This window comes from Caballeronia sp. DA-9, from assembly GCF_051615025.1.
Classification (GTDB): domain Bacteria; phylum Pseudomonadota; class Gammaproteobacteria; order Burkholderiales; family Burkholderiaceae; genus Caballeronia; species Caballeronia sordidicola.
Window position 1 is genome coordinate 456,401 of sequence record NZ_CP195131.1, and the last position, 115,343, is coordinate 571,743.

The 115,343-nt window shown below is 59.8% G+C and carries 95 protein-coding genes and 7 pseudogenes (1 of these 102 cut by a window edge); 49 read left to right on the forward strand and 53 right to left on the reverse strand.

Annotated features, from left to right (window positions below; translation table 11 throughout):
* Positions 1–18: 18 nt before the first annotated feature.
* Both ACRWA7_RS02070 and ACRWA7_RS02075 read right to left on the reverse strand, forming a co-directional pair.
* Positions 19–672 (reverse strand): TetR/AcrR family transcriptional regulator, encoded by a 654-nt coding sequence (locus tag ACRWA7_RS02070; protein WP_060857558.1) that lies wholly within the window; start codon positions 670–672, stop codon positions 19–21.
* A gap of 84 nt (positions 673–756) precedes the next feature.
* Entirely contained in the window at positions 757–1,536 is a 780-nt protein-coding gene (locus ACRWA7_RS02075; protein WP_438390846.1) for an SDR family NAD(P)-dependent oxidoreductase, read from the reverse strand.
* 155 nt (positions 1,537–1,691) lie between these two features.
* On the opposite strand from ACRWA7_RS02075, the gene ACRWA7_RS02080 reads away from it, so the two are divergent.
* Complete coding sequence (locus tag ACRWA7_RS02080; RefSeq protein WP_438390847.1) at positions 1,692–2,603, forward strand: AraC family transcriptional regulator; 912 nt, start codon at positions 1,692–1,694, stop codon at positions 2,601–2,603.
* A 12-nt stretch (positions 2,604–2,615) separates the two neighbouring features.
* Here ACRWA7_RS02080 and ACRWA7_RS02085 read toward each other — a convergent pair whose 3' ends face one another.
* The gene (locus ACRWA7_RS02085; RefSeq protein ID WP_438390848.1) at positions 2,616–3,641 is read right to left on the reverse strand and encodes a TcdA/TcdB catalytic glycosyltransferase domain-containing protein; all 1,026 of its coding nucleotides are present in this window, start codon (positions 3,639–3,641) and stop codon (positions 2,616–2,618) included.
* A 316-nt stretch (positions 3,642–3,957) separates the two neighbouring features.
* Here ACRWA7_RS02085 and ACRWA7_RS02090 point away from each other — a divergent pair, with 316 nt between their 5' ends.
* Complete coding sequence (locus tag ACRWA7_RS02090; RefSeq protein WP_438391031.1) at positions 3,958–4,803, forward strand: phytanoyl-CoA dioxygenase family protein; 846 nt, start codon at positions 3,958–3,960, stop codon at positions 4,801–4,803.
* Between the two features lie 14 nt (positions 4,804–4,817).
* Here ACRWA7_RS02090 and ACRWA7_RS02095 read toward each other — a convergent pair whose 3' ends face one another.
* The gene (locus ACRWA7_RS02095; protein ID WP_060857557.1) at positions 4,818–5,168 is read right to left on the reverse strand and encodes a response regulator; all 351 of its coding nucleotides are present in this window, start codon (positions 5,166–5,168) and stop codon (positions 4,818–4,820) included.
* 59 nt (positions 5,169–5,227) lie between these two features.
* On the opposite strand from ACRWA7_RS02095, the gene ACRWA7_RS02100 reads away from it, so the two are divergent.
* From ACRWA7_RS02100 to ACRWA7_RS02110, 3 genes are all read left to right on the forward strand, one after another.
* Positions 5,228–5,464: a hypothetical protein gene (locus ACRWA7_RS02100; RefSeq protein WP_438390849.1), complete on the forward strand. Its 237-nt coding sequence runs from the start codon at positions 5,228–5,230 to the stop codon at positions 5,462–5,464.
* Positions 5,465–5,513: 49 nt separating this feature from the next.
* Positions 5,514–6,200 carry a TetR/AcrR family transcriptional regulator gene (locus tag ACRWA7_RS02105; RefSeq protein ID WP_438390850.1) on the forward strand — a complete coding sequence of 229 codons (687 nt, stop codon included), beginning with the start codon at positions 5,514–5,516 and terminating at the stop codon, positions 6,198–6,200.
* Between the two features lie 471 nt (positions 6,201–6,671).
* On the forward strand, positions 6,672–6,998 hold the full coding sequence (locus tag ACRWA7_RS02110; protein ID WP_060857521.1) for a DUF4148 domain-containing protein: 327 nt from the start codon (positions 6,672–6,674) through the stop codon (positions 6,996–6,998).
* A 58-nt stretch (positions 6,999–7,056) separates the two neighbouring features.
* On the opposite strand, the gene ACRWA7_RS02115 is transcribed toward ACRWA7_RS02110, so the two are convergent.
* The 3 genes from ACRWA7_RS02115 to ACRWA7_RS02125 are packed head-to-tail and all read right to left on the reverse strand — an operon-like array spanning position 7,057 to position 9,932.
* Positions 7,057–8,256, reverse strand: a complete 1,200-nt coding sequence (locus ACRWA7_RS02115) for a DUF2235 domain-containing protein (RefSeq protein ID WP_060857520.1) — start codon at positions 8,254–8,256, stop codon at positions 7,057–7,059.
* Between the two features lie 36 nt (positions 8,257–8,292).
* Positions 8,293–9,336 (reverse strand): hypothetical protein, encoded by a 1,044-nt coding sequence (locus ACRWA7_RS02120; protein WP_438390851.1) that lies wholly within the window; start codon positions 9,334–9,336, stop codon positions 8,293–8,295.
* Positions 9,337–9,365: 29 nt separating this feature from the next.
* Positions 9,366–9,932, reverse strand: coding sequence for a lysozyme (locus tag ACRWA7_RS02125; RefSeq protein WP_438390852.1), 567 nt, complete (start codon positions 9,930–9,932; stop codon positions 9,366–9,368).
* 297 nt (positions 9,933–10,229) lie between these two features.
* On the opposite strand from ACRWA7_RS02125, the gene ACRWA7_RS02130 reads away from it, so the two are divergent.
* From ACRWA7_RS02130 to ACRWA7_RS02155, 6 genes are all read left to right on the forward strand, one after another.
* Positions 10,230–11,567 carry a hypothetical protein gene (locus ACRWA7_RS02130; RefSeq protein ID WP_060857517.1) on the forward strand — a complete coding sequence of 446 codons (1,338 nt, stop codon included), beginning with the start codon at positions 10,230–10,232 and terminating at the stop codon, positions 11,565–11,567.
* Between the two features lie 209 nt (positions 11,568–11,776).
* Positions 11,777–13,297, forward strand: a complete 1,521-nt coding sequence (gene adh, locus ACRWA7_RS02135; protein ID WP_438390853.1) for an aldehyde dehydrogenase — start codon at positions 11,777–11,779, stop codon at positions 13,295–13,297.
* 76 nt (positions 13,298–13,373) lie between these two features.
* Positions 13,374–13,766 carry a DUF779 domain-containing protein gene (locus ACRWA7_RS02140; protein WP_060857515.1) on the forward strand — a complete coding sequence of 131 codons (393 nt, stop codon included), beginning with the start codon at positions 13,374–13,376 and terminating at the stop codon, positions 13,764–13,766.
* Between the two features lie 102 nt (positions 13,767–13,868).
* Positions 13,869–15,824: a sigma-54-dependent Fis family transcriptional regulator gene (locus ACRWA7_RS02145; protein WP_438390854.1), complete on the forward strand. Its 1,956-nt coding sequence runs from the start codon at positions 13,869–13,871 to the stop codon at positions 15,822–15,824.
* A 142-nt stretch (positions 15,825–15,966) separates the two neighbouring features.
* The gene (locus ACRWA7_RS02150) at positions 15,967–17,109 is read left to right on the forward strand and encodes a GAF domain-containing protein (protein WP_438390855.1); all 1,143 of its coding nucleotides are present in this window, start codon (positions 15,967–15,969) and stop codon (positions 17,107–17,109) included.
* Positions 17,110–17,193: 84 nt separating this feature from the next.
* Positions 17,194–18,996: an NAD(P)/FAD-dependent oxidoreductase gene (locus tag ACRWA7_RS02155; RefSeq protein ID WP_438390856.1), complete on the forward strand. Its 1,803-nt coding sequence runs from the start codon at positions 17,194–17,196 to the stop codon at positions 18,994–18,996.
* Positions 18,997–19,048: 52 nt separating this feature from the next.
* Here ACRWA7_RS02155 and ACRWA7_RS02160 read toward each other — a convergent pair whose 3' ends face one another.
* Both ACRWA7_RS02160 and ACRWA7_RS02165 read right to left on the reverse strand, forming a co-directional pair.
* A complete protein-coding gene (locus ACRWA7_RS02160) occupies positions 19,049–19,510 on the reverse strand; it encodes a GNAT family N-acetyltransferase (RefSeq protein WP_438390857.1) in 462 nt (153 codons plus the stop codon).
* 15 nt (positions 19,511–19,525) lie between these two features.
* Positions 19,526–20,236, reverse strand: coding sequence for a GNAT family N-acetyltransferase (locus ACRWA7_RS02165; protein WP_438390858.1), 711 nt, complete (start codon positions 20,234–20,236; stop codon positions 19,526–19,528).
* Between the two features lie 145 nt (positions 20,237–20,381).
* Between ACRWA7_RS02165 and ACRWA7_RS02170 the strand changes: the two genes are divergently transcribed.
* The 3 genes and pseudogenes from ACRWA7_RS02170 (at position 20,382) to ACRWA7_RS02180 (ending at position 26,323) form a co-directional block, all read left to right on the forward strand.
* Entirely contained in the window at positions 20,382–21,851 is a 1,470-nt protein-coding gene (locus ACRWA7_RS02170) for a PLP-dependent aminotransferase family protein (protein ID WP_438390859.1), read from the forward strand.
* Between the two features lie 39 nt (positions 21,852–21,890).
* Positions 21,891–22,604, forward strand: a pseudogene (mnmD, locus tag ACRWA7_RS02175) (tRNA (5-methylaminomethyl-2-thiouridine)(34)-methyltransferase MnmD); the annotation flags it as partial.
* Between the two features lie 233 nt (positions 22,605–22,837).
* Entirely contained in the window at positions 22,838–26,323 is a 3,486-nt protein-coding gene (locus tag ACRWA7_RS02180; protein ID WP_438390860.1) for a response regulator, read from the forward strand.
* A gap of 10 nt (positions 26,324–26,333) precedes the next feature.
* Here ACRWA7_RS02180 and ACRWA7_RS02185 read toward each other — a convergent pair whose 3' ends face one another.
* Complete coding sequence (locus tag ACRWA7_RS02185) at positions 26,334–26,759, reverse strand: GFA family protein (protein WP_438390861.1); 426 nt, start codon at positions 26,757–26,759, stop codon at positions 26,334–26,336.
* Between the two features lie 185 nt (positions 26,760–26,944).
* On the opposite strand from ACRWA7_RS02185, the gene ACRWA7_RS02190 reads away from it, so the two are divergent.
* A complete protein-coding gene (locus ACRWA7_RS02190; protein WP_438390862.1) occupies positions 26,945–28,438 on the forward strand; it encodes an MDR family MFS transporter in 1,494 nt (497 codons plus the stop codon).
* Positions 28,439–28,444: 6 nt separating this feature from the next.
* Here the strand turns inward: ACRWA7_RS02190 and ACRWA7_RS02195 are convergent, their stop codons facing one another.
* Together ACRWA7_RS02195 and ACRWA7_RS02200 are read right to left on the reverse strand one after the other, a co-directional pair.
* A complete protein-coding gene (locus ACRWA7_RS02195) occupies positions 28,445–29,599 on the reverse strand; it encodes a PAS domain-containing sensor histidine kinase (protein WP_438390863.1) in 1,155 nt (384 codons plus the stop codon).
* A 48-nt stretch (positions 29,600–29,647) separates the two neighbouring features.
* Positions 29,648–30,139, reverse strand: coding sequence for a hypothetical protein (locus tag ACRWA7_RS02200; RefSeq protein ID WP_244164145.1), 492 nt, complete (start codon positions 30,137–30,139; stop codon positions 29,648–29,650).
* A 341-nt stretch (positions 30,140–30,480) separates the two neighbouring features.
* Here ACRWA7_RS02200 and ACRWA7_RS02205 point away from each other — a divergent pair, with 341 nt between their 5' ends.
* A complete protein-coding gene (locus tag ACRWA7_RS02205; RefSeq protein WP_438390864.1) occupies positions 30,481–31,113 on the forward strand; it encodes an alanyl-tRNA editing protein in 633 nt (210 codons plus the stop codon).
* Between the two features lie 82 nt (positions 31,114–31,195).
* Here the strand turns inward: ACRWA7_RS02205 and ACRWA7_RS02210 are convergent, their stop codons facing one another.
* From ACRWA7_RS02210 to ACRWA7_RS02230, 5 genes are all read right to left on the reverse strand, one after another.
* Positions 31,196–32,344, reverse strand: a complete 1,149-nt coding sequence (locus ACRWA7_RS02210; protein ID WP_438390865.1) for a DUF1501 domain-containing protein — start codon at positions 32,342–32,344, stop codon at positions 31,196–31,198.
* Positions 32,345–32,348: 4 nt separating this feature from the next.
* Complete coding sequence (locus tag ACRWA7_RS02215) at positions 32,349–33,743, reverse strand: DUF1800 domain-containing protein (protein ID WP_438390866.1); 1,395 nt, start codon at positions 33,741–33,743, stop codon at positions 32,349–32,351.
* 73 nt (positions 33,744–33,816) lie between these two features.
* Positions 33,817–34,290 (reverse strand): periplasmic heavy metal sensor, encoded by a 474-nt coding sequence (locus ACRWA7_RS02220; RefSeq protein WP_438390867.1) that lies wholly within the window; start codon positions 34,288–34,290, stop codon positions 33,817–33,819.
* Positions 34,287–34,730 carry a hypothetical protein gene (locus ACRWA7_RS02225; RefSeq protein ID WP_438390868.1) on the reverse strand — a complete coding sequence of 148 codons (444 nt, stop codon included), beginning with the start codon at positions 34,728–34,730 and terminating at the stop codon, positions 34,287–34,289. Before ACRWA7_RS02225 ends, ACRWA7_RS02220 begins: the two co-directional genes overlap by 4 nt.
* On the reverse strand, positions 34,727–35,302 hold the full coding sequence (locus tag ACRWA7_RS02230; RefSeq protein ID WP_438390869.1) for an RNA polymerase sigma factor: 576 nt from the start codon (positions 35,300–35,302) through the stop codon (positions 34,727–34,729). Before ACRWA7_RS02230 ends, ACRWA7_RS02225 begins: the two co-directional genes overlap by 4 nt.
* A gap of 530 nt (positions 35,303–35,832) precedes the next feature.
* Here ACRWA7_RS02230 and ACRWA7_RS02235 point away from each other — a divergent pair.
* Complete coding sequence (locus ACRWA7_RS02235; protein ID WP_438390870.1) at positions 35,833–37,704, forward strand: ABC transporter ATP-binding protein; 1,872 nt, start codon at positions 35,833–35,835, stop codon at positions 37,702–37,704.
* Positions 37,705–37,786: 82 nt separating this feature from the next.
* Here ACRWA7_RS02235 and ACRWA7_RS02240 read toward each other — a convergent pair whose 3' ends face one another.
* The 5 genes from ACRWA7_RS02240 to imuA form a co-directional block, all read right to left on the reverse strand.
* Entirely contained in the window at positions 37,787–38,266 is a 480-nt protein-coding gene (locus ACRWA7_RS02240) for a DUF2501 domain-containing protein (RefSeq protein ID WP_438390871.1), read from the reverse strand.
* Positions 38,267–38,505: 239 nt separating this feature from the next.
* Positions 38,506–40,935 (reverse strand): penicillin acylase family protein, encoded by a 2,430-nt coding sequence (locus ACRWA7_RS02245; protein ID WP_438390872.1) that lies wholly within the window; start codon positions 40,933–40,935, stop codon positions 38,506–38,508.
* A gap of 156 nt (positions 40,936–41,091) precedes the next feature.
* A complete protein-coding gene (locus ACRWA7_RS02250) occupies positions 41,092–44,241 on the reverse strand; it encodes an error-prone DNA polymerase (RefSeq protein WP_438390873.1) in 3,150 nt (1,049 codons plus the stop codon).
* A gap of 6 nt (positions 44,242–44,247) precedes the next feature.
* Positions 44,248–45,738 (reverse strand): Y-family DNA polymerase, encoded by a 1,491-nt coding sequence (locus ACRWA7_RS02255; RefSeq protein WP_438390874.1) that lies wholly within the window; start codon positions 45,736–45,738, stop codon positions 44,248–44,250.
* Entirely contained in the window at positions 45,668–46,375 is a 708-nt protein-coding gene (gene imuA / locus ACRWA7_RS02260) for a translesion DNA synthesis-associated protein ImuA (RefSeq protein ID WP_438390875.1), read from the reverse strand. Before imuA ends, ACRWA7_RS02255 begins: the two co-directional genes overlap by 71 nt.
* Positions 46,376–46,492: 117 nt before the next feature.
* Here imuA and ACRWA7_RS02265 point away from each other — a divergent pair, with 117 nt between their 5' ends.
* Positions 46,493–47,398 carry a DUF72 domain-containing protein gene (locus ACRWA7_RS02265; protein WP_060857497.1) on the forward strand — a complete coding sequence of 302 codons (906 nt, stop codon included), beginning with the start codon at positions 46,493–46,495 and terminating at the stop codon, positions 47,396–47,398.
* 7 nt (positions 47,399–47,405) lie between these two features.
* Here the strand turns inward: ACRWA7_RS02265 and ACRWA7_RS02270 are convergent, their stop codons facing one another.
* Positions 47,406–48,185, reverse strand: a complete 780-nt coding sequence (locus ACRWA7_RS02270; protein WP_438390876.1) for an NAD(P)H-dependent oxidoreductase — start codon at positions 48,183–48,185, stop codon at positions 47,406–47,408.
* An 87-nt stretch (positions 48,186–48,272) separates the two neighbouring features.
* Between ACRWA7_RS02270 and ACRWA7_RS02275 the strand changes: the two genes are divergently transcribed.
* Positions 48,273–49,175 carry a LysR family transcriptional regulator gene (locus ACRWA7_RS02275; RefSeq protein ID WP_438390877.1) on the forward strand — a complete coding sequence of 301 codons (903 nt, stop codon included), beginning with the start codon at positions 48,273–48,275 and terminating at the stop codon, positions 49,173–49,175.
* A 116-nt stretch (positions 49,176–49,291) separates the two neighbouring features.
* Positions 49,292–50,965: a purple acid phosphatase family protein gene (locus tag ACRWA7_RS02280; protein WP_438390878.1), complete on the forward strand. Its 1,674-nt coding sequence runs from the start codon at positions 49,292–49,294 to the stop codon at positions 50,963–50,965.
* Positions 50,966–51,066: 101 nt separating this feature from the next.
* Here the strand turns inward: ACRWA7_RS02280 and ACRWA7_RS02285 are convergent, their stop codons facing one another.
* The 6 genes from ACRWA7_RS02285 to ACRWA7_RS02310 all read right to left on the reverse strand — a co-directional run bounded on the left by ACRWA7_RS02285 (position 51,067) and on the right by ACRWA7_RS02310 (position 56,630).
* Positions 51,067–51,792 carry an MBL fold metallo-hydrolase gene (locus tag ACRWA7_RS02285; RefSeq protein WP_438390879.1) on the reverse strand — a complete coding sequence of 242 codons (726 nt, stop codon included), beginning with the start codon at positions 51,790–51,792 and terminating at the stop codon, positions 51,067–51,069.
* Positions 51,789–52,394: a DUF6875 domain-containing protein gene (locus ACRWA7_RS02290; RefSeq protein WP_438390880.1), complete on the reverse strand. Its 606-nt coding sequence runs from the start codon at positions 52,392–52,394 to the stop codon at positions 51,789–51,791. Before ACRWA7_RS02290 ends, ACRWA7_RS02285 begins: the two co-directional genes overlap by 4 nt.
* Positions 52,395–52,595: 201 nt before the next feature.
* Positions 52,596–53,663 carry an ATP-grasp fold amidoligase family protein gene (locus ACRWA7_RS02295; RefSeq protein ID WP_438390881.1) on the reverse strand — a complete coding sequence of 356 codons (1,068 nt, stop codon included), beginning with the start codon at positions 53,661–53,663 and terminating at the stop codon, positions 52,596–52,598.
* Between the two features lie 339 nt (positions 53,664–54,002).
* Positions 54,003–54,761 carry an ABC transporter ATP-binding protein gene (locus ACRWA7_RS02300; protein ID WP_438390882.1) on the reverse strand — a complete coding sequence of 253 codons (759 nt, stop codon included), beginning with the start codon at positions 54,759–54,761 and terminating at the stop codon, positions 54,003–54,005.
* Positions 54,755–55,588: an ABC transporter permease gene (locus tag ACRWA7_RS02305; protein ID WP_438390883.1), complete on the reverse strand. Its 834-nt coding sequence runs from the start codon at positions 55,586–55,588 to the stop codon at positions 54,755–54,757. Before ACRWA7_RS02305 ends, ACRWA7_RS02300 begins: the two co-directional genes overlap by 7 nt.
* Before the next feature lie 19 nt (positions 55,589–55,607).
* Complete coding sequence (locus ACRWA7_RS02310; RefSeq protein ID WP_082850576.1) at positions 55,608–56,630, reverse strand: aliphatic sulfonate ABC transporter substrate-binding protein; 1,023 nt, start codon at positions 56,628–56,630, stop codon at positions 55,608–55,610.
* A 326-nt stretch (positions 56,631–56,956) separates the two neighbouring features.
* Between ACRWA7_RS02310 and ACRWA7_RS02315 the strand changes: the two are divergent.
* The 3 genes and pseudogenes from ACRWA7_RS02315 to ACRWA7_RS02325 form a co-directional block, all read left to right on the forward strand.
* A pseudogene (locus tag ACRWA7_RS02315) lies at positions 56,957–57,133 on the forward strand (aminotransferase class V-fold PLP-dependent enzyme); the annotation flags it as partial.
* A gap of 96 nt (positions 57,134–57,229) precedes the next feature.
* On the forward strand, positions 57,230–58,480 hold the full coding sequence (locus ACRWA7_RS02320; RefSeq protein WP_060857489.1) for an SfnB family sulfur acquisition oxidoreductase: 1,251 nt from the start codon (positions 57,230–57,232) through the stop codon (positions 58,478–58,480).
* Positions 58,481–58,483: 3 nt separating this feature from the next.
* Entirely contained in the window at positions 58,484–59,743 is a 1,260-nt protein-coding gene (locus ACRWA7_RS02325) for an SfnB family sulfur acquisition oxidoreductase (protein ID WP_438390884.1), read from the forward strand.
* Between the two features lie 28 nt (positions 59,744–59,771).
* Here ACRWA7_RS02325 and ACRWA7_RS02330 read toward each other — a convergent pair whose 3' ends face one another.
* From ACRWA7_RS02330 to ACRWA7_RS02340, 3 genes are read right to left on the reverse strand one after another with little or no spacing between them, the layout of a single operon-like run.
* A complete protein-coding gene (locus tag ACRWA7_RS02330) occupies positions 59,772–60,515 on the reverse strand; it encodes an amino acid ABC transporter ATP-binding protein (protein WP_060857488.1) in 744 nt (247 codons plus the stop codon).
* Positions 60,515–61,192 carry an amino acid ABC transporter permease gene (locus ACRWA7_RS02335; RefSeq protein WP_438390885.1) on the reverse strand — a complete coding sequence of 226 codons (678 nt, stop codon included), beginning with the start codon at positions 61,190–61,192 and terminating at the stop codon, positions 60,515–60,517. Before ACRWA7_RS02335 ends, ACRWA7_RS02330 begins: the two co-directional genes overlap by 1 nt.
* A gap of 45 nt (positions 61,193–61,237) precedes the next feature.
* Positions 61,238–62,017: an amino acid ABC transporter substrate-binding protein gene (locus ACRWA7_RS02340; RefSeq protein WP_438390886.1), complete on the reverse strand. Its 780-nt coding sequence runs from the start codon at positions 62,015–62,017 to the stop codon at positions 61,238–61,240.
* A gap of 452 nt (positions 62,018–62,469) precedes the next feature.
* Between ACRWA7_RS02340 and ACRWA7_RS02345 the strand changes: the two genes are divergently transcribed.
* A complete protein-coding gene (locus ACRWA7_RS02345) occupies positions 62,470–63,360 on the forward strand; it encodes a DUF4148 domain-containing protein (RefSeq protein ID WP_438390887.1) in 891 nt (296 codons plus the stop codon).
* A gap of 280 nt (positions 63,361–63,640) precedes the next feature.
* On the opposite strand, the gene ACRWA7_RS02350 is transcribed toward ACRWA7_RS02345, so the two are convergent.
* Positions 63,641–65,797: a putative bifunctional diguanylate cyclase/phosphodiesterase gene (locus ACRWA7_RS02350; protein WP_438390888.1), complete on the reverse strand. Its 2,157-nt coding sequence runs from the start codon at positions 65,795–65,797 to the stop codon at positions 63,641–63,643.
* A gap of 899 nt (positions 65,798–66,696) precedes the next feature.
* Between ACRWA7_RS02350 and ACRWA7_RS02355 the strand changes: the two are divergent.
* A pseudogene (locus ACRWA7_RS02355) lies at positions 66,697–66,837 on the forward strand (IS110 family transposase); the annotation flags it as partial.
* A gap of 959 nt (positions 66,838–67,796) precedes the next feature.
* Here the strand turns inward: ACRWA7_RS02355 and ACRWA7_RS02360 are convergent.
* On the reverse strand, positions 67,797–68,693 hold the full coding sequence (locus ACRWA7_RS02360) for an oxidoreductase (protein ID WP_438391032.1): 897 nt from the start codon (positions 68,691–68,693) through the stop codon (positions 67,797–67,799).
* A gap of 279 nt (positions 68,694–68,972) precedes the next feature.
* Positions 68,973–70,196 (reverse strand): MFS transporter, encoded by a 1,224-nt coding sequence (locus ACRWA7_RS02365; RefSeq protein WP_438390889.1) that lies wholly within the window; start codon positions 70,194–70,196, stop codon positions 68,973–68,975.
* A gap of 135 nt (positions 70,197–70,331) precedes the next feature.
* Between ACRWA7_RS02365 and ACRWA7_RS02370 the strand changes: the two genes are divergently transcribed.
* Positions 70,332–71,279: a LysR substrate-binding domain-containing protein gene (locus tag ACRWA7_RS02370; RefSeq protein WP_438390890.1), complete on the forward strand. Its 948-nt coding sequence runs from the start codon at positions 70,332–70,334 to the stop codon at positions 71,277–71,279.
* 1,109 nt (positions 71,280–72,388) lie between these two features.
* On the opposite strand, the gene ACRWA7_RS02375 is transcribed toward ACRWA7_RS02370, so the two are convergent.
* The gene (locus ACRWA7_RS02375) at positions 72,389–73,123 is read right to left on the reverse strand and encodes an IS6 family transposase (protein WP_438390891.1); all 735 of its coding nucleotides are present in this window, start codon (positions 73,121–73,123) and stop codon (positions 72,389–72,391) included.
* Between the two features lie 164 nt (positions 73,124–73,287).
* Between ACRWA7_RS02375 and ACRWA7_RS02380 the strand changes: the two genes are divergently transcribed.
* A complete protein-coding gene (locus ACRWA7_RS02380) occupies positions 73,288–73,656 on the forward strand; it encodes a hypothetical protein (protein ID WP_438390892.1) in 369 nt (122 codons plus the stop codon).
* 8 nt (positions 73,657–73,664) lie between these two features.
* On the opposite strand, the gene ACRWA7_RS02385 is transcribed toward ACRWA7_RS02380, so the two are convergent.
* Positions 73,665–74,273 (reverse strand): reverse transcriptase N-terminal domain-containing protein, encoded by a 609-nt coding sequence (locus ACRWA7_RS02385; RefSeq protein ID WP_438390893.1) that lies wholly within the window; start codon positions 74,271–74,273, stop codon positions 73,665–73,667.
* A 181-nt stretch (positions 74,274–74,454) separates the two neighbouring features.
* Here ACRWA7_RS02385 and ACRWA7_RS02390 point away from each other — a divergent pair, with 181 nt between their 5' ends.
* The 5 genes and pseudogenes from ACRWA7_RS02390 to ACRWA7_RS02410 all read left to right on the forward strand — a co-directional run.
* Positions 74,455–75,495, forward strand: a complete 1,041-nt coding sequence (locus ACRWA7_RS02390; RefSeq protein WP_438390894.1) for a helix-turn-helix domain-containing protein — start codon at positions 74,455–74,457, stop codon at positions 75,493–75,495.
* 147 nt (positions 75,496–75,642) lie between these two features.
* The gene (locus ACRWA7_RS02395; RefSeq protein WP_438390895.1) at positions 75,643–76,233 is read left to right on the forward strand and encodes a tetratricopeptide repeat protein; all 591 of its coding nucleotides are present in this window, start codon (positions 75,643–75,645) and stop codon (positions 76,231–76,233) included.
* An 82-nt stretch (positions 76,234–76,315) separates the two neighbouring features.
* Entirely contained in the window at positions 76,316–77,143 is an 828-nt protein-coding gene (locus tag ACRWA7_RS02400) for a hypothetical protein (protein ID WP_438390896.1), read from the forward strand.
* Positions 77,144–77,209: 66 nt separating this feature from the next.
* Positions 77,210–77,437, forward strand: a complete 228-nt coding sequence (locus ACRWA7_RS02405) for a hypothetical protein (protein ID WP_438390897.1) — start codon at positions 77,210–77,212, stop codon at positions 77,435–77,437.
* Between the two features lie 28 nt (positions 77,438–77,465).
* Positions 77,466–77,561: pseudogene (locus ACRWA7_RS02410) on the forward strand (IS6 family transposase); the annotation flags it as partial.
* Positions 77,562–77,752: 191 nt separating this feature from the next.
* Here the strand turns inward: ACRWA7_RS02410 and ACRWA7_RS02415 are convergent.
* Positions 77,753–77,968 (reverse strand): annotated as a pseudogene (locus ACRWA7_RS02415) (transposase domain-containing protein); the annotation flags it as partial.
* Here ACRWA7_RS02415 and ACRWA7_RS02420 point away from each other — a divergent pair.
* Positions 77,913–78,557: an ATP-binding protein gene (locus ACRWA7_RS02420; protein WP_438390898.1), complete on the forward strand. Its 645-nt coding sequence runs from the start codon at positions 77,913–77,915 to the stop codon at positions 78,555–78,557. The pseudogene ACRWA7_RS02415 and the gene ACRWA7_RS02420 overlap by 56 nt on opposite strands.
* A 1,774-nt stretch (positions 78,558–80,331) precedes the next feature.
* Here ACRWA7_RS02420 and ACRWA7_RS02425 read toward each other — a convergent pair.
* Positions 80,332–80,742, reverse strand: a complete 411-nt coding sequence (locus tag ACRWA7_RS02425; protein WP_438390899.1) for a response regulator — start codon at positions 80,740–80,742, stop codon at positions 80,332–80,334.
* Between the two features lie 284 nt (positions 80,743–81,026).
* On the opposite strand from ACRWA7_RS02425, the gene ACRWA7_RS02430 reads away from it, so the two are divergent.
* Positions 81,027–82,196: a zinc-dependent alcohol dehydrogenase gene (locus ACRWA7_RS02430; RefSeq protein WP_438390900.1), complete on the forward strand. Its 1,170-nt coding sequence runs from the start codon at positions 81,027–81,029 to the stop codon at positions 82,194–82,196.
* Between the two features lie 304 nt (positions 82,197–82,500).
* Here ACRWA7_RS02430 and ACRWA7_RS02435 read toward each other — a convergent pair.
* Together ACRWA7_RS02435 and ACRWA7_RS02440 are read right to left on the reverse strand one after the other, a co-directional pair.
* A pseudogene (locus ACRWA7_RS02435) lies at positions 82,501–83,059 on the reverse strand (exodeoxyribonuclease III); the annotation flags it as partial.
* 221 nt (positions 83,060–83,280) lie between these two features.
* Positions 83,281–84,018 (reverse strand): ABC transporter substrate-binding protein, encoded by a 738-nt coding sequence (locus ACRWA7_RS02440; protein ID WP_438390901.1) that lies wholly within the window; start codon positions 84,016–84,018, stop codon positions 83,281–83,283.
* 151 nt (positions 84,019–84,169) lie between these two features.
* On the opposite strand from ACRWA7_RS02440, the gene ACRWA7_RS02445 reads away from it, so the two are divergent.
* Positions 84,170–84,883, forward strand: coding sequence for a dienelactone hydrolase family protein (locus tag ACRWA7_RS02445; protein WP_438390902.1), 714 nt, complete (start codon positions 84,170–84,172; stop codon positions 84,881–84,883).
* A 74-nt stretch (positions 84,884–84,957) separates the two neighbouring features.
* Here the strand turns inward: ACRWA7_RS02445 and ACRWA7_RS02450 are convergent, their stop codons facing one another.
* The 6 genes from ACRWA7_RS02450 to ACRWA7_RS02475 form a co-directional block, all read right to left on the reverse strand.
* The gene (locus tag ACRWA7_RS02450) at positions 84,958–85,404 is read right to left on the reverse strand and encodes an SRPBCC family protein (protein ID WP_060857547.1); all 447 of its coding nucleotides are present in this window, start codon (positions 85,402–85,404) and stop codon (positions 84,958–84,960) included.
* Between the two features lie 149 nt (positions 85,405–85,553).
* A complete protein-coding gene (locus ACRWA7_RS02455) occupies positions 85,554–86,303 on the reverse strand; it encodes an SDR family NAD(P)-dependent oxidoreductase (RefSeq protein WP_438390903.1) in 750 nt (249 codons plus the stop codon).
* Between the two features lie 25 nt (positions 86,304–86,328).
* A complete protein-coding gene (locus tag ACRWA7_RS02460) occupies positions 86,329–87,318 on the reverse strand; it encodes a zinc-dependent alcohol dehydrogenase family protein (RefSeq protein ID WP_438390904.1) in 990 nt (329 codons plus the stop codon).
* 83 nt (positions 87,319–87,401) lie between these two features.
* Positions 87,402–88,046, reverse strand: a complete 645-nt coding sequence (locus tag ACRWA7_RS02465; RefSeq protein ID WP_438390905.1) for a glutathione S-transferase — start codon at positions 88,044–88,046, stop codon at positions 87,402–87,404.
* Positions 88,047–88,090: 44 nt separating this feature from the next.
* Positions 88,091–88,837, reverse strand: coding sequence for an SDR family NAD(P)-dependent oxidoreductase (locus ACRWA7_RS02470; protein WP_438390906.1), 747 nt, complete (start codon positions 88,835–88,837; stop codon positions 88,091–88,093).
* 38 nt (positions 88,838–88,875) lie between these two features.
* A complete protein-coding gene (locus ACRWA7_RS02475; protein ID WP_438390907.1) occupies positions 88,876–89,730 on the reverse strand; it encodes an alpha/beta fold hydrolase in 855 nt (284 codons plus the stop codon).
* Between the two features lie 158 nt (positions 89,731–89,888).
* On the opposite strand from ACRWA7_RS02475, the gene ACRWA7_RS02480 reads away from it, so the two are divergent.
* The 4 genes from ACRWA7_RS02480 to ACRWA7_RS02495 all read left to right on the forward strand — a co-directional run bounded on the left by ACRWA7_RS02480 (position 89,889) and on the right by ACRWA7_RS02495 (position 96,585).
* Entirely contained in the window at positions 89,889–90,776 is an 888-nt protein-coding gene (locus ACRWA7_RS02480) for a LysR family transcriptional regulator (protein WP_438390908.1), read from the forward strand.
* A 157-nt stretch (positions 90,777–90,933) separates the two neighbouring features.
* The gene (locus ACRWA7_RS02485) at positions 90,934–93,063 is read left to right on the forward strand and encodes a TerB N-terminal domain-containing protein (protein ID WP_438390909.1); all 2,130 of its coding nucleotides are present in this window, start codon (positions 90,934–90,936) and stop codon (positions 93,061–93,063) included.
* On the forward strand, positions 93,060–94,370 hold the full coding sequence (locus ACRWA7_RS02490; RefSeq protein WP_438390910.1) for an ATP-binding protein: 1,311 nt from the start codon (positions 93,060–93,062) through the stop codon (positions 94,368–94,370). The genes ACRWA7_RS02485 and ACRWA7_RS02490 overlap by 4 nt, the downstream gene beginning before the upstream one ends.
* The gene (locus ACRWA7_RS02495) at positions 94,342–96,585 is read left to right on the forward strand and encodes a DEAD/DEAH box helicase (RefSeq protein WP_438390911.1); all 2,244 of its coding nucleotides are present in this window, start codon (positions 94,342–94,344) and stop codon (positions 96,583–96,585) included. The genes ACRWA7_RS02490 and ACRWA7_RS02495 overlap by 29 nt, the downstream gene beginning before the upstream one ends.
* A gap of 59 nt (positions 96,586–96,644) precedes the next feature.
* Here ACRWA7_RS02495 and ACRWA7_RS02500 read toward each other — a convergent pair.
* Together ACRWA7_RS02500 and ACRWA7_RS02505 are read right to left on the reverse strand one after the other, a co-directional pair.
* Positions 96,645–97,958, reverse strand: a pseudogene (locus tag ACRWA7_RS02500) (ShlB/FhaC/HecB family hemolysin secretion/activation protein); the annotation flags it as partial.
* Positions 97,949–98,038, reverse strand: a complete 90-nt coding sequence (locus tag ACRWA7_RS02505; protein WP_438390912.1) for an ESPR-type extended signal peptide-containing protein — start codon at positions 98,036–98,038, stop codon at positions 97,949–97,951. The gene ACRWA7_RS02505 and the pseudogene ACRWA7_RS02500, both read right to left, overlap by 10 nt.
* A gap of 344 nt (positions 98,039–98,382) precedes the next feature.
* Here ACRWA7_RS02505 and ACRWA7_RS02510 point away from each other — a divergent pair, with 344 nt between their 5' ends.
* From ACRWA7_RS02510 to ACRWA7_RS02525, 4 genes are all read left to right on the forward strand, one after another.
* Positions 98,383–98,649, forward strand: coding sequence for a putative hemolysin (locus ACRWA7_RS02510; RefSeq protein WP_438390913.1), 267 nt, complete (start codon positions 98,383–98,385; stop codon positions 98,647–98,649).
* 85 nt (positions 98,650–98,734) lie between these two features.
* Entirely contained in the window at positions 98,735–99,130 is a 396-nt protein-coding gene (locus ACRWA7_RS02515; RefSeq protein WP_438390914.1) for a DUF2946 domain-containing protein, read from the forward strand.
* Between the two features lie 93 nt (positions 99,131–99,223).
* Positions 99,224–100,120, forward strand: coding sequence for a hypothetical protein (locus ACRWA7_RS02520; protein ID WP_438390915.1), 897 nt, complete (start codon positions 99,224–99,226; stop codon positions 100,118–100,120).
* A 14-nt stretch (positions 100,121–100,134) separates the two neighbouring features.
* A complete protein-coding gene (locus ACRWA7_RS02525) occupies positions 100,135–100,488 on the forward strand; it encodes a copper resistance CopC family protein (protein WP_438390916.1) in 354 nt (117 codons plus the stop codon).
* Positions 100,489–100,525: 37 nt separating this feature from the next.
* On the opposite strand, the gene ACRWA7_RS02530 is transcribed toward ACRWA7_RS02525, so the two are convergent.
* Positions 100,526–102,013 (reverse strand): mannitol dehydrogenase family protein, encoded by a 1,488-nt coding sequence (locus ACRWA7_RS02530; RefSeq protein ID WP_438390917.1) that lies wholly within the window; start codon positions 102,011–102,013, stop codon positions 100,526–100,528.
* Between the two features lie 93 nt (positions 102,014–102,106).
* Between ACRWA7_RS02530 and manD the strand changes: the two genes are divergently transcribed.
* The 6 genes from manD (at position 102,107) to ACRWA7_RS02560 (ending at position 110,650) form a co-directional block, all read left to right on the forward strand.
* Positions 102,107–103,315 (forward strand): D-mannonate dehydratase ManD, encoded by a 1,209-nt coding sequence (gene manD, locus ACRWA7_RS02535; RefSeq protein ID WP_438390918.1) that lies wholly within the window; start codon positions 102,107–102,109, stop codon positions 103,313–103,315.
* 36 nt (positions 103,316–103,351) lie between these two features.
* Positions 103,352–104,725 carry an MFS transporter gene (locus ACRWA7_RS02540; protein ID WP_438390919.1) on the forward strand — a complete coding sequence of 458 codons (1,374 nt, stop codon included), beginning with the start codon at positions 103,352–103,354 and terminating at the stop codon, positions 104,723–104,725.
* A 50-nt stretch (positions 104,726–104,775) separates the two neighbouring features.
* Positions 104,776–105,813, forward strand: a complete 1,038-nt coding sequence (locus tag ACRWA7_RS02545; protein ID WP_438390920.1) for an L-idonate 5-dehydrogenase — start codon at positions 104,776–104,778, stop codon at positions 105,811–105,813.
* A gap of 60 nt (positions 105,814–105,873) precedes the next feature.
* Complete coding sequence (locus ACRWA7_RS02550) at positions 105,874–107,172, forward strand: MFS transporter (protein WP_438390921.1); 1,299 nt, start codon at positions 105,874–105,876, stop codon at positions 107,170–107,172.
* 117 nt (positions 107,173–107,289) lie between these two features.
* Positions 107,290–108,162 (forward strand): GntR family transcriptional regulator, encoded by an 873-nt coding sequence (locus tag ACRWA7_RS02555; protein ID WP_438390922.1) that lies wholly within the window; start codon positions 107,290–107,292, stop codon positions 108,160–108,162.
* Positions 108,163–108,412: 250 nt separating this feature from the next.
* Positions 108,413–110,650, forward strand: a complete 2,238-nt coding sequence (locus ACRWA7_RS02560) for an NADP-dependent isocitrate dehydrogenase (protein WP_438390923.1) — start codon at positions 108,413–108,415, stop codon at positions 110,648–110,650.
* A gap of 126 nt (positions 110,651–110,776) precedes the next feature.
* Here ACRWA7_RS02560 and ACRWA7_RS02565 read toward each other — a convergent pair whose 3' ends face one another.
* The 3 genes from ACRWA7_RS02565 to ACRWA7_RS02575 form a co-directional block, all read right to left on the reverse strand.
* A complete protein-coding gene (locus tag ACRWA7_RS02565) occupies positions 110,777–112,585 on the reverse strand; it encodes a phosphodiesterase (RefSeq protein WP_438390924.1) in 1,809 nt (602 codons plus the stop codon).
* Between the two features lie 343 nt (positions 112,586–112,928).
* Positions 112,929–114,536 (reverse strand): methyl-accepting chemotaxis protein, encoded by a 1,608-nt coding sequence (locus ACRWA7_RS02570; RefSeq protein WP_438390925.1) that lies wholly within the window; start codon positions 114,534–114,536, stop codon positions 112,929–112,931.
* Between the two features lie 89 nt (positions 114,537–114,625).
* Positions 114,626–115,343, reverse strand: the 3' portion of a protein-coding gene (locus ACRWA7_RS02575) for an AraC family transcriptional regulator (RefSeq protein WP_438390926.1). It continues 200 nt past the right edge of the window; 718 of the gene's 918 nt are visible here — the last part of the coding sequence; the start codon falls outside the window, past its right edge; the stop codon is at positions 114,626–114,628.

Here is a 115,343-nt window from a genome sequence, read left to right on the forward strand (position 1 = left end):
CAGTCCGCATGGCATTAATCAGGCCGGACGCTTGTGTCGCGCCCTGGATTTCTCAGGCGGCCGATCGCATATGCCGAGGTAGCCAAACAGAGCCCGTCCGACGCGTTCTTCCAGCGCACCGCGATCCACTTCACCGCGTTCTCCCGCCGCATCCACGACGGCGCGAAGGATGGCGAGGAGGTCATCCGTTGCGATCTCCATGTTGTTCTGTGGCGGGATATCGTCGCGCGACAGGATCTGTTGCATCAGTTCGTGAAAAGCAGCCTTGGACGTTCCGAGTTCCCGGGCAATGGCAGGACGCCCTTCCTCGAAATCCAGCGCGCGCGCCAGCGCCGGGCGGCGCAGTTGCTGGTGTACCGAAACGGTGATCAGGTATTTCAACGCGCTCTGACCGGTCGGCTGGTGTAGCGCGCAGTCCGCTTCGGCGTAGAACGCGGCTTGCTCGCGCAGACTGAGCGCGACGACAAGCGCGTCCTTGTTGGGAAAATACTGATACAGCGTGCCAACGCTGACCCCCGCGCGTTTGGCAACGAGGTTGGTATTCAACCCCTCCATGCCGCGTGTTTCGAGAATGGCCGCCGCTGCTTCCAGGATCGCGGCTACCGTATGTTCGGCGCGGGATTGCTGCGGAACTTTGCGCGGCCTGAGCGACGGGCGTCTCTTCGTTATCACGAGTTTTGCGTCCAAAAGCGAGTATTAGCTCCTATTTTACAAGCATTGGGACACGCATCTCCAGCTTATCCAGGCACTGCCAAATCAAATAATCATGCCGCCCGATACTTCTATGCGCTGTGCATTGATCCAGCGGTTATCGTCCGAAAGCAGCGCCGCGATCATCGGGCCAATGTCATCGGGTTGGCCTACGCGGCCGAGCGCCGTCATGTCGGCGACACGCTTGTTGACTTCGGGATTGTCCCGGACCATGCCGCCGCTGAAGTCCGTCGCGATAGCGCCGGGCGCCACGGTATTGACGGCAATGCTGCGCTCGCCCAGTTCTTTTGCAAGGTAGCGCGTAAGCACTTCGACCGCGCCCTTCATGCACGCATACGCGCTGCTCCCGGGAAGCGAAAACCGCGCGAGACCGGACGAAATATTCACGATACGGCCGCCGTCGTTGATGATTGGCAGGAGTTTCTGCGTGAGGAAAAACACGCCCTTGAAGTGAACCGCATAAAGGGCGTCGAGTTCGGCTTCGGTGGTCTCATGGAATGCCTTGTGGAGCGAGGTGCCCGCGTTGTTCACGAGATAGTCGAAACGCTGCGCGCCCAGGTCGGCAAGCGCCTGACGCACGCCGGCCGCGAAGGTGTCAAAGGAAGCGGTGTTGGCTGTATCGAGTTGAAGAGCAACCGCGTTGCCGCCCGTTTCGCGGACCGCTGCCACAACCTGGTCGGCTTCCGCGCGATTCGAGTGATACGTCAGGATTGAATCGACGCCGCGCTTCGCCAGATTCAAAACGGTATTGCGGCCGAGGCCACGGCTTCCTCCCGTGACAATGGCGATCTTGCGGCTGGAAGTGTGGCTGGTTTCGATGGGCATGGATGGCTCCGTTGAGTTCGTGTTCAACCAACGATACGCTCGCGCAAGCCCGCGTTGAATGCCCGAACTTGGCCACTTCTTGCCTGATCCTGTCACGGGTGTTTTCTCCGGAACGCCTATATCATCGGGGTTCTAGCGCCGAGGGAGTTTTGCACGTGTCAGATGATGCCTTGCTGGAAGCCGTCACGCGTTACACCGATTCGCAGCCCGGTGACGGTCCATATCTCACGCCCGTCAACGGTGTGATGATCCTGCGCTCGAATCGGGAAAGACAGCCGTCGCATCTCATCTTCAAGCCTGCGCTGTGCATTATCGTGCAGGGCGCGAAATGGACCATCTTCGGGAATCAGCGTTTTCACTACCGCGCGGGACAGGCGCTGGTTGTCAGCGTCGAGATGCCGGCGGTTGGCCGGGTCGTGGAGGCGAGCAGGACGCAGCCGTTTCTTGGCATCGTGATCGAATTCGATCTCGCCGTGATGCGTGACGTGCTCGAAGGACTGGCCGCGTCTGAAGAAACGCACAGTGCAGTCGGCGCGAGCGGCGAGGCTGCGCGCGGTGTCTTCGTCACGGACTTCGACGGGCCGCTGGCCGATTGCGCACTGCGGCTGATGCGCCTGCTCGATACGCCGAAAGCCATTCCGATGCTTTATCCGTCGATCATGCGGGAAATCTGCTACTGGCTGCTCACAGGCCCCCGCGCCGCCGATGTCGCAGCGATCGTGCTGGGCAATAGCCACGCGCATCGTGTGGTCAGTGTGATCCATTCATTGCGCAACCGGTTTGCTGAAAACGTGCGGATCGAAGAACTCGCAGTGCAGGCGCAGATGAGTCCTTCGGCGTTTCACCGGCAGTTCAAGACGCTGACGTCGATGACGCCGCTTCAGTACCAGAAGCAACTGCGCCTGCTCGAAGCGCGGCGGCTGATGCTGATGGACGCGGCCAATGCCGAGACGGCCGCGTTTCAGGTCGGGTATGAAAGTGCATCGCAATTCAGCCGTGAATACGCGCGCATGTTTGGCGCGCCGCCTCGGCGCGATGTCGTTACGTTGAGGGCCGGAACGGTCTGACATTCAGGCAATCTACAGCCAGTCGTGAAAATAGCGATCGACGATCATGTACATGGGGAAGTACCAGTTGTCCCGCATGAACAGCTTGTCGCTCAATTGCCTGGCCGTCAGTTCGGCTTCGGTCGTGATGCCGCCCACGCTGCGTTCCAGCTTTTCCTTGACGCTGGTGAATCCCGATCCTTTCGATGCAGCGGTCGGGCCGGTCATCTGGATCGTGCTCTTGCGAACATCGTTGAAATAAAGCTCGCGTCGCGCGGCGTCGTTCTTGAGCGTCTTGAAGTTGCTCCGCACCATGGCTTTATAGGTCTTCATGCCTTTGCTTCTGAGGTGACATGCGATCACGGAATTGCTGATGGCGGGCGTCTGGCTGCCCACTTTGGTTTCCCACCACGCGGCGGACTCCCAGTCGGTTTGGCTGACGCCGTCCTTCCACGCGTGGTTGACGGCCGAGAATCGCGGATACGACTCGTGGCAAATAATCGATCCAAGCGGACTTGCGCAGGAGACGTCCGTATCGACATACACGCCGCCGTACTGCATAAGGATTTCGATTCTGAGGATGTCGCTGGCCGCACCGAAATTGCCGCCGCGCTCGACCAGTTCCTGTCGATAAATCGGCGCGGTCTTTCCCATGTTGAGATCGCGCTCTACCTCGCGCAGCTTGATGCGGTTGCTCTTGCAAAACGCCATGATGGAGTTGATCTTCTGCACGCGCATGCCCTGCAATGCTTCACCGCGATAGTTCAAATATTGCTCCAGATACTTCATGGTTGCGCGATCGTCGCCGTCCTTTCCCACGCGCTCGGCGACCGTTTTCCATTGATCCACGCTCACGCCCGAGCCGTTGTTGTTCTGCGCCGTATAGTGCGTGGTGGCGGCGCGGCGCCGTTCGCCAGTCAGCAACTGTTTTGCATCGATCCACAGATTGACTTCCCAGTCGGGATTCTTGGTGGGAAAGGTCGCAATGCAGTCTCGATTACGCTGAGGGATGTCGTTACCGATCCAGATGATATGCAGCTTCTTGGGTATGGCTTTCAAGTTGGATTTCCCGATGTCTGTCAGCGGCTGGCGAAGGTGGACGTCAAGATTCGACGTGGCTGATCGACGCCTCTCGTTTACTGACAACACTCAGGGCCTTTGCCCTATTCCAATTGGTGTCGGGCGCATTGGAAATACGTCGCTATCCAGAAGAAACATCGGAAAATGGAATAAAAATTCCATCAAGTAAAATAGTAAAATTATCGTTGCATTGGCGATGATGCTCTTCTATGCTTGTTTCTATCAGCGGCCGGAGTGCCGCGTTCCAGGCAGAAATCAGAAAGCAGAAAGCAGAAGGGAGACAGCCGTGCAAAGCATGCAAGCCGATGCAGTGACGCCTCATGCCGTGGTGGAAGCGCTCTTGCGCGGCCCGGGTGCTGTGCGCATACAAGGCGCGTTCAGCAAGGAGCAAGTTGCGCAGGCGCGCAGCATCGTGATGGCGCATTCGCAGGATCGGGCCCAGACCGTTACGCATTTTCAGGGGCAGGCGGCGCAGGATCAGCGCCTGCATTTACAGCGCCGTGTGTGGAATCTGCTTGCCAAGGGCAGCGTATTTTCAGAAATGGCGGAGCATCCCGCGATTGTCGAGGCCATGCGGCTTTTTCTTGGCGATGACTTCATCATGGGATCGATTGCCGCCAACCGGATTCTCCCGAACGGGCCGGGACAGGAGCCGCACATCGATTATCCGTATTGGGATTTTCATGCGCCGGGCACGTTCCCGGTCGGCATCAACACGAGCTTCCCGCTCAACGCGCAAGTCACTATTCCGCTTGACCCCTTCACGCCGCAGACCGGCGCGACCGCTTTTGTGCCGCATACCCAACACGAGCTACGGTACCCCGGTGACGGCGATGCCTTCTTCGAGCGCTGCGAGCGCATGGAAGCGGAGCCGGGCGATGCGATTGTGTTTTTCGGCGCGACATGGCATTGCGCGATGCCCAATCACAGCGCGCAGGATCGTAGCGCCGTGCTGATCCAGTACCTTCCGAAGTTCGTCAAGCCAATGGAAGACCTGCGCGCGATGGTCGGTGAAGCGTTCGTCAAGAGCGCCAGCCCGACCATGCGTCAATTGCTTGGCTTGAATTTTCCGTATCCGCAAAATCTCGATGCCGTTGCGGTCGCGAAAAACGCCGAAGGCCGCACCAACGCGACGCGGTAGGGAAAAGACCAGCTTTAGCCTTCTGAAAACCTCAGCGCACGCTCCAGGGCGCCCGCGCTGATCGGTTTGTGGAGATAGCCGTCGAACGGTTCCAGATCGTCGTCGCGCAGATCGGTGCGGCCTGTCACCGCGATCACGCATGCGTCGCGTGACGCGCCCTCTTCGCGCACCAGCCGGCAGAGTTCACGGCCGTCTGCATCGGGCAATTCGATGTCGAAGAAAACCACGTCGAAGCTTTGAGCTTGCGTCAACTCCAGAGCGGCGCGGCCGTCGTACGCCACCTGCACCTTGTGTCCCAGGCCCGAGGCAATTTCGCCAAACGCGTCGGCTGAATCTTTATGGTCGTCGATAAAAAGAATGTGCACGATGTCCTCGGCATTTGTGTGGTGTGCTGCTTGGATTTGACGTCCGACAGGCAGGTGAAATGAACGAGATCGCGCGTTCGCACCTATCCATGCAACGACAGTGCCAGGTTGATCGCGCATGGCGGTGGCGCTTGCCCAGCGCGCGTGTGCGGCAGGCGCGGGTCATTATTACAACCGCGATGGCTTCGGTGGGCGATTACTGCATTTCCCCAAAACCAGGCGAGGCAGCCCATTTCGCCCAAAAACGGTTGACAATCGGCGCGTGCGACGCGAGCATGTTTCCGTTGGAAAGTTGACTTCCGCTCCACTCAACGCTGCTCCTCACTTCTCCTGCCCGTGGCCGCCATGAATGAACGCCGAAAACCCGCAGCGGTTTCCAGGTCCAAGAAAACCCCGAGTACCGACGCGCCGCCTGTGCAAAAACCCTATCACCACGGTGGGCTGCCGCGTGCGCTGCTCGCGGCGGCTGAAACCGTGCTGCGAAACGACGGCATCAGCGGCCTGAGCTTGCGATCCATCGCGCGAGAAGCCGGGGTGTCGCACACAGCGCCGCAGCACCATTTCGGCGATACAGCCGGCGTCCTGAGCGAACTCGCGGCCAGCGGCCATCTGCGCCTCACCGAGACCATGTTGAAGCACGCGGACGGCTTGCGGCCGGGGCCGCAACGGCGTCGCGCCATCGCTCGCGGATATGTGAGTTTTGCCGTCGCGAACCCGGATTTGTTCCGGCTCATGTCGCGGGGGGAAATGCTCGACAACACGCGGGCGTCGCTGGTTGAAGCACGGCGCATGTCAGCGTTGGCGCTGGCCGACGTCACAAGCGACGCCGATCAGGCAAGCGAACGGACTTCAGCGTCGGTGAAGCTGGACGCCGCGCGCGCGGTCGCCATGACCGCGGCGTGGGCTTATGTGCACGGCTTGGCCACCTTGCTCATCGATGGACGCCTTAGCGGCATCGCGCTATCGGCTGAAGGGGTGGAAAGCGCCGATGCGCTGGTCGAGGCGACCATCGATCAGATGCGGATCGGGTAGGCGTCGAGCGCTGAAATAGCGCTCGACGCAAAGCTCCAGAAGAACTCAGAAGCTTTCGCTGGTATGGCGTGAACGACCTGCGCGCTTTCGGTTCTATCGACGCGGGCTTTCATATCATCGAACGCGAAGCCGGTGTGAAGGCAAGAATCCCTCCTTCAGGCGGGCTCCTTCAAGCCCCTTCCTCAGCATGGTTTCGGCAACGGCGTTTGCCGGCGACACTAGACCCATCGATCGATAACAACCTTTCCCGGATCAACCGGACCGGTCGATGTGGTTGGCTTGAGTGACGAAAGCACGTACTACGAAAAAAAGAATTCGCGGTCCCGCTTGGGTCTTGTCCGAGTCGGCGTTACATGGCATTTAATAAACTTATTAATCGTGTGTAACACCGGCGATCTATTTTTATCACACCGGGGAAACACCCTGCGAACCTGAGCCTCAACCGCAGGACACAACCTTCTGGAGGTAAACATGAAATCGTCGATCTATGCAGTCCTTATTGTATCGGTGTTGGCCGGGCCGATCACTTCGTTTGCTCAGCAGAACAACGGGCCCATCACCCGCGAGCAAGTGAACAATGAACTCGTCCAGCTTCGCGACGCGGGGTACACCGGTAGTGCAAGCGACACGACCTATCCTGCGGACCTGCAAGCCGCGCTTGCACGCGTGGCCGAAAAGAACCAAGCGCAGGCGCAGACTCCGCAAGACAGCGAGTACGGCACATCGTCAAGCGGATCATCGCAGGCGGGACGTCCGCAGGCATCGATCGATACCCAGTCGATCTACAAAGGCCAATAATGCCGTGTGGAGCGTCAGGCTGGCTTCTTAAGCCTGGCGCTCCACAGCGCCCTTTGGTTCACGCCCATGTCTCGACCGTTGCGAAGTAGTCCTTGAGCGTCGACGGTACGTAAGGGCCGGGTGCGCCCACCGGATCGCCGAGCACAGATGTTCCGGCGAGCCTGTCGCGAATCGAGCGATGTGCGCCGAGCGGCAAGGACGTCAAAAAGTCGCGCGGACCATGTGGAAGGCCAACGAACACGCCGCTCGCCCACGGTTGATGAGCCACGCCGAGCGCGCTGGGCGACATCGGCAGGAAGGGGTTCTGGAAGATGATGCCATTGTCGATTTCGGCCAGGCTGCTGGTCATCCAGGCGAGCGCGCCATCGGACAAACCGCTCTCGTTGTTGGCCGAGGGATAACCGCCGCCGACGTCGGAGTGCGCTCCGGGGAAGAGGACTTGCGTGATGTTGGCGCGTTCGTCCCATAGCGTTGGCGTAAAGTCGCCGCGCTGCTCGTCCACGCTGATTGCGTGGAAGCCGTACAGCACGGCGGGACTCAGCGCCGTATCGGCGAAGCGGAAAACGTCGACGCGTTGGTCGTTTGACTCCACGTAGAGCGGTATGCCCATGGATCCGACCGTGTCCCATACGCCTATAGCCTGAATCTTGATGCCTGAAATAAGGTCCTTTGGATCGATGGGCGGGGAGAGCGTCAGGAAGCTCGTCACCTCCCGGAACAGCGAAACGACGGACGTATTCCACGTTTTTGAAATGGCTGTAGCCCGGTTCGCGCGATGCGCACGCCACGCGGCAACGCCATTGCGATACCCGACGAGCGGATCGCTCAGATCGAGCGTCTTTGCATTGAGCAGGCCCTGGTCGACGATGAGTCCGCCAAGCGCCCGCGCGGTGTAAGACCCGCGACTAAAGCCAATAATAAATATGCGATCCCCCTCTTCGTAATTTCGCGAGATGAATGTATAACCGCGAACAATCCGCGCAATCAACCCCCAGCCGAAGACCCCGCCGAGCATCTTGATGATGGCATTGTTCGAGTCGCCCACGCCGTGCAGATACTTGGCTACTTGCAGGCATTGACCGCCGGCGGTCAGCGACGATTCCTGTTCGGTCGCATAGACCACGGCGCCCGAATGGGGATCGCTGGCGAGATTCAGGAACAGCTTCCATACGTTCGTGGTCTTGGGCGTGTCGTCGTCTTCGCCGGAGTTCGGTCCGTTCCAGGTGCCGTCGGCGCAGAACACTATATTCTTTGGCATGACGATCCTTCTAGTTGAGTGAGCGGTTTTGTGGGGTCAGGGCAGGGCGTCACCCGTGGAGTATCCGGATTTGAGGGCATCGCCCGCAGTGCTGCCCGATACCGCCGTGCCATCGAGCTTGGGCTGTGCCTCGGTTGTCTTGAAGCCTATGTAAGTCGCGCCGCTGATGCCCAGCAGCAAAAGCGTATTGATATCGAAGTGCGGCATGGTGCAGGTGGTGAACACCTGATTGAGAAACATCAGGCCGACTACGGTCGTAAACACAAGCATCTGCAAGCGATGCACGGCGACGCCGCTCTCATCGCTCGTCAGGTCCTTGAAGAAGTGCGGAGTCGTAGAAGGGAATTGCGTGCGCCGCGACAGGTCCACGCCTCGTGCGCTGACACCCAGCACGCTGTAGATACCCATCAGAACCAGCGGCTGCGCCGATAACGGCGGCACGCCTCCAAGCGCCAGCCACTCGAACACGTAGGACACCACGATAATCGCCGTCCACCATGCCATCTGTGTTCGCGCAAGGCTGAACGTGCGGTTCTGGAACGGCACCGTGGTTTCGGCGCCCACGTCCCGCAGCAAGGCCGTGCTCGCGCCAAGGTAGATAAAGAGCGCGACCGTCGCGATAGCCACGGCAGCGGCCACCGCAATGCGCCACCCGCGCGACCACTCGAACAGAAGCGTTGTGCCGGGGCCGGCGACAATTTTTCCGTCGGCGTCCGCGACACTCACCTGCAACTCGCGCATCAGCGCGGAGCCATTGCCCAGCCACGGAAAGCCAGTCAACCGATGCCATGCCGCAGTATTTTCGGGCGGCGGCGCATCGGTTGTCCTGCCGAGCAAGAAGGACACGGCGCGAGGGTCTGCCGCGCATCCCTGCGCGGTGATTCCGGTGTTGTCGCCATCGACGATCAATGTGTACTGCCGGACGACCGATGACGCGGGGCAATCCCCCGCGATGGGAACGCGGATGACATCGCCCAATGAGCCGTGGATGACCGTGGGCGCCTGGGGCTGCGCATGTGCGCTGGCGCAGAGCAGTATCGATGCAAGCACCGCCAGTGCGCCGTGAAAAAGTCGCTTCATATAGCCTCCGGCATTGCGGCCGCGGCCGCTCAAATGGCGTGTGCTGCGCCAGCTTCAGGCACGGCAACAATGGCGGGCTGCGGCGAAACCCGCTCGAGGAACAGGCTGCGTTCGGCGTTCCTGCGTTTCAGCAGTCCTGGCAACGCCTGGCCGTTTGCATGACACCAGCGAAGAAACTGATCCGCGGCGCCGGCAAAGTTTCCTGCGTTGAGCAGTTTCAGCAAGGTAGACGAACGAAGATTTGCGATGCCGAGGTTGAACGCGAAACTGGTCAGGGCACCATACTGATTGTCGTTGAGCGGGACGATGACCGATGCAAGGACGCCCGCGCCCGCTTGCATGAGGTCGCTTTCAAGGAGCGTTTCTGCTTGCGCGACGGTGATGCCATTGGGGTAGAGCGCCTTGACTTCGGCAAGTGCTGCATTGCCGCGCAGAAAATGGCCTCCGCTTTCAATCGCGTGGCCCCAGCCGATCGTCCAGATGCCCACCGGGTCGAGATATGGACGAATCGTCCCGGTGCCATCGCCGAATCCCGGGATGCCTTCATATAGCTTCACAAGGTTCACAGCGGCTTCGCATACGGCGCGAGGGGTCATGACGTCCTCCTTACTGTGCTCGAGGCGGCCCCGGGCACATGACATTCATGCGTCCTGACGCGCCATACGAAGGACGAACGAGTGAGTTCCCTTTTGGAAAGGAACCTGTGCCGAGCATTCGCGAAACGCTCTCAACGTTCGCCAGGCCACATAACTCACCACGCCTCCCGCGCGGCTCATCGGAATTTGAAATTGCAGACCTTTTGAATCGTCTTCGATGAACAGCACGCGAACTCACATTTCACGCGGAATGGCTCGTCCCGGCATTCGCTCCGCCTAAAAAAATCGAGGCAACGGATGACGTCATCGGACCAGAGCAACCATCATCACCCCGGCACGTTCGACGAACTCATCTTCCGCCGCGAACTGAATGAAGTGCATCTGCTGCTCGACTTCATTTCCGGCCGGCCGGATTCGCATATATGGGATCTCGATGGCAAAGTCCCGCGCTCGCCGACGGATACGCCGCCTCCGGGAGAAAAACCGGCCGTTGCCGAACGCAATCACACGCTTGATGCGTTCGAGACCATCAAGTGGGTCTGCAAGCTGCGCTATCCGCCAACATCGCCTTCAACCGACAAGGCCTACGACGCCACCTTGCTGTTTTATGTGAAGGACCGGTTGAACAGCCTTGCATATCCGGCAACGGGATTGACCATTGCATACACCTATATTTTCGTAGAGGAGCAACGGCCCATCCAGGGGATGCACGACCCTGACCGTGAAACGCAGACACGCGCGTCGGTTGCGCGCGAGGCTTATCCGGGACTCGTTGGAAGCGCTCGCCGGTTTCGCTGGATCCATAAATTCAATACGGTGATTGGTGTATGCGTGACTGTCTTTGCCGCTTTGCTGCTGTGGCTCGTCACATATGGCGTGCAGATCACGGCACGCTTCGAGGCGGACGGCCGGGCCGCGGCGGATATCACGCAGCAGATCTACGCGGAAGTCGACAAGGACAACGCCGCCGGCTCCGCTGACGGCAGAATAATCACGAGCCGCAAGACGGTGCCCGAGCGTTGCGATGCATCGGGAATAGATGCCCAGACCAACGCGGTCCGGCTGCTATGCAACGACTGGTCTTATATGCAGGCGCGCTACGACATGTCGATTGCAGATGCCGCGACGTTCGCCAACAGCTTCCCTTCCAGCGCCCTCATGCTGGTGTTTCCAACCGCGGTCGGCAGGGGCGAGTGGACAAGTCCGTCAGCGCGTCCTGGGGCGCCGCGCGAGGACAAGGCGCGCCAGGAAGCTATTCAGTCGATCACACTGGTTTTATCCACTTATGCAAGCTATGTCCTGCCGATCCTCTTTGCGCTGGTCGGCACCATTGCTTCGCTGCTGCGCGATATAGGCAACAAGATCACGGACAACCTGCTCGCGCCAAGAGACGAGACGCTTGCGTTGATGCGCGTGCCGCTTGGGCTGATGGCGGGCGTGGCGGTGGGCTTGTTCTTCAGCCCGTCGGCGACCGCAACGCAAATTAGCGCCGGCGCAGGCGTGCTGACGCTCAGTGCTTCAGGCCTTGCGTTTATTGCCGGTTATGCCGCCGACGGATTTTTCCGCATGCTCGATACGCTGACAACGCGGGTCTTCAATTTGAACATACAGGAGCGGCGCCGCGACCCGAAGTGAAGGCAAGCGTGTTCTGTTTCATCACAGTGTCCGGCGCAAGTGTTCCGAAACGGAGCAATGGAACAACAGGAGCGATAGGCTCAAACGCTCGCACGCCTTGTATACATTCGCCTCAGGTTCGTTGGCATGCATCTCGCGTGCAGATTTCCACCGGCCAGGGCAATGTTCGCCGGGACGGTCACACTCACCGACACGCAAGGAGCACGCACATGAATCACGCTGAGATGCAGTTCCTGAACACCGATTTCCCGTACAAAAAGCAGTATGGCAATTACATCGGTGGAAAATGGGTTGAGCCCGTAGGCGGTGAATACTTCGACAACATCTCGCCGATCACAGGCGAAGCGTTCACGTCCATTCCCCGTTCGCGCGAAGCCGATATCGAGCAGGCGCTCGATGCGGCGCACAAGGCCAAAATCGCATGGGGCAAGACCTCGGCCACGGACCGCGCCAACATTCTGAACAAGATCGCCGACCGCATGGAGGCGAACCTGACGCGCATTGCGGTGGCCGAGACTATCGATAACGGCAAGCCGCTGCGTGAAACCATGGCTGCGGATATCCCGCTCGCCATCGATCATTTCCGCTATTTCGCCGGCGCCGTTCGTGCGCAGGAGGGCTCGATTTCGCAGATCGACAACGACACGGTCGCTTATCATTTTCACGAGCCGCTTGGCGTGGTCGGCCAGATCATTCCGTGGAATTTCCCGATCCTGATGGCGGTATGGAAGCTTGCCCCCGCCCTTGCCGCCGGCAATTGCGTGGTTCTCAAGCCTGCGGAGCAGACGCCCGCATCCATTCTGGTGTTGCTTGAATTGATCGAGGACCTGCTGCCGGCCGGCGTGCTGAATGTGGTCAATGGTTTTGGACTGGAGGCGGGCAAGCCGCTTGCGTCGAACAAGCGCATTTCGAAGATCGCGTTCACCGGCGAGACCACGACTGGCCGCCTGATCATGCAGTACGCAAGCCAGAACCTGATTCCGGTGACGCTCGAACTCGGCGGCAAGAGCCCGAACATTTTCTTTGCCGACGTGATGAACGCGGATGACAGTTTCTTCGACAAGGCGCTCGAAGGCTTTGCCATGTTCGCGCTGAACCAGGGCGAAGTCTGTACCTGTCCGTCGCGCGTGCTGATTGAAGAAAGCATTTACGACAAGTTCATCGAGCGCGCGCTCAAGCGCGTGGCCGCGATCAGCCAGGGTCATCCGCTTGATTCGAAGACGATGATCGGCGCGCAAGCCTCGCAGGAACAGCTCGAAAAAATCCTGTCGTATATCGATCTCGGCAAGCAGGAGGGCGCCGAATGCCTGATCGGTGGAGAGCGCAATGCGCTGGATGGCGAATTGAAGAATGGTTACTACATCAAGCCGACCGTCTTCAAAGGCCACAACAAGATGCGCATTTTCCAGGAGGAAATCTTCGGGCCGGTGGTGTCGGTGACAACCTTCAAGGACGAAGCGCAAGCGCTCGAGATTGCCAACGACACGCTCTACGGTCTCGGCGCGGGCGTATGGACACGTGATGGCACGCGGGCGTACAGATTCGGCCGCGACATCCAGGCAGGCCGTGTATGGACCAATTGCTATCACGCTTATCCTGCGCACGCCGCGTTCGGCGGTTACAAGCAATCGGGCATTGGCCGCGAGAATCACAAGATGATGCTCGACCACTATCAGCAGACGAAAAACCTGCTGGTCAGCTACAGCGACAAACCGCTCGGCTTCTTCTAAACCGGGTAGTCTGACGGCGAGCCGCTTGCGCATGTGCAGCGCGGCTTGCCCCTCGCACTTTTAAGTGGAAACCCTGATGAGCCACGATGAAGTTTCACGCGTGACCGCCACGCCCGCGGCAATCGAACTGATCGAAAAGCTCAAGGCTGAACACGGGCAGATATTGTTTCATCAATCTGGCGGTTGCTGCGACGGCAGCGCGCCCATGTGCTTTCCAGTTGCAGAGTTTATGGTCGGTTCGTCCGACGTAAAGCTCGGCGAGATTGGCGGCGTGCCGTTCTACATGAGCGATTCGCAATTCGAGTACTGGCAGCACACGCAATTGATCATTGATTGCGTACCGGGCAACGGCGGCATGTTTTCGCTGGAACGCCCAAGCGGTCTGCGTTTTCTCACGCGCTCGCGCCTATTCGACGACAACGAATCCGCATGGCTCGACGAACATCCGGTCGAGCATGTAACAGGTTGAAGCCGGGAAAGACGCCGTTGGTAGTGGTACATTGTCTCGATCGACCACGCAACGGACGGAGCTTGCCACCGCCTCCCTCCGCGAACGTTGGCGGAGGAGACAATGGCTATGGACCCGCTTTCTTCAGGCCGGGTAAATGCGTTGAGCGGATTGAGCGGTTCGAACCGTATCGAAGTGCTCGACGTCATCAGGCAATCGCACGAAAGGTCCCGCGGTTTCGGCCTCTCGGAAACCATGCGTCCTGACTACAGCGTGCTCGGCGAACCCGACTTGCTGCTCAAGCGCGAACAGAACCGCGCGCTGTGCACGCATGCGCTACCGGTGATCGAAACGCTCTACGGGCAGATTGCAAATACCCACAGCATGGTCGTGCTGACCGATTCACAAGGCCTGATCCTTCATTCGCTGGGTGACGACGATTTCCTGGCGCGCGCGGATCGCGTGGCGTTGCGTCCGGGCGCCTTGTGGAGCGAACAGCGGCAGGGCACCAACGCCGTGGGCACCGCCATAGCCGCCGGCGAGCCCACCATGATCCTCGGCGACCAGCATTATCTGCGCGCCAATCAGTTCCTCGCCTGCTCCAGCGTGCCAATACTCGATCCTTTCGGCGAATTGTTGGGCGTGCTCGACGTATCCGGCGATTGCCGCGGCCATAGCCGCCACACCATGGCGCTTGCCAAGATGTCGGCGCAGATGATCGAGAACCATTTGTTCACGAGCGCGTTTCCCGAAGCCTTGCGCATTCATTTTCACGGGCGTCCCGAGTTTATCGGCACGTTGATGGAAGGCATCGCCGCGTTTCGGGCCGATGGCCGGTTTCTCTCCGCGAATCGCAGTGCGCAGTTTCAGTTTGGCTTGCCGCTTGCGTCGCTCAAGGCGCATGGCTTGTCGTCGCTGTTCAATGTTTCCTGCGGCGAGCTGGTTGATCTCATGCGCCACGGTATGGTCACGCCGAGCGACCGGCTGATTTCATTGCGCTTGCCAAGCGGCGTGAATGTTTTCGCGAGCGTGGACTTCAGGCGCTCCACGTCGGTCGCATTCGGCACGGACGCAAGCGAGATCACGGACGTTACCGCACGAAAACGCACGCCGGAGCCTCAAGCCAGGTTGTCCGGCCTGCGCTATCTGCTCACTGGCGACCCGCAAGTGGCGGCGCTCGTCGAACGCGTGCGCAAGGTCATGGGCAAGAACATTCCGATCCTGATCGGCGGCGAGACGGGGACGGGCAAAGATGTACTCGCGAGCGCGGTGCACAGGGATTCGCCGCGCAGCGACGGACCGTTCGTCGCGGTGAATTGCGCGTCCATTCCCGATACATTGATCGAGTCCGAATTATTCGGTTACGAAGAGGGCGCGTTCACGGGTGCATCGAAGCGAGGGGCGCGCGGCAAGATCCTGCAGGCCGATGGCGGCACGTTGTTCCTAGACGAAATAGGCGATATGCCGCTCGCCCTGCAAAGCCGCTTGTTGCGCGTACTGCAGGACCATACGGTGACGCCGCTGGGCAGCGCGCGTTGCGTGCCGGTCGACTTCGCATTGATTTGCGCGACCAACCGAAACTTGCGTGAACGCGTGAGCAGCGGCGAGTTTCGCGAGGACCTCTACTACCGCATCAACGGTTTGCTCGTGACCTTGCCGCCGCTGCGGCAACGCACGGATCTTTCGGTGACGGTTGAAAAGATCCTGAGGGCCGAGCGCGCGAACGGGCCTGCTATCAGGGTTTCACCGGAGGTTCTCGGCGCTTTCACGCAACACGCGTGGCCGGGAAATTTTCGCCAGCTTGCCAACGTGCTGAAGACCGCCTGCGCAATGCTCGATGACGACGAGACCACGATCCGGCTCAACCATCTTCCGGAAGATTTTCTGGAGTATCAAGGCGTGGCGTTGCAGCCGGTCTTGAAAGAGAACATACGTCTGGACCATCTTGCACTGACCGCCGTCTCTGCTGCGCTCGACAAGCACGGCGGCAATGTATCGGCCGCCGCGCGCATGCTTGGTGTGTCGCGCAATACGCTGTACCGGAAGATGGCGGCGCTTGGGCAATCACGTCGCCGCTGATCGACGCCGTTTGAGACAAACGTCTCATTCGCGAGGATGGTGCACTGCGGTGTGATCTCCCGGAACACGCGTGATAAAACGTCACCATGCCAGGATGTTTCAGTGAACGTTCGCGCACAGCCGAATCCGCCGGAGACTCTTCATGCCGTATGTTTCGCAGACCAGACATATTGATCGCGTACGCAGCGTGATTGAAGGCCGCGTGGGCAGTCGGGATGCGAACGCCGATTCGGTCAGGCTTGCTTCGTCGTACAGGCGGTCGCTCGAGCAATATCATCTCGATCCGGGCGCGACCATGGGTCCGCGCATTCTGACCGTCCCCGAATTACGCAATATCCAGCAGCGCGAGGAAACCGTGCTGCGCGCGTCCGGGCAATGTTTGTCCCGGTTGCACGAGACTGTTCGCGAGGCGGATTACTGTGTGATGCTGACCGACGCGCAAGGCGTCACGATCGATTACCGGGTCGATCGCGACCGGCGTCACGAGTTCAAGCGCGCGGGGCTTTATCCCGGCTCATGCTGGTCCGAACGCGAAGAGGGCACGTGCGGCGTTGCGTCGGTGCTGCTCGATGCCGAACCGATCACCGTGCACAGGATCGATCATTTTCGCGCGGCGTTCACCACGCTCACGTGCAGTGCGTCGCCCATCTTCGGCGTGCAGGGAGAGTTGATCGGCGTGCTGGATGCATCGGCAGTGCGCTCGCCGGAAGAGCGCGAAAGCCAGCGGCTCGTGAACCACATCGTGCGTCAGAGCGCGGTGTTGATCGAGGACGGTTTCTTTTTGAATGCGACCACGCAGTGCTGGGTGTTGCTTGCGCATCGCAGCCGCCATTATGTTGAAGCCCAACCCGAAATCCTTATCGCCTTCGACGCACGCGGTTTCGCCGTCGCCGCAAACCGGCGCGCGAAGGAGTGCGTCCCTGGACTCAATCAGTTGCCGCGCCATGTCGGCGAGCTTTTCGATATCCGCGCGGAACGGCTGCTCGATGCACGTCCAGGGCGCGACTTCATCTCATTCAGATTGATCGCGTCCGGCGCTGCGCTGCATGCACGCGTGAGGCAGCCTGTTGCGCGCGCTGCGACGAGCACGCCGACGCCGCAGGTAAAGGAGGGGGCGCAGCTTGCGTTGTCGGAAAACGAAGTGCTGGAGCGCAACCGCATCACCGCCGCGATGACCGAAGCCAAGTGGCGGCCACTCATTGCCGCGCAAGCGTTAGGTATTTCGCGGGCGACGCTTTATAGACGTATTGCGAAGTTGGGAATCGTAGCGCCTCACCGGCGCTAGCTTGAACAGCACCTTTTCCAGCGGGCAAAGAACCCGCGTTATTCAACCGATATTTAGTGATCCATATCTAACGGAGGAGCGACCATGCCTGAAACCAATCCGAACCAGACTATCTCCCAGATCCTGGAGGCGTTCGAAGCCGCGCTGAGAAGTGGTGACGCAAGCGCTGCCGCTGCGCTATTCCAACCCGACGGCTACTGGCGCGACCTTGTCGCGTTCACCTGGAACATCAAGACCATGGAAGGACGGGAGCCGATCGCCGCCATGCTCGATGCGCAGTTGAACGCCGTCAAGCCCTCGAAGCTGAAAATCGCGGACGGCGAAACGGCGACCGAATCCGACGGTGTGACGCAAGCCTGGATCACGTTCGAAACCGGCGTCGCACGCGGGACAGGTTTCATCCGCGTAAGGGACGGCCTGATCTGGACGCTGCTCACCACCATGACCGAACTCAAGGGTCATGAAGAGCCGAAAGGTCGGAAGCGGCCGATGGGTGCCGAACACGGTGCGCGCACCGACCGCACGAGCTGGACGGAAAAGCGTGCGGCCGAACAGGAAACGCTGGGCTATGAGAGGCAGCCGTACTGCCTGATCGTGGGGGGCGGACAGGGCGGCATTGCGCTTGGCGCGCGGATGCGCCAACTGGGTGTGCCGACCATCATCGTGGACAAGAACGAAAAGCCCGGCGACGCGTGGCGGGCCCGCTACAAGACGCTGTGCCTGCATGATCCGGTCTGGTACGACCACATGCCGTACCTGCCGTTTCCCGACAACTGGCCTGTGTTTTCGCCGAAAGACAAGATTGGCGACTGGCTGGAGATGTACACGAAAGTGATGGAGCTGAACTACTGGGGGGCGACAACGTGCAAGTCGGCACGCTACGACGAATCGGCCGGCGAGTGGATCGTGGAAGTCGAGCGCAACGGCGAGAACGTGACGCTCCGGCCGAAACAGCTTGTGCTCGCCACTGGCATGTCGGGCAAGGCCAACGTGCCCCGGTTCAAGGGCATGGATGTATTCAAGGGCGAGCAGCATCACTCGTCGCAACATCCGGGGCCTGACGCGTACAAGGGGAAGAAGGTCGTTGTGATCGGCGCGAACAATTCATCGCACGATATCTGCGCGGCGCTGTGGGAAGCCGGCGTGGATGTGACCATGGTGCAGCGTTCGTCCACGCATATTGTGAAGTCGGATTCGCTGATGGAACTCGCGCTCGGCGATCTCTACTCGGAACGCGCCGTGGCCTCCGGCATGACGACAATGAAAGCCGATCTGACGTTTGCATCGATTCCGTACAAGATCCTGCATGAGTTCCAGATTCCGGTCTACGACGCCATCAAGAAGCGTGACGCCGAGTTCTACGAGCGCCTGGAGAAGCGAGGCTTCATGCTCGATTTCGGCGACGATGGCTCGGGCCTGTTCATGAAATACCTGCGGCGCGGTTCGGGCTATTACATCGACGTGGGCGCGTCGGATCTTGTCGCGGACGGCAAGATCAAGCTGAAGAGCGGTGTCGACGTGGTCGAGCTGAAGGAGCATTCGGTCGTGCTCAGCGACGGCAGCGAACTCGAGGCGGATCTCGTCGTCTACGCAACCGGTTATGGTTCGATGAACGGCTGGGCCGCGGATCTGATCTCGCGCGAAGTGGCGGACAAGGTCGGCAAGGTGTGGGGACTGGGTTCGAACACGACCAAGGATCCGGGACCGTGGGAAGGCGAGCAGCGCAACATGTGGAAACCCACGCAACAACAGGCGTTGTGGTTTCATGGCGGCAACCTGCATCAGTCGCGGCATTACTCGCAGTATCTCTCGCTGCAACTGAAGGCGCGCATGGAAGGCATTGAAACGCCGGTGTACGGCTTGCAGGAAGTGCACCACCTGTCGTGATGTTTGCTCGCGCGCGATGCGGGAGAACGGGCATCGCGCGCGAATTCAACCATCAAAGAGCTTGCCGGTACATCATGAACCCCGGCTTATCGGCGACCTTGTCGTAGAGCTGCATTGCCGTGGCGTTGGTTTCGTGGGTATGCCAATAGACGCGCTCCGAACCCGCGCTTTTCGCGCATGCATACACCCCGTTGATCAGCTTGCGGCCCACGCCGTGTCCTCTCGCGGCCTCCGCAGTGAACAAATCCTGCAGATAGCAAATAGGACCGAGCAGGGTCGTGCTGCGATGATAGATGAAATGCACGAGACCGGTCAGCTTGCCATCTTGCTCGGCGACCAATGCGTGCACGGGTTCGTTGACATCGAAAAATCGCGCCCACGTCGAGTCCGTGATGTCCTGCGGCAGCGCGGTGTCTTTGGTGCGCCCGTAGAACGCGTTATAACCGTCCCAGAGACGCTTCCATGGCGCGTAGTCGGCTTCCTCGACCGGTCTTATTTGTACGGTACCAGTCATGAACATGTCTTCGATTCAGCGCGCGTTGGCAGTAGAAAGGCGTTCGGTTTGCGCACCGCCCGCATCGAAATTCTTCGGATCGAGCCAGCGCTCGTAGCTTGCCTTGAGCGCCGGCCATTCGGAATCGAGGATCGAGAACCACGCGGTATCGCGGTTGCGTCCCCGGTACACCACGGCCTGGCGAAAGATGCCTTCGAAAGTAAAGCCGAAGCGCTTGGCCGCGGCGCGCGAGGGTGCATTGAGCGAATCGCATTTCCACTCGAAGCGCCGGTTGTCAAGGTCATCGAAGACATGGCGCATCAGCAGGAAAATTGCCTCCGTCGCAATGCGGGTTTTTTTCAGCAGCGGCGAGAAAGCGATAAAACCCACCTCGATCACGCCGTTCGCCGGGTCAATGCGCATCAGCGCGAGCGTGCCGAGCGCCTTGCCGCTCGCTGCATCGATCACGGCGAAGTGCAACGGGTCGGACGTCGACGCGAGCTTTTCCAGATGTGCCCGGTAAGCTTCCAGCGTGCTGAACGGTCCTGTTGCCAGATACGTCCAGTCGCGCGCATCCGTGGCCGAGTTGTAGGCGTCGGCCAGATCGTGGAGATGCGTGGCCGGATCAACGGGAACCAGACGGCAATAGCGCCCTTCGTGCGCGACGCGTGCCGGCGCACGGGCGCCTTGCCAGTTTGGAAGCGGTGCGCCAATGGGCTGTGCAAATTCGTTCTGAAACGTGCTCAATCGATTCTCCGTTCAGGTGATTGATTCGTGATGGTTCTCGACTCTGGTATAAGAATAAAATGTCGATGGCGCCATTGATAGACCCAATAACCCTGTTTTATTTAGAGCCACGTTTCTCGCGCGTGCTTCCACGATCCGCCAGTGCATGGACCTTGCCTTACTCTTTTCAACTTTCGCCGAACGCCTGAATGGCCGGAAGATCACGCAACAACGCATGCTTTACGAAGCGTTGCGCGACGCCATTCTGGACGGCCTGCTTCCGGCAGCCACGCGCTTGCCCGCGACGCGCGTGCTTGCGAGCGAACTTCGCATTGCGCGCAACTCGGCCATGTTCGCCTATGAGCAGCTCGCGGAGGAAGGGTTCTTGCACGTCAGCCGGCAGGGTTCCGTGGTGGCTCCGGTCGGCACGCAAATGCGAACGCAATCGAAACCGCCCACGAGGAAACCTCATCCGGCGCAACTCTCGCGGCGTATCGACGGCTTGAGGCGCGAATCGCAGGCCAGTCCCATCGCGGTATCGTTTCGTCCGGGCCTGCCAGCCCTCGACGAATTCCCCATGACGCAGTGGCGCGCCGCCATCGCCCGCGCATGGCGAAAGCTCGCCGCAACGGATCTGGGCTACGCGAACAGTGCCGGCACGCCCGAACTCCGGCAGGCGCTGGTCGATTACCTGAAGGTTTCGCGAGGCGTGCGCTGCGACATCGATCAGGTCTTTATCACCGACGGCACGCAGACAAGCCTCGACTTTTGCGCACGCATCCTGGCCGACGCCGGCGACCGCGTGTGGGTGGAAGATCCCGGCTATGCGGGTGCACGCGCGGCGTTCAAGGGAGCGAACCTGTCGCTCGTGTCCATCCCGGTCGACGCAGACGGCATGGCGCCCGCAGCTTCGCACTGGGCGCACTCTCCGCCCAAGCTGATCTATGTGACGCCGTCGCATCAGTATCCGCTTGGGAGCGTGCTGAGCATCGAGCGGCGCATGCAGATCATCGCGGACGCACGCGCGCATCGTGCATGGGTGATCGAGGACGACTACGACAGCGAGTTCCGCCACACGGGTTCGCCGTTCGCGGCCATGCAGGGACTGGCGGTCGACACACCCGTGATCTATCTGGGCACCTTCAGCAAGACCATGTTTCCCGCGCTGAGGATTGGTTTCATGGTTGTGCCGCCGGGACTCTCCCGCGAGTTCGCGCGCACGCTCGGGGAGATATCGCGGCAGGGCCGTACAGCCGATCAACTGGCGCTCGCGGATTTCATGCGAAGCGGCGCATATACGCGGCACCTGCGGCGCATGCGCGGGCTGTACGCGCGCAGGCGCGTAGCGTTGCAGGCCGCACTTGACCACCATTTCGGCGACTTGCTGACGGTATCGGGCGGGGCGGGCGGCATGCATCTGACAGCCCGGCTGAACGTGCCCTTGCGTGATATGGACGTATGCAATGCAGCGCGCTCGGAAGGGCTATGGGCGGTCCCGGTCAGTGAATTTTGCCTGGCCGGCGCGAACGCCGAAGCCTATAACGGACTGGTATTGGGTTATGCAAGCGTGCCTGTGACCGAGGCGGACGCCGCCGTCGAAAAACTCGCGCGGATCGTAAGATCGATGCTGCCGTGAATGCGCCGAGCGCGCTGATCAATCATCAACGAACCAAACATGCCCGAACCGCTGATTCCCGCCACCGTTGCGTTCCGCCCGAACGGGTCGCCTTATTCGCCGCTATACGGCGACATTTATCACAGCGTCGTGGGCAGCGTCGCGCAGGCGCAATACGTATTCTTGCAAGGTAACTGCTTGCCGGAACGATGGCAGCGCCGCCCGGATTTCACTGTGCTGGAAACCGGCTTTGGCATGGGCATCAATTTCCTGACGACGTGGGCTGCATGGCGTGCGGATCCGTCGCGCAGCGATCGTCTGCATTTCGTATCGGTCGAAAAACATCCGTTCTGCGCCAGCGATCTCCGTCTCACGCATGCGGCGACTATCGACGACGCAGCCGTCGCGGCGCTTTCGCCAACGCTTGCCGATGCGTGGCCGGACCTCACGCCCGGCATCCATACGCTCGCCTTCGATGACAACCGTGTCACCCTGACGCTGATTTTCGGCGATGCGGTCTCGGTCTTGCCCACGTTGCAGCTTCGCACCGATGCGTTTTATCTCGACGGTTTTGCGCCGGCCCGGAATCCCGAACTCTGGACGCCGGCCTTGTTTGAGTCGCTCGGCCGTCTTGCGAGCGAAGGTGCAACGTTCTCCACGTATACGAGCGCGGGCGAAGTCAAACGCGCACTGCTGCACGCGGGCTTCGAATATAAAAAAGTGCCGGGCTTTGGTTGGAAACGCGCAATGCTGATCGGGCAATATTTACCGCAATAAGCCCTGCTCAATATAGTAAAAATTGCCGATCAAGACGGGTTTGTCCTTGATGAAATACGTCTGAAAGGCCGCGTGCTCATCATCACCGACAGTACGCTTTGGAGACTGTATTATCTGCGCCTGCGTGCGCGGCGGCTTTGTCGGCGGCTTTGTCATAAGGCACCGCGCACGCTTCCGAATGGCATGTATGGCGTCCTTCGAGGCGCTCAATCAATAACAGGGATAAAGCAATGCCCGATCATCGCGCTGTCGATCAAAACAGCTTCCGCCGCATTATCCGGCGCAATATCGCCTTGCCTATTGGCGCCGGGATCGCGACTGCGGTCGTGTTTGTCGCGCTGTTGTTTTATCTGCTGTCCGCCATGAACTGGCTGGAGCATTCGGAGCGTGTCATTGGCGACAGCAACGACCTGATCAAGCTCGCGGTCGATCGCGAGTCGGGGCAGCGCGGCTACCTGCTCACGGGCGATGACAGCTTTCTCGCGCCGTACCAACTGGGCAAGGCGAGCTTTAACGCAAAGCTCTCGACGCTGATGGATTTGGTCAGCGATAACCCGCCGCAAGTCGAACGCCTGAAGCGCATCGAAGCGTTGCAGGCGCAATGGGATCGCTTCGCCGAACAGACGATCGCAATGCGCCGGGCGAATCAGGATGTCGTGGAGATTTTGCGCAGCGGGCGCGGCAAACTTGAATTCGACGAGACGCGCCGCGAGTTCAAGGACTTCCTGGACGTGGAGCTGAACCTGCGCTGGGAACGCGCGGCGACTGCCCGGCAGGTCACGACAACGGCTGTCGCCATTTTCCTCGCAATCAGTTTGTCGTTGAGCGCATTGCTTGCCATCTTCGGCCGCCGTGAGTTGATGAAGCTGTCCGAGACCTACGATAGCGCGCTGACAGCCCAGGCCGAACACAACGAAGTCCTGCATCAGCAGGCGTGGCTGCGAACCGGGCAGAGCCAGCTTGCGGAGAGCCTCGTCGGACAGCAGGCGTTGCCGCGCCTTGGCCGCGCCATGCTCGACTTCCTTGCGCAATATCTTGGTGTGGTGGTGGCGGCGCTTTACGTTCGCGACGAGAGCGGCCGGTTGCGCCGCGTCGCCGCGTATGGTTTCAGCCGCGAGAACGAGGCACGCGAACAAAGCTTCGAGGACGCCGAGACGCTCGTCGGTCAGGTGGCCGCGCGGCGTCGCCTGATCGAACTCGACGATATCCCCGACAACTATCTGAAGGTCACTTCGGGTCTTGGAACCAGCCCGCCGAAGAGCATTGTCATGACGCCCATCGACAACGACGGCGCCGTGAACGGTGTGATCGAACTTGGCTTCATGCAGCCGGCGGCGGCTCGGGACATCGACTTCCTGAAGCTGATATCGGCGAGCGTGGGCGCGTCGGTGGAAGCGGCGTTGTATCGTGAGCGCCTGCAGGACGTGCTCGCGGAAACGCAGCAATTGAATGAGGAGTTGCAGGTTCAGCAGGAGGAATTGCGATCCGCCAATGAGGAACTGGAAGAGCAGACGGCCGCGCTGGAAGAGTCGCAATCCAATCTGAACAATCAGAAGGCCGAGCTTGAAACCATCAATGAGCAGCTCACGTATCAGGCATTGACGCTCGATGAGAAGAACGAGGCGCTCAACAAGGCGCAGACGGAACTCGAAGAGCGCGCCGACGACTTGCAGCGCGCGAGCCGCTACAAATCCGAGTTCCTGGCGAACATGTCGCACGAGTTGCGCACGCCGTTGAACAGCTCCTTGATTCTCGCGAAGCTGCTGTCGGAAAACCATACCGGCAACCTGAGCGATGAACAGGTCAAGTTCGCGAACACGATCTACTCGGCCGGCAACGACCTGCTCAACCTCATCAACGACATTCTCGATATCTCGAAGGTCGAGGCGGGCAAGCTCGAACTCGCGCCGGAAGACGTATCGCTGTCGCGCCTGACCGAGTCGTTGCAGCGCACCTTCGAGCCGCTCGCCGGGCAGAAGCGGCTGGCGTTCGCCGTGGATATCGAACCCGGCACGCCGCAGTCGATTTTCACCGACTCACGGCGGCTCGAGCAGATACTGAAGAACCTGATATCGAATGCGCTGAAGTTCACCGATGCCGGCACGATCGCGCTCACGCTGAGCCGCACGGGCGAGGAGCACGTGCGCTTCGCGGTGAGGGACTCGGGCATTGGCATTGCGCCGGAAAACCACGAGACGATCTTCGAAGCCTTCCGTCAGGCCGACGGCACGACGAGCCGCCGTTATGGCGGCACCGGACTCGGGCTTTCGATCTCCCGCGATCTGGCGAAGCTGCTAGGCGGCACGATCCGCGTGAGCAGCGCGCTGGGCGCCGGCAGCACGTTCGAACTCATCTTGCCTTCCAGTTGGACGGATGCGGGCAATGTGACAGAAGACGTGCCTGTCGTTTTCCCGGCGCATGTCCCGGTCATGCCGCACATTCCGGTCGTGCGTGCTGAAGCGCCGCTCGTGGAGACAGCGCTCGTGCCCGCGTATGACGACGACCGGAAAGACGCGAAGGCCGGCAGGCGTTCCGTGCTGGTGATCGAAGACGATCCGGAGTTTGCGGGCATCCTGTACAACCTCGCGCACGAAATGCGTTACCGCTGTCTGGTCGCGCAGACCGCTGCCGAAGCCATGCAACTCGTCGCACAGCATTTGCCCGACGCCATCCTGCTCGACATCGGCTTGCCTGACCGCTCCGGGCTCATGGTCTTGCAGCAGTTGAAAGACGGGCCGCAGACACGTCACATTCCGGTTCACGTGGTGTCCGCCAACGACAACAGCGAGGCCGCGCTGCATCTTGGCGCGATTGGCTACGCAATCAAGCCGACCACGCGCGAGCAGCTCAAGGAAATTTTCCGCAAGCTCGAGGACAAGTTCACGCAGAAGGTCAAGCGGGTGCTGCTGGTCGAAGACGATGCCCGCCAGCGCGAAAGTATCGTGCAGCTCATTGGCGATGACGACATCGAGATTACCGCCGTCGAGTTCGGCGAGGAAGCACTTGGGTTGCTGCGCACGACCATTTTCGACTGCATGATCATCGACCTGAAACTGCCTGACATGCAGGGCGGCGAGTTGCTTCACCGCATGTCGGGCGAGAACATGTATTCGTTCCCGCCAGTGATTGTCTATACCGGGCGCAACCTGACGCATGCGGAAGAGGCCGACCTGCTCAGGTACTCCCGCTCGATCATCATCAAGGGCGCGCGTTCGCCCGAGCGTCTGCTCGATGAAGTCACGCTGTTCCTGCACAAGGTGGAGACTGATCTGTCTACCGAACGGCAGACCATGTTGAAGACCGTGCGCGGCCGTGACCGCGCGTTCGAGGGCCGCCGCATTCTTCTTGTTGACGACGACATCCGCAACATCTTCTCGCTTAGCAGCGCGCTCGAGCACAAGGGCATGGCGGTTGATATTGCGCGGAATGGTTTCGAGGCTATCCAAAAGCTCAACGAAGTACCGGATATCGACCTGGTATTGATGGATGTGATGATGCCCGAGATGGACGGGCTGGAAGCCACGCGCCGTATTCGCGCCGATGCCCGCTTCAGGAACCTGCCGATTATCGCGATCACGGCGAAGGCAATGAAAGACGACCAGGAGCAGGCGCGCGCGGCCGGCATGACGGATTACCTGGCCAAGCCCATCGATCTGGACAGGCTTTATTCGCTGCTGCGTGTCTGGTTGCCGGGGTTGGAGCGGATTCGGGCTTAGCAGATCGAGGTCAATCGAACTCGTCGTGTTGCGGCAGCGAGTCGGTGATCGTGTACCACGGCGCCTTCGAACCTACAAAAATATGCGCCGTGGGACGAATGGCTGGGCTATCGACAAGCGTGCCCATCGTGACATGCGCATACGCGCCTTCGCGGACGATCGAATACATCAGCGAGCCGCAGTGCTTGCAATGCACGTCGTGCGCGGCGTGCGGGTCGCCGTGGATCAATAACGCGTCCTCGCCGTGCGTGAGCCTGAGCTTATGCCGCTCTATTCCTGCGAACGGTTTGAAAGCCGAGCCGGTTGCGCGGCGGCAATTGGAGCAATGGCAATTCAGCGCATAGGCGAATTCGTCTTTCACCGCGTAGCGAACCGCTCCGCACAGGCACTTTCCGGCAAGCAACGTGCTCGCTTGAATTCCGGTCGATGGCTTCATCGTTGAATGAAAGAGTTTCGTATGCCCGTAGTGTAGGTGTGCCGAGGCCGCCGCGCTTTTCCCGTCGAGCGAATATTCTTAGCAGGGTTCATACTTACGGATGGCCGCCTTGCTGCGACCGTTTCATTCGTCGCGGCGGCAACGACCCCGCGCCGGCTCCACGTTCCTTCATTACAACAATTCCCATGCCCCGCAGCCAGCAGACTTCGCGTCCGTTAGTCATTGCATCGGTGATGGCTTCCATGGCAATGGTCGCCATCGAAGCCACCATTGTTTCCACGGCCATGCCGCAGATCGTTGCGCAACTTGGCGACCTGCATTTGTATAGCTGGGTCTTCTCGTCATTTTTACTGACCCAGACCGCGATGACCGTCATCTTCGGCAAGCTTGCCGATCTATACGGCAGAAAGCCCATTGCGCTCATCGGCATAGCAATCTTCTTGCTGGGCTCGGTGCTCGCCGGCTTCGCGTGGTCCATGCCCGCCATGATCGTATTTCGCCTGATCCAGGGCGTTGGCGCGGGGGCGATCCAGCCGGTCACGCTGACGATTGTGGCGGATCTTTATCCGGCGCGCGAACGCGGCAAGGTGCAGGGTTATCTCGCGAGCGTCTGGGCCATTTCCGCGGTCGTCGGTCCCATGGTCGGCGGTTTTATCATCCATGATTTTTCCTGGGCGTGGATCTTCTGGATGAATGTGCCGATCGGGCTTTTGTCGGCGGCGGGTTTCATCATGTTCCTGCGCGAATCCGAGCGGCATTCGCGGCCGTCCATTGACTTCGCGGGCGCGGGGCTCTTCATGGTCACAATCACGGCGCTGATGATGGCGCTGACCTATGCGGGCGACGACGATATCGCCAGGGCGTCCATGGCCGGCGGCGCATTCGTGGTATGCCTGTTGTTTTTCCTGATGCAGGAAAAGCGCGCAGCCGAGCCCATGATTTCATTCGCGCTCTGGAGCCGCCGCCCGATTGCCGCGTGCAACGGCGCGACCGTCCTGTCCGGCATGATTCTCATGGGAGCGACCACGTTCCTGCCCATGTACGTGCAGGGCGTGCTGCATCGTTCACCTGTAATCGCAGGCTTGGCGCTCACCATGATGATGGTCGGCTGGCCCGCCGGTGCGACCTTTGCGGCCAAGTCGCTGCACCGATTCGGATTGCGGCCAATCCTGATCTGGGGCAGCGCGTTCATTCCGGCCGGCGCGGTGTTGCTGCTGATGCTGGCGCCGGGAAGCTCGCCGCTGATCGCGGCGTTCGGTTCGCTCATCATGGGGTTCGGCATGGGTACGTCGAGCGTCAGTTCGCTCATGCTGATCCAGGAGATCGTGGATGTCGCGCAGCGCGGCAGCGCGACCGCGTCCAACCTGTTCTCGCGGAATCTGGGGAGTACGCTCGGCGCGACATTATTCGGCGCGGTGCTGAATTTCGGGCTGAGCCATTCGAAGAACGTGGCCGCGGTGACGTCGGAACAATTGAAAGCGTTGTTGCAAAACCAGGCGACGAGCCTTGGCGGCGGCGACGCGATACGTCAGGTGTTGCACGACTCGTTGCACCTGACGTTCGTATCGATCTTCGTGATCGCGATATTCGTCGTAGGGTTCCTGCTGTTTGTGCCCCGCGTCGATATTGGCGGCGAAAGGAAGATGCCCGTGGAGGGCCTGGCGCCGCTGGAGGACTAAAGGCGCTTACTCTGTCTGGTGCCTGATCGCGCTGACAGGCAACTCGATGTCGATTCGAAATCCATCTGCCGGGGCGCTGTCGAAAGCAATCCGTCCCTGTAGCTGGCGCACGCGTTCCTCCATGCCCAGAAGTCCAAGGCTGTCCTTGTTCCGGTTGCCGTCAAGCGTTGTTCCCTTGCCGTTGTCTTCAATGTGAAGCTTGAGTTTATCGGGCGTCAGGCGCAACTCGATGCGAGCCCAGGTGGCTTCTGCGTGACGCGTGACGTTGTGCAGTGCCTCCTGCACCAATCGAAAAACGGCTGTAGAGGCAGCCGCCGACAAGTCCAGCGAAGCCGCGAGGTTGTTCACGGTCACAACGAGTTTGTAGCGGCTGCGAAATTCTTCAACGAGCCATTCGAGCGCGGCTTCGAGTCCCAGGTCGTCGAGCATGGGCGGCCGCAGACCGCCGGCCAGCCGCCGTACCGAAGCAATGATGGAATCAATCTTGTCCTGCAAAAAAAGCGTGCGCGATTCGACCGGAAGGGCGTCTTCGTCCTTGCCGTCTTTCTGCGACGAACCTTGATCGAGCATCGCGACATCTATTTTGAGTGCGATCAGTTGCTGGCCTAGATCGTCGTGAAGCTCACGTGCAATCCGCGCGCGTTCTTCTTCGCGGGCGCTTTGCACGTGCGTGGACAATGCACGGGCGTGCTGCAGTTCGATCAGCCGCAGGCGATCCGTCATGTCGCGCGTCACCTTCGCGAAACCTTGAAGTGCGCCGTCGGGCGCACGAATCGCGGTGATCGTGACATTCGCCCAGAAGCGCGAGCCGTCTTTCCGCACGCGCCAGCCTTCGTCCTCTATGCGATCCGCCGCTGCCGCCAGCGTCAGTTCGGTGCGCGGCTTGCGGCTCGCAATGTCCTCGGGTGTATAGAACACGGAGAAGTGCTGTCCCACGATTTCGCTCGCCGTATAACCCTTGATGCTTTGCGCGCCGCGATTCCAGCTTGCGACATGGCCCTGCGGATCAAGCATGAAGATCGCATAGTCCTGTACCGCGTCGACGAGCATCCGGAAGTGAACATCGCTTAACCCGTGCGGGAACGCCTTGCTTGGCGGCGCGTTGTTGGCCGGAGCCAGCTCACGCGAGGAAGATGGATCGCCTTTGAGATCGCCCGACACGTGTTTCTCCTGGATTGATCGTCAACCGCAGTGCCCATTCACTTCCCGTTACTTCTTCAACCCGTCCATCAACTGGATGGTCTCGTAGTTCTGGACAAGCTTTTCCAGACCGCGAACGACATCCGCTTCCATTTCGAGCAGACTCTTGTCGCCCTGGAACCGGGCGCGCACAGCCGCGTGAAAACGTGTATTGATGAAGTCGCTTATTTCCTCGATATGCTCGATCGTGCCCGAATCCGGGTACAGAACCGACTTCGGCGATGCGGCATCGTAGAAAAGATTGTGCTTCCACTTGGGCACGAAATTCTCGGGCTTCGTGTCGGTCACTAAAAAGGATCCGATCAGCTGAAGCTTGCCTTTCATTGTCTTGGGGGTCAAAAATGTCCAGACCTTGCGGGGCAGACGCTCCTTCATTCCCTCGAGTTTGTCCCCATTTGAACCCAGTGTTCCAATGCGCCCTTCCTTGATGTCCGACGCATAATCCTTCCAGTAATAAAAAATATCCAAAGCTCTAGACCCATTGTTGCCGTAGTTGTCCATATGCACCAGTTACCGCCGGAACTTCCGCTCAACCCGGCGGAGCATGACTGGAGCGCTTGTTTGATGCTTGTTTGGTGCTTTTCGCCGTTTGGGAAATCGACCTTTGACGCGTTGGAGCGTCGCCCGTCTTTTCCCCGATCATATCGCGCCGGACGAAGATTATCGTAACCGCGGTTCCCGGCCAAAACCCAGCGTGATGTCGGGCGAGTGTATCGGCGACCATGCGCACGTTAATTCCCATGCCGAATTGGACGAAATATCCGTTACGGAAATCGACGCTAGAATCATGCGGGAATGATGAGCGAAATTGATGCTTCAAGAAATTGTAAGGAGATTGGGACGTGGCACACCGCATTTATTTCAGCAGCGACGAATTGCAGATGTCTGCGCGCGTGCTCGATTGCACGCCTGACGAGAATGGGCAATTTCGGATCATTCTGGACGCAACGCTGTTTCATCCGCAGGGCGGCGGCCAGCCATCGGATGCAGGCACGATAGGCGAAGCCAATGTGCTCCGTGCCGTGCAGGACGGCGACGAGATCGTTCATTTTGCGGACCGTCCAGTTGAAGCAGGCGAGGTCGTGATAAAGGTTGTGGCGGAGGCAAGAAGCCTGCATGCGCGTCTTCATTCAGCGGGCCATTTGCTTGGTTATGCAGGCGAGCAGAACGGTTGGCAGGCGGTAAAGGGCCATCATTGGCCGGGAGAAGCGCGCGTGGTGTTCGAGGCGCAAGGCAATGCGCAAGCGCTCGATGCCGCGGCGCTGGAACAACTCGTCAACGGCTTGACGTCAAGGAGTCTCGCGCGACGTGTGACCGAACACGACGGCATGCGGATGGTGACGTTCGGCGACTTGCCCGCTTACAGCTGCGGCGGGACGCATGTTGCATCGACCTCGGATATTGGCGAGATAAAAATCCTGAAGATCAAGGAAAAGAAAGGGCAGGTCTCCGTGCATTATGCGTTGGGCCAATGAGCAGGCGTTCGCCTAAAGCAGCAGCAAGACACGGCATTCCAGATGTTTATCGATAATCCAAAATCTGGATGCCTTGAACAGATCAGGTACGAAGCAGCCGTGTCGACATCGGGCTTGCAGCCTTTTGATTGAAAAGACTCGATCTGACCCGCACAGGATCAAGACCGAATGTTTCGGCGGCCGCCGCGGCTATCAACGAATCCAGCCCGAGCGTCGGCCGCAAATCCCGTCCCTGATAAAGCGCCGAAGGCGCAAGCCCCGGCCAATCCGCTAGGATCCTGCCGCCTTGCACGGCGCCGCCCAACAGCATCGCGGCCGACGCCGTCCCGTGATCGGTCCCGCCCGTGCCGTTCGCCGCGGCCATGCGGCCGAACTCGGTTGCGACCAGCACGGTGGTGTTGGCCCAATGCTCGCCAAGGCTATCGCGCATGGCGGCCATCATGGTGTCCAGCGCCTTGAGCTGTGCGCCGAGCCGCTGGTTCTGCGCGGTGTGCGTATCCCATCCACCGGTTTCTATCATGGCTATGCGCGGACCATCCGCACGGCTCAGGAAGCTCGCAGCGAGCTTGCCGAGGCTAGCGGGGTCCTGGCGTGCACCGGCATCGGCGGCAAGGCCACGGGCGTCCATTGCCGAAGTCCAGAGCGCGTGAAGTTGTGGATCGCCGGAATAGAGTTGCGTGACGCGAACCAGCAGGTCGTCGGGTGCTTGCGGCAGTCCGGACGGCGCGTATGACGTCACGTCGGCCCGGCCGCGCAGTGCGAGCGGCACCGTGGGCGCGAGCGCAATGGCGTTCGCCTTCGATACCGGCAGCATGGACACCAGCCGGTTCAGCCAGCCGTCCTTTATTTGATACGGCGCGGTCCCGCCGGTTTCGAGCACATTCTGTCCGTCGAAGTGAGAACGGTCCCTATACGGCGACGCAACCGCGTGCACGAACAGCGCCTGCTGCGCTGCATACATCTTCGCGGTTTCAGCCAGCGACGGATGCAGCGCGAACGTGCCGTCGAGTTTGGGCGCGGACGAGGGGTCGATTGCCAGCGCGCCGCGCAGATTCGAATAGGCAGGATCGGCATAAGGCACGACGATGTTGAGTCCATCGGCCGCGCCGCGCTGGATCACGAACACGAAACGCCTGTCCGATTCCACCGATGCAAACGCCATGCGCGATCCCACGAGCATTGAACCAACGCCCGCACCGGCGCACCACAAGAAATTCCGACGCGTGATCATGGTGTCATCTCCTTTGGAAATCGGGGGAAACAAGCAATAGCGCAAGCGCCGTTTGCGCGCTTTCGGCGCGCGATAGTTCGGATGCCGTAGCATCGCTCAATGAACCCGCGAGCAACTGATCGCCGAGCGTACGGGCATCGAGCGTATCGCCTATGCGTGCTGCAAGACGCTGGGCCATCTCCACGCGGCGCACGAGCGCGTCGGGCGCGGCCCAGCTTGCGGCAATATCGTCGTAACCGGCGGGAGAACCCGGGCGCCAGACGGGCTGGCCAAGCTGCGTAAGCAAGGGCGCAACCTGCATCTTGCCAGTATCGTCATGACCCAGACCCCGCATGGACGACACGGTCCAGTCCCACGGCGTCTTGAACTTGGCGTCCACGGGCGACCACGCTTCCGGCGAATCGATCAGCACCTGATACACGCTCGGCAGGTCGCCATTCGTCGCGCTGAATACGCTGGCGAGGCGCTCGACGAGCGAGGGCGGCGGGTTATCGGCGACAAAATGCCGGGCGAGTTTTTGGGCGATATGCTGCGCCGTCGCGGGCGATCGAGCCAGATCGTGCAGCACGGCCAGCGCCTGTTGTTCGCCAGGCTGGTCATATTGGCGGTCCATGATCGTGCGGGTTCCCGGCTCGTGCTGCGGCTCGCGAAACACGAACTGTCCGGGCGCGGCGTCGTTGCGCCGAGGTCCGCCGCCCATCCCGCCAATACTCCATCCGGTCAGCGCGCGCGCGAACTCGGTGACATCTTCCTGGGCGTAACCGCTGCGCACGCCAAGCGTATGCAGTTCCATGATCTCGCGCGCGAGGTTTTCGTTGAGTCCCGGCTTGTTCTCAGGATGGCGCGCAGCGGCGCGCTCTGCGGCGGGGCTATCGGGACCGACGGAGCGTGCCTGGTCGAGGAAAATCTGCATGGCCGGATGACGTTCGGCTGCAACCAGCATGTCCTCGAAACGGCCGAGCACGTGCGCACGGATAGCCTCGGTTTCGAATGAACCGGCGAGGACCGCGACGGCGGGTTTTTCCACCGATACCGCAAAGTGATTCGCCCAGAACGCCACCAGCCTTTCGACAAACGGCGCCTGCGTCTGCAACGCGCTCGTGAATCGCGCATTGACGGCGGCGCGGTATGTATCGCGCAGTTTCTCGTTGTAAGCCTTGCGTACGCCCTTCTTGTCGTCGGCGCCGGCTGCGCGGATCGCGCTTTGGGCCTCGGCGAAATCCGCGGCCAGCACGCTGCTCGAAGGCTGGTTTGCGAGCGCCGGCGACACGGGCTGGTAGGTCGCGCCCGTGAGTTGCGCGGCAAGCCACCCCTTTGGGTCGGACGGCGCCGTTGCCCCGGCGCGCGCGCCGAGGCCGAAGCGGTTCATCGCGATTGCAGCAGGCGTCACGCCGTTCATGGTGTCCCACCGTTTTGAGTTGCCATGGTGCTTAAACGTGAAGGCGGGGTGATTCCGTCGCTATCCCGCCAGTTTATTTTTTCGGTGCAGGACCAACGTGCAACGGGCCGTGACGCTGCAACGCGTCGACGAGTTTCATGCGTTCGCCAGCGTCCAGCGTAGCGGCGAAATCGGCGACCGTGCCTTCCACGCGCGCGCGCACGGCCATGTCGGCGTCACGCGTGCGCGCGAGGGCGGCGTCGAGCGCCGCGCGATCGAATTGCGGCGATTGAAGCGCCTGCACGACATCGAGCCGTCCCGAGCGCGCGCTGAGAATCAGCGGCAAAGTTTCACGGCGCGTCTGCCTGAGCGCATCGCGCAACTGGTCGCGGCGTGCCTGCGGCAATTCGGCGGCGGCAAAACGCAGCCCGCGTTGCTGCGCAAGCGCATCGGCTTTCTGCTTTTCAATCCACCTGTATGTGCCGCCGCCAATGGCGCCAAGCAAAAAGATATTGAGCACCGCCGATACGGCCAGCAGCGTCTTGAGCCTTTTTATAGGCATGGTCATTGATCGCTCCAGTCGGTCGTGCCGTTGCTGAAAACGGTGCTTTCACCGGTTTGATCGAAGAGGCTGGGCGGCCCGCCCGGTGCGCCCGAAAGCGATGTGGCCAGCGACATGACCAGCACGCCGGCCGCAATGCCCGCCACGCCCGCGCCGACAAAACCCGCGCCCGACAGCCACCAGTTAGGCTTTTTCCACGCGGGTTTGCGACTGGGCGAGCTCGCTGGCGACGATTCCACGATGCGCCGGATCAACTCGGTTTCGGGCGCGGCGACAGCGTGTGCCGACAGCAGCAGATCGAGCGAACCGGCTTCGGCAAGCGCCGCCAGTGCGTCGGGATGGCGCTGCGCGAGAAGCGCCTCTGCGTCTGCGCGCTCGGCTTGTGGCCAGTGTTCGGGCATCGCGCCATAAGCCTCGGTGAGGCTGCGAAAACGTTCGGGGGTCATCGGCGTTCCTTTCCAGAGACATGCTCGCCGCGTTCGCCGGCAAGACGGCTGCGCAATGTGCGGCGCGCCCGCGAAAGCAGGCTTTCCAGCGCGTCCACGCTGATGCCCATCACGGCGGCGGCTTCAATATTCGATAGTTCCTGGTAATACTGCAGCACGAGCGCCTCGCGCTGCCGCGCGGGAAGCGCCGCGAGCGCCGCGGCGATGCGGGTGTTGCGGGCGGTATCGTCGAGTTGGTCTTCCGGGAGCGGCGCGTGACTGGCCGGCTCCGGAATGTCGTCGTCAAGCGATACGTCGCGCCGTCGGCGCAAACGGTCATAGCAAAGATTGAGCGCCACGCGATGCAGCCACGTGTCAAAGCGCGCCTGCCCGCGCTGCCAGCGCGACGCCTGCGTCCAGATGCGGATGAACACTTCCTGCGCCACGTCGCTTGCCTCGTCACGGTCACCCAGCATGCGCGTGGCGAGCGCGAGCAGACGCGGCAGCTTGCGCGCGACCATTTCGCGAACTGCACCCGGTTCCTCGTCGTTCATGCGAGCCAGCAGGTCCGCGTCCGGATCTTCTTCGATCAATGTGTTGGGTCTCGCAGCACATGTTGAACAGCCCGCGCCGGGCGTTCGAGCGGCCCGGCGCGCGCATCAGTAAACCACGACCGGCGCGCGGCACGAATACTTGAACGTAGTTGCAGCGAAAATCCGTCGCGCGGTCTCGGCTTTTTTACGGCTTTGTGAAGTGGCCGATGAGCTGGCCGATAAGGTGGCCGAAAGTTCGCAGCGGGTGTTGGCAAGGAGCGCACACGCCTGATAAAATCAGGACTCGGGTCGCTTCTAAAAGTCAAACCCTTCACCGCATTTCATCTTTCAAATCATCTCTCAAAGGGAGGCACCATATGTATCCAATGGCTATCGCTCTCCCTTGTGCTGTCTTTTCCCAGACGCCGCGACACCCCTGAGTCGCCGTCCGCGCAGGTGCTGAAGCCCGCGCCAATTCCAGACAGCCCCTGATCCGTTCGCCTTGCTCGCAAGAGGCGCGCTTTGGCTGTCGCTCTATTTTCTTTTCGACAGGATAGCTTCGCGGCGTTTCGCGCCACGAGCTGTGGCAAATGGCCTATACAAGAAAAACCGCAAGAAAACTCGACTTCGGCGGACGGGCGTTCAAGGACGTTCTCGGTTTCACCGTTGTTCACTGGGGCAAGCAGCCCTGGCGGATCGTTGCAATCGTTGTGCTTGCGCTGTTCGCGGCGCTAGCCGACGTGCTCACGCCGCTCTTCGCAGGACGCCTTGTCGACGCACTCGCTGCAGGCGCGAGCGGCAAGGCGCTTGCGTGGCAGGCAGCCGTTACCGCGTTTTGCGCACTGGCCGCGCTTGGCCTTAGCGCAACGCTGTTGCGTCAACTCGTGTTCATGAACATCATCGCGCTGACGTTGCGGATGATGAGCGAAATCGCAGCGGACGCGTTTCATCGTGTGCAGCGGTTTTCCACCGACTGGCACGGCAACAGCTTTGCAGGCTCCACTGTCCGCAAGATCACGCGCGGCATGTGGGCGCTCGACCTGCTCAACGACACGTTGCTGATCGCGCTGTTGCCGTCGCTGGTCATGCTGGTTGGCGCAACCTTGCTGCTGGGCGCGCACTGGACCGTGATGGGCGTGGTGGTCGGCATTGGGTCGCTGGTTTATATCGGCGTGACCGTGGCGTTGTCGCTCGGGTTCGTCGCGCCCGCCGCGCGGCTTGGCAACGCGTGGGATACGCGCATGGGCGGCGCGCTGGCCGACGCGGTGAGCTGCAATACGGTGGTCAAGGCCTTCGGCGCGGAAACGCGCGAAGAGGCGCGGCTCGCGCGGGTGATCGGCAAGTGGCGGCACCGCACGAAGCGCACCTGGGCGCGCGGCACGATCAACGGCGGCGTGCAGGGCGGCATGCTCGTCGCCATGCAGGTGGCGATTCTCGGCGCGGCCTTGCTGCTCTGGAACGCCGATAAAGCCAGCGTCGGCGACATCACGTTCACGCTCACCATGTTCTTCATGCTGCAAGGTTATCTTCGCGAAATCGGCATGCATGTGCGCAACTTGCAGCGTTCGGTCAACGACATGGAAGAGCTCGTGTCATTAGAGGCGCAGCCGTTGGGCATTGAAGACAAGCCGGGTGCGGGACCCATTGCGATTACCAGGGGCGAGATTCGCTTCGAGCACGTGACGTTCTGCTACGACGGCCACACCAGGCCGCTCTACGACGATTTCTCGCTGCATGTCGCGCCGGGGGAACGCGTCGGACTGGTTGGGCATTCGGGATCGGGCAAGACCACGCTGATCAAGCTGATCCAGCGTCTCTACGACGTCTCCAGCGGGCAGATCACAATCGACGGACAGAACATTGCCGATGTTCGCCAGGCTTCGCTGCGCGCGCAAATTGCGATCGTCCAGCAGGAGCCCGTGCTGTTTCACCGGTCGCTCGCGGAGAACATCGCGTATGCGAAGCCGGGCGCGACGCAAGCGGAAATCGAACGTGCCGCCAGGCTTGCGAGCGCGCATGACTTCATCGCGGCGTTGCCACAAGGCTATGACACGCTGGTGGGCGAGCGCGGCATCAAGTTGTCGGGCGGAGAACGGCAACGCGTGGCGATTGCACGCGCTTTCCTGGCCGACGCGCCGGTGCTGATACTCGACGAAGCAACGTCAAGCCTCGATAGCGAAAGCGAGGTGCTGATCCAGCAGGCAATGGAACGGCTGATGGTCGGGCGCACCACGCTGGTGGTGGCGCATCGGCTTTCCACGGTGCGGGCGCTGGACCGGTTGCTCGTGCTCGACCACGGCCGGATTGCGGAAGAGGGCAGCCACGACGCGCTGATTCAGGTCGACAACGGGTTGTATCGCCGGTTGTATGAACGGCAGGCGCTCGGACTGATGAAGGAATTCGATGAACCTTCAATGACGCGGGGTTATGTGGGTGATGCGACGCTCGCCACGGGAAGATAGATTGTAAAAAGATAGACGGTGACAAGAGAACGGTCCCGGCAAGCGGGACCGTTCCTTGAACCATGGTTTATTGCCCGATTGCTTATTGCCCCATGCCAAGCAACGACTTGCCTTGCGACAGGATCTTGTCGCAGACCTGCTTGGTGACCTGTTCTTTCAGGCCGCTGCCGCTCAGGTCGACCTGCTTGCCGTTACCGCTTTTCAACAGGCCGTTCGCGCCGTCGGTGTATCCGCTATCCTGCGAAGCGGCCGACGTGCCGCCCAGTTTGCTCATCAACGAGTTTTCCACTGTCGAGGCGCTGTTGGCGTTGACATAGTTGTTCTTGATGCAAAACTGCAGCACGCCCGCCACGTTGCTGGTGCTGCCCGATGTCAGCGATTGCCCAGTCAGTGCGCTGCCCATGCTGCCAAGATTGCTGAGTCCGCTCGATGACCCGTCGGAACTTCCTCCTCCCTTGAGCAGATTGCCAAGTTGCGCGTGCGCGGCGGACATGGACAACAAAGGCAACGACAGCGCAATCGCGATGCCTGCAACGGTGCTTCGGGTTGTGCGGAATTTCATGCTGTACTCCTTCAAATAACAAAAACGAGCTTCCAATATAGTGCTTTTCGCGCGCGAGGCCGGAAGAGAACGCCGCTTGTTTGCGCTGACGCAGGGTTCAGAGGCCTGATCAATGCATTGGTTCCGCACAACATGACAAAACGGCCATCTTCATAACGGAACTGGCAGCCGTTTGCAGGCTTGACTCGGCCGCTGACGTAAGCGTGCTGACGTAAGCGAGGTAAAAGCGTTTTTGGTTTCTAATGCTGCATCAGTTCAAGCCGATGCACCGTTTTACCCGGCAGGAACGGCGTTGCTTCGCCGCGTGCCCATGCGTCGTGTCCCGCCAGAAAATACGGCGACAGCGGATTGCCCGATTGGCCGCCAGGCATCTCGAAGATGCCGTCCTGTTCGTGTCCCGGCGACACGACCATGCGCTCCGATGCGCCAAATGCTGGCGTTTGCACGCGCGGCATGTTGATGTCGCCCGGCAGCGCGTCGTGCGGTGCGCCAAGCCAGTTGCGCACCCAGGGCAGCCACGGCGGCACGAGCCGCGCAAACGGATGTTCGATCGCCGCGCGATTGCGCTCGCCCCAGCGTGCATCGGCGAGTTTTGTGCCTGACGGCAATTGCGCGATCGCGTGATCGATTCTGTCGAGCATGAACGCGCGCCAGTCGGCAAAGCCATCCGGCACCCACGCATGGTGTGCGGCGAGCGCTTCCATCACCGCGTCGTAGCGTGAACTCGCGGCGCGATAGCCAAGTTGCGAACCGGCTGCGGCAAGGTCCGCGTCGAGCTTTCCGAACCACGCGTCGTAGAGCGAAAAATAGAATGCGCGCACGAGCCGGTAACCAGTTGAACCGGCATCCGCGCGGCCGTTCCATGTGTCGATCAACCGGCGGAATTCCGCGCGTTGTGGATGGTCTTTCAGCGCGGCGGCATCGAGCGCGGAGAGGGCAATGCGGCGCCAGCTCTCGATCCACGGCGCGCGGTCGTCGGTCTGGATCGAGAGCATGTCGCGTTCCGTGGCGCGCGGCAACGCCAGCAGGTCATCGCGAATCTGCGATGCACGCGCGCCGAGATCCGCGCCGGCATCGCCCGCGAGCGTCTCCTGATCGAGCGGCAAGGTTCGATTGTTCGCGCTCCAGAGCCGCCCGAGCGGCGTAGCGATGCGCGACGGATAAGCATCGGGCGCGAGATAGCCTTGCCATCCGCGATACGTCGCCGAATCGAATGGCAAGTCGCTAAGCGGTCCTGTGGATGGGTCGGTTGCGGCATCGCGTTTTGGCAGCGGCCCGGCGAGGGTCCAGCCGATCTCGCCATGCGAGTCCGCGACCATGAAGTTCTGTGTGGGAATGCCGCTGATTTGCGCGATGTGGAGCGCCTGCGCGACGTTCGCGCTGTCTTCCAGTTGCTGCAGGTTCAGGTTCACGGCTTCCGGGTCGTGCGCGGCCCAGCGCAGCGCGTAGGCATTTTTGTTTGCATCTGCATTTGAACCGGCGATGATCTGCGGCCCCCATTGTGTCTCGACGACGGGCAGGTCCACGCTCGCGCCGCCCTTCACCAGAATGCGTTCATGAATGACGGCAGCACGCGCCCACTCGCCGCTTGCTACGCGATATTCCAGCGGATTGGCGGGATTGCGCTGCAACGCAATCAGGTCGATAAAACGGCCGTAGCTGTTCGTAAAGCCCCAGGCGATCCGCCCGTTGCTTCCGGCGATCACCAACGGCGCGCCGGGCAGGCTGACGCCCGTGACGTGGCGCAACTGGCCATCGGCTCCCGGCCACGCCAGCGACAGCTTGTACCAGATGTTGGGCAACGACAGACCCAGATGCATGTCGCTTGCAAGGATCGCGCCGCCGTGCGCGCTGTGGGCGGCATCGACTGCCCAGCCGTTGCTGCCGACCATGGAATCCGTGATGGCGATGCTGCCGTGCTGCGAGCCGCTTCTCGATGACTGCAACCAGTCCGGACGCGTTGCAGGCGGTGCCGGAGGTTGATTGCTGGAAGACACGGCGGTATCGAATGGTGCATCCCAATGGCTCGTCGCGGGCAACAGGAACGTGAACAAGTCGGCGGGTACGCGTTCGCGCAAGGCCGCGCGCGAGAGGATGTGGCGCACCTCCTCGGACTGCAGGTCGAAGTACATTGCGTACACCACCAGCAGCGTGTCTTCCGGCCGCCATGCAGCGGGCGGCGTGCGCAGCACCCAATATTCGAACGGCCGGGAGGCGAGCGACGCAAGCCCGTCATTGACACCCGCCGTATAACGCTCGATCAGTTGCCGCTGGGCGGCGGGCAGGGCGTCGAACGCCTTGCGTGCGCGTTCGCGAAAACGATGCGGCCGGTTGCGTCGATCCAGTTCAAGTGCGGCGGGGCCGACCAGTTCGGACATTTCACCGGACGCGACGCGGCGCAGCAGATCCATCTGGAAGTATCGATCCTGCGCTTGCACGAAGCCGGTTCCGAACGCAACGTCGTTGCGCGTATTGCCTTTGATGGTGGGCACGCCGAGCGAATCGCGCTCGATGCCGACCGGGGCGGACAACGCCGGCGCGACATGCGTGCCGTCGAGTTGCGCGAGGCTGCCGCGCAAGGTCATCCAGCCGGCGGTTCCGGCCGCCGCGACCATCAGTATCAGGAGACACAGGAGTGTGATCAGCGAGGCGAAGAAGCGCCTTTTCATCGATAGATCCGGACAGTTCGTGGCGCACGATATGGTTTTTCGCCGTGAAGCTCTGGCGCACGGCGAAAAACCATAGCACGGCCGTGACTGCAGCGGTGTGACGCGGAATTTGTCCAGTTGCTGACCATGCGTCGCATGCGGGCTTGCTTGACCGTGTCAGTGAAAATCCCGGCTGACGCTCGTCAAGCCGCCCAGCATATGCGACATATCCACCAGCCTCTGCGCCACGAGGTGCCTCACTTCTCCCTCGCACTGCCAGGTGCCATACACCGCAAGCAGCGTCGCGCCCAGCGCTTCGCGACGCTGCTTCTCCAGCAAACTCGGCCACACGATCACATTCACGTTTCCGGTCTCGTCTTCCAGCGTGACGAACATCACGCCTTTCGCTGTTCCCGGCCGCTGCCGCACGGTCACCAATCCGCATCCTCGCGCCAGCTTGCCATTGCGATAATTGCGCAACGTCGCAGCCGGCATCAACCGATGCGCAAGCAATTCCGGCCGAAGCAATTCAAGCGGATGACGCCCGAGCGATAAACCGGCGGTCTTATAGTCGCTGATGATTTCATCGGCTTCCGATGGCGCGCCGAGCATGGGCGTTGCGTCGTCCACCCGCGCGTCGTTCAACATGTCCTTCTCGGGCACCGCGGCGACCGATTGCCAAAGCGCTTCCCTCCGATTTCCCGCCAGCGATTTCAACGCATTCGCCGCGGCAAGCACCTGCAGATCATGCCGGTCGAGTTGCGCCCGTTGCGCGAGATCACCTACGCTCGTGAATGGACGCACCGAACGCGCTGTTTCAATGCGCTCCGCCGAGCCGTCGCGCATTCCCCGCAGCAACGATAAACCCATCCGCACCGCAGACTTGTCGCCATTGGCATGGTTCTCGAGCACCGAGTCCCAGCCGCTGATCGTCACATCGACGGGAAGCACGACAACGCCATGGCGCCGCGCGTCCTGCACGAGTTGCGACGGAGAATAGAAACCCATGGGTTGCGAATTGAGCATGGCGGCGAGAAACGCCGCAGGCTCATGACACTTCAACCAACTGCTGACATACACGAGCAACGCAAAACTCATTGCGTGACTTTCAGGAAAACCGTATTCGCCGAAGCCCTTGATCTGCTCGAAAATACCTTCTGCAAAGGCTTTTGTATAACCGTTCCTGGCCATGCCGCTCACAATGCGGTCGTAATATTTATCGAGCCCGCCCTTGCGTTTCCAGGCTGCCATGGCGCGGCGCAATGCATCGGCTTCACCGGCTGTGAAGCCAGCGGCGATCATCGAGATCTGCATCACTTGTTCCTGAAAGATCGGCACGCCCAGGGTTCTTTCCAGCGCGACTTTCAGTTCCTCCTTAGGATAGGTCACCGGCTCCAGCTTCTGACGCCGGCGCAAGTACGGATGCACCGCGCCGCCCTGAATGGGACCCGGACGCACGATCGCAACCTCGATCACGAGATCATAGAATGTCTTTGGCTTGAGTCGCGGCAACATCGACATCTGTGCACGCGACTCGATCTGGAACACGCCAATGGTGTCCGCCCGCGAGATCATGTCGTAGGTCGCTTTGTCTTTGGGCGGAACATCGTCAATGGTAAAGCGTTCACCGCGCTTCTCCGAGATGATGTCGAGCGTGCGCCGGATTGCGGACAACATGCCAAGGGCAAGCACATCGACTTTCAAGAGCTTGAGCGCCTCCAGATCGTCCTTGTCCCATTGGATAACGCTGCGATCCGCCATGGCCGCATTTTCGATGGGAACCAGCCGCGTCAGCTTTTCCCGGCTGATTACAAACCCACCGGAGTGCTGCGACAAATGCCGCGGAAAATTCAGCAATTGCGTCGCCAGCGACGCCCACGATTGAATCAACGGATTTTCCGGATCAAGTCCGGATTCGGCGAAGCGCTGCAGCAAGTCCTGGCTGTTATCGAACCACTGATGCGACTTCGCCACGCGATCCACGATCTGCGGGTCGACGCCCAGCGCCTTGCCCGTTTCACGCAATGCGCCGCGCGGCCGGTATGTCGATACCGCTGCCGCAATCGCCGTGCGATCCCGCCCATATTTTTTGTAGATGTGCTGGATCACTTCCTCGCGCCGCTGATGTTCGAAATCGACGTCGATATCCGGCGGTTCCCCACGATCCTTGCTGATGAACCGTTCGAACAGCATGGTGCTGCGTGACGGGTCAATGGCCGTGACGCCGAGGCAATAACAGACCGCCGAGTTCGCGGCGGAACCGCGTCCCTGGCAAAGAATATTCTGGCTGCGAGCAAAGCGCACGAGGTCATACACCGTAAGAAAGTACGCCTCGTATTTCATGTACTCGATCAACTCGAGTTCGGATTCGATCTGTGCCTGAACCTGATGAGGAATACCCTGCGGAAAACGCTGGTTCGCACCAATGTAAGTTTCCTGCCGCAAATAAGCCGCGTGCGTATAACCCGGCGGGACGATTTCGTCGGGATACAGGTAGCGCAGTTCATCGAGAGAAAACGTGCAATGCTTGAGCACGTTCAGCGTTTCACTCAGCGTGTATTCGGGGTAGAGATTCGCCAGCCGCAAACGGGATCGCAGATGCTGTTCGGCGTTTGGCGCAAGATCGTAGCCGCATTCGCTCACCGGCTTGCCAACGCGAATCGCCGTCATGGTGTCCTGCAGCGGCTTGCGTGAACGCACGTGCATCACCACGTTGCCGGTCGCGACCACGCGTATCTTGTGACGCCAGGCAACCTGCTCGACAATGCCGCGATGAATGTCGTCGAGCGCGCGCTGATGCAGCGTCAAGCCAACCCACGCGCGTTGTGAAAACGTGCGGTCGAGCCATTCGATCTGGGCATCGAGCGCGTCTTCCTTTGCCGGAAAGTCGGGTACGAGAATGGCAAGGCAATCCGGCATGCCGCGAAGATGGGCGAACTTTTTATCGGGGTGCGCGAGATCGCTTGGCGTGAGCAGGTATTCGCCTTTCTTTGAACGCATGCGCGCGAGCGTAATCAGCTCGGACAAATTGCCGTAGCCCTCGCGGTTTTGCGCCAGCAAGATAAGCCCGAACGCCGGCGAACGATCCGCATTGACGAGCTTGAAATACGAGCCGATCACGAGCGGAAAGCCGAGATTCTTCGCCTCCACATGTGCACGCACGACGCCCGCGAGCGAGCATTCGTCGGTGATCGCGAGACCGGCATAACCCAGCTGCATGGCGCGCGCGACCAACTCCTCTCCACGCGATGCCCCATGGAGAAATGTGAAATTGGAAAACGCGAAAAGCTCCGCATACGCGGGCAGCGTGGAGAAGGTCGTATCCACGGCACGTCATCCAAAAAGGCCGTGGAGAAACCAGTGCGGATCATCGGCCTCCGCACTGCCCAGCCGCTCGCGATAAATCCAGTAGCAACTTTGATCGCTCGCCTGCGCGACGAAATAATCGCGGCTTGTCAGGTTGTTATCGAACCATCCGGCTTCGATGCGTTCCGCCAGCGATACCGTTTTCAGCGGCGAGCCATAAAACGGCCGATGGTTTTTCATCATGAGCTGCAGCGGCTTTTCAAGCAGCCACGCGGGGCGCGGCAGACCGGACGGCATGTCTTCGGGTCTGGCGGGCAGGGTGGTGTCGGTCACGGAAATCCAGCGGTTCGCGCATTCCGGCCGATGATCCGGCGAAGGCGCCGCCCGGAGCACGTTCTTTGCACCGAGCCGCGCAACCAGCAATTCCAGCAGCCGGTTGTGGTCCTCGGGCGAGCCGCCGGGTTCGGTAAAAAGCGTCTCGGTAGGCGGTTCGGCCGCCTGTATCTTCGCGGCGTCGAGCCGCAGGGCAATCACCGCCGCCACGAGTTCCGTGCGGCCGAGCCGCTCCTTGAACAGGCGCACGAGATGGTGTTCGTGCCAGGCCGGTTCGGCGAGCGCAATCTGGATGATCGTCGGGTCGATGGCATTGCGCCCGCGCTCATGTTCGAGCGCAAGCGTGGCGTGCGTGAGCGCGAGTTGCTGCGCGCTCAGCCAGCCGCACATTTGCACGATCAGCCGGCGCGCGGAAAACAGCATGGCTTCCGCATTTTCGATGCGATCCGGCAACTCGATGCGCGCGCTGAACGCCGGCGGCACGGCGAGCCACTCGTACAGTTCGGGCGCGATGCCGTAAGCGCGATCCAGTGAATCCAGCAGCGCGACGCCGCAGCGCTTTTTCAGGCCCGCGCGCGGCAGGCGCCGGATGTCGGCAAGCGTCTTGCAGCCGAGCCCTGTAAACCAGTCGGTGAACGCGCGCACTTCCTGCACGGATTGAAACGGCAGCCTGCCGAGCTTGCGTTCGAGCGACGCCATTTTCAGCACGCGCCGTTGAGCGTGGGCACGGCCCGCGCTTTTTGCAAGCAGCCACGCGCCCTGACCCGTCGGCGCTGTACTCACGCGCGTGCTCAGGCCGATCGCATCGACAATATCCCGTATCTGCTGGCATATCCTCACGATACCGCCAAAAAGCCGCAAGCTCGCCGTGACGTCCATGACGATGGTTTCCTCGTCGCACAACGCGACCATGGGTGAGAATTTCATCAGCGAAAAAGCGGCTTCGCGCATCACGTCCTGTTCCTTGCCTGAATCGCGTTCGAACATCAGCGTGCCGGGCGACAACGTGAGCACGCCGCCGCGCTTCATGCCCACGCACACGCCGGCCTCGCGAGCGCCCAGGTCCGCGATCAGGACCGCGTTGTGGTCGAGGACGACGCAGCCGTGTTCGGGCCTAAGCGACCAGCGTGGACGGAACACTTCCAGCGACAACCGCGGTAGATGGATGCCGACGTACACGGGCATGGGGACTCATCAAAATGGGAGAAGGTTGCAGGGTGACGGACAGTCTTTCGGCGCGGATCGGGCCTTTGCGCTTGATGATATCGACAGCAATGCCGCTGCCCGCGGGGCGCACCGCCAGCCGCAACGTAGCCGGTGACGAATCCGGCGCGCAGGCGAGGGGGCGCACCATCAGGAACAGCGTTTCAGACGATTGAGCCGCCAGATGCAGCCGCCGCAGCGACTCGGGGCGCGCATGTTGCTGCCAGAAAACCAGCGCGCCGCAACTGCCGGTCTTGAGAATCTGCTCGGCCGACCAGAGGGCATCGGCCATTTTTGTCGCGCGCAACTGGAGCAGTTTGTCGAGCGGCACGCCCAGATAGGCAAAGGCAGGCGCGTTCGGAATATGAGGCGGCTGCACGAACGCGATCGGACGCTTGCTCACGGCGGCGAGCGCCGGGCACAGCAGCCGGATTTCGCCCACGCCCGGCTGCTGAACCAGCAGTTCGGTCAGCGTTCCCACTGGCCAGCCGCCGCCCGGCAATTCGGCGGAAAGTACGGCGTAGCCCGTATCGACCGTCTGCCCATGCGCGCGCGCGAGTTGCGACCCGCGCCACAAGGCGGGGTGAATCTCTTCGACGTTTTTTAGCAGGGCTGACATGGTAAATTTAACTGTATGGATGTACAGTACTTTACTTGAATTTGATCCGGTGGGAACTGCCCCTTTTTAAACACGGAGCAGGAGACCGTCACCCAAAAATTGTCGGGAGTAGATGCGGTGGGCATTCTGGTCGGGACGGCTTCGTGGACAGATCCCACACTTGTCAGGTGCAAGCGTTTTTATCCGCCGGGGTGTTCCAGCGCAGAGGCGCGCTTGCGGCATTACGCGTCCATTTTTCCCATTGTCGAAGTGGATTCCAGTTATTACGCCATGCCGAATCCCGCGAATTCCGTGGCGTGGGCGCAGCGAACGCCGCCAGGATTCGTGTTCAATATCAAGGCGTTCCGGCTTTTCACCGGACACCAGACCGCGCGCGACATGTTTCCGGCCGACTTGCAGCCGCACTTGCCGCGCAACGGCAAGACGAGCTTGTATTACAAGGATTTATCGGCGGAATTGCAGCAGGAATTGTGGTGCCGGTATTTCGAGGCCATTGAACCGCTGCGCGCTTCGGGCAAGCTCGGCGTGGTGCATTTCCAGTTCGCGCCGTGGGTCATCTGCAATCCGCACGGCATCCGGCATGTCGAACATTGCGCGGACGTCATGAGCGTGATGGACGGCTGTACGATGGCCGTCGAATTCCGCAACCAGACGTGGTTCGACGAAAAACGCCGCCATTCCACGCTCGCCATGGAGCGCGAGCGCGGACTGGTGAACGTGGTGGTCGATGAACCGCAAGGATCGACCAACAGCATTCCGGCAATCTGGGAAACAACGCATCCCGGACTCGCGCTGATCCGTCTGCATGGGCGCAACCATGAGACTTGGAATATCAAGGGAATGACGGCGTCGTCATCCAGATTCAATTACGAGTACAACGACGACGAACTCGATCCGCTTGCCCGCCAGATCATCGAAATCTCGAAAGCCGTCGATATGACGCATGTGGTCTTCAACACCAATTATGAAGACCAGAGTCAGAGGAACGCGTTGAGGCTGATGGGGTTTCTCGATCAGGCCTGACGCTGGATCATTGCTCGCTGTGCATGCTAAAACCGGTCTGGCCAGGCGCAATATCTGCGCGTAACGTGAGCGCCGGGATGTCATACGCGCCGGCATTTTGCGGGCGAAATGCGATTGGCTCGGTGGTCCAGAGTTTATCGAGACGTTCTGCGAGCGTCTCGCACGCTTTCGTGAATCCCGCTTCGCCGACCCGGTCCGTCCTATAGATCACGAATGGCGGCAGCACATCGAAGCCTGGGTAATACAGGATTCCGTGCTGAATGGGGAACAGGATGTCGTCTATTGGACCATTGATACCGCGGGCGCTGTAATGCGATTCCCAGCCGCCCGTGGTGACCATCAGCATCGCCCGTTTCCCTGCCAGCGTGCCTTCGCCATAACGGTCGCCCCAGTGCGTGTCCGAGTGCTCGCCTACGCCATAGGCGAAGCCATATGCATAGACGCGCTCCACCCATCCTTTCAGGATTGCCGGCATGGAGAACCACCATAACGGGAACTGCAGGATGACTGCATCGGCCCATTGCAGCTTGTCTTGTTCCTCTGCAAGGTCCTTGGCCTGCCGGCCATTTTCGAACGCAAGCTTCGAATCGAGCGCGGGATTGAAACGTTCGCACGCCTGTCCGTCCATGCTGTCGCTGGCATCGAGCGGTGCTTTCCACTTCATTGCATACAGGTCCGAAACCTTCACAACATGGTCGGCATCTTCAAGATGTTTGACCGCAAAATCCTTGAGTGAACCATTCAGTGATTTCGGTTCGGGATGCGCATAGACAATTAGAACATTCATGGCTTGAGTCTTCCGTGCTGAAAGAAAGGCAGCATGCATCTTCGTCCGGTATATTGGAAATGAATATTCAAAATGTCAGGTATAACTATGAATAATCTAAGACGTCTGGACCTCAATCTTCTGCTCACGCTCGACGTCCTGCTTTCGGAGCACAACGTGACCCGCGCGGCGGAGCGCCTGAATTTTTCGCAGCCGTCGGTGAGCGTTCATCTCGCCAAGTTGCGCGATGTGTTCGGCGACCCTTTGTTGTTGCCGGGACCTCGCGGCATGCGGCCCACGGCAAGAGCCGACCAGTTGCGCGAACCCTTGCGCGAAGCGCTCGAGGCACTCGGACGCGCGGTGTCGCCGGCCAGCCCTTTCGATCCCGCCGAAGCGGGCAACACGTGGCGCGTGGCCGCTGCCGACTATGCGGAATCGACTGTCGTGTTACCTGCGTTGGCCGGTTTGCGCGCGGCCGCGCCCGGCACCCGGCTGGCGATTGTGCAAATGGTGCCTTCACGCATTGCGCGGCAAGCGGAGCGTGGGGAAATCGACATTGCGCTTCATACCAGCGACGGCGCGCCTGAAGACATGCACAGGCGAGTGCTGTTCAGCGAGCGATACGTGCTGGCTGGCCGCGCGGGACATCCGCGCCTGAAGCGCCGTCCCACGCTTGCGCAATTTTGCGCGCTCGACCATGTGATCGTATCGACGGATGGCGGCGGGTTTCGCGGCATCACGGACGAAGCGCTTGCCGAGGCAGGGCTCACGCGCCGGGTCGTGCTTTCCGTGCCGCACTTCCTGTTCATGATGCAGGTGCTGCAAAGCACGGATCTTGTCGCGATGATGCCCTCGCGGCTGGTTCGCAATGTAGGCACGCTGCGCGTGGTCGAACCGCCGGTCGATGTACCCGGCTACGAGATGGCCATGTTCTGGCATGAGCGGTCGCATCGGGATGCCGCGCACAGATGGTTGAGGGAGTTTATTGCGCAGAAGGTAGGTGAGAGGTGATGGCCGAGGCCGGTCATGCTCGCTGAAAGCTTTGTTGAAGGTGTCACAACGAGGTAATACCGCTCGTAATAATGAGTTCTGTTGTCGGCCCAACAATCCCGGAGCGAGACCCTGACATGCCGAACAAAACCACATCCGACCTTGCCGCGACCGTTTCAAGACGCGGTTTCCTGAAGCTGGCGGGCGCGTCTTCGCTCGCGAGCGCCGCAACCACGATGACCGGCTCGGCGCGCGCAGCCGATACAACGTCCGACGGCACGCCCGAGCAGATTCACCTGACCTGGGGCGACGATCCGTCGAGGGAAGTCGTGGTGAGCTGGGCTTCGCTCGCGCCGGCCGCCAATCCGCGCGTACGGGTGAGCACGGCTGGCAATGGCCATGCAAGGATCGTGCACGGCGTTCAGCGTACCTATACCGATGGGCTGAACGGTGAAATTGTCTGCACTTACCACGCGTTGATTCATGGTCTCGAGCCGGATACGGCCTATCAATACGAAGTCACCGCCGATAATGACAGCAACACCGCACAGCCGTTCAGCGCCTCATTCAAAACCGCGCCGCACGGCCGCGCGGCGTTTCGCTTCACGAGCTATGGCGACCTCGCCACGCCGAATACCGGCTGGGTGCTCTCGTCGCCGCAGAGCCGCTTTGCCGTACAAGCCGTCGAACGCTTCCAGCCGTTGTTTCATTTGCTGAATGGCGATCTCTGCTACGCCAATCTCAACCCCACGCATCAGCCGGAAGTGTGGCGCGACTTTGGTAACAACGCGCAAACGTCGGCGGCCAATCGTCCGTGGATGCCTTGTCCGGGAAATCACGAAGTCGAGTTTCACAATGGCGAGCAAGGCCTGGCGTCGTATCTCACGCGCTATACGCTGCCGGACAACGGTACGCGTTTCCGGGGCCGCTGGTATAGCTTTCGTGTCAGCTCGATCCTGTTCGTATCGCTGGATGCCGACGATGTCGTGTATCAGGACGCCGCTGCTTTCGTGGCGGGACCGGCTCCGCTCGTGCCGGCTGCGAGCACAGGGAATCCGCCCATCGATCCTGGCACTTCGTTCTATATACGCGGTTATAGCAAGGGCGAGCAAACGCGCTGGCTCGAAAAAACGTTGCGCCACGCGGCGCAGGACGACGACATTGACTGGATCATCGTGCAGATGCATCAGGATGCGCTGAGTTCATCGAAGACCGGCAATGGCTCCGACAAAGGCATTCGTGAAGCGTGGCTGCCGCTATTCGATCGCTATGGCGTGGACCTCGTGCTCTGCGGTCACGATCATGACTACGAGCGCAGTCATCCGGTGCGCGGCTGCAATCACCATGCAGGCTTCGATGCCGTCACGGGCGAGCGTGTCGATACGCTGCAACCGAGACCGGCCATGACGTCTCGCAATGCGAACGAGCCTATAGACACATCGCGCGGCACTGTCCACCTGATTCTCGGCGGTGGCGGCACGAGTGCGCCGCTGGATGTCTACGGACTGGACGCCGGGACCGGCAATCCGCAAGCGCAGGTGTTCACAAAGCCGAATCGGCCCATTCCCGGCACGTCGGCCAATACCTTCTTGCGCCGCCCGGCCGATGCGGTGGAAGATGCGATCTGGTCAGCGCAGCGAGACACGGGAACCGGCTACGGTATCGCCGTATTCGATCACGATCCGGGCACACGGCATGGCAATACCACCATCACCATGAACTACTATCACGCGCCGGGCGCGGACCAGACGCCGACGCCGGAATACGAACTCTTCGAGACTATTGTTCTGTCGAAGAAACGGCGCGGTTAGGACACCAGGTTGTGCGGATGAATGCGGCGTACGTCAAGACGAAAGCTCAAGGTGACGCCGCGCTTAACGTATGGATTCGAAGATTCGTTAGCAGGACTTTATTATCCTTCAACCGTTTCCTTATGCCGGTCCTTTACGCAATATTCAATGAGTCCGTTGATTGTTGCCGCAGCGTCATTGTGAATTGCGGGACCGTGCATTGGAAATATCGAATCTATCTCGTACTTCTTGATCTTGTTTAATGCGGCATGCAAATACTCGATGGACGGAAGGTATCCGGACTTTTCTATCGACGTCACGATGTCGCGCACCGGATCCCCTGATCTTTCTTCCGTTGATCCAAATCTCATGAAGATGTCGGATGAAAAAAGCGCCTTGAGCCGGGGCAGATAGATGACCAGCGCATCCCACTGATGTACGTGTTTTGTGAAGATTGGAATGACGACTTCGCCGTTGATTGTGGTCGGCGCCTCGTCTTTCAGAGGCTTTGTCTTGACGGAGAAAACGTCAGCGAGTGCATGCGAGCAGATGGGGTGAGCATAGGCAACCAGATTTTTATTGTGCGAAATGAATTCTGGAAGAGCACCCATTTCATCGGCCTCGAAGTGAGGCACGATCACGCCGCTCACCGTTTCGACGTCTATTCCTGCAGAAAGCAGGTTCGACTTGAGCAGCGGAAAATCGCCCCTCATTCCGGTCTCTATGCAGAGGAGAGCGCCAGACGGCGACTTCACGAAAAACTGCGAGAAACTCAAATCCAGCTTTTCGATAAAAATACTGTTTCTGTAGACCTGGTCCGCAAATACCTCGACCTTCGACGAATTCATTTATGTGCCTCCATTGCAGTCTCAAATTGCCGAAGGGCGATACTTCCACGCCTTCCAAATTTTTCCAGATAGGCGCGCACGTAACTTTCGTTACCGTACAGGAATGCAATATCCGTTGGCACCATGCTTCGGATAGCAATCAGCGGAACCGGTGCCTGGAGCGGGCGAAACGCCTTGTTCCATAGCCCGGGTTCCTCGCAACCCTGGAAAAACTGACCGATCATCAAATGTCGTTCTACAAACGCGGGCTTTAGCTGCTTTTGCACATATTCTACTGCGCCTACAGCGTTATCGAATCCAGTAGGCACAATAATCCTGCACCGGTAAATGTCCTGCAGTGCGCCGCTTTGCAGGAATTCTTCCATATGCAACTCCAGGTCCGCTAATAGACCTGAAACGCTTTTCGAACGATTCCTGTAGAACTCCACGGATCGCTTCAGCATTGCCGCTTTTGCAAACGGGCAAACATCGCCAAGCCGTCCCAGTTCGGTATTAGGGGCGCAAAGAAAATCTTCTATCCAGTCGATGACCTTTGAAAAACCAGTGTCGGTTGATACTTCATCAAGAGACAGACGTTCTGAATCTGACAGGCCTGTTGCCATGGTCAACCTCGTCAATGGCTATTTCGTATTACTAATAAGTTGATGTATGCCTCGTCTTCAAGATGTCGCACCGTCGTTTCAGGCGTCCTGGCCTGGGAACAAGAAACCGTGCAACCGACAGAGGTCAACAGAACCGCAGCAAACGTCGCGCACCTTAAGGAATAAGCGCGCGCGTTTCATCCAGGCATCTTTTCACGCTCATTATTGTTCCAATGCCTGGGGCAGGGTTTCGCGCGTTCCACTAGCAACTTGTGACGGCGGCATTTCCTTGATGAGCCGCCCCCATTCGTAGTCGTAGTGGTCAGGCGAAAAACGGGAGACGCCCGCGCCTGGTGTGAACGTCAATTCGCCGAAGAAGATTTCATTGTCTGGCGCATAAAGGTCCACACGCACGTAACCGAGGCCGTCAGCGAGCAGGGTGGCGATCCGCACGACCTCATCCCAATTGGGCAGTGGCGGGGCCGGGACCGTGCTGCAAGGATATTCGCCCAACACGATGTCCAGCCTGTTCCACTGGGCGTCGTAGAAATCGTGCCTCGGACTGCCGAACCGGTCGGAGACCACGCCCGTATAAATGATCGGGTCGCCCTGTTTGCGTCCGAAGATATTCATCTTGAAGTCCGCAGGCACCGCTCCGCTTCGGTCGAGTAGCAGCTTCTCGAAGTAGATCCGGGGTTTTATCGACCGGTAATGCCGTTCGCGCGAGGCGAGATAGAAGTTGGTGGACAACCATTCATCGGCGAGTTCGTTGAGTTGCTCGAACGACACGGAAGACTTGTCCCTGACCACCTTGACGAATCCGCATCCGTGGTTCGCTTTCATGACAAATGAAGCGGGAAGCGAATCGAACACTTCTTGCGTAAAGACCTCAGGTGCTGCAAGCAATGGGATCAGATGCTTTTCTCCCACTTTGCTTTTCACGTACTCGCGAACGGCGAGCTTGTCGGTCAGCGTGCTCCAAAGCGGGTCCGGGTGGAGGCAACGGTCAAGAATGATTTCATTGAACGTTGCGGGATTCTTTAGATTGGGAAATCGCCCAACTCTCTTGCGATGCGAAAGAAGAACGAATACGGAATCGGGAAGAAAGCGTTTTATGCCATGAACTACACGATCGCGTACGGTAACGCGCTTTTTTCTTGCAGCGGCCTTACCGGGAAAATATGTTTGTTCCTTGCTAGCAAATTGCGCGGGAAGGAGATTTCTGAGTGCAGCCCCGAACCGCAAATGAATTGATTGTGTTCGCTTGCCTAGTTCGTCGGGTGTGCTCATCGGTATATCTCTCCTCGCTTGCGATGCAAGAGAATTGAACATGGCGCTTGATCACAAAGCGGCGATGACCGCCAGCTGGCATGTCGCCCAGGGCGAATTGAAATATCGCGGTGAGTCTTGAATGTTCAAATCTGTTTTATGCTGCAATGAAGCATAGGCGATCCGACAGTGCAAGGTGCCGCCATGGCCGAAAATCTTGAACTCTTGGCGCATTCGTATGAATCGACTTTTTGCTGCAGCGCATTTATTGTTCATACAGCGGCTATTTCGTGCTTTTTAACCATCGCTAACGCTGCTATTGTTGCGCGCTCTGAAATCACGGTGGGAGCGCAGTCCAGCTCACAAACTGCTTACACCAAGGCTATCCAGCAACTCACCTCGGGCTGTGGCGAGCCACGAGCCGTTGCGTTCGCGTGGCCGTCCGCCGGGAACCGCGATCTCGCGTGCGATGTGGCCAGCGCCGCGGTTTCCCGTTGGTGTCATCAGCAGTACACGATCAGAGAGATAAAGTGCTTCGTCCAGATCATGGGTGACGAGCAGTGTCGCCGTCTTGCGGCCGCTTACGAGCAATAGCAGCAGGTCTTGCAGACGCATCCGGGTAATGGCGTCCACTGCACTGAATGGTTCGTCCAGCAGCAAGAGATCAGGGTTCGTAAAAAGGCCGCGTGCTATAGCCACACGCTGCGCCATGCCACCGGACAAATGCTTGGGCAACGAAGAACGCGCGTTCGCGAGACCCACTTGTGCGAGCAGTTCGCCGACGCGCGGATCGCTGCCCTGGCGAGACCCTGCCGGGAAGGCGACGTTGTCAGCGACATCGAGCCAGGGCAACAGGCGTGGCTCCTGGAAAACGACGCCTACCCGGCTGGATGGCCCTTGCTGACGCACGCCATCAAGCAATATATCGCCGTCGTAGTTGCGATCAAGCCCGGCGACAATGCGTAGCAACGTGCTTTTTCCGCAGCCGCTCGGGCCAACGAGGCTGACAATTTCACCCTGCCTGATCGTGAGCGAAACGCTGTCCAGAACGGTACGCGTATCGTAGCGTTTGCCGCAGTGGCGGACCTCGAGCAGCGTGTCTTGGGATAACGTCAGCATTCGTTCGAGACACGGGTGTCGCGCCACGAAAGCACGCGGTTCTCGGCAAACTTGAGCACGGTGTCGCTGAGTTTGCCGAGCAGCGCCAGCAGAAGAATCGCGCCGAATACAAGGTCGGGGCGCCCTGTCTCGCGGCCATCGCTCAGCAGATATCCCAGACCACGGGTGGCCGCGATCAGCTCTGCGGCCACCATGAACATCCACGCAAGGCTCAAGCCGGTTCTCAACCCTGTGAATATCTGCGGTAACGATGCAGGCAGGAGAATGCGCATGAACAGCTCCGTCTGGCTCAAACGATTCACTTCGCCAAGCTCGACAAGCTTGCGGTCCACGTCGCGAATACCCGCCACGACGGCGAGATGCACGGGGAAGAATGCACCAATGGCGATGAGCGTGATCTTGGGCGCTTCATCGATACCCATCCATAGAAGCAGGACCGGAACCCACGCAAGCGAAGGAATGGAGCGCAACGCCTGAAAGCTCGGATCGAACAGCGCGTCGAGCCGGCGGCTCAGGCCCATTGCCGCTCCGAAAGCGATGCCGGCCGCCGTGCCAAGCAGGAAGCCGGCGAGAACCCGCAAGCTGCTTGCGCCGATATGCCGCCCGAGCCGGTCGCCGCCAAGTTGCCAAAGCGCTTCGGCGATCGTGCTGGGAGCGGGCACGAGATGTTCGGGAACGACGTGCAGGCGTACCAGCGCTTCCATCAGCGCAAGGAATGCGACCGGTAGCAGAAGGCCCGCCGTGCGCCAGCGCTGCAGCGCGGACTTTGGCTTGCGCTCTGGCGTGGACAGAGGGCTGGACAGCGTGAGCGAATCGTCCGGTGCCATCGCCAATGCCCCGGCCTGCCTACTTGCCACCAGCCGACGCAATGACCGGCTGGGCGATCCTGACATCGATCAGGGCGTCGATCACCTGGTTCAGATCCGTTCCCGGTTTGACCAACTGCTCCTGGGTAAGAATCGGCGCTGCCGCTTTCAGCGCGTCAATCTGCTTTGTCCCCGGCTGCGGCTGGCTGAAGTCGTTACGGCTTAATTGCAGCTTCGCAACTGGCAGCGACACCTTCGACTCTTCCGAAATAATCTTCGCCGTTTCATCCGGATGCGTGCCGATCCACACCCGCGCATGCTCGTACACCTTCAACACGCGCGCGAGCGTATCCGGGTGTTCCTTGATGAAGTCTTCGCGTGCATTCAGGAATCCATACGTATTGAAATCGACATTTCGATACAAGAGGCGCGCGCCGTCGTCGACTTGTGCGGCAGCCATGTGCGGATCGAGTCCGGCCCATGCATCGACTTGCCCGCTTGCGAGTGCGGTGCGGCCGTCGGGATGCTGCAGATTCACGATCTCCACGTCGTCGCGTGTCAGCCCGGCTGTATGCAGCGCACGCAGTGCAAAGAGAAACGGATCCGTGCCTTTCGTCGCTGCAATCTTCTTGCCCTTGAGATCGGCTACCGATTTGAGCGGAGAGTCCCGGCGCACCACGAGAGCCGTCCATTCAGGACGCGAGAAGATATATACGGCGCGGATTGGATTGCCGTTCGCCCGGCCGAGCACCGCCGCGAGACCGGCGGTCGATCCGATATCGATTGCGCCGCTGTTCAGGTATTCGAGCGCACGGTTGCTGCCAAGGCTCAGAACCCACTTGATCGTGGTGTGGTCCGGCGCGAACTCTTTCTCGAGCCAGCCTTGCTGCCTGATCACCAGGCTTTCGGGCGAATAGTAGGCATAGTCGAGTTTGATTTCCTCGGGCGCGGCCGCCTGCGCGATTGCCGGATACGACACAACCGTGGCGGCGAGCAACGTAACGCAAAGGGCCGCCACGCGGCTGAGAGAATGAAACAGTACTGCGCCCCGGCTGGATTTCATGGACTGGTCCTTAAGGCTTCTTTGAATAGCCCAACAATCTAACGGCGCCAGCCGTTGGAGAGAACCAATTAAAGTTCACAACGAAAGCAGGACGCGGTATATGCCCGCAATGGTTCCGACATTTTTAATTGCGCGGTCAGGTCTATCGATCAAGCAAAACTCCGGCAACCCGGGCCGCGTCGCATCAGGTTCTCCAGCTCTTCTTTAGAAATGACTTTTTATTGGTTCGGCTTTCCATCGGGTTCTCGCATAGTGGTATCTGGTGGCTATAAGCGGTTGCATTCTTCTGCGGATTGTTTGGGCCAACAGGCATAGGCGTCGTGTAGGTTGGCAAAGAGAATATCGGGCGCTACAAACACGAACTGCTCGAGTACGCGACGAGCGTGTTGCAGCCGGTGGCGGGTGTCCGCTTGCTCGGAACCGCGATCGACAAGGCAAGCGTGCTGTCGTTTGTATTGAAGGGTTATGAGGCGGAGAAAGTAGGGCGGGCGCTCAACGAAAAATCCTATGTCCGTGTTAATTGAGTTCGAGCACTTGCATATCGACGTCTGCTGGCGCAGGCACCGCGCGCCATCCCTCGTTCTGAAACCACAACATCCATGCCGAACATCGACACTCCGGGCGCTGAACACCGCTTGCCCACGCTTCCCGATCCAAACCGTATCCAGCATATTTCCGATGACGCACACGCGCTGGATACAGCTCGCCGCCTGGCCCTAATCTTCTCGCCCGGCGCGGCGAGGCGGGATCGCGAACGCCTGCTTCCCTGGGACGAACTTGACCTGTGGTCAGAAAGCGGCCTTGGTGCTATCACCATACCGCGCGAGTACGGTGGCGCCGACGTATCGCTTGCGACCCTGGCCGAAGTATTCGTCATTCTGTGCGCGGCCGATCCGGCGTTGGGGCAGATACCCCAGAATCATTTCGGTGTACTGGGCGTGCTTCGCGAGATCGGTACGCCTGCGCAGAAGCGGCGCCTGTACGACGAGGTCCTGGCGGGGCGTCGTTTGGGCAATGCGGGACCAGAGCGCCGCTCGGCAGAATCGTCCAACATTCTGCAAGGCACTACCCGCCTGCGCACGACCTCCGAAGGACTGCGCCTCGACGGCCGCCGTTTCTACTCCACGGGCGCCTTGTTCGCGCATCGCGTGCCGACCCGCGCAATTGACGACGAGGGTCGCGCGGTCCAGGTGTGGGTGCCAAGGGACGCGCCGGGCCTGACGGTAATCGATGACTGGAGTTCGTTCGGTCAACGGACCACTGCCAGTGGCAGCGTGGTATTCGATCACGTCCCGATCGACCCTCAAGACGTGCTTCCTGTCTGGCAGCTCGCCGATCGACCGGGCTTGTATGGGCCGACCTCGCAATTGATCCAGGCGGCCATAGATCAGGGCATTGCAGAAGCAGCGGTGTCTGATGCCATGTCTTTCGTCCGCGAACGCGCGCGGCCGTGGATCGATTCGGGTCAGGAACGTGCGGTGGACGACCCTTACATCATTGCGGATGTTGGCCGCCTCCAGATAGATCTGCACGCCGCTCGCGAAGTCCTGATCGAAACCGGCCGCGTGCTGGATGCAATCGCGTCGGAACCGGTCGACGCCGGGCTGAGCGCCCGCGCTTCGATAGCCGTGGCCGAGGCCAAGATACTGACCACGCGCATTGCGCTTGCGGCCAGCGAAAAACTGTTCGAACTGGCCGGATCGTCGGCGACGCGTGCGGCCCACAATCTGGATCGTCACTGGCGCAACGCGCGTACTCACACGCTTCATGATCCGGTGCGCTGGAAGACGCATCTGATCGGCAACTACTATCTCAACGACGTGTTGCCCGCGCGGCACTCCTGGAACTAAGCCATGGCATTTTCCCACGCCGAAAGAAGCGCGGCAGCCACGTTGCAAGGTCAGGCGTTCCCCGCACGCCCGGCTCGCGTGCCCGACTTGATTCATGACGACGCGCAGGCGCTGAACGTCGCAAAACGGCTCGCGGATGAGTTTTCAATCGATGCCGCGCTGCGTGATCTTGAACGACGCTTGCCGTGGGTTGAACTCGACGCGTTTGTATCGAGCGGACTTTGGGGATTGACCGTGCCACGCGCCTATGGCGGGGCAGGCGTGAGCAACGGTGCCCTGGCGGAAGTCGTCGCCACGATCTCCGCTGCCGACGGATCGCTCGGGCAGATTCCGCAAAACCACTACTACGCGCTGGAGGTTTTGCGCGTGGGTGGAACGCACGCTCAGCGCCGCTTTTTCTACGAGCGTGTCTTGGCGGGCGAACGTTTTGGCAATGCGCTTGCCGAGATTGGCCGGAAGGACTTCAAACGCCGCACGCGGCTCACGCGTGCGCCCGGTGACTGGTATATCGATGGACAGAAGTTTTATTGCACTGGCGCCCTGTATGCGCACTGGATCCCCACGCTCGTTGTCGCCGACGAAGACGGCCAAGACGTCACTTACCTCGTCTTCGTGCCACGCGCGGCGCAAGGCGTGAGCGTGACCGACGACTGGGACGGCTTTGGCCAGCGTGTGACGGGCAGCGGCTCGGTCGAGTTCAAGCGTGTTCCGGTACAGCCCAAGTGGGTCGTTCCTTTCCAGACATCGTTCGAGCGTCCCACCACGATCGGTCCCTTCGCGCAGATCATCCATGCGGCCATCGACCTGGGGCAGGCTCGGGGCGCATTTGCTGCCATGGTGCCGTTTATCCGCGAGCGGTCCCGGCCCTGGATCGATGCAAAAGTCGCGCATGCCGCCGCTGACCCGCTGACTATCGCCCAGGTCGGCGAACTCGCGGTGCAGATCCGGGCGGCAGAGGCGCTGGTCCGGCGAGCCGCCCGTGCAGTCGATGCAGCCCAGGCCGATCCGACGGAGCGTTCGGTGGCGAAGGCTTCCATCGCCGTTGCCGAGGCCCGGGCGCTCACGACCACAGCTTCCCTTGATGCCGGCTCGCGCCTGTTCGAACTTGCGGGAACGGCCGCCACGCTCGACGGCCTTGGCCTCGACCGTTTCTGGCGCAATGCACGCACGCATACCTTGCATGATCCGGTGCGCTGGAAATATCACGCCGTGGGCAACTTTTATCTCAACGATAAGCTGCCGCCCCGGCATGGCGCGTTGTAACCTGATGCGTCTGGTACATCTATCGCGCTTACCGGCCAAGCACGGAAATAAACGCCGCCGTTTCCGGATGCTTCGGCCGGGCGAAGACCTCTTCCGACAGCCCCGACTCGACCACCGTGCCGCCGCTCAGGAAAACGACTTCGCGGGATATCGATGCCGCGAGACGCAGGTCATGCGTCGCAAACAGCATGGTCATCCCTTCTTTGGCAAGCTGGCTCAATACATCGATGACTTCGGCCGCAAGTCCAGGATCCAGTGCCGAGGTTGGCTCATCGCATAGAAGAATGTCGGGAGACGGCGCAAGCGCCCGCGCGATCGCCACGCGTTGCTGCTGTCCACCGGACAGGGTGACCGGCCACGCGTCGGCCTTTTGCGAAATGCCCACCTTCTCCAGAAGCACGCCCGCGCGTGCACGCGCGCGCTCCCTGTCCCATCGCTGAACAGTAATCAGGCCTTCCATCACGTTCTGTATCACGGTGCGATGCGGGAATAACTGAAAGTTCTGGAACACCATGCCCGTCTTGCGGCGAATCCTTAGCACCGCTTCGCGAGAAGGCTGTTCGGTACGGCTGAACTCGATCCGTTCGTCACCCAGTCTGAGCGACCCTGCTTCAGGCACTTCAAGCAGGTTCACGCAACGCAGAAGCGTGCTCTTGCCGCTTCCCGACTGCCCGATAAGCGCCGTTACCGTGCCCTGCGCGATTGTCAGGTCGACCGACTTGAGCACCTCGTGCGCGCCAAAGGACTTCTGGATTTTTTCAAGCGCAATCATTATTGGCTCCGCTTGAAAAGCGCATGTTGACCGAGTCTTCTTTCGAGCCGGACCTGGGCCGATGACAGCACAGAACTGAACACGAGGTAGATCAAGGCCGCTTCCGTGTAAAGGATGAGCGGTTCATAGGTGACCGATGCAATCCGCTGGGCCGCCTGAAAGATCTCGGGGACTGTCAGAACCGCTGCGAGCGAGGTGTCCTTGACGAGCGCAATGAAGGCGTTAGCGAGCGCGGGCAGTGCAACGCGCGACGCCTGCGGCATGATGGTTCGCCGCAGCGCTTGCGTGCGTGTCATGCCCATTGAATACGCTGCTTCCCATTGTCCGGTGGGAATCGACTCGATCGCTCCGCGGATCACTTCCGAGTTATATGCACCCACATTCAGCGTGAAGCCGATGATCGCGGCGGTCAACGGATCAAGCACAATGCCGACGCTTGGCAGACCGTAGAAGATCACAAAGAGTTGCACAAGCAACGGTGAACCACGAATCAGCCATACGTAGAATTGTGCAACCTTCACGGCCCATCGCGGCCCAAAGAGCCGGATGAGTGCGACCGTGAAGGCCAGCGCCAGGCCAAGCGCAAACGATGCGATCGTGAGCGGCACTGTGAACACGAGCCCTGCGTATAGAAGCGGCCACAGTGACTCGCCCATCAGATGCAGCCAGGCCGGCATATCACGAATCCCTGAAAGGAAATGGTGGCGAAGCTGATCGCGATGTTACTTCGATACGTCCCGGCCAAAATACTTCTGCGAAATTTGCTTGTAGGTTCCGTCTGCCTTGATATCGGCAAGCGCCTTGTCGATGGCGGCCAGAAGCTGCGGGTTGCCCTTCGGAATGATCACGCCGGAATACTCGCTGTCGGCTGAATCACTGATGGCCGCGATCTTTACCTTCGCATCCGGCTTGTGTTTTTTAAAGTCGAGAAAGGACAGGCTGTCGTTCACGGTCGCATCCACGCGGCCGGAGGTCAGCAGGTCGATCGATTCGTTGAAGCCCTGCACGCCCACTACCTCAGCACCATGATCCTTGGCGATCTTCCCGAAGTTGCTGGTGAGCGTGTTGGCGGACTTCTTGCCTTTCAGGTCGTCGAAGCTCTTGATGGAGGTATTGTCCGAACGCACGATCAGCGCCGCGTGTGAGGCAATGTACGGAGTGGAGAAATCATACTTGGCCTTGCGGGCGTCGGTGATGGCCACTTCGTTGATGACCGCGTTGTAGCGGTCGGCATCGAGCCCTGCGATCAGGCCGTCCCACTTGCCTTCCACAAACTCCGGCTTCACGCCGATGCGCTTGGCGATCGCCTCGCCTATTTCAACGTCGAAGCCTGTGAGCTTGCCCAATGCATCGTGGTACGTGAAAGGCGCATAGGTCCCCTCGGTGCCGATCTTGATGACACCGGCGCTCTTGATGCCCGCCAGGTCGCCCGCCGCGAAGGCGCTTGAAAGAGCGGTCAACTGTACGACGCCGGCCAAAAGCAGGCACTTGAGAATGTTCATGTTAGCGACTCCTTAAAAGCTCGATTGTTGATTATTCGCTTTTCGGCAATTATCGCCAAAACGCTTCGGCGCGACTGTATCAAGGCGCGGTGGTTTCACAAAGCACATCCACGCCGAAGGTAATGCGTAAATCGGATAAACGACGCTTGAACGGCAGGGTGGCGGTGTATGCATGCATGCGTTGCAATATCGTTATTCCCGCAGTGCAACGGTGTTTATCGGAACAATGAGTGGCACGGCGCAGTGCGCGAATGATCAGATCATCGATGTCTGAAAGGCGCTAGAGATTGGCGCATCCATAAGCGGTTCGACGGCGTAACCACTCGATTAGGTTGCTCGTGGCAGGACATCGGGTTGCTCGGGCTCGAAGAAGATTGTCTCTGCCAAATATTCCTGGGGACCGGATGCGTTGAAGCGGTCTCGCGGACGTTCGCGATTACAGGGCATACGTCATGATTACTCATCCAAAGAGGTTGGCTCTTGCAGGCGTCTTCATCGCTGCGCTTGCCGGTACCGTTTATCTGCCGCGACTGATGCAAACCGCCCTTCATCACGATCAGTCCGCAAGTGATGGCGACGATAGTTCTGCGGCGGATATCCGTGACATGCTGCGTACGTCCGGCAACATGTCAAAGGATGCGCCTCCCGATCCATCGCCAGCGCGAATTCTTCAGGCGGTTCGCGACAGCCTGCACCGCAACGACCTTGCGTCAGCAGACGTGCTGCTGCGCGCGGCGCGCGCGCTCGACATCAACAACCCGCAAGCTATCGCGCTCCAGCATGACCTTGATGCGCGAATGCCGCTGACGCACACGGCGCCGCCTGCGGCGCTTGCAAAGGGGGAGCCCACGATTCAGCAAGCCGAATCTCGGCCCGTTCCTCGGACGTCCCGCGTAATTAATCGAGCCGGGCCAGCACGCGAACGGGCGAACCGCGTGCCACTTCGCGCACGCAAATCTGGCGATATCCGGGCCGGCGCTGTAGTAGCAAGGAACTCGCCAGTCGAACCGGTAGTTCGGATTCGGGAGCAGAACGAGAAATCCGCATCTTCGGATGCGGTGACATCCCGAGACGATGCTGTAAATAAAGTCATGCCTGAAGTCGCACCAGCGCCAGCGCCTGTGATTGCGGCATCACCGGTCATGCAACGGACCATTCAGCCTGAGCCCCAACCCATGCAACCGATACAACCGCCGCAAGGCCCCAAGAGCCGCGAGCAGGTTCGCGCGGAACTCGAACGCGCTCGCACCGACGGCAGCCTGCCGCGCTTCGGCAATCCCGATCCTGCCGGCCCAGGCGTTACAACGATTTTGAAGGCGCTGCTGGAGACGCCCAACCATTAAGCCGCCACCCGAACCGAAGCCCGATTTCTTCGTTTCCTTCGAGTGCGCATCCAGCGCTGACATGGCTGCAGGCCACCAATGTTGTTGCCCGAGGTGTCGCCATGCGTTGGGGAGAGCGGAAGCGGTAAGACCGTCATGAGACACGCAATGGTCCTCGTTAGTCCGGTGGCGAAAGCAGTAATACGAGGACTTATCACGAACGCTTTTCTGTAAAAGCTACCGTCGGAGCTAAAAGGCGTCGAGCGTTATGTAGCGAAAGTTTATACGTGAGAGAAAGTAGTTATTCCGAAAGGCCGAATTGGCGGGCAAATTCCGAGGCTGGCATTGGTCGACCGAATAAATAGCCTTGTGCGGTTTCGCAGCCTTTCTTGCGCAAGCGCGCGCTTTGCTCTTCTGTTTCCACGCCCTCGGCGATGACCTCCAACCCAAAGCTGTGGCCAAGATAAAGGATGGCTCGAACGATCGCCGCGTCGGCGCTCGACTCGCACATTCCCCGAACGAAGGTCTGATCGATCTTGAGCTTCGTCAGGGGATAGCGCTTCAACATGCTCAGTGAAGCGTAGCCCGTCCCGTAGTCATCGAATGCAATCCCCACCCCGTCGTCGCGAAGCTCCCGCAGGGGTCCGATCATCTGGTCGTCGTGACGCAGGATGATGTTTTCGGTAATCTCCAGCTCCAAGGCTGACGCGGGGAGTCCCGTTTCGATCAGCGCCGCGCGGACCCTGCTGGCGAGATCGCCTGTGCGAAACTGGGCGCCAAAAAGATTGACGCCCATTCGGAATTCAGGCGAGCCGTGTGCGCGCCACTGAGCGGCTTGATTGCACGCGGTTCGAATGATCCAGTCGCCCATTCGAGGAGCAAGATACCCCGCCTCCAAGGCGGAAAGAAACGCGCCGGGACCGAGCAACCCCTTTTCAGGGTGACGCCATCGCAGCAACGCTTCAGCGCCGATTAGCGCGCCATCAGAGAGCCTAACTTGTGGCTGGTAATAAAGCTCAAATTCATGGTGTTCGAAGGCCCTCAGTACTTCACTCTGATAGGCTCGCTTGTCGGTCGCCGCTTCGCGCAGTCCTGTCTTATAGAAACGGTGGCAGTGCCGGCCTTCGGCTTTGGCCTGGTAGAGGGCCAAGTCCGCACTGGACAGCAACTCCCGCACGCTCGACCCATGCTCCGGACACATCGCAATGCCAACGCTTGCACCGATGTTGATTGCCTGCCCATCAACAGTAAGGATGCGCGATAGAGATTCGATAACGGTGTCGGCGATTTCGGCCGCACGGGAGCCACTGACCGGACCCGGAATGAGGATGGAGAATTCGTCGCCGCCCATGCGCGCGACCGTATCAAGAGCCCGCACCGACGATTCCAGACGACGAGCCACGGTTACTAAAACGGCGTCACCCGCGGAGTGGCCCAGGCTGTCGTTGACATCCTTGAATCCGTCAAGATCGACCATCATGACGCAAGCAGCGCTTTGATCGCTTAGTGTCTGTTCCACGCGAGACCTGAACATCGTGCGGTTGGCCAATCCAGTCAAGGAGTCGATGTGGGCAAGCTGGAATAGTCGTTCTTCGTTGGTACGGCGCTCGGTAATGTCGCGCAAGATCGCGCCGAAACTCGGGCGTCCGTTCTCTCGCCACATGGAGGCGGACAACTCGACAGGAATACTGGCGCCGCTCGCAGCATGAACGTTGAGTTCGATGGTGCGTCCCTCGATCAAGGATGCGCCCGCTGTCGCTAATTCGTGTACCCGATTAATCAATTCCTGGGGAGCGATGAGATCAATGCTGCGCCCGAGGATATTTTCCGCGCGATAGCCGAGCAACCGATCGGCTGCGGGGTTCCAGAAGGTCACCAAGCCCTGCTGATCCGCACAGATAATCGCGTCCGGAGACGTCGCGGCAATGTTCTCAAAGCGGGACTGACTTGAGCGGCGGGCAAATTCCAGGCGGCGAACCTCGAGCTTGTCGAGCACAAGCGCAGCGAGCTCTGAGAGATTGCGACGCTCGCTATTACTAAATGCGTCTCTCGGTTCGGTGTCGATCAGGCAGAGCGTGCCCAGCGCATAGCCGAGCGTGTTGCGAAGCGGCGCACCGGCGTAAAACCGTATGTGCGGTTCACCGGTAACCAGGGCATTATTACAAAAGCGGGAATCCTTCTGGGCATCGAGGATGACCATGATCTCGTCGCGCAGGATCGCATGGGCGCAGAACGAGACGTCGCGGGATGTCTGGCATACGTTGAGTCCCACACTCGCGGCGAACAACTGGCGCTGGGCATCAACCAGTGAGACAAGCGCGACCGGCACGCGGAAGATGCTTTGGGCCAAGTGAACAAGGCGATCAAAGCCCGGGTCACCGAGTGTCGCGTCGATCGAGTATTCGCGAAGCGATGCAAGTCTCGCTTCTTCGTCAGAGCCAATTAATGTGGAGTCCATGGCAGTTGTTCACCTGCTTTGTAAGAATGAAGCTCATTTGGCGGTCTGGCTTCGCCGCGAAGTGGTGAATAGCCTGGACTTCTAGCTTTGATAACGGCAAAAACGTTTGTGCTTTAGGCGCCGTGCCTCATATCAGGGGGCACCTTGGGGCGAGCGCTGCGGGACGATGGTGGCTCGTCGGGGCCCCAACCCGACGGATCGTCGTGCCACTCGTAGTCGTCGAGGTCGGCTTCGGCGCCGTGTTTGGGTACCAACCAGGCCAGAAACGTCGCAAGCACTATGACGCCGAGTATCACTATGACCTTGATCAACATCGCTTCCCCTATTGTTGCCCATACGAAATCCGTAATTCGTATACAAAAAGAGAGCAAGTTTGATGCTAACGAGCTTCGGTGATAACCCTTTGTGCGCTCTTTGGGTCGTGCAAGGTTGGGAAGGCGGTAACGAGCGGCCGTCAGCGGCCCCCGATGGAGCCGCCGCGCTGCCGAGTCACGGTCTCACCACGCTGGCCGAAGTTCCCAAATCAGCGCGACCATCACCACGGCTGCAGCACCGACTAGGACCACGCCGTCCGGTTGATGGAAACAGCCCTAAATCCCTTGAAAGCCAACGTTCACAAGGCGGGATTCGTCGCGTGCGTACATGCTCAAAGTTCATATCCCAGCTAGTGCTACGTGATAATTCGTAATGCGAAGTAATTGACCACTAAGGAGAGTTTGGCCTATGGCGATCACCCTACGGAGCATCAGGCAAGGCGTCGAAGATGAAGCAGCGTCGTTTCCTTTCGTAAAATAGCGCGTGAAAGAAAACCCGATGTGAAAAAACCGGATTTTAGCCAGAAAACGCGGGGCGACGGATTATACGCGTAGTGGTGGCTCTTTGTTGCCGATCATTCATCCCGATACCGGAAGCTGGCCGCGCGTGGCAAGAATGCCAACACCACGGTCGTGGCCGTCGCCCGTGAACTGTCAGGCTTCATCTGGGACATCGGGCGCCTGGCGATGTCGCTCGCGTTGCCACGTAGCACAGGGGCAACTTGATTGCGAAAGACCACAGCACTCACCCGATGCTCCACCAGTTTCCTGAAGGCGGCGTAGCCCGGTTACTCGAGTAACCCGCGGCACAACCCCGCAACGGATATCACCCGATTTGCGGCTTAAGAATGCGGCAGGCTCATGAGACGGTCCTCTGTAATGCGGTAACCAATCCGCGGATATCAGGATGATTCACCGTCGAGATTTACTGCTACGCCGCCCTCAGGGAATTCATTTGCGCATAAGAAACATACGAACCACATATTCCGATTGACACGAAAAGTCATATCATTTGTGGGTTTCGGAGACTCTGGCCCTACCGCCGAGTTCACGAGTTTTGAATTCAACCGTGGGAGTGTCCGAATCCGGTGATCTATCAATGCATTCCATGGCGCACTAGAGTCCGCACGCCTTTGACGTCGCAACTGACCGCGGAGGTTTCGTGGAAACGTCCAATGCACGGAGACGTATTTCGGCACGGCGATGGCGACGTGATGGTGGACGGAGTTACTTTGCACGCGACAGCTCGCACCCCCAATTATCGGGGTACCGCGAACAAGGCGTTTGCGATTGTCTTTCTATCGAAAGACCGAGTCCGCGTTTGAGGCCGCTGACTTGGTACCGTTTCCCGGCAAGGTAGACCGGCCCGCCGGCGATGGCTATGTGGCCCAGGGACACGAGACTCATTGAAGTCCGCGGGCAGGGCCGCGCAACAGGTATCAAATAGCGATGCAGAAACACTGGCCCGGATATAAATGCAAGCAGAGAAAGCCTTGACCCCATCGGTCGCGTCGACCTGCTGCGAGGACGCGACGATTTATATCGTCGGTCGAGCCAAGCGAGTGTAAGTTTATCTTGATCGACAAGGTATCTGTGCCGCCCTTTGTGTCGCTGCCATCTCGGCCACAATTTGGACATTTACCGTCGACGCTCAGGTTGTCAACAAATAAGTGCTCGTATATTGGCTAGCCAGGGCCGTCGCTGGCGGCCGCCAAAAGTGGCACGACCAGATCGCTGATCGGCGTCGGGATGCCGCGAGATCGACCGCATCGCTGCACGACCCCGTTCCGGCTGTCCCATTCGAGGGGGCGGCCGGCCTGTCGGTCGGCGAGGATGGAAGTGCCTAGATCGGCCGGCGAACTGTGAAATCCATCGATGATCTCTTGCGGAACTCCGTCGTTCAGTGTCGCGCCCTCCGCACGAGCAACCTCAAGACATTCCTGTAGGTAGGCTAGCGATAGGTTGGTGATGTCGGTCCGGGAAAACATGCCGGCCCGGCGACCTGTCAGAACCATTAAACCTGCGACAGCGTTCTGTAGGAGCTTTCGCCACGCGACGGACGTGAAATCCGCCGCTACGTCGACCGAACATCGTGTGCCACGCAAAGCCGCGAGCACTACGCTGGTCGCCGGCGTGTCCGGCAAGGCGAGGCGTGCTTTGCCGCGTAGCCACACCGAGCCGTCCGGTTCGCGTTGAGCAGGAAACCACACCACCGAGGGCAGCACTGGGCCGCCGGACAAGTACGGCGCGAAGAGCGTTTTCTGCTCAACGCCGTTTTGCAGCACGCAGACAACGGTCTTCGCACTGCACAACGCAGACAGCCACGGTGCTGCTGCCTCCACTTGTGTCGACTTGACCGCGACGAAAACGAGATCGAACGTGTTCGCAATCTCGGCCGGATCAATCCGCACGGGCCCTGGTACAGCGACACGGCCGCCGTCGAAGCGCAGTTCCAGTTGCTCGCGCGCCGAGCGCCCGCAAATGGTCGGCGAACGCCCGACCTCGTGAAGCGCCGCCGCCATAGTTGTGCCGATTGCCCCCGGACCGACGAGGGCGACGGTTGGATTTTCAGACATCTTCATCATTTCCATTTTGTCCTAATTGTCTTTTGCTGCCCTGACAGCCATGCGGCTTCATCAGCTTAATCGCTATATCGCCCCGCACGATAGGAGGTTGCTTTTCGGTTACTCAGTCGTAGTTAAGTGATCTAATCAATCGACAACCAAGCTCAGTTATGTCGAACTGCGAGCACGATAGCCTAGGGAAGGACGGATTGACGGGTCGTTTTGCATGAGCTTGCGGCGACTGGTCGAGGCGTTGTGCGTCCGGGCTGTAAGCATCGCCAGCTTTGCGGCCTTTGGTCACAGTCTTTCCTCGGGTGCCAGATGCGAGCGCAGTGCGATCGCCAGCGGAAAGATTGCTAACGCGGTCAGCGCAGTGGCGAAAGTAGCGCAATGTAAGCCGATCCGGTCGCCAAGAAAGCCATAGATGACCGGTGAGATCGCACCGGACGCTATCGTCCCCGTATAGAACAACGCGAATGCGCGCTCGGTACGCTCGGGAGCGGCCATTTCCGGAACTGTTCCATAAAGCACGGAGGACGTGCCGTTGAGCATCATACCTAGGAACGGCAGCAGCATCATGGTGAGCACCAGCGGCAAAAATATCACGGCGACAATGCAGGACGCCGTACCGCCCTCGGTGGTCAGCACCGTGCCTATCACTCCCATGCGTGCGCCAAGCCAGCCGCAAGTGAACTTGCCGGCAGCGCCACCTATAAAGACAAGCGCCAGCGCAGTCCCCACCATCGACGGCGAGACACCTTTTGCCTTGAGCAAGAACGGCAAGAAAGTGAGCAGCCCCATCCGCACGGCCGTATCGAGCACACCAATCGCGAGCAGCATGGAAAAACCCTTTCCCGTAGTGCTGCGTCCGTGGGCGGGCGCATCGACGGCTCCGGGCGCGGCGCGCGATATCGACGGGAAAAACAACGCAATGACCGCGGCAATCACGCAGCCCAATACGGACACGATCCACAACGCATGACGCCACGGCATCATGGTCACGAGCAGCGAAATGGCAGCCGGCAGCGCGGATTTGCCGAGATCTCCGGAAAAATTGTAAGTGCTCAGCGCTCCTCTGGCATTGCGCCCGTAGGTACGTGAGACGGCGCCCGACGCGATCGGGTGTTGCGTGCTTGAGCCGCTGCCCGAAATCGCCAATGCCACACACAGGCCGAACAGGCCGCCCGACATTCCTGCAACCGCATAGCCGAGTGCGGCCGACAACGTACCGAGGGCCAGCGTGGTTCGGCTGCCTAGCCACTGAGCCAGGCGTCCGGCAGGCAGTTGGAGCGTGGCCATCGTGCCGGCATAGATACCGCGCAGGATGGCGAGGGCGGCGAAATCAAGACCAAAGTCCGACTGCCAGACAGGTAGCAGCGCATAGATCATATCTGTGTAGCCATCGTGCATCGCATGGGCGACGCACGAGAGCCACAACACGCGCGATTTTGATGGGGCAAGCGGCTGGGCAGTCGAATCGACTTCCTGTTCGGGCAGCGGGGAAAAAACGGGCAAGCGCATATCAATCCTCTTGTTGCGAGGCGACCCGCAAAGGCGCGCGGTGGCGCGTTCAGGCTCTATATGGCAATTTTATGTCTGGACCACATTGCATTCAATTGAGCTAATATCGCGTCAACGGAGAGAAAAAGTCACGTCATGGGTAGAGACACTGACACTACGAAAGACCGGGGTAGGCTGCCGCCACTTAACGGGTTGCGCAACTTCGAAGCGGTAGCCCGGCATGGGAGCTTCGCCGGCGCCGCTACTGAATTGCACGTCACCCACTGGGCCGTTGGAAAGCAGATCAGGTTGCTGGAAGACTGGTTCGGGTTGCCCTTGTTCGAACGCCGCCCGCGCGGCGTTGTGCTTACCGACGAAGGCGCTGCGCTCTTGAACGATGTGAGCAACGCGTTCGAGCGCCTGGGCAGCGCGGCGGCGCGGTTGCGCCACGAGGAATTTACGCGGCGGGTGTCCGGCATCGTGCGTGTGAACGTGCTGGCAAGTTTCGCGCTGTGCTGGCTGCTGCCGCGTCTGGCCGACTTTCAGGCGCGATATCCGGACATCGAGGTGCGGGTATCGACCACATCGCGCAAGTTACGCTATATCGGCGATGCCTTCGACATCGGGGTTCGCTCGGGAACCGAACAAGGCGCTGGCGTCGTGTCGCGCGCGCTGATGGCCGACTTGCGTCTGCCCGCCTGCAGCCCTGCACTGCTGCGCCAGCGCCCGATTAAGGACGTGGCGGATTTGCGCCATCAAACCCTGCTGCATTCCGCCAGTACTCGCGCAGCGTGGTCGCACTGGCTTCGGGAGGCCGGCGCGCCCGAGCTGCAGGCTGCCCGTCATGCCGAGTTCGACCATGTGAACCTGCAACTTGCCGCGGCCGTGGAAGGTCTGGGTGTAACGCTCGCGTCGCTGCCGCTGATAGGGCGCGACATTGCATTGGGGCGCCTCGTGTGTCCGATTGCCGCGCCAACATGGCGCGCCGCAGACTACACGCTGGTGATTAATCTTGATCGCAGCGGCGATGACGCCGTCAAGGCATTTGAGCAATGGATCACGATGGTGGCCAGCCAAGAGGCCGCACCCTTCGAGCTTCATTAGGCCGTAGAAAGCGAGCCGGCGGTCTTCTATTCACGAATACTTCCAAGGGAGATATGAGTGACGACCTTACAGCGTATCCGCACGGGCCGGACGCCGTAGGATTCGTCTAAAGGCTGGGGTACCGGCAACACATGGCAACTGGGGTTTCGAATGTTGCCTAGGGACGCACGTTTTAAACTGTTCCTGGCTCGTGATAATAACGAACGGCGACAACGCTTGGTCTCGTATCAACGAAATTGAAGCTTGTGTGGCATCGACCTACGAGTGGCGTTCATTGCATGGCTCAATTCCGCAAAAATGAATGGCCGCTTTTGAGAATCTTGAATGATGGCAACGGGTCGAGAAGACCCACTCGCCAATGACCAAGGTTCACACTCGTTGACACCTAGTTGGGAATCTCGGCAAAGCAACCTGGAAGGGCCGTACGTCCATAGTCGGCCGCCGCCGGCTTAGGCCGACCCCCGGGCGGCTGACTCAGTCGCCACGCCGACCAGATCGAAAGCGCCACACGCGTCAGCGTTTTTGGTCCTTAGCCGTCATTGTTGTTGCAGTATGGGTAGGGTGTGTCCTGGAAGAATGGGAGTCAAACCTGGCGGCGCTTTGCGGGCAACTGTTGGAGTAGGCTGCCTGCAGCGCCGACAATGTTAATGCGAGAATGTGGGAAGCTGTTCATGAAGCAGGCCCGGGTTGAGTTTTTAGTATCGCATGCAATTCCCGGGTTGAGCGACCGCTTCTGGGCTTACGCGTCCTGATCGCAAGCGCTTTGCAACGGCTAGCCGCCAAGTTTCCGACTCCCTGCGATTTTAGCGCCTGCACAATTCTTCATAGCGTAAAGGAAGTCCCACGAATCATGAGACCGGCGCATTAAAGAGGCGGCTTTCCCGCATGCTATATGCAGCTTGCAATCGATTCCGCATCAGTCCATTCGCAGACTCGCTGTTTTCGCGTCTGCGAATCCGGTTTTTGAGAGACGCAAACGTATCTATTTGGTCGGCCAGCGCCAAGCGCGTGCCTCGAGGGCGTGCGTTGGCTGACCAGCCACGCGCCCTCTAAACGGCATTGTCAACTTGCCGAGGGTGAGGCAGCACAGCCGCGGGTGTGTCGACAGATCAGAAAGCAGTTGACGGAGTTTGGGAGTGCTCGGTGAATTCGCGCCATGCAACAAACCGGGCTGCGAGTTGTTTTCGATAAAGTGAAGCGCACAGCAGATGCCGCTTGAGTGCAAAATGTTGGCGGATCGGCCCAAAGCACGAGAGAAATTTCTGTGTACGTTTCGGGTCGCGAAAGCCGCGCATGCGACGCTCTCGTTCGCGTGTTGGTTGGTGGCTGTTCTCGGCCCGATTGTTCAATCGGGCCGCCGCTTTGACAAAAATGTGCTTCACGTTCGCAAGTTCCGGGATCTCGGCTTTTGCCACCGGATAGCTGCGTAACCGGTCGGTGACGATCTTGCGCGGCACAGGGCTCGAACGCAGCACACGTTTGAAGAAGCGTTTGGCAGCGGCTTTGTCGCGCCGCTTTTCCAGCAGAATGTCGAGTTCGGCACCGTGCTCATCGACCGCCCGCCACAACAGATAAGGCTCGCCGCGCAAAGTGACGAACATCTCGTCAAGGTGCCAAGTACTACCCGGCCTGCGGCGCGCGGCTTTGACTCGATGCGCAAAGCCCTTACCAAATTTGTCGCACCAGCATCGGATCGTCTCGTAGGTCACGATCACGCTGCGCTCGAACAGCAACTCTCCAATGTCGCGCAGACTCAACTGGAAGCGAAAATACCATCGAACAGCGCAGCTGATGACACCCGCCGGGAAACGGTGACCATGATAGAGCGATTTCGATTTCTTCATCGCATCATCTTATCCGACACGTAACGCAACCTGACAACACCGTCCGCCGCGAGACAAGCGGTGCTGCATATCCGCTGGCAGGGCAGCGCGTGTAGTGATATCACCGTGGACTTGCCCAAGCCGGCTGCCGATGCGATGCGTTCCCCGCCGCGTTCGTCGAGCGGGTGCGCGAACTATCGCAGCATCTGCCTGACCGGCAAATCGTGGCGCACCTCAATCAGGAAGGCATACGCAGTTCTACTGGCAAATCGTTCACGCTTGAAATGGTCAAATGGATCCGCTACCGGTATCGAATTGAAGTAACCTGCTTCAAGCGGCCAGACGAGCTCACGGTACAGCAGCTCGCTCATCGGCTGCATGTCAGTCCACACGTCGTGTATTACTGGATCGAGCGTCAGGTAGTCCAGGCCCGCAAGCTCGATGGGCGGGGCCCGTGGTGGGTTACGCTGGATGCCGCAAAGGAACGGCAACTAAAGGATTGGGTGCGCACTTCAGGGCATCTACAGCGGCAACATTCCAACACTCAACTGTGAGAGGTGCATTATGAGATCACTGTCGGAATTCCCAGTGGACGCTTCTTGCCGTTACTCTTGGGAATGTAAACACGTCGCAGCGGCATCGCACGATAGTTGCGATGTCGAAGCGATGTCATCCCGTTCCACCTGGCCGCCGGGGATGACCATATCCTGCCGTCAACCCCTGGCGTTCTCTTACCGCGATTCTCCGTCACCCGCTTCACGGCCAGCATCTTGCCGCTATACGAGCGGGTCAGCAGACGTTGCAACGCTTGCACCTTGCCCCATCGGCCTTCCCAGGTTGCCTTGGCGATACGCACCTGAAGTCGTTTCACGTCTGCCTCCATGTGCGACCAGTTCGCCTGATCCCACTTCTGCGCAGCGCGCGAGGACGCACCGGCCCCGGTCGCTTTCGCGTCGGGCGATGTCTCAGCCCGTATCCCGTCCATTACAGCCGGGCATTCGCTTTCTCCGCATTCCTTTACCCACAGCGCCAACAGCGTTCCTTGCGGTTCGCCTGCCATTGCTGGCGACACCATGGACTTACCCTGTTCCGCATGAGTTTCCGAGCGGGGCGGACCTTCTGCTTCGCCGGCGGTGTTCCTGTCCATGATGGTCCAGTCTTCGAAGACCATTCCTCACCCAGGGTCAGCCCTATGAATTTGCGTTGAATTGGCCTCGATGTCACGTCGCTGTTGCGCATTATGCGTAAATTGAGCTAGAAACAGATAATACGTTCCGTAATCCGCTATTCATCTTCATTTCACGTGGTTTTCATCACTTCCCATCGTGCGGGCACGGCTCCGGAGTAAAAATTTGAATCCTTATCTTTTCCATTTCTCGACCGACGCCTATTCCGAGGACCAGCGATTCGACGTATGGCGAGATGAAGTCAACGCGATATTCGACGTGGGCATCGAAAAACCCGCTGCTCAGAGGTTTAACTACAAATTGTCGACTGGATACATCGGATCTCTGTTAATGGGATGCGGCACGTGGGCTGGCGAAGATGATCCTGTTGCATATAGCGTCAAACGCCCGTCCCAAATGATCCGCCGGGACGGACTCGATCATTTTTATCTCTGCCTCGGCATTACCCATTCGATATCCGGGTATGCCGCCCGGGCGACGATCAATACAGAGCCGTCGAAGATTTATATCCTTGATCTCGCGCGCGAGCTGGATTCGGAAATCGTTGCCGGTGATACGATCATATTAACCATCGCACGTGATCTTCTCGAGCCGCGCATCAAGTCCGCAAATCTGCACGGCACCGTGCTGGAAGGCCCGCTCAGCGCGCTGCTGGGTGATCACATGCATGCGCTGCGCCGGCAATTGCCAAGCTTGTCGCCAGCGGAGATGCCATATGTCGAGCGGGCAACACTCGCCATGGTCTCGGCTGCTCTCGGCCCGTGTATTGCAACACTGGCCGACGCGGAAAACGAAATCAATCAAACGGTATTTACCCGGGTACGGCGGTTTATTGATGCAAATCTGCAATCCACCGATCTCACACCGTCGCTTATTTGCCGTGATGTCGGTATATCCCGTGCGCAGCTTTACAGATTGTTTAGTCGTGAATCCGGCGTTGTCTCGTACATTCAACAACGCCGCCTCGACAAAATCCGCCAGATACTCGAAAGTCCTGCGGGCGCTAGTTACCGCATATCCACTCTTGCCTTCGAATACGGTTTTAAAAGCGAATCACACTTTAGTCGAATCTTTCGAAATGCTTTCGGTTATTCACCACGCGAAGCACGCGATCGCGGTTCGTCAATGGAAAAATCCGGTTCAACTGCCGCCAATAACGCTCAATACGCCGGCTCATTAAAAGAGGTACTTGGAAAGCTTGATTGATTCGTTGCATTTGAGACGCTCAGGCAGGTTTTGGAGACAGTGAGGCAAATTGGATTGACACGTCACTGTTACCATTTTCTCGCCTTATTCGTCAGGCGTTAGACGCAACGAACAGCAATCGATAATCAAAGCGCATCGGGGATCAAGATGAAGTCTCGCTGGCTGGCCCTGTGCGCCGCCCTGGCGCTCGCAGCGTGCGCCCAAAACCCATCGCACAGCGATCAAGTCCGGATCTGCGACGACCAGGGATGCAACAACCGCCCCAAAAGTCAGGTGTCGTTCGAAGCATCGGGAAATGGCGATACCGCCGATAACGATGGCCGTATCACCGCATTGAAATCGGCGGCGCAAAAAGAACCGCGCGCGGCCTATGACCTAGGCCTCAGATATTTCCGCGGCGATGGCGTACGGCAGGATAGCTATCAGGCGCTCGTGTGGATGAGAAAGGCCGCTGAAGGCGGCGATCTCGAAGCGCAAAAAGCGCTGGGAAATTTTTATTTGTTCGGCCTCGAAGAGATGGGATCCGATCCCCGCGAGGCCGAGAAATGGCTGCTGATTGCATCGGGGCGAGGCGACGCTGAGTCGCGCAAACTTCTTGAGCAAGCAAGAGCTGCGAAGAAGTCAGAGGAGACCTACTACAAATGGCAAACCGAATGGCGAGCTGTCTATTACGGCTACTGGTCGTCTGGCTATCCGTACTACGGTCACTGGCAGCAACATAGCTGGTACGGATATTAAGCCTCCCTTTTTAAACGACGTGCGTCGGCTTCATGCGAGGCCGGCGGGTCGCGTGCCGATCACTCACAACGCATCTAATAACATGACTCTCAGTTCACAATTTCCCGGCGTGAAGAAAGTGCTTGCGGTCCTCCTGACTGCATCGATGAGCGCGTGCGGCGGCATGGTATCCACGGGCGGACAAAGCGCGGGCGTCTCGGGCGCAGCGGGCGGCGCGACGAGCGCCGGCGCCGATGAAACCCTCGAACGCTGCACCGCACCGCTGGGCACGATTGCAGTCGACGACGGCCGCAATGCGGACTGGTTCGGACCGTTCGGCAGTGCGACGCAGGTGACATCGATCGATCCATTGCTGCGGCTCGCGGTCCAGCAATCGAACTGCTTTGTGATTACATCGATCGGCAATCAGAAATCTGATGCCCGCCTCTCGCGCATCACGTCCTTGCAGCGCAATTCCGGGGAATACAGGGCCGGGTCGAAACAGCAGAAAGGACAGCGCGTCGCCGCTGATTACTACATGGAACCGCAGATCGTCATCAACGACTCGGCCATTGGCGGTGTGACGGGCGTGCTCGGCGGCCTCGTGGGAAATGCCGCAATCGCCAAACTTGCCGGCGGCATGCAGAGCCGGGCGTCCGTCGTGACCCTGACGCTTTTCGATGTACGCTCGGCCGTCCAGATTTCAGCGGCCGAGGGCAACGCAACGGCGACCAACTACGGCGCGGCTTTGTCGGGCCTCGGCGGCGGCGCTGCAGGCGGTCTGGGCGGTTTCTCGAAGACGCCGGAAGGCAAGGCCACGGTGGCGGCGTTTATCGATGCCTACAACAAGATAGTCGTCGCGCTGCGCAGCTACAGGGCGCAGGACGTTCAAGGCGGCCTTGGCCGAGGCGGTCAACTCAAGGTCAATTGAAGACCAAAGAAGATCAACCGAATTGCCGGAGAGTGCCGTGCCGGCATGCCTGAGAGGAGCGTTGTGATGAAAAGCCGTATAAAACGGTTGTTGAAGTTTGCAAGCGTCATCTTGATTCCCGCAATGGCGCTCAGGACTTCCCTTCCATCCCGCGCGCTCACGGCGGAGGACCAGACGGAGGTTCAAAACTTCACGCTCACCGACGACTTCGTCAAGCGCTTCGAAGCGGCCGCGGCCGAAGGTGGCGCGCGGTCCGAAGAAAATGGGTTCTGTCGTGCTAATGAGCTCATGTAAATCGTGGACCGAAATTGAGACGGGTGCGATGAGCATGACGGGCAAGACATTATCACCAGAGGTTGGGAAGGTACTCAAACGACTGCACTATCCGTTGGATGCGATCATGTTGTGTGTGCGGTGGTAGGCCTTAAGCTTCTCGCGCAGCAAATCGCGTTCGACTGTCACCACACGCAACTCACCCTTCATGGCAGCGAATTCTGCGCGCAGCGCCTGCAGTTCGTCGGTAAAGGATGAGAATGGTGGGGGTATCGCTGAGTTAGACCGTAAGCGCGAATTTATGCACACCGCGGTGAGCCGACGCGTGGGTCTAGATCATGCAGTGGCTAATGCGTCGCGCGGCTTGGCAACGTTGAACGGCAACAGATCGCTGATATCGGCATCCCCTGCACGCTGCGGTAGGTCGGTTAGCACGCGAAGCAGATAGGTGTACGGTTCAACGTTGCACGCGCGGCACGTTAGCATCAGGCTATAGATGATGGCGCTCGCCTTCGCCCCGGCGACGGTGTCACTGAACAACCACGCCTTTCGCTTAGAGAAGCAATTCCATAAGCGAAACTATCGTCACCTCGTTGTTATGGAAAGTTCTATCGGGACGGTTGGAGCAGACTGCCGCTTTATCGACGAGAAGGTCAGCGTGCTGATCGCCGGTCCATGTGGAACGGGCAAGTCCCATCTCGCGCAGGCACTGGGTCATGCGGCCGCCCGGCAGGGACACGACGTCCTGTTCATGACCCAGACCCGGCTTCTCGGCGCGCTGCGCAACGCGCAGGCTGGCGGCTCCTACGAACGGCGCTTCCAGGCCCTTGCCAAGGGGCCACTGCTCATCATTGACGATTTCGGACTGAAACCCATGCGTACGCCCGAAGATGAAGACTTCCACGATTTGATCGCCGAACGATACGAACGCACATCCACCGTCCTGACCAGCATTCTTGATTTTACGGAATGGGGGGATGCGTTCGCGACCAACAAAATGCTCGGCGCCGCAACGCTTGATCGCCTGCGACATGCCGCGTACCGCGTCGTGCTCGACGGCGAGAGCTACCGCGTTCCACGCCCGATGCCCGAGAGCAACAAATCAGCACTTGCGAAAGGAGGTAAAAACAAGGATTCTTGATCCCCGTTCGAGCCCCGAATCAGGCGCCTTTCGCTGGCGCCATTACGCCGAAAACACCCGGCTCCTTTATGGCGAAAGGCAACACTGGCAGACCACGACTATTGATCAATTCATCGAGATTCTCGACTCTTACATCCGGTGGTACAGTGCGACACGTGTCGCCGTCTGCCGCGCGTCAAGCGGCATGCACTAGGCGGTAAAGCTCGTTTTTGTCTTGTCACGCTTCGCAAGGTAACGCGTTGCCGTGACCTGCTGTACGGCCAGTAGTTGCCTAGTTGGACAGGCGTGGCGGGTAACTGCCGGGTCTGAAGCTCCAACGACAACGTGCTCGTCGAAAGACACCGCATTTGGTGACGATTTGTGGTGACGCTGCGAGCCGCAATGTGGCGTCGAGGCAAGGCAAGTTCCGCATGCGCAACAGACGTGAATCGTCGATAAACCTCGTGACGGATAGTGGGCCGAAGCGGCTAATGGGCCCAGACCAAAAGGTATGCAGCCGGTTACTCCCTTTGTACCCGGGGGTACGTCGTCATCATGCTGCCGGGGAATAGACGGGCGCTAAACGGATAAGCCCGAAAGCATCCGGGTTGGCAGAAACGGGAACGTGGTAAGTCCAATTGTCCGCCCGAGTCAGCAGTTTGACTTGGGCAGGAGACCCGCAAGGGGATCTGTTGGACAAGTGGATAAGAGAACGCGGAAAAAGCGAATGACGGGCGGTAATAGTCCGTATAGGGGTTCAGGATTTGCCCTAACCCGAAAGGGTGCAGACTTCCGCGTGGTGCAGTTGTCGCAGGTCCACGTTTGAGATTCATCGAGGGGAAGCTTGTGAGAGACCGGTATCGTCACGGTTCAGCGCCCTTCGTCTCAGCGATGAGACGAATCAACGATGTGATGCTTGCGAAGGGCTCGTGCCGTTAGCGAGACCGGCGTCAGCGCGACGCTTAATGCTGTGCTCGAGCGCAGTGCGGTGAAAGTCGCATGCTGCGTTCTTCGGGGGCCCCGTCGTCGTAAGACGGTGGGGCTACCCACTACGAAAAGCGGATCAAAATCTCGCTGGGCTCACTTAGCCCAGTTGAGTACCGGAAAAGTCTGGGATTTGTCGCTTAAACAGTCCAAGTTTTTATCCGCACCCCCCGTGGGTCAGGATTCCGTGCAAACCAACACACTTCGGTCCGAGATTCAAAACGATGTAGCTGCTGTTAAAGAGGCGTTGCGATGACGCGTGCTGAACAAAACCCTTCTCAAAGAGAGATTCTCGCCCGCATGGCGGCTACTCGCGCGGAGCTGGTGGCGTCCAATCACGTCACCTCGTTGGTCGGCAAGCCACGCCGACAGGTTTTGCCAACAGACATCCAACAAGGTCCGGTGTTTCTGCAAACGCCCTACGCTGGCCTTATAGCTGCCGGGCTGATCGTGGGGACGGTTTTAGGACCGGGACAATTGGTGCGCGCGGCGGCCCGGCGAGGCTTGGTTCCCTGGATTGTCGGCACAGTCCAAGGCCTGCTTAGTCGGTAATCGAGGGTAATTACTTACCTTAAGGTCGAAGCGTCGACGGCGCAAACCTGCGGGGCTGCGAGAGTTTTCGGAATGTTTCTATTGCCGTATTCCGTAGTGGGTTCGCCGGCGCGCCATGCTCTGCCCTGATGACCCTGTAGTCGACCTTTGGTGGAGACGTGCAAGGCGGTGAAGCTTGCCTTTTCTCTACCATCAATCGAAGGCGTAACGAGAATGAAGCCCTTTGGCCATCTTGAGATTACTCGATGGTCTGTCAGTGTTACTCTTCGGCGGCTGTTTTTGTATGCAGCACGTCTAAGTGCACGTCAGTGTTCGGCAATGGCGGAGCGATGACACGCCACGTGTCCAAAGCGTGCTTAAGTGCCGGCCATGTGATCGGCTTATACAAATACCCGTCGAATGCTTCGAAGTCCTCCGAGACCAAATTGGTGCGTCCTGTCACGGCAATCATGCAGGCGTCCTGAGAGGCGCCCTGCGCGCGAAGCGTTCGACACAACTCGAGGCCGTCGCCGTCGGGCAAATTGATGTCGCACAATATAACGTCGAATGGCTCGTTCGCGGCGAGTCGGAGCGCGGCTCTTGCAGTATTCGAGACCGTAGCCGTGTGTGCCATCTCGGCCACGACTGTCGCCATGGTCTCGGCCGATTCGATATTGTCGTCAACGACCAAGATATTCATGTGAACCTCTGTGCATGGACAGGGACACTCAATTCAAAGCAATATGAATGCCCAAATTTCCCACGTACCGGAGGCATCCATTGCAATGCCAAAAACAACTGATGGTCTTGGGCCCGAGACGCTTCACGGAGGCTATATCGGAAGAATTCATGCGACGCTTTCGCTTGCTTTCGCTTGGTTTCGCTTGGAATAGGTATTGCTAATTCGTCTTAGCCGAGGGGTGCGGCGTCAAATGGCGTTCACTGATTCCGGCTGAAGATTATCAGGAGTTGCATATGAGAGCGCTGCGCTGGCACGGAAAACACGACATTCGATGTGACACGGTGCCTGACCCGGTCATAGAGGAGGAGCGCGACGCGATCATCAAGATGTCCACCTGCTCGATCTGCGGCTCTGACCTGCATCTGTTTGACGGCTTCATGCCGACCATGGAAAGTGGTGACATCATGGGGCATGAGTTCATGGGCGAGGTGGTCGAAGTGGGCAAGGACAACAAGGCGCTTAAGGTTGGCGACCGGGTCGTGCTTCCCTTCACGATCTTTTGCGGCGATTGCGACCAATGCAAACGCGGCAATATTTCCGTTTGCGAGCGCAGCAATCGCAACAAGGACAAGGCTGACAAAGTGTTCGGCCATACCACGGCGGGTCTCTTCGGCTATTCGCATCTGACCGGCGGATACGCTGGTGGCCAAGCTGAATACGTTCGCGTGCCCATGGCCGACGCCACCCACGTCAAGATTCCCGACGGCCTGACCGACGAACAAGTCCTGTTTCTCGGCGATATTTTTCCGACTGGTTGGCAAGCAGCGATCAACTGTGACATCCAGCCCAATGACACAGTCGCGATCTGGGGCGCAGGCCCGGTCGGCCAGATGGCGATACGCAGCGCTGTGCTATTGGGCGCCAAGCAGGTTGTCGTGATTGACCGGGTGCCCGAACGCCTTGCTACGGCGAAGGCCGGCGGCGCAATCACCATCAACTTTGACGAAGAAAGCGTCCTCGACCGGCTAAAGGAACTGACCAACGGCAACGGTCCGGAGAAGTGTATCGACGCGGTAGGCATGGAATCGCATGCAACCCGTTCTGTCGATGCCGTCTCCGACCGCGTCAAGCAGGCCGTGATGCTGGAATCGGACCGTCCGCATGTGCTGCGCGAAATGATCTACGTGTGCCGTCCGGCAGGCATCCTCTCGGTGCCAGGGGTGTATGGCGGCTTGATCGACAAGATCCCATTCGGTGCATCGATGAACAAGGGACCGACCTGGAAGATGGGCCAGACACATGTCAAACGCTGGACGGACGACTTGCTTAACCGCATTCAGGAAGGCCAGATCGATCCCTCCTTTGTGATTACGCACACCGTTTCGCTGGAAGACGGTCCAGCAATGTACAAAACATTCCGAGACAAGGAAGACGGGTGCATCAAGGTGGTCCTCAAACCCTGAAGGCGCGCAATCCCCCCGCGTGGATCGGACAATTCGTATGACAACATGCCTCGATTAAAGCAGCCGGCTTCGGCCCGCTGCCCGTACGCAATCGCCCCGCGGCATGGGAGCCCGGAGATACATAAAAATTCACCTTACGCCATGTGCGCTGCTCGAAGCAGCTAGCGGTAGACATTGCACCGCCAAACGCGGTGCGGATCGTGTCGACCCTAATTTTAGTTTCGCCTCGGTGGGAAGCGGTCGTTAGCGGCGTTAAGGCTAGCTCTTGCGCCTCGGCATCGCGTTCATACTGGGCTTTCGTTCTCCTTTTCCCTTCTTTTTCAGGCACGAACTCGATCCACGTTGGACCATGGTCACTGGCGTTTGGAAGGTCGCGCACCCAAACATCAACAGATGCATCCCTAAGACGCAGGGCAAGCGCTGGACTGAGCAGGAGATGGTCAATCCGCAAACCGTAGTCGGCGCCGCGGTGTCGGCGAATATAATCCCAGTAGGCGTAAATGCGCTCGTCGCCGTGCACGCTGCGCAGCGCGTCGGTCCATCCTTGCGCTACAAGGCGCCGAAAGCATTCACGGCTTTCGGGTTGTAGCAAAGCGTTATCGCGCCACGAGCGCGGGTTATAAATAGCGTCGTCTGTGGGGACGACGTTATAGTCGCCGGCGAGCACAATGGGAGTGAGCGCTATCCATCAAATACTGCGCGTATTCGATCAGCCGTTCGAACCACGCAAGCTTGTAGTCGAACTTGGGACCTGGGTGCGGATTCCTGTTTGGCCGATCGAGACAACCAACGAAGGGTTCCACCAGTTGAGATAACTGTGGGATTAACGTATTGGGGAGTTGCCGCAGGGTGCCGGCAGGCGATCAGTTTGCCGATTTCTCCACACATCGCTTAGATCGGCCGCGATCGTTCCAGCGAGAAGGCCGGGCAGGGTGTTGTGCCGCTGCCGCTTTTATCGTTCAGCGCCAAGCATCCCGCGCCCGCTATATATCAGAAAGGGTCTAAAAGATGACGCAATCGTCGTAGCGTTTGCACAGGTTTTCGAATCGAAGCATGAGCTATAAGTGGGACAGTCTTGTTGTATCTAAACGCTGGCCGGCGCCACCGACGCACCGTTGATTTCGTGCCGCTTCAACGCATTCGCAACAAACCCCGACGCTTTCATTTCCTCGACAAACGCCGCCAGATACCGCGCCGCATTTTCACCCCGGCTTTTCGGTGTTCCCATTGCCTGTTGTATCACCATGAAGCGCTTATCGAAGAGACGAAGGCCGGGGATCTGCGCGGCATCGGCTTCGAGTTGCTGCTTCACGCCGGCCGCAACTTCCAGCCCTTGCTCGATAAACATCCGCACCACCGCTTGCGACGACGGCGCCCGCACGATCTGTGCGGCTTTCAATTCGCGTGTGAGGAACAGGTCGTACGCGCTGCCTTTGCCGACGACCACGCGGTTTGCCGCTTGATCCACGTCGGCATTTTCCCGAAGCGGCGATGCTTCGCGCACGAGATAGAAGCCTTCGATCAGCACATAGGGCGCGGTGAACGCAACGCTCGCGCCGCGCACTGGATCGATGGCGAAAAAACCGAAGTCGGCGCGCTCGCTGGCGAGAGCATCGACGCACTGGCTGGCGGTATCGAAGACGATCAACTCGACTTCCATGCCCAGGCGCTTGCCAAATTCCCGCGCGAGATCCACCGATACGCCAAACGGCTTTCCTGTCGACGGATGCATGTTTGCAAGTATCGGATTGCCCAGGTTGATGGAAGCACGAAGGGGGCCGCCCGGAGTGAAAGCGGCGCGTATGGATGGATCGATTGTCATGAGGTCGCCAGGGTTCAAGGATGTTGTTGTCAGGTTTTTCCCGCAGCCCGGCGTATGAATCCGGGCCCGTTTCGGTCACGCAATATTCCACTGCTGGCGCTATGCTACCGCTTTCGCTTACCTGTTCACCCGTTCAACCAAGGACCCAATCATGAAACAGACACCAGGATCAATGATCAGCTTTAAGCGCCCCGACGGGCAGGAAATCCAGGGTTATCTCGCGAAGCCGCACAAGCTCGAAGGCGCGCCGGCGATTGTGGTGATCCAGGAATGGTGGGGTTTGAACGACCAGATTCGCGGTGTCGCCGACCGGTTCGCGCAGGCCGGATATATCGCGCTGGTGCCGGACCTGTTTCGCGGAAAGTCTACGGTCGAGGAGGCGGAGGCGAACCACTTGCTGACCCAGCTTGATTTTGGCGACGCCGCCGGCCAGGACATTCGCGGCGCAGTGCAATATTTGCAGACGCAGTCCGGGCGCGTGGCCGTGACCGGCTACTGCATGGGCGGCGCGCTGACGCTGCTGGCGCTCAGCAACATTCCCGAGGTCGCGGCTGGCGTGGTCTGGTACGGCTTCCCGCCGCTGGAATACGTCGATGCATCGAAGATCAAGGCGCCGGTGCTCGGGCACTGGGCCACGCAAGACGAATTCTTTCCGGCTAAAACGGTTGATCTGCTGGAGAAGAGACTGGCCGATGCGAACGTCGATGTCGAGTTTCATAGATACCTCGCGCATCACGCGTTCGCCAACGAAACGGCGGTTGGGCCGGGCCGTATCGCGAGAACGCAGTTCGATCCCGTCTGGGCGCAACTGGCGTGGGACCGGACGCTGACGTTTCTTGGCAAGACAATGTGGACGCAGAAGTAATCGCGCTGTAGTCGCGCTTTTAACGTGCGTTCGGGTAGCCCGCGGCTATCCGAAATGTCCTGTGCCGGCGCCGTTCAGCCGGGGATCTCGGGTTCGACTAGCTTCGCCAACTGAAGCAGCGACTCCTGCCAGCCGAGATAACACATCTCCACAGGAATGACTTCGGGCACGCCTTCCTGCACGATCGTGAGTTCGGTTCCACACGACACCTGCCGCAACGTGACGGTGACGTTCATCTGGCCGGGCAGTTCCGGGTTGTCGAACCGGTCCCAGTAGCGGATCTTCTCGAACGGCACGAGCTCGACATACTCGCCGCCGAACGTGTGGCTGTTGCCTGTGCCAAAGTTGCGGAACGACATCTTGAACGTGCCGCCAACGCGAGCGTCCATGTGGTGAACCTGACAGGTGAAGCCGTGGGGAGGCAGCCACTTCGCCAACCCGTCGGCTTCAAGAAATGCGCGATAGATCCGTTCAGGCGTGGCGCGCAGGACGCGCTGTAGATTGATGGTTCCGGTAGTCATGGTGTGCTCGCTTTCAATGAAAGAGTTGGACATGCCCCGACGACGATTCGACAAGGCGGTTATCGACATGGGCCGGATCGGGGAAGACCCGTAGGCATCGATATTTTCAACCGGCTTTCATGTTCTCACGACCGCGGCAATCCAGGACGTTACGAAGCAGTTCGACCACCGTTCACGCGCAGCACCTCGCCGGTCATGAAACTCGCCTTATCCGACGCTACGAACCGGATGGCGTCAGCCATTTCATCCGGCGTTCCAGCCCGCTTGAGCGGCACGCCCGCGAGAAATGCCGCCTTGCGTTCAGCGTTTACAGTAAGGCGGTCGAGCATGGCGGTGTCTACCGGACCGGGTGCGACCGCGTTGACCCGCACGCCGAACGCCGCCGCTTCGAGCGCCGCGGACCGGGTCAAGCCCTCGACCGCGTGCTTGCTCGCCGTATATATGGACGCGCCCGCCGCGCCACGCACGCCCATCGTCGAAGAAATATTCACGATGCTGCCGCTGCCCTGGGCCGACATCACACGGAGTTCGTGTTTCATGGCGAGCAAGGTGCCGAGTACGTTGGTGTCGAAAACAGCCGCGTAGCGTTCCGGCGTCTGCTCCATGACCGGCGCCGATTCGCCTTCCGAACCGGCTGAATTGACGGCAATGTCCAGCCGCCCGAAACGTTCTACGGCGTCATCCACGAGCCTGCGGACATCGTCTTCGAAGCGCACGTCGGCTTGAATGAATTCCGCTTGCGCGCCGAGCGCGACGAGTTCCGCCGCCAGCATCCGGCCTTCTTCCGCCCTGCGGCCGGAGACCACGACGCGTGCGTCGTCACGCGCGAACGCGAAGGCGGCGGCGCGCCCAATGCCGCTCAACGCGCCGGTGATGAGTACAACAGGCTTGCTGGACATTTTTCCACTCCTCATACGAACTTGTTCAAAGCGTGACCACGATCTTTCCGAACTGGCCGTTGGTTTCCAGATAGCGATGCGCGTCCACCATTTCATCGAACGTGAAAGTACGGTCGATGACCGGCTTGAGCGCGCCGCTCTCGAATCCCTTGAGCACATATTCGACGACAGCCTTCCGGCGAGTTTCGTCGCCGCTCGTGAGCCAGATGTTGTGCGCCTTCACCGTCAGCACCTTCGCGATCATCTCGAGCACGGGCAGCGGCGTGACGTCCTCGCTCAATGCACCGTAGATGTACGCGATACCGCCAAACGACAGCGCGGATATCAGCTTTGCGAAGTTCGGGCCGCCAACCGGGTCAAAGGCCACGCGCGCGCCCTTGCCCTCGGTGATGCGCATGATTTCATCGAGCAGGCTGGTTTCGTCGGTGACGACCACGTGCGCCGCGCCTGCATCGAGCAATTGCTGTTTCTTTTCGGCCGTACGTGTCAGCGCGATCGACGTGGCGCCGGCGTAGTTGGCGATCTGGATGGCCGCGAGTCCAACGCTGCTGGACGCCGCCGGCACGATCACGAAATCGCCCTGGGTCACCTTTGCATCTTCGATCAGCGCGCCATACGCCGTGACGAACATCATCCAGACAGATGCGGCCTCGGCGAACGAAAGCGATTCCGGATGCTTCACGACCGCGTAGTCCGGCGCGATGATCGTTTCGCCATAGGTGAAGTACTGGTTCATTGAAAACGATGGAATCACGTTCACCTTGTCACCGCGCGCCAGGCCTGTGACATTGCTGCCGACGGCGTCCACGGTGCCGGCCGCTTCGTAGCCAAGACTTGCCGGAAACTTGACAGGTTCGATGTACGCGTCCAGACGCCACATCGATTCCGCGCGATTGAGGCCGATTGCCTTGACGTTGATACGGACTTCGTTGGGGCCGGGCGCGGGGATGTCTGTATCGACGAATTCGAGCACTTCAGGACCACCGGCTTTTGCGAATTTGATCGTGCGTGACATGTGAATCTCCAGAAGAAACGGGTTGAGGTGGTGGTGCGGTGTCTACAGTAGAGCATCAGGCGGAACCATGCTTTTTTGGCTCTCTAAGCCATGGCGCTCGGCCGCGCGGATATTTCGTCGTACCACCGGCGCAATGCGTCGTGGCTTTCCGGAATCGGCATCTTCAATGCGTTGGCCGCAAAGTCGACCGTCACGAGCGTTGTGATGTCGGCGCCCGAGAAAGTATCGCCCGCGACGTAGCGCACGGTTGCCAGGCGCTCGTTGAAGTCGTTGAAAAAATTCGCCACGCGTTGTTTGCTGCGCTCGACCAGTTCGGGAATCTGCTTGTAGTCATGGGGTCCCGACAATGCCCGGTCTTTCAGTCCCGCAGCGGCGTTACGCACGCCTTCCATGACAGGCGCGAAGCCATCCAGTTCTGCACGGCATTCCCACATGGTGACGAGCGCCTTTGACTGCGGCGTGGTCCCGAGCAACGGCGTGTCCGGATACGTTTCTTCCAGATAACGCCAGATCGCAAGGACTTCTGCAATCACAGGACCGTCGGCAAGCGCCAATGCCGGCACCTGGCTGCGTGGATTGATTGCGCGGTACGCATCGGAGAACTGTTCCTTCGCGCCAAGGTCGACCGGTTGGACGGGAATGCTGATACCTTTCTCCGCGATGAACATGCGCACACGGCGCGAGTTCGGCGAACTCTTCGATTCATGAAGTACAGGTGCGGAAGTCATTTTAGAAGTTCCTATGATGGATATGGATAACTAACTAACAGGATTTAAAGTTTCGAGCCGCCGTCCACATGCAAGGTTTCGCCTGTCACCCAGCGTGCGGCATCGGAGGCTAGAAACACGACTGCACTGGCAATGTCCTCAGGTTGCGCGACGCGTTTGAGCGCCTGCATGCCAGTCGCGGCGTTGCGGCCTTCCTCGGTCTTCGTGAAGCTCGACATGTCGGTGGCAACGACGCCCGGCGCGATTGCGTTCACCCGAATCCCGCGTTCACCGAGCGCCAATGCGAAGTGCTTGACGAGCGTATCGACCGCGCCTTTCGTCGCCGCGTAAGCGGACAGCTTGCCAACCACGGCATGCGCCGCCAGCGACGACAGCAACACCACGCTGCTGCCCTTGCACATGACCGGCAGCAGTTGCTGCACGAGAAAGTAGGGCGCGCGAACGTTCACGGCGAAGAGGTTATCGAAGTCCTCCACAGTCGTTTCCTCGATACTCGCCGCCTTCGATACCCCCGCGTTCGCCACCAGGATATCCAGCCGATGTCCCACGACTGCCCGCACGCGCTCGGCGAGCATATGCGGGCCATCTGCATCGCGAAGATTGGCGGCGATCTTCTGCGCGTTGCCGCCGGCCGCGCGAATCTCGGCGACGACAGCTTCGGCTTCCTTTTCACCGCTGCTGTAATGCACCAGCACTTGTGCGCCTTCGCGGGCAAGCGTGAGCGCCGTAGCGCGGCCGATGCCGCGTGAAGCGCCTGTGACTAGCGCGGTCTTTCCGCTGAGATGGGTCATGACAAACTCCTTGAGCCGGTTGAAAACGATCGAACGATTCAGACGCCTTCGTCCAGGAACTGCGTGACGTGCGAGACAAAGCGTTCCGGGTACTGATAAAGCGAACCGTGATTCGCATCGGGATAGATGATCAACTGCGCGTTCGGGATGTTTTGCTGCAGGATCCAGGAGTTGATCGAATAGATGATCACGTCGTTGTCGCCGTTGACCACCAGCGTGGGCTGCGAGATCGCCTTCAGGTAATCGAAGGGGTTTTCGCGCGGTACGCCCCATTTTGCGAGCGCCGCGAGTTGCGCTGGCGCGACCGATTCGTTGGCTTCAGGATCGCGTTCTTCGCTGCGCAGCCGAAAGCGCTGCAGGAATTTGCGGCCGGCGGCCTGGCTTTCTTGCGACGGAGAAAAATGCACGCGCAGCCAAAGATGATCCGGCTCGTCGTAAGCCACGCTGAAAATTTCCTGCGCTTCGGGCGTCAGCGACTCCATTGATTCGCCACTGCGTGGGCCGGTCCCAACCAGGATCAGGCGGCGCACGAGTTGTGGTTCGGTCAGTGCAAGTTGCTGCGCGATGAGACCGCCCATCGAAAAGCCGAGAACATCGACTTGTTCAAGCTCCAGCGCCTTGATGAACGCAGCGGCGTTCGCTGCCATCTCTTCAATCGAGTGCGGCACTTCGCCAGATGAACTGGAGATGCCGGCGTTGTTGAACAGGATGACTTCGCGATCCCGCGCGAGACCGTCCGTCACAGCGGGGTCCCAATGGTCCATGGTGCCGGTGAAGTGGATGTTGAACACAAGCGGAACGCCGCCCGTCTTGCCAAAGCGACGGTACGCGAAGCGGATTCCGTTGGCATCGACGAACTGGGTCGGCGCGGTATGGTGGGTGTGAAGCGTCATGATGTTTTCTCCGATATAGGTATGAAGCATGGCTGAAGCCGCTTTAGTTGCTGCCGTGGCGTGCTCTGATGCGTAATCTAGGCCGTGCTTGCGCAAAGTAAAAAGACTTTGTAGGCTGGTGGGCATGCCTGAAAAGCATGGATAACTCAAGAGGGCGTATGGAGCTTCGACATTTGCGGTACTTCGTGGCCGTTGCCGAGACGGGCAGCCTGACAGTGGCGGCCGAGCAGCGGCTGCACACGTCGCAGCCGTCGCTCAGCCGTCAGATTCGCGATCTGGAAGACGAAGTCGGCGCGGCGCTTTTCAGCCGCAGCGCGCGGGGCGTCGAGCTCACCGTGGCGGGGAGGGCGTTTGTCGATCACGCGCGGCTCGCCTTGTCGCAAGTCGATGCCGCCATCGAGGCCGCGCGTCGCGCCGCGCGGCCGGCGAAGCAAGTTTTCGCGCTCGGCTTCCTGACGGGGCAGGAAATGACGTGGTTGCCGCGCACCATGCAGGTTTTGCGCGACGAACTGCCGAATATCGATGTCACCGTGTCGAGCCACTATTCGCCGGACCTCGCGGACGCCCTCGCGCGCGGCAAGCTCGACCTCGCATTCCTGCGGGCGGAACCGGGCTTTGATCTGGACTATCGCGTGGTCAGCCGGGAAAAGCTGCTCGTGCTGATGCCAAGCGATCACCCGCTCACGGCGCGCACGGCGATCCGGCCGGAGGATTTCACCGGCGAGACGTTCATCATGGCAACGAACAAGGCGGCCGTGCTCCATGACGTGGTCGCGCGATATCTGCAGGAAAGCGGCATTGACATCACGCCTGAGCATGGCGTCGATAACCTCGCCATGGCAATGTCGCTGGTTGCGTCCACACGAGGGCTGGCGCTCATGCCGGAGTACGCGAACAACCTGCTGCCGTGGTCCGTCGTCAGCCGGCCGCTGGAGGGAGACGCGCCGACCGTGGATCTGGTGATCGGCTACAGCAAGTCGAATGCTTCGCCTGTTCTGAAGATGTTTCTTTCGAGGGCTCAGGAACTGATCGTGCCGCAGGTTTGAGCATCGCCGGTTCCCTCGCCACAAGCCGCCGCGGGTGCGGTGAATTCCAGGAATAAGTAATATAATCAAGAAGAAAGCATCAAACGAGAGTTCGGGCTTGACCATCGGCAACCATTCACCGGTTTGATATATCGCTCACGAGGAGCCTGTTTATTCCATGGGGAGTTCTTCCGGCGCTTACAACGACCGCGACGCATACGGCAATAGCGACGACGAGACGTTGGTGTCAGTGACCATCGCGGACAACCCGGGCGCGACTGGCCACTCGATCAAGCCGCCAGGAAATGCTTCGCTATCCTCAGTAGCGTGGATTTCGCCGGGAAAAATCGTCGGAATCGGCGATATCTCCATCTCGGGCGGCATGTTCTATTTCGGCGATGTTCATCGCTCGACGCCCCGTTCAATCGAAGCATGCGTAATCGACGCCCGTGCGGACGTTGCCGACACGGGCGCGAATCCCGTAGTTGCGCTCGGTTCCAAGGAGCTGAGCTACGGTGCGCTTACTGGCGAGCAGCGGCGAACCTATCTGGAATGGCTCGCCTCGGACCGCAAGAGATCCGATATCCACACCGGTTACCTGTTTTTCTACTTGTACGGGCTCGAGCGGCGCGTGCTTGTGGACGGCGCGGCAGGTCGGGTCGGCGAAACCGAATTCGCGGAGATTGCGCGGGAACTGCGGCGTTTGCTGAATATCGATGCAAACTATTCATGGCAGAAGCATCTGCGAAATCTGCTGGAATCGGTTGGCCTGATGTCGTCGCGAAACGGGAAAATGTACGACAAACCTGCGCCGCGCGGCTTGGCGATGGGTTATCAGGTGCCCATGGACGTGCGCGTGGCTTTCGCGCAAGCCGCCGTCGACAAACACCCGGTGCCCGCCGACTGGGCGCTCGCGTGGGCGAAGATGGATCCGTTGCTTGTGCGCCGTGCAGCCGTCACGCGTTGTCCGGAAGAGTTCGATAAGGTATTCATTCGCAAGTACGCCGAGCGTTTCAGGCTCGGCATGCTGCTTTCTGTGAACCGCACCACGCTTGAAGTGCGTCCAGACCCCGCGTTCATTGCGCTCAGGAATTTGCCGGTACCGGGATTCCTCGTCGGCTTGCCGGACATTGGCGCGATCAACGGACCGCGCGGCAGGCTGCAGTCGTTGATGAACGAAGCGGCGAGCGCGCTCGACTCGTACAGCCGCTATCTGGGCAGGTTTCCGGGCGCGGCGGGAACGCTCGATGCCACGTTGATGCTGCCCGTCGAACTATGGCCGGACGCCATGCAGCACACGCTCGATGTGCTTGCGGACAAGGTGAAGGAACAGCATGTGCACGTCTCGACATTCGGCGAACTTCTCGGCAGATTCAAGTTCACGGGGAACATGACGCGCGACAAGACCACGGCGTTTTGCGCCGTGCTTTCGCAGAGCGCAATTGCGATCGAACCCGATGTCAGGCTCGGCGCGCGTACGCCGAAAGTGGGCGACGCGCTGGCGCTTTTCATGGCGCCTCCAGGCGACGAAGTCCTTGCGGTCGACGACACATACTCAATCGCCGCGGTCGCGATCGACCTCGCTGCGGCCGTTGCCACGGCTGACGGCAGCGCGTCGAATGCTGCAATCACCGTGATCGATACACAGATCGACACGTGGCAGCAGTTTTCAGAAGAACTCAAGTTGCGCTTGAGAGCGAGAAGCCGTGTGCAGCTTGCCAGTCGCGCGTCCATCGCGGGGTTCAGGAAACGGTTGGAGCCGTTGAGCGCGGACGTTCGACAAGAACTGGCTTCGCTGCTCGTGCAGGTTGCTAATGCAGACGGCATTGTTTCTCGGGAAAAAGTGAAGGCGCTGGAGAAGGTTTATCGAATGCTGGATACCAGTACTCAACTTCTTTACAGCGCGCTTCATCAGGGGCCGCAAAGCGCGAAAGCGGCGCCGAGCTTTACGCTCGATCCCGCGCGTATCGCGGCGTTGAAGCATGAGACTGCGCGAGTGTCCGCAATCCTTGCTGACGTGTTCGTGGAAGAGCAGCACACAGTAGCGCCCGCAAAAACGCCCGAGACAGAACAACCGCCGGTGCTCGGGCTCGACCACGCCCACTCGAATTTTCTGCGCCTGCTTCTTACGCGTGCATCGTGGACGCGCGAGGAATTGCAGGAGGCGGCATCGGCGCTCGACCTGATGCTCGATGGCGCTGTCGAACAGCTCAACGAGGCGTCGCTCGATCACTGGGACGAGCCGCTGACAGACGGGGACGACCCGGTAGAAATCAATCAGGAATTAGCTCAAAGGCTGGCTGCATGACAACGATTCGCCCAAGGGACCGCGACGCGGTCCTGCAATCCCTTCGCGCCGGCGTGGTGCCGCGCATTGGGCAGCATCTGATTCAGGTCGGCCGTGCGAGGGAACTCGACGCGCTGATGAAGGACATTGAACGGGTGGCCGATGGCGGCTCGAGTTTTCGTATCGTCGTGGGCGAGTATGGCGCGGGAAAGACGTTCTTCCTGAACCTCGTTCGCGCAATCGCCCTTGAAAAAAAACTCGTGACCTTGCACGCGGACCTCAATCCGGACCGCCGTCTGCATGCGTCCGGCGGACAGGCGCGCTCGCTCTACGCGGAGCTCGTGAAGAACATGTCCACGCGTACCAAGCCCGATGGCGGCGCGCTGGCGGGCGTGGTGGAGAAGTTTATCGGGCAGGCGAAGACCGAAGCGAAGGCGTCGGGCCGAACCAGCGAGGAAGTCATCCGGGCGCAACTGGGCCAGTTGACCGAGATGGTCAACGGCTACGATTTCTCGGATGTGATCGCGGCGTATTGCCGGGGTTTCGAGGAAGGCAACGAGCAGCTCAAGAGCGATGCAGTCCGCTGGCTGCGCGGCGAATTCTCCACGCGAACCGACGCCCGCGCGGCACTGGGCGTGCGCACCATCGTGGACGATGCAACCATCTACGATCAGTTGAAGCTGCTTGGCCGGTTTGTGCGCATGGCGGGATATAGCGGCCTGATGGTGTGTCTCGACGAACTCGTGAACCTCTACAAGCTGTCCAACGTTCACGCGCGCAACTCGAACTATGAGCAGATCCTGCGTATTCTCAACGACTCGCTGCAGGGCTCCGCCGAGGGCCTGGGCTTCGTGCTGGGCGGCACGCCCGAATTCCTGCTCGATACCAAGCGCGGCCTCTACAGCTATCCGGCGCTGCAATCGCGTCTCGCCGAAAACGCTTTCGCGACCAACGGTCTGGTCGATTACAGTGGGCCCGTTATCCGCCTGGCAAGTCTGACGCCCGAGGATTTCTACGTGCTGCTCGACAAGATCCGCACGCTCTACGCTTTTGGCGACGCCACCCGCGCGCTCGTGTCCGAAGAGGCCATCCCTGCGTTCATGGCGCATTGCGCGGCGCGTCTTGGCGAGGCGTATTTCCGCACGCCGCGAACCACCATCACGGCGTTCATTAATTTTCTCGCGGTGCTGGAGCAGAATCCCGGCCGCGACTGGCGCGAATTGATCGATGCCCTGACCATCGAGCGCGACGACGGCGGCATGACGTCCAACGTTCCCGCTGCACCCACTGACGGTGACGATGAACTCGCCAGCTTCCGGCTCGACTGATTCCCGAAGTTTCGACCTGCTCGACGAACGCATCCGCCGATGGATCTGGCAGGAAGGTTGGACCGAGTTGCGCGACGCGCAGGAGCGCGCGGTGCCGGCGCTTATCGACGCGGATCGCGACGTGATCATCGCCGCGGCCACGGCGGCCGGAAAGACCGAAGCGGCGTTTTTCCCGATCCTCTCGAACCTGCTGCGCGATGAACCCGGCGTTGCGAGCGTGCTTTACATCAGCCCTTTGAAGGCGCTCATCAACGATCAATGGTCGCGGCTCAATGGACTCTGCGAGACGTTGGAGGTCCCCGTGGTCGGCTGGCACGGCGATGTATCGGCAAGCCGCAAGCAGCGCTTCATGAGGAAGCCATCGGGCATCTTGCTCATTACACCCGAATCGCTGGAAGCCATGTTCGTCACGCGCGGATCATCGCTTGCCGCGATTTTTGGCACGCTTCGATATATCGTCGTGGATGAACTGCACGCGTTCATTGGCTCCGAGCGTGGCATGCAGTTGCAATCCTTGCTCAAACGCGTCGATCTTATCTGCGGACGGGTCGTGCCGCGCGTGGGGTTGTCGGCCACGTTGGGCGACATGCAACTGGCAGCACAGTTTCTGCGGCCGAAAGCCGGGAGGCCGGTTGAGATAATTGAATCGAAGGGCAGTTCGCGGGAGATACGGCTCATCATCAAGGGTTTCGTGCAGACGCCGGCGCGCGTTGAAACGCAACCGGATATTCGCCGTCCGCAGCTCGAAGACGCCGTGCCTGGCAGCACGCTCGAGATTGTCAACCAGATGTACCTTGCGCTGCGCGGCGCGAACAACCTGGTGTTTCCGAACAGCCGCCGGCAGGTTGAACTCTACGCCGACCTGTTGCGCCGCGCATGCGAGCGCGATGGTCATCCGAACGAGTTCTGGCCGCATCACGGCAGTCTTGCAAAGGAGTTGCGCGAAGACGCGGAGAACGCGTTGCGCTCTGGCGACCGGCCGGCGACAGCCGTGTGTACATCGACGCTTGAACTGGGCATCGATATTGGCGCGGTGAAAAGCGTGGCACAGGTTGGACCGCCGCCATCGGTGGCCGCGTTGATGCAGCGCCTGGGACGCTCGGGCAGACGAAAAGGCGAGCCGGCGATTTTCCGCAGCTACTGCGTGGAAGCGGAACTCAACGCGCACTCCGATTTTTCCGACCGCATTCGCGAAGGACTCGTGCAGTCGATAGCCGGCGTTTTCCTGCTGCAGAAAAAATGGGTGGAACCGCCGAGGGCGCGCGGGTTGCATGCGTCCACGTTCGTGCAGCAAGCGTTGTCCGTGATCGCGGAACGCGGTGGCGCCACGGCGACCGGGTTGTGGGAGACGCTTGTTGCCGACGGTCCCTTCGACATGATCGACAAACCCACGTTCGCCGCCATTTTGCGCAGCCTCGGCAAAGCCGACCTGATCGTGCAGGAGGCGAGCGGCTTGCTGCTGCACGGCGTGCGCGGCGAAAAGCTCGTCAATCACTACGAGTTCTACGCATCGTTTTCAAGCGATGACGAATTTCGTATCGTTGCTGGAAGCAAGCAGCTTGGCTCCTTGCCCGTGGCGCGTCCGTTGATTCCGGGGCAGGGCATCATCTTCGGCGGGCAGCGCTGGCGCGTTCTTGAAGTGGATGCCGAGAGGAAGACGGTATTCGTATCGGCGGATCGGGGCGGCGCGCCGCCGGTCTTCGATGGCGCAAGCGCGATGGTTCACGACGAAGTTCGCCGCGAGATGAAGCGCGTCTTGGCGAGTGATGAACCGGTGGTTTTCATCGATACAAAAGCGGCGAAGCTTCTGGAGGAAGCACGCAAATATTTTATTGCGGCCGACCTTGCCAACAGGTCGATATTCAGCGAAGGAAATCACATCATGCTCGCCACATGGGCCGGCGACTGGATCAACGACGCGCTGGTCGTCTTGCTGCGTGCCGAAAATCTGGATGCCTGGAATCAGGGTGCGGTTGTGAGCATCGCCGGATCGAAGTTCGAGACTGTCACGAGCGTACTGCAGAAGGTCGGTGCGCGGACGGCTTCGGATTTGACGCGCGCGTTGAGCGTGATCCAGAACATCGAGAATGAGAAGTGGGATTGGGCCCTTCCCGATGATGTCAAACGCGCCGCGTTTGCTTCGTTGCGGCTGGATATGCCGGGCGGAGTTGCATTGGCGCGGCGGCTGGTGGGAGAGAATCAGGGGAGGGTTTGAGCGCGCTCCTCCGCGCGCTCTTATGCATGGGCGGCATCGCGCGTGTTACCCGCGGCACGCTAGAATTGCGCGGTGGCTTGTACGCCAACCGTCACGCGTGCGGTCGGGAAGCCACTCGGTTTATAAATCGGCGTCCCAACAAACAGGTCATACGAGATGCCGAGAAAGCGCGCGGGAAGTCCGCCCCGAATGCCGATCACCGCACCCGCGAGTTGTGTTCCGGCAAGAAAAGCCGTGTTCGGTCCAAACACGCGCCCGTAGTCAATCCCCGCGTACAGCGTTTGTCCGGTCTGCAAAATGGGCCACTGCATTTCGTTGCGCCAGTAAAAACCTTTCTCTGCCGCGAGCATGGTTTCACCGTCGAAGCCGCGCACCGTGTAGCGACTACCGATGCTCAGATCGTCGAGATAGAAGAGCATGTCGTTGGTGAACTGCGCGTGTAGCGTCGTGACGTAGCGCAATGGGTGGTTGGCAATGGAAAATGGCATCGAAAGATTCGCGTCGAGCACGGCCATGTGGAAGCGGTATGTCGGACCGTTGGGTGCGGGGTCATCTGTCGCGCCAAGCCTACCGATGCCCTGGCGGTACGCGAGCGTGCCGTCGAATTGCGACGCGCCGAAGTAGTGGCGGTCGGTTAGCCCCGCTTCGATGAACGTATTGTTGCGCCGCTGCTGCGGAATATCGGTGTCATCGATGAAGCTTTCACCAAAGCGCTTCGATAACTGGAACTCCACGCCGAACACGTCGCTCTGGCTGCGGCTCAGCACGCGCGCGAGCCTGAGCGTAGCGGTCTGCGAATTGCCGCTCGATACAAACGTCTGGTTCACGCCCGCGATTTGCTGGTAATAGGTGTTGGTGTTGCCGGAAAGCGTTGCCATCCAGTAACCCCATGGAACGGAGTACGAACGGTTGAAGCCGTGCGAACCAAGCGACTTGTTGCCGAACGACAAGTCCTGATTTGCGCCGACTGCGAACACGTCGTTCAGGCCGAGCGGGTTGTCGATGCCGAGGCTCACATTGCCTTGCCATTTGCCGGTCGCGTCGGTCCCCGAGTTATCGATGGAGGCGACGAAGCTCCAGGGTTTTGCGCGCTTCACGGTTACGACGACATCGCTTTCGCCGGGGGTATCGGTGGGCTCGATTTTCATGTCCACGTCCTGCGATGCGACGCGCTTCATCTGCTCCAGCCCCTGTTCGAGGTCGCGCAGGTTCAGCAGGTCGCCGTCGTGGGTGGGGAAGGCGGATTTCAACGTGCCGCGTGTGTCGGGGTCGGCGAAGCGCAGATGCCGCACAACGCCCGGTACAAGCGCCACGTTCAGCGTACCCGTTGACAGGTCCTGCTCGGGCAACAGCACGCGCGTGGTCACATACCCGTTGCCGTGGCGGTTTCCTCGACCGCGACCAGCATGTTTCTCAGTCGGCTGAAGACCAGCCGGTAATTATTCTTGTTCATCTATTCTTATTCTGCAGCGATTTTTTAACGATCGACAAATAGCCGCAGATGAACCAAACGGGTTAAAACCGACCCTCGCCCTGAGCCAAAAACAACGCATTTGGGTAAATCGGATTTGTCCTATGGTCTGTTATTGGATGATGTGAAGGGCGCTTGGTCGATGTAAAGGTATCCACAGCTTCTGGTGACAAGGTTGTGGAGAGATGCTGGAAATGTGCGGTAAAGCTTTGATTTATATGTAATCTATTTCCGTGCTTCGCGCTGGCTATAATCGCACCCCTGCTTATCAAACCTGCGACGATCAAAGCCATCGTGATCGACTCGCAAACAAATGGATTATCGCGATGAACATCTCTTCGAACACTTTAATCAACGGTATGGCCTTGATGGTATTAACTACTGCCATAAGCGCGTGCGCGTCTCAACAAACAGATGACAGTCCCAAGCCTGTCGGTCTGGCAAACCCCGCGTCAAAATACTGCATCAGCCTCGGCGGAAAACGCGAGACGCGCAAGGACGCCGCGGGCAACGAATCCAGCGTTTGCCACTTGCCGGATGGCACCGTGATCGACGAATGGACGCTCTTTCGCCGCGACCATCGCGAGCCATGAGCCTATCTCCCCACAACTTGAAGCTATGACCGTTTGCCACATGTCATAATCCGCGCAGTCCTATCCGCGGATAACCAGGCGCAGCATGTTGAGCCGTTTCTATCGAAAGATTGGCAGCCTGCTGGGATTGCTTGCGATCCTCATGGCAACGCTCGCGCCTACGGTCTCTCATACGCTCGCGGCAAACCACACACATGACAGCATGCAGGACGAGCATTGTCCAATGCCGTCCATGCAGGACTCATCGTCTGGGAACAACCCGGACACCGACAAGCACACCCAGCACACCCAGATGTCAGATGGCCAGGACTGCGCATATTGCAGCCTGCTTGTCCACATGCCGGCAGTGCCGACCATCCAGGCGCTATTCGCAATTACGGTCCGGCTCACGCAACATACAGTCGCCACGCGCTTTGAAAGCGTCGTGCGCGCCGAGCCCTGTACGTTCGTCCAGCCTCGCGCGCCTCCCGTTTTGTCCTGACCCGAGTCGATAGTTTTATCGCCACGTCGCGCGCCTGAAAAAGCGTCGAGCGACGGCGCGACCACGACCTGTCACCAAACTAAACGGACCATCATGCGAACCCTTTTAACGCGTCGCGCAGCGCCGCTGCTCGCGTCTTCAATCCTTTCGTCTTTAACCGCCGCTTCCTTCATGATTCCTTCGCTGGCCCGCGCACACGCGGTAGCGGGCGATCGCGTCTTTCCATCGACGATGTCGGTAGACGACCCCGGCGTCGGCGATGAAGCCAACGTCCAGTACGGTCATCAACGCGTGCCCAGCGATAACGGCAACCAAAGCATCAATACCTTCGATGTCGAATACGACAAGCTCATCACGCCGAGGCTGGCAGTATCCGTCGGCGAAACATACGTGATGCAGAACAATCCGAAGGCGCGTGGTTTCGACAACCTCGATATCGGCATGAAGTACCTGCTTTACGTCAACGAGGCGCACGAGTTCATGACATCGGTTGGATTGGATGCGGAGATTGGCGGTACAGGAAGCCGCGCCATCGCGGATAACTTCTCGACGCTTTCGCCGACACTATTCGTGGGCAAGGGCATGGGCGATCTCCCCGATTCGCTCGCGTATTTGCGCCCGATCGCCATCACGGGTGAAGCCGGGCCCGCGCTTACCACCGGCGCCGGTCAGCCGAATGCGTTCAACTACGGTTTCACCGTTCAATACAGCCTGCCGTATCTTCAGCAACACGTGCACGACCTTGGATTGCCGCAACCTTTCTCGAATATCGTGCCGCTGGTCGAAGTGCCATTGTCGCGCAGCCGGGGGCAGACCACGGGTACGGTGAACCCGGGCTTCATCTGGATCAACCGCTACGGGCAGTTCGGCATAGAGGCGCAGATCCCGATCAATCGAGCGAGCGGATCGCACGTGGGCATTCTGGTCCAGGCCCATATCTTCTTCGATGACGTTGCGCCGAACACCATCGGCAAGCCGTTGTTCCAATGACACGGAGACCAAAAATGAAAATCCAGTATTTGACCGCGCTAGTCGCCGGACTCGCCCTTGCTATAACGGCTTTCGCGCATGTGTTCCCGCAGAAACAGGAGCCGGGAGCAGGCGCTTCGGTCGCGTCGCCCACGCAGGTGAAGATCACGTTTGACGGGCCGCTGGAACCTGCATTCACCACGCTCACCGTCACCGATGCCGCCGGCAAGCAGGTCAACACAGCGAAGTCTTCCGTCGATGCACAACAGCCGACTATCGCTTCCGTCGTGCTGCCGGTTCTGCCAGCCGGGCACTACACGGTGCACTGGGCGGCGGTGGCGGAGGACGGACATCGAACGCACGGCGATTATCCATTCGACGTGAAATAAGCCGCCTCGCCAGCGTTATCTCCAGCCTTGCATGAATCTAAGGCTCAAGGGACGCACGTTCTATTGCGGAGCGTGCGCCCTTGTTCAACTGCGCCACAGCTTCTATCAACGCACGCCGAAAGGTCTCGTTCGATGCCAACTCGACGCTGAATACTTCCCGACAGCCGAGCATTGCATCGACAAGGCTCGCCGGTGAGTTTCCAGCGCCTTGCACGAGCGATGTAAGTCTTTCAGCCATCGGATCATTGATTGTGTAGGCGGAACCATCGTCAGCCACGCCGCGTAAGAAAACGAACCACGCGCCCACACCAAGCGCCAGGCGCGCAATCGATTCACCGCGCGCCAAACGTGTTGAGATCGTCCCCAGCAGACGCGGCGGGATTTTCTGGCTGCCGTCCATCGCAATCTGTGCACAGCGATGCTTGAGCGCCGGATTTGCATATCGATCGAGCAACGCATCGCGGTACGCCAGCACGTTGAATGTGGGCGGCACAGTCAGCGTTGGTGCAATCTCATGCGTCATCATCGAGTGGATCAGGGACCGCATGGGCGCGAAGGAAATCGCCTCATCGATAGTGGCAAAACCGCCGAGCATGGAAAGATAAGCGAGGGTGGAATGCGTGGCGTTCAGCATGCGCAGCTTGGCAAGCTCGAACGGCGTGACGTCGTCTACCAACTGTGCGCCGACGCGATCCCAAGCCGGTCGTCCGGCCGGAAAGTGATCTTCGATCACCCACTGCCGGAAGGGTTCGCACGGAACCGGGACCTCGTCGCGCAAGCCGAGCGCGCTCCATGCCGCGTCGCGATCCGCGTCCGTTGTGGACGGGACAATGCGATCCACCATGGTGGATGGAAATGCCACCTCGCGTTCTATCCACGCGGCAAGATCGGTATCGAGCGCGCGTGCGTAGCTGCAAACGACTTGCCGCAACGACGCGCCGTTATGCGAAAGGTTGTCGCACGAAAGCACGGTGAACGGCGCTACGTTTGCGTCACGCCGCGCGCCTAGCGCAGCGACGAGAATGCCCGGCACGGTGCCAGGCTCGCCGGGATTTTTCAGGTCAAACGCAACGCCGGCGTGTGCAAGGTCCACGTCGCCGGATGCCGGATCGCGGCAATAACCTTTCTCGGTGACGGTCAGCGAGACGATGCGAACGTTGGCATTGGCCAGCAGTTCGAACAGGCGCACGCGATCGTGCGGCATGGCGAGCACTTCTCTTAGCGTGCGCACAACGGTTGTCTTCACGCCCGTTGGTCCGCGTTCCACCACGCTGTAAAGACCGTCTTGCGACATCAACGTGTCACGCTTCGTGACATCGCCCTGCAAGGTCACGCCGCATATTGCCCAGTCGCCGCCTGCGGCAAGCATGGCTTCTTCGGTGTAGACAGCCTCATGCGCCCGATGAAAATTGCCAATGCCCAGATGCACGATACCGATCGCCGGCTCCGGCCAATCGCGTCCAAGCACACGGCCTTCTTCAAGCGATGCAAGCGCATCGCGGCAAAGCCTTGATTCGTTGTTCATTCGATAACCCCAAGCCGGGAAAACCCTCGATTGACGTTCACGTCTACTTGTATGGTAGCATCAAATCATCGAAGAAATCTCAAGGAAAGCTCCATGAAAATTGTTCGCGCCGATGTTATCGTCACTTGTCCGGGGCGTAACTTCGTCACGCTGAAGGTCGTGACGGACGAAGGGGTCTACGGCATTGGCGACGCCACACTGAATGGCCGCGAGCTGGCCGTGGCGTCCTATCTCAAGGATCATGTTTGCCCAATGCTGATCGGGCGCGACCCGGGCCGCATAGAAGATATCTGGCAGCTTTTGTACAAAGGCGCGTACTGGCGACGCGGACCGGTGACCATGACAGCCATCGCGGCGGTGGACGTGGCGCTCTGGGACATCCTTGGCAAGGTTGCGAACCTGCCGCTCTACAAGCTGCTCGGCGGCGCCTCGCGCGAAAGCGTGATGGTCTACGGACATGCAACAGGGCGCGATATTCCCGAAGCGCTCGACCGTTATGCCGATCACATAGAGCAGGGCTATCAGGCAATCCGCGTTCAATGCGGCGTGCCGAACATGCGGTCGGTGTATGGTGTATCGAAAGGCTCGGGCATGTACGAGCCCGCAACCAAGGGCGTAGTGGAAGAGCAGACGTGGTCGTCGGAAAAGTACTTGGACTTCGTGCCGAAACTCTTCGAAGCAGTACGTAATAAATTCGGTTTCGATACCCATCTCCTACACGACGTGCATCACCGTCTCACCCCCATCGAAGCGGCGCGTCTGGGTAAGTCGGTCGAGCCGTACCGGCTTTTCTGGATGGAAGATCCCACGCCCGCGGAGAATCAGGCGGGCTTCCGGCTGATCCGCGAGCATACCGTGACGCCCGTTGCGGTGGGCGAAGTGTTCAACAGCATCTGGGACTGTAAGCAGCTCATTGAAGAGCAGCTCATCGACTATATCCGCGCGACGCTCACGCATGCCGGCGGCATCACGCACCTGAAGCGCATCGCGGATTTCGCTTCGCTTTACCAGGTGCGCACGGGTTGTCACGGGCCGTCGGACCTGTCGCCGGTGTGCATGGGCGCCGCGTTGCATTTTGACTTGTGGGTGCCGAACTTCGGCGTGCAGGAATACATGGGGTTCCCGCCGAAAGCGCTCGATGTTTTCCCGCACGCATGGACGTTCGATCGCGGCACCATGCATCCCGGCGATGCACCCGGTCACGGCGTGGACATAGACGAAGCACTCGCCGCCCAATATCCGTACGACCCGGCGTATCTGCCCGTTGCGCGGCTCGAAGATGGCACGCTCTGGAACTGGTAAACGGCATCGCCGAACAGAACAACAAGGAGACAGGCAATGACGGACCAGACCAGTAATGCAATGCTCAGGCGCGTCGCGTTTGCATCGACAATAGGCACGGCCGCCGAATACTACGATTTCTTCGTGTACGGCACGGCGGCGGTGCTCGTGTTCGGCACGAAGTTTTTCCCGAGCAGCGATCCGTTGATCGGCACGCTCGCTGCATTCGCAACCTATGCAGTGGGTTTTATCGCGCGGCCGCTGGGGGGCATCGTGTTCGGACATTTCGGCGATCGTATCGGGCGCAAGAAGGCGTTGATCGTGACCATCCTGATCGTGGGTCTGGGTACGTTCGCCATCGGCTTGCTGCCGGACTATTCGCAGATCGGAATCTGGGCGCCCGCTGCATTGATCTTCATTCGCGTGCTTCAAGGGTTTGGTGTCGGCGGGGAGCAGGCAGGCGCCGTCCTGCTGACCGCCGAGTATGCGCCGCCACGAACGCGCGGCTTCTTCGCGAGTCTCGTTCAGCTCGGCGCCCCCGCAGGCTTTCTGATCCCGGCGGGAATCTTTGCCATTCTCACCGCAACGCTCACACACGAGCAACTGCTCGACTGGGGCTGGAGGCTGCCGTTTCTTGGCAGCATCGTATTGGTGGCCGTCGGGCTTTATATCCGCTTGCGGACCGAGGAGTCTCCCGTGTTCGCCGAGATCCGCAAGACGCAGGCCGTTGAATCGCGGCCGGTGGTGGAAGTCGTCAGGCAGTTCGGGCCGACCATCCTGAAGGGCGTGGGCGCGAAGCTGATCGAAGCCTGCACGTTCGCGATGTACACCATGATCGTGCTCGCCTATGGCCGCGCACATGGCATCAGCGAGAGCTTGCTGCTGCAGGCGATCATTGTCGCCGTCATGTTCGAACTGATTGCGATTCCTCTCGCCGGCGCGTTGTCGGATCGTATTGGGCGGCGTGCAACGTTCATTGCGGGAAGCGTGTTGCAGGTCCTGCTTGTGGTGCCGCTCTTTCATGCCATCGATAGCGGCAGCCGCCTCGCAATCCAGACGGTGATGATCCTCGGCATCACGGTTGGCCACAGTCTTTGTTATGCGCCGCAAGCATCAATGTTTCCCGAGTTGTTCCCGGCGCGCGTTCGATGCAGCGGCATTGCGCTGATCTGGCAGATTGGCTCGCTCGTGGGCAGCGGCATTCTGGGGCTCGTGGCAGTGAAGATGCTGCAGATGACCGGCGGCAGTTCCGTTGGACTGATTGCTTATGTTGCCGTGTTGGGCATTGTCTCGACTTTCTGTCTTTGTCTCCTGCCGGAAACGGCGCCGTCGCGCCGCGGAGGCGATCTCCACGACTGGGGGGCGCTGCAAGCCGAATCGGATGTAGTCCGCGAATCACATTCGTCCCCTGTTTTTGCGGCGCGCCGCTAGACGAGCGCCGCTTGATACACGTCGCAAATCAATATCAACGGAGTTTCCCGATGCTTGCAGCCGTCCTTCACGAACCCAAACGCTTGCGTATCGATGAAGTCGATGCCCCTCAACCCCAGCCGGGCCAGGTGCAGATCCGCGTGCGCGCGGGCGGTATCTGCGGGTCGGATCTGTCGTACTACTTCAAGGGCAAGAGCGGCGACTTCGCGGTGCGCGAGCCCTTTGTGCTGGGTCATGAAGTAGCAGGCGAGATCGCGGCCCTTGGCGATGGCGTCACGGGCTTGCGCATCGGCCAGCGCGTTGCCGTGAACCCGGGACTCAACTGCGGTGAGTGCCGTTTTTGCGTGAAGGGCATGACCAATCATTGCCTGAACATGCGCTTCATGGGCAGCGCTTCGACGTTCCCGCATATGCAAGGCATGTTCCGCCAGTACATTGCGGTCGCCGCGCGGCAATGCGTGCCTGTGCCGGACACATTAGGTTTCGCGCAGGCATCGATGGCCGAACCTCTCGCGGTTGCATTGCATGCGTTGAGGCATGGGGGATCGCTCGTCGGTGCAAACGTGCTCGTGGTCGGGTGCGGGCCGATCGGCTGCATCGTGTTGTCAGTGGCGCGGCGCGCGGGTGCGCATCGCCTGGTCGCGCTCGACCTCGCGCAGAAGGCATTGCAGATGGCCTCGACGCTCGGCGCGGACCAGACCGTGCTCGCGACGGATCAGGCACAGGTCGACGCATGGTCGCAGTCGCGCGGCACATTCGATGTCGTTATCGAAGCGTCGGGCAGTCCTGCCGGACTCGATACCGCGTTGCGCGCGGCGCGCGCGGGCGGCACGGTGATTCAGGTGGGAAATCTGCCCGCGGGGCAATCGCCTGTGGCCGCCAATCTCGTGATGGCGAAGGAATTGCGTTATCAGGGATCGTTCCGTTTCACGGACGAATACGCTATCGCCGCCCAGGAGATCGCCACGGGCAAGATCGACTTGAGCCCGTTGATGACACACGTCTTTCCACTCGCAGACGCGAACCACGCGTTCGAAGTCGCGCAAGACCGCAACCAGTCGATGAAAGTCCATCTGCAGTTCGACTGAAATTTATCCAGGCATTGGCAAAACGCCCAATCAAGAAGAGGCGTAGATAAGGAGACGTCCATGTTTAAAAGTCAGCGCTGGTTCGTAGTCGGCTTGCTGTTTCTCGCGGGGGTGATCAACTACCTCGATCGCGCCGCGCTTTCCATTGCCGCGCCGCTGATTCAAAAGGATCTGAACTTTTCGCATGCGCAGATGGGCATTGTGTTCAGCAGTTTTTTCATTGGCTACGCGTTGTTCAACTTCATTGGCGGCGTGGCCTCAGACAAGATCGGTGCGAAGAAAGTGTTCGGTGCTTCCATGGGCATCTGGTCGGTATTTTGCGGCGCGACCGCGCTGGCAAGCAGTCTTGCGTCGCTCATCGTGCTGCGTGTGTTGTTCGGCATGGGCGAGGGACCGTTCAGTTCGTCCAACAGCAAGATGGTCAACAACTGGTTTCCGCGCCGCGAAGTGGCGAGCGCGATTGGCGTCGTCAGTTCCGGTACGCCGCTTGGCGGTGCGCTCGCGGGACCCGTGGTGGGGTATCTCGCCATCCGGTTTGGCTGGCGCTGGGCGTTTGTCGCAATCATGCTGCTGGGACTTTCCTGGCTCGTGTTGTGGTCGCTCACTACCACTGAAAGGCCGCAACAGAACAAGCGTGTCTCGCCCGGTGAACTCGCGTTGATTATCGAGGGACAGCAGCAAGCTTCATCCATGGAGAATGCGCCCGCTGGAGAACAACCCGGCCTGCGCTTCTATCTCAGGCAGCCCATCATTCTTGCAACCGCGTTCGCGTTTTTCTCCTACAACTACGTGCTGTTCTTTTTCCTGTCGTGGTTTCCGACCTACCTCATGGAAGCGCACCACTTGTCGCTGCATGACATGAGTATCGCGACCGTGATTCCGTGGGTGCTCGGGAGCATTGGTCTTGCCGCCGGAGGCTTCATCACCGACATGATCTTGAGGATCACCGGAAAGGCGCTGCTCGCGCGGCGGATCGTTCTGTCGGTATGTCTTGGTGCAGCAGCCGTATGCGTGGGTTTCGCCGGGCGCGTTGAAAGCATGCAGGGCGCTGTTGCACTGATGTCCGTGTCCATCTTCTTTCTTTACGTCACCGGCGCGGTGTATTGGGCCGTGATTCAGGACACTGTGCGACGTGAGAACGTGGGCGGCGTGGGCGGCTTCGTGCATCTGCTCGCGAATCTGGCTGGCGTGATCGGACCCGCGGTGACGGGGTTTATCGTGCAGGCGACACACGGTGCCTACGGCAGTGCGTTCGTGCTCGCGGGCGCCGTTGCAGTGCTCGGTGCCTTGTGCTCGCTCATATGGATTCGCGAGCCGCGCGGGAGGGGCGTTGGCGCGCGGCGAGTGGTTGTATCGTAGGCTTGCGAAGGGTCGGCCGGAACTGATTGGCAAACGCCGCGTGGTAGTATGGTAGATGACAAGTCGTGCTTTTATGCACCGCTTGCCGCCTATTTACTTCTTCGTTCAGATACCGGTATGGTGATAAAAAAGGTTCTGTCGGCTTCGTTGCGGCAAGCCGCTTCCGCGGCACATGGCACGGACGAAAGCGCGAGCGCTGCATCTACGCTGATCGCGCCAGCCGCTTCCGGCCGTGGCCGCGGGCGTGTATCGGAATCACGAATCGCGTTACCCAATTTGCGCGGCCAGCTTCAGATCGATTCCCACGAACCCATCGGCAAGCAGATCTTTCGCGCGTTGCGCGAAGCGATTTTTTCCGGCTTGCTCGTGCCTGGTACGCCGCTGTCCGAAACGGAAGTATCGGAGATGTTCGATGTATCGCGGCAACCGGTGCGCGAGGCGTTCATCAAACTCGTCGAGTCTGGCGTGCTGCAGGTCTTGCCTCAACGCGGAACCTTCGTCAAGAAGATATCGCCAAGACGCGTGCGCGAAGGCCGATTCATCCGCGAAGCCATTGAAGCAGCGGTCGCACGCAAGGCGGCCACGGAAATCACGGCGGCGCAACTCGCGGATCTCGCCGATAATTTGCGCGAGCAGAAAGTCGCGGCAAAGATCAACGACACATCCGCCTTTCTCGCGCTCGACGAACGATTTCATTTTTTGATCGCGCAATCCATCGATTGCGTGGCCGCGTGGGACACGATCCAGGACATCAAGGCTCAAATGGACCGCGTGCGTTACCTGAGCTTGCCGGATGTGTCGCCGCTGGAGTTGCTCATCAAGCAGCATGCGCGGATTGTGAGCGCGCTGAAGGCGCATGACGCTGACGGCGCCGAGGAAGCCATGCGAGCCCATCTGCGCGAGATCCTCACGTCGCTCAAGCCGGTTGCCGAGCGCAATCCCGACTGGTTCGAGCCGGACGAGCCCGAGCGGGTTCAATTGACCACATAGCAGCGTGTTCAAGAAAGCCGTCCGCCGACATTCCACATCCCGAAACAACACGGACTCAGCGCCGCTCGACGGGCCGCGAAGCCTGCTCGCCGGCTGCAAAACCAGACCCAAAACCGGTGGTTAAATCCCTTCGAAAGAAAAATGAGGCAAAATTCAACAGTTAACTGCAATCGAGCATAGCAATCAAGCCGGTTTGTGACGTGACAAGACCGGCGGCGTTTCAACCTCTTTCTTTTTTCTCGGATTAGCGATGAGCACCCAACAACCCACGATCATCTACACCCTGACTGACGAGGCTCCGCTGCTGGCGACCAACGCCTTTCTGCCGATCATCCGCACGTTCACCGCGCCGGCGGGAATCAACGTTACTACGAGCGACATCTCGGTTGCCGGCCGTATCCTGGGTGAGTTCCCCGAGTTCCTGACCGAAGAGCAACGCGTACCGGACAACCTCGCCGAACTCGGCCGCCTGACGCTCTTGCCCGAGACCAACATCATCAAGCTGCCGAACATCAGCGCGTCGCAGCATCAGTTGATCGGCGCAATCAAGGAACTGCAGGGCAAGGGCTACAAGGTTCCTGATTTTCCCGAAGATCCCAAGACCGATGCGGAAAAGGCCATTCGCCAGCGTTATTCCAAGTGCCTTGGCAGCGCCGTAAATCCCGTGCTGCGCGAAGGCAACTCGGACCGCCGCGCGCCCGCCGCCGTCAAGAACTATGCGCGCAAGAATCCGCACAGCATGGCCAAGTGGAGCATGGCTTCGCGCACCCACGTGGCGCACATGAAGCACGGCGACTTCTATCATGGCGAGAAGTCCATGACGATCGACCGCGCGCGCGACGTCAAGATGGAACTCGTCACTAAGAGCGGCAAGACCATTGTGCTCAAGCCGAAGGTGTCGCTGCTGGATGGCGAGATCATCGACAGCATGTTCATGAGCAAGAAGGCGCTGTGCGATTTCTACGAAGAGCAGATGGAAGATGCGCGCGAGACCGGGGTGATGCTGTCGCTGCACGTGAAGGCCACCATGATGAAGGTCTCGCACCCCATCGTTTTCGGTCACGCGGTCAAGATTTTCTACAAGGATGCATTCGCCAAGCACGGCAAGCTCTTCGATGAACTCGGCGTCAACGTGAACAACGGTCTCGTCAACCTGTACGACAAGATCGAAAGCCTGCCGAGTTCGAAGCGCGAGGAAATCATCCGCGACATGCATGCCTGCCACGAGCATCGTCCGGAACTCGCAATGGTCGATTCCGCCAAGGGCATCTCCAACCTGCACGCGCCGAACGACGTGATCGTGGATGCCTCCATGCCCGCGATGATCCGCATTGGCGGCAAGATGTGGGGCGCCGATGGCCGTCCGAAAGACACCAAGGCGGTGATTCCGGAAAGCACGTTTGCGCGCATCTATCAGGAGATCATCAACTTCTGCAAGACCAACGGCAACTTCGATCCGGTCACCATGGGCACCGTGCCGAACGTCGGTTTGATGGCGCAGCAGGCCGAGGAATATGGTTCGCACGACAAGACCTTCGAAGTGCCGGAAGCGGGCGAGGCGAGGATTGTCGATATTGCGACGGGCGAAGTGCTGTTGACGCAGAACGTGGAAGAGGGCGATATCTGGCGCATGTGCCAGGTGAAGGATGCGCCGATTCGCGACTGGGTGAAGCTGGCCGTCACGCGCGCGCGCAACTCGGGCATGCCGGCGATTTTCTGGCTGGACCCGTACCGTCCGCACGAAGCCGAGATGATCAAGAAGGTCGAAACGTATCTGAAGGATCACGATACGACTGGCCTGGACATTCAGATCATGTCGCAGGTTCGCGCGATGCGTTACACGCTCGAGCGCGTGATTCGCGGTCTCGATACGATTTCGGTGACGGGTAATATCCTGCGTGATTACCTGACCGACTTGTTCCCGATCATGGAACTCGGAACCAGTGCAAAGATGCTTTCCATTGTTCCGCTGATGGCCGGTGGCGGGATGTATGAAACGGGCGCGGGCGGTTCGGCTCCCAAGCATGTCAAGCAACTGGTTGAGGAAAACCATCTGCGTTGGGACTCGTTGGGCGAGTTCCTGGCGCTGGCTGTGTCGCTTGAAGATTTGGGCATCAAGACGGGCAACGGGAAGGCGAAGGTTCTTGCCAAGACGCTCGATGCCGCGACCGGGTTGCTGCTTGAGAACAACAAGAATCCGTCGCCCAAGACTGGGCAACTGGATAACCGCGGCAGCCAGTTTTATCTGGCCATGTACTGGGCGCAGGAATTGGCCAAGCAGACCGACGATGCCGAGTTGGCTGGGCTGTTCGCGCCTTTGGCCAAGCGCTTGACCGACGACGAGGCGACCATTGTTGCCGAGCTGGATGCGGTGCAGGGAGCGCCGGCTGATATTGGCGGGTATTACAAGCCGGAAATTGAGAAGCTCGACGCTGTCATGCGGCCCAGCAAGACGCTGAATGCGGCTTTGGGAAGCGTGAAGGCTTAATAAAAGGTGACGAAACTCGCCGTCAAGGTTAAGGGCGGTTTTTAGCTGACTTATTGTTTAAGCGGGGCTGCTTCGGTAATAGCCGAAGCAGCCCCGCTTTGTTTCGCACATTTGTCAGCCTCCAAACTACGCAAGATGCAAGGCCCGTTCAAAATCGAGCTTGACGAAACCGGCGCTGTCTTTTTTCGCCAGAAGTTTTGCGGCCGATGCGGCAGCACTGAGTTCCGAGGCGCTGCGAGCGGCAAACGACGGGACGACAATCGCGCCCACGGATAATCGAACGAATCCGAAAAATGCCTGACGGCCCGAACGGTCTTCGCCCGCTATACCGCCCGCGCGTTTGTCTTCTGCGCGGTAGAAGTCGATTATCGCGAGATTGAACGCCTGAATGGCGCGACGCAGCCGGATTTCCCAGTCCTCACTCTGAAAGAGCGCCAGAAAATCATCGCCGCCAATGTGGCCGAGGAAATCACGCGTTGGTTCGCATACCGATGCAAGCGTGGACGCTGCCATCTTGAGCAACTCGTCGCCTTGCCAGTATCCGTACCGGTCGTTGAAGGGCTTGAAGTGATCGAGATCCGCATAGCACGCGACGAACGTCGCACCGTTGGCAATGAGCCTGTCAATATGCGCGCCGAGCGGAAGGTTGCCGGGGAGAAAGGTCAATGGGTTGGCGTGCCTGGCCGACTCCAGACGAAGCTCCGTCACGGCGCGAACAACGCTGATGCCGGGCACGAGTCCGACGTAACGCGCTTGTTCCATGACAATGAAACCATCGGACAAAATATGCTGCTCGTCGCCGGTCAGGAGCCGTGCAACCTGGTCGATGCTCGCCGTGCGCTCCAGCAGTACCGGCTCGCGATTGGCGAATTGCATGCAGGGCCGTTTTCCAAACAATTCCCGGTGGTAGGGCAATGCATATTGATCCATGAACGACCGCCGATTGATCAAGGCGACCGGCCTGTCATTGTCGAGCACCGGTAACGCATGGAGCGCGGGATGCAGGTTGAACAACTGCACGACATCGTCGTTGTGCGAGCGGACGGTCACGTGCGGCGCTTCAACCAGCAGGGCGTCGAGAAAGGTGCTTGCTTCGTTTGCGCGAACAGCAGAGTGCGTTCGTCCGGGATAGACGGCGATCTGGTGCGAGTCCAGCGTGCTTGAAGCGGCTCTCGGAATCGTGAGTAAAGGCGTGGCCGAAGGACGCCCGAGCAGAAATCCTTGACCATACGATATGCCGAGATCGCGGGCGATCCTGAGATCGGAATCATGCTCGATGCCTTCAGCAATCAAATGCGAACCGCTCGCGCGCGCGAAGGCGACCATCGATTTCACGGCTTCGAACTTGAGTGCATCGCGTGCAATTCCGTGAATAAAAAACCGGTCCACTTTGACGAAGTGCGGCGCGAGATGAACCCATAAACTCATCGACGCATTTGCCACGCCGTAGTCATCGAGCGCGACCTTGTAGCCAGCCTTGCGCATCGATTCCATCAAGGTGCCGAACTGCTGCAGATTGGCAATGTCGCTTTGCTCGGTCAGCTCGACCACCAAAGGGTGCGCATTCGCGTCAACTAGGTTGGAGAGAAGCCTCTCGCGTTCCGTGGAAAAGAGCGACTGAATTGCGGCTGCACTGTAATTGATGAAGAGAAGAGTGTCTTTCGGTGCGGCTGCGTAGCCAGTGATCGCGAGGCGTACCGCGGCGTGTTCAAGTTCGACGGAAAGGCCCTCGCGTTTCGCTTGCGCAAAGAGCGCCTGCGGAAACTCCAGCGGCGTTTCGGCAGGACCGCGCAGCAACGCTTCATGACCAATGACAATGCCATCCGCGAGCCTGACAATGGGCTGGAATATTGCGGATAGCCCGTGTGAATCGATAAGCTCACCCACGAGCAATGAATGGGCGGTCCCTGCCGGCAATAACTGAGGTGAAGGCATGTACGAGATTCAAGTGTGCGGTTTGAAAATCTTTTGGCGAACTCTATAAAACGCCACTTGAATCACACTTCTTCTTCGAGAAGGTTTAGTGCAACGACGATGACGTACACGCGTCATACCGAAGGTTTGTGACGGTATCGTGAACGAAAGGTGTCAGCGCCGAGTCGCGGGCCGTGCCCTCAATCACACAACGCGGTGCATGCTCTTGCGCGCCGGCGCTTTCGAATAAACCATCCGTCCAGCCGCACCAAGCTTCCGCTCCGGTGAACGAGATTGCGGTGACTTCCCGCATTTTCGTGTTCGGCTGCCAAACCGGCTCATGTGCCTTGGCCCGCGTGGCAGATCAGGTCGTCTGCATGTACCTTGCTGCAAGCGGGCGGCGACTCGTTCCGGGCAATGCAAGACCGCGAAGCGGCCTTGCATCGTCGCGCAACTTGAATACCGCCACGGCATCGCGCAGCGAACTCGCCTGTTCCGCGAGCGCATGCGCGGCCGCTGACGCTTCTTCCACGAGCGCCGCGTTTTGCTGGGTCACTTCGTCCATTTGCGTGACGGCCGTGTTGACTTGTTCGATTCCCGTGCTTTGCTCTTGCGAAGCCGAAGAAATCTCGCCCACGATATCCGTCACTCTCTGCACGGATCCGACAATGTCCACGATGATTCGCCCCGCGCCGCTGACCAGTTCCGAGCCGGCGTTCACGCGTTCCGTGGACTGGGCGATCAGGTTCTTGATCTCCCTTGCAGCCGTGGCGCTGCGCTGGGCGAGCGTGCGGACTTCGGCTGCCACGACCGCGAATCCACGGCCCTGCTCGCCAGCACGAGCCGCCTCTACCGCTGCGTTGAGCGCAAGGATGTTGGTCTGGAACGCGATCCCGTCGATTACCGCAATGATTTCGGCGACCTTGTTTGAACTGTCGGAAATGCCGTGCATTGTCTGCACCACTTCGCCCATCACGTTACCGCCGCGCGCTGCGGTGCTCGATGCTTCGTCGGCGAGCGCGGATGCGTGGCGCGCGTTGTCGGCGTTCTGGCGCACCGTGCCGGTGAGTTCTTCCATGCTGGCCGCGGTTTCTTCCAGCGCGGCGGCCTGCTCTTCAGTGCGCGACGACAAGCTCAGATTGCCTGCCGCAATTTCGGCGCTCGCAGCGGCCACGCCTTCAGCGTTCTTGCGTACCTTGGCAACGACTTGTGAAAGGCTTGACTGCATGTCTTTCAGAGCGATAAGCAATTGCGCAATCTCGTCCTTGCCGCTGGAGTCGAAATCGAGCGAAAGGTCGCCGGTCGCAACGGCGCGCGCGCAGCCGAGCGCCCGGCTGAGCGGACGCGAGACCGAGCGGCTGAACAGGAAGCCGCCGATCATCGCGAGCGCCAGCACGGCGAGCATCAATGAGACGCTGATCTCCGTGGCGTGACGCGCCTCGATATCCGCGAATTCCGCGACCCGCGCGCTATCCGCCGAGATTTTCTTCGCGGCCTGTTCGAGCAATTCCGCGGGAGCGCGGTCCACGCCGGCGACCGCCTTGTCGCCGGCATATGGGTCGAAATCGGCGGCTTTGAATGCATCGAGCCCTTTACGATAACCCTGGCCCATCGAAATGTGCGCGTCCGCGAATTTTTCGATCAGCGCACGGCTTTCACCTTCGGGCAACCTGGCCCTTAACTCCGACGCAAGCCCGTTGACGGTCTTTTCGCGGGTCTGGAACGCGCTCCAGTATTGATCGAGTTTTACCGGGTCCTTGCCGCGCAGCAGCGTGTCCTTCCATTCCTGGACCTGCAGCTTGAAAGCGACCAGGGTGGCCGACACCATCCGTTCGTTGGCGACGTTCTGCTGCACGGTGTTCCGGTACGCGTCGATTGACTGGTTAAGTGCAAAGATGCCGTAAAGCGCGCCGGCAAGCGTAAGGAGCAAAGCGGCGGCGAAGGCTAACGGGATTTTCAGGCTGAGTTTCATGGGAGTCGCAGAGGGGAGGCCGCGAGGTTTACGCGGTGGCTCACGCCTTAACGGCACAAACGGGCGAATCTGAAGCGGCTCCCGACGTCTTACGTGCCGCTTGCGGCCGCTTGCTCCTCGCGCGCATATTGCGTGGGAGGACGCCCGACGTGCCGCGTGAAGGCGACGCTGAACGTGCTGGCGGAACTGTAGCCCACGCGCTGCGCAATCTCCGCGACACGACCCTCATTACGGCGCAACAGGTCCTTCGCCAGCGCCATGCGCCACGTGAGCAGATATTCCATGGGCGCCACGCCGACCGCGCGGCTGAATCGTTCAAAGAAAGTCGAGCGCGAGAGCGCCGCCTTCCTGGCGAGTTCAGCCACGGTCCATGCCCGCGTCGGATGTTCGTGCATGCCGCGAATCGCAGCCGCGAGGCGGCCATCGGACAGTCCGCGCACGAGGCCCGGCGGTGCGTCGGTTGTTGCTGCAGATCGCAAGGCCTCAATCAGCAGCACTTCAAGCAGCCGCGACAGCACGACCTCGCGCGCGGGCCGCTGCTCGCGGGTCTCGTCCCGCACGAGTTGCACGAGCGTGGCGAGCCGCTGTTCGCCGCGCACGTGAACGAGTTGCGGCAGCAGCGAGACGAGCAGGGACGCATCCGGCGAACCAAAGCTGCAGTGGCCGGCCATCATGCGTGCGTCGATGGGCCTGTCCGGGTCGCCGAGTCTGAATTCGTTGTTGCCGAGCGCAATGGGCGCCAGCGTCTCGACGTGCGGCGAGGGCGGCACGAGGCTGGACATTGCGACGCCATAAGCCGCGGGAATC

Coding starts and splice junctions, on each gene's coding strand:
- ACRWA7_RS02190 (WP_438390862.1), top strand. CDS start 26,945: ATGCCCCGCAGCCAGCAGACTTCGCGTCCGTTAGTCATTGCATCGGTG.
- ACRWA7_RS02220 (WP_438390867.1), bottom strand. CDS start 34,290: ATGACCATGCCTATAAAAAGGCTCAAGACGCTGCTGGCCGTATCGGCG.
- ACRWA7_RS02150 (WP_438390855.1), top strand. CDS start 15,967: ATGCCGTATGTTTCGCAGACCAGACATATTGATCGCGTACGCAGCGTG.
- ACRWA7_RS02300 (WP_438390882.1), bottom strand. CDS start 54,761: ATGCTGACGTTATCCCAAGACACGCTGCTCGAGGTCCGCCACTGCGGC.
- ACRWA7_RS02310 (WP_082850576.1), bottom strand. CDS start 56,630: ATGAAATCCAGCCGGGGCGCAGTACTGTTTCATTCTCTCAGCCGCGTG.
- ACRWA7_RS02365 (WP_438390889.1), bottom strand. CDS start 70,196: ATGCGCTTGCCCGTTTTTTCCCCGCTGCCCGAACAGGAAGTCGATTCG.
- ACRWA7_RS02465 (WP_438390905.1), bottom strand. CDS start 88,046: ATGACTTCCGCACCTGTACTTCATGAATCGAAGAGTTCGCCGAACTCG.
- ACRWA7_RS02200 (WP_244164145.1), bottom strand. CDS start 30,139: ATGGACAACTACGGCAACAATGGGTCTAGAGCTTTGGATATTTTTTAT.
- ACRWA7_RS02520 (WP_438390915.1), top strand. CDS start 99,224: ATGCGAACCCTTTTAACGCGTCGCGCAGCGCCGCTGCTCGCGTCTTCA.
- ACRWA7_RS02480 (WP_438390908.1), top strand. CDS start 89,889: ATGGAGCTTCGACATTTGCGGTACTTCGTGGCCGTTGCCGAGACGGGC.
- ACRWA7_RS02375 (WP_438390891.1), bottom strand. CDS start 73,123: ATGAAGAAATCGAAATCGCTCTATCATGGTCACCGTTTCCCGGCGGGT.
- ACRWA7_RS02430 (WP_438390900.1), top strand. CDS start 81,027: ATGAGAGCGCTGCGCTGGCACGGAAAACACGACATTCGATGTGACACG.
- ACRWA7_RS02100 (WP_438390849.1), top strand. CDS start 5,228: ATGAACGAGATCGCGCGTTCGCACCTATCCATGCAACGACAGTGCCAG.
- ACRWA7_RS02160 (WP_438390857.1), bottom strand. CDS start 19,510: ATGACTGGTACCGTACAAATAAGACCGGTCGAGGAAGCCGACTACGCG.
- ACRWA7_RS02405 (WP_438390897.1), top strand. CDS start 77,210: ATGAAAAGCCGTATAAAACGGTTGTTGAAGTTTGCAAGCGTCATCTTG.
- ACRWA7_RS02345 (WP_438390887.1), top strand. CDS start 62,470: ATGATTACTCATCCAAAGAGGTTGGCTCTTGCAGGCGTCTTCATCGCT.
- ACRWA7_RS02495 (WP_438390911.1), top strand. CDS start 94,342: ATGAACTCGCCAGCTTCCGGCTCGACTGATTCCCGAAGTTTCGACCTG.
- ACRWA7_RS02395 (WP_438390895.1), top strand. CDS start 75,643: ATGAAGTCTCGCTGGCTGGCCCTGTGCGCCGCCCTGGCGCTCGCAGCG.
- ACRWA7_RS02485 (WP_438390909.1), top strand. CDS start 90,934: ATGGGGAGTTCTTCCGGCGCTTACAACGACCGCGACGCATACGGCAAT.
- ACRWA7_RS02255 (WP_438390874.1), bottom strand. CDS start 45,738: ATGCCCGTGTACGTCGGCATCCATCTACCGCGGTTGTCGCTGGAAGTG.
- ACRWA7_RS02360 (WP_438391032.1), bottom strand. CDS start 68,693: ATGAAGATGTCTGAAAATCCAACCGTCGCCCTCGTCGGTCCGGGGGCA.
- ACRWA7_RS02170 (WP_438390859.1), top strand. CDS start 20,382: ATGGACCTTGCCTTACTCTTTTCAACTTTCGCCGAACGCCTGAATGGC.
- ACRWA7_RS02215 (WP_438390866.1), bottom strand. CDS start 33,743: ATGAACGGCGTGACGCCTGCTGCAATCGCGATGAACCGCTTCGGCCTC.
- ACRWA7_RS02115 (WP_060857520.1), bottom strand. CDS start 8,256: ATGCCAAAGAATATAGTGTTCTGCGCCGACGGCACCTGGAACGGACCG.
- ACRWA7_RS02320 (WP_060857489.1), top strand. CDS start 57,230: ATGCCGAACATCGACACTCCGGGCGCTGAACACCGCTTGCCCACGCTT.
- ACRWA7_RS02130 (WP_060857517.1), top strand. CDS start 10,230: ATGACGTCATCGGACCAGAGCAACCATCATCACCCCGGCACGTTCGAC.
- ACRWA7_RS02560 (WP_438390923.1), top strand. CDS start 108,413: ATGAGCACCCAACAACCCACGATCATCTACACCCTGACTGACGAGGCT.
- ACRWA7_RS02125 (WP_438390852.1), bottom strand. CDS start 9,932: ATGACCCCTCGCGCCGTATGCGAAGCCGCTGTGAACCTTGTGAAGCTA.
- ACRWA7_RS02470 (WP_438390906.1), bottom strand. CDS start 88,837: ATGACCCATCTCAGCGGAAAGACCGCGCTAGTCACAGGCGCTTCACGC.
- ACRWA7_RS02290 (WP_438390880.1), bottom strand. CDS start 52,394: ATGGCAACAGGCCTGTCAGATTCAGAACGTCTGTCTCTTGATGAAGTA.
- ACRWA7_RS02270 (WP_438390876.1), bottom strand. CDS start 48,185: ATGAATGTTCTAATTGTCTATGCGCATCCCGAACCGAAATCACTGAAT.
- ACRWA7_RS02440 (WP_438390901.1), bottom strand. CDS start 84,018: ATGACAATCGATCCATCCATACGCGCCGCTTTCACTCCGGGCGGCCCC.
- ACRWA7_RS02145 (WP_438390854.1), top strand. CDS start 13,869: ATGGCTATGGACCCGCTTTCTTCAGGCCGGGTAAATGCGTTGAGCGGA.
- ACRWA7_RS02455 (WP_438390903.1), bottom strand. CDS start 86,303: ATGTCCAGCAAGCCTGTTGTACTCATCACCGGCGCGTTGAGCGGCATT.
- ACRWA7_RS02275 (WP_438390877.1), top strand. CDS start 48,273: ATGAATAATCTAAGACGTCTGGACCTCAATCTTCTGCTCACGCTCGAC.
- ACRWA7_RS02530 (WP_438390917.1), bottom strand. CDS start 102,013: ATGAACAACGAATCAAGGCTTTGCCGCGATGCGCTTGCATCGCTTGAA.
- ACRWA7_RS02550 (WP_438390921.1), top strand. CDS start 105,874: ATGTTTAAAAGTCAGCGCTGGTTCGTAGTCGGCTTGCTGTTTCTCGCG.
- ACRWA7_RS02460 (WP_438390904.1), bottom strand. CDS start 87,318: ATGTCACGCACGATCAAATTCGCAAAAGCCGGTGGTCCTGAAGTGCTC.
- ACRWA7_RS02570 (WP_438390925.1), bottom strand. CDS start 114,536: ATGAAACTCAGCCTGAAAATCCCGTTAGCCTTCGCCGCCGCTTTGCTC.
- ACRWA7_RS02445 (WP_438390902.1), top strand. CDS start 84,170: ATGAAACAGACACCAGGATCAATGATCAGCTTTAAGCGCCCCGACGGG.
- ACRWA7_RS02450 (WP_060857547.1), bottom strand. CDS start 85,404: ATGACTACCGGAACCATCAATCTACAGCGCGTCCTGCGCGCCACGCCT.
- ACRWA7_RS02090 (WP_438391031.1), top strand. CDS start 3,958: ATGCAAGCCGATGCAGTGACGCCTCATGCCGTGGTGGAAGCGCTCTTG.
- ACRWA7_RS02370 (WP_438390890.1), top strand. CDS start 70,332: ATGGGTAGAGACACTGACACTACGAAAGACCGGGGTAGGCTGCCGCCA.
- ACRWA7_RS02225 (WP_438390868.1), bottom strand. CDS start 34,730: ATGACCCCCGAACGTTTTCGCAGCCTCACCGAGGCTTATGGCGCGATG.
- ACRWA7_RS02285 (WP_438390879.1), bottom strand. CDS start 51,792: ATGAATTCGTCGAAGGTCGAGGTATTTGCGGACCAGGTCTACAGAAAC.
- ACRWA7_RS02505 (WP_438390912.1), bottom strand. CDS start 98,038: ATGAACAAGAATAATTACCGGCTGGTCTTCAGCCGACTGAGAAACATG.
- ACRWA7_RS02420 (WP_438390898.1), top strand. CDS start 77,913: ATGATGGCGCTCGCCTTCGCCCCGGCGACGGTGTCACTGAACAACCAC.
- ACRWA7_RS02490 (WP_438390910.1), top strand. CDS start 93,060: ATGACAACGATTCGCCCAAGGGACCGCGACGCGGTCCTGCAATCCCTT.
- ACRWA7_RS02120 (WP_438390851.1), bottom strand. CDS start 9,336: ATGAAGCGACTTTTTCACGGCGCACTGGCGGTGCTTGCATCGATACTG.
- ACRWA7_RS02105 (WP_438390850.1), top strand. CDS start 5,514: ATGAATGAACGCCGAAAACCCGCAGCGGTTTCCAGGTCCAAGAAAACC.
- ACRWA7_RS02295 (WP_438390881.1), bottom strand. CDS start 53,663: ATGAGCACACCCGACGAACTAGGCAAGCGAACACAATCAATTCATTTG.
- ACRWA7_RS02525 (WP_438390916.1), top strand. CDS start 100,135: ATGAAAATCCAGTATTTGACCGCGCTAGTCGCCGGACTCGCCCTTGCT.
- ACRWA7_RS02510 (WP_438390913.1), top strand. CDS start 98,383: ATGAACATCTCTTCGAACACTTTAATCAACGGTATGGCCTTGATGGTA.
- ACRWA7_RS02515 (WP_438390914.1), top strand. CDS start 98,735: ATGTTGAGCCGTTTCTATCGAAAGATTGGCAGCCTGCTGGGATTGCTT.
- ACRWA7_RS02330 (WP_060857488.1), bottom strand. CDS start 60,515: ATGATTGCGCTTGAAAAAATCCAGAAGTCCTTTGGCGCGCACGAGGTG.
- imuA (WP_438390875.1), bottom strand. CDS start 46,375: ATGTCAGCCCTGCTAAAAAACGTCGAAGAGATTCACCCCGCCTTGTGG.
- ACRWA7_RS02350 (WP_438390888.1), bottom strand. CDS start 65,797: ATGGACTCCACATTAATTGGCTCTGACGAAGAAGCGAGACTTGCATCG.
- ACRWA7_RS02180 (WP_438390860.1), top strand. CDS start 22,838: ATGCCCGATCATCGCGCTGTCGATCAAAACAGCTTCCGCCGCATTATC.
- ACRWA7_RS02545 (WP_438390920.1), top strand. CDS start 104,776: ATGCTTGCAGCCGTCCTTCACGAACCCAAACGCTTGCGTATCGATGAA.
- ACRWA7_RS02240 (WP_438390871.1), bottom strand. CDS start 38,266: ATGAAATTCCGCACAACCCGAAGCACCGTTGCAGGCATCGCGATTGCG.
- ACRWA7_RS02140 (WP_060857515.1), top strand. CDS start 13,374: ATGAGCCACGATGAAGTTTCACGCGTGACCGCCACGCCCGCGGCAATC.
- manD (WP_438390918.1), top strand. CDS start 102,107: ATGAAAATTGTTCGCGCCGATGTTATCGTCACTTGTCCGGGGCGTAAC.
- ACRWA7_RS02155 (WP_438390856.1), top strand. CDS start 17,194: ATGCCTGAAACCAATCCGAACCAGACTATCTCCCAGATCCTGGAGGCG.
- ACRWA7_RS02245 (WP_438390872.1), bottom strand. CDS start 40,935: ATGAAAAGGCGCTTCTTCGCCTCGCTGATCACACTCCTGTGTCTCCTG.
- ACRWA7_RS02325 (WP_438390884.1), top strand. CDS start 58,484: ATGGCATTTTCCCACGCCGAAAGAAGCGCGGCAGCCACGTTGCAAGGT.
- ACRWA7_RS02075 (WP_438390846.1), bottom strand. CDS start 1,536: ATGCCCATCGAAACCAGCCACACTTCCAGCCGCAAGATCGCCATTGTC.
- ACRWA7_RS02235 (WP_438390870.1), top strand. CDS start 35,833: ATGGCCTATACAAGAAAAACCGCAAGAAAACTCGACTTCGGCGGACGG.
- ACRWA7_RS02540 (WP_438390919.1), top strand. CDS start 103,352: ATGACGGACCAGACCAGTAATGCAATGCTCAGGCGCGTCGCGTTTGCA.
- ACRWA7_RS02340 (WP_438390886.1), bottom strand. CDS start 62,017: ATGAACATTCTCAAGTGCCTGCTTTTGGCCGGCGTCGTACAGTTGACC.
- ACRWA7_RS02475 (WP_438390907.1), bottom strand. CDS start 89,730: ATGACGCTTCACACCCACCATACCGCGCCGACCCAGTTCGTCGATGCC.
- ACRWA7_RS02400 (WP_438390896.1), top strand. CDS start 76,316: ATGACTCTCAGTTCACAATTTCCCGGCGTGAAGAAAGTGCTTGCGGTC.
- ACRWA7_RS02185 (WP_438390861.1), bottom strand. CDS start 26,759: ATGAAGCCATCGACCGGAATTCAAGCGAGCACGTTGCTTGCCGGAAAG.
- ACRWA7_RS02110 (WP_060857521.1), top strand. CDS start 6,672: ATGAAATCGTCGATCTATGCAGTCCTTATTGTATCGGTGTTGGCCGGG.
- adh (WP_438390853.1), top strand. CDS start 11,777: ATGAATCACGCTGAGATGCAGTTCCTGAACACCGATTTCCCGTACAAA.
- ACRWA7_RS02210 (WP_438390865.1), bottom strand. CDS start 32,344: ATGATCACGCGTCGGAATTTCTTGTGGTGCGCCGGTGCGGGCGTTGGT.
- ACRWA7_RS02335 (WP_438390885.1), bottom strand. CDS start 61,192: ATGCCGGCCTGGCTGCATCTGATGGGCGAGTCACTGTGGCCGCTTCTA.
- ACRWA7_RS02280 (WP_438390878.1), top strand. CDS start 49,292: ATGCCGAACAAAACCACATCCGACCTTGCCGCGACCGTTTCAAGACGC.
- ACRWA7_RS02565 (WP_438390924.1), bottom strand. CDS start 112,585: ATGCCTTCACCTCAGTTATTGCCGGCAGGGACCGCCCATTCATTGCTC.
- ACRWA7_RS02555 (WP_438390922.1), top strand. CDS start 107,290: ATGGTGATAAAAAAGGTTCTGTCGGCTTCGTTGCGGCAAGCCGCTTCC.
- ACRWA7_RS02385 (WP_438390893.1), bottom strand. CDS start 74,273: ATGGTCTTCGAAGACTGGACCATCATGGACAGGAACACCGCCGGCGAA.
- ACRWA7_RS02305 (WP_438390883.1), bottom strand. CDS start 55,588: ATGGCACCGGACGATTCGCTCACGCTGTCCAGCCCTCTGTCCACGCCA.